Source organism: Pedobacter sp. CAN_A7, from assembly GCF_015752175.1.
Taxonomy (GTDB): domain Bacteria; phylum Bacteroidota; class Bacteroidia; order Sphingobacteriales; family Sphingobacteriaceae; genus Pedobacter.
In genome coordinates this window covers 230687-346029 of the sequence record NZ_JADOUW010000003.1, presented here as the reverse complement: position 1 = coordinate 346029, position 115343 = coordinate 230687, and the positions used below count along the sequence as shown (strand labels likewise).

100 protein-coding genes and 7 tRNA genes (2 of these 107 running past the window's edge) are annotated in these 115343 nt (G+C 40.8%); 59 read left to right on the top strand and 48 right to left on the bottom strand.

The features are described from left to right. The 3 genes from IWX76_RS12975 to IWX76_RS12965 all read left to right on the top strand — a co-directional run. On the top strand, positions 1-99 hold the 3' end of the coding sequence (locus tag IWX76_RS12975; protein ID WP_196860352.1) for a LiaF transmembrane domain-containing protein. 261 nt of this gene lie to the left of the window's left edge; only the last 99 of its 360 coding nucleotides appear in the window; its start codon lies beyond the left edge, outside the window; its stop codon occupies positions 97-99. A gap of 133 nt (positions 100-232) precedes the next feature. After that, positions 233-2437, top strand: a complete 2205-nt coding sequence (locus tag IWX76_RS12970; protein WP_196860351.1) for an outer membrane beta-barrel protein — start codon at positions 233-235, stop codon at positions 2435-2437. Between the two features lie 93 nt (positions 2438-2530). Then, positions 2531-3058: a GNAT family N-acetyltransferase gene (locus IWX76_RS12965; RefSeq protein WP_196860350.1), complete on the top strand. Its 528-nt coding sequence runs from the start codon at positions 2531-2533 to the stop codon at positions 3056-3058. On the opposite strand, the gene IWX76_RS12960 is transcribed toward IWX76_RS12965, so the two are convergent. Continuing rightward, positions 3032-3577: a GNAT family N-acetyltransferase gene (locus IWX76_RS12960; RefSeq protein WP_196860349.1), complete on the bottom strand. Its 546-nt coding sequence runs from the start codon at positions 3575-3577 to the stop codon at positions 3032-3034. The two genes, IWX76_RS12965 and IWX76_RS12960, sit on opposite strands and share 27 nt — an antisense overlap. A gap of 329 nt (positions 3578-3906) precedes the next feature. Here IWX76_RS12960 and IWX76_RS12955 point away from each other — a divergent pair, with 329 nt between their 5' ends. Further along, on the top strand, positions 3907-7110 hold the full coding sequence (locus tag IWX76_RS12955) for a TonB-dependent receptor (RefSeq protein ID WP_196860348.1): 3204 nt from the start codon (positions 3907-3909) through the stop codon (positions 7108-7110). 78 nt (positions 7111-7188) lie between these two features. On the opposite strand, the gene IWX76_RS12950 is transcribed toward IWX76_RS12955, so the two are convergent. From IWX76_RS12950 to IWX76_RS12940, 3 genes are read right to left on the bottom strand one after another with little or no spacing between them, the layout of a single operon-like run. Next, positions 7189-8487 (bottom strand): TolC family protein, encoded by a 1299-nt coding sequence (locus IWX76_RS12950; protein WP_334641906.1) that lies wholly within the window; start codon positions 8485-8487, stop codon positions 7189-7191. A 14-nt stretch (positions 8488-8501) separates the two neighbouring features. Next, positions 8502-10082 carry a DHA2 family efflux MFS transporter permease subunit gene (locus tag IWX76_RS12945; protein WP_196860347.1) on the bottom strand — a complete coding sequence of 527 codons (1581 nt, stop codon included), beginning with the start codon at positions 10080-10082 and terminating at the stop codon, positions 8502-8504. A gap of 29 nt (positions 10083-10111) precedes the next feature. After that, complete coding sequence (locus IWX76_RS12940; RefSeq protein ID WP_196860346.1) at positions 10112-11161, bottom strand: HlyD family secretion protein; 1050 nt, start codon at positions 11159-11161, stop codon at positions 10112-10114. Between the two features lie 173 nt (positions 11162-11334). Here IWX76_RS12940 and IWX76_RS12935 point away from each other — a divergent pair, with 173 nt between their 5' ends. The 4 genes from IWX76_RS12935 to IWX76_RS12920 all read left to right on the top strand — a co-directional run bounded on the left by IWX76_RS12935 (position 11335) and on the right by IWX76_RS12920 (position 16804). Further along, positions 11335-11739 (top strand): MarR family winged helix-turn-helix transcriptional regulator, encoded by a 405-nt coding sequence (locus IWX76_RS12935; protein ID WP_196860345.1) that lies wholly within the window; start codon positions 11335-11337, stop codon positions 11737-11739. Positions 11740-11834: 95 nt separating this feature from the next. Further along, positions 11835-12197, top strand: coding sequence for a BlaI/MecI/CopY family transcriptional regulator (locus IWX76_RS12930; protein ID WP_196860344.1), 363 nt, complete (start codon positions 11835-11837; stop codon positions 12195-12197). Beyond that, complete coding sequence (locus IWX76_RS12925; RefSeq protein WP_196860343.1) at positions 12194-14284, top strand: M56 family metallopeptidase; 2091 nt, start codon at positions 12194-12196, stop codon at positions 14282-14284. The genes IWX76_RS12930 and IWX76_RS12925 overlap by 4 nt, the downstream gene beginning before the upstream one ends. Positions 14285-14386: 102 nt before the next feature. Next, a complete protein-coding gene (locus IWX76_RS12920; RefSeq protein ID WP_196860342.1) occupies positions 14387-16804 on the top strand; it encodes a DUF5916 domain-containing protein in 2418 nt (805 codons plus the stop codon). Between the two features lie 12 nt (positions 16805-16816). On the opposite strand, the gene IWX76_RS12915 is transcribed toward IWX76_RS12920, so the two are convergent. Then, entirely contained in the window at positions 16817-18049 is a 1233-nt protein-coding gene (locus IWX76_RS12915; RefSeq protein ID WP_196860341.1) for a cation:proton antiporter, read from the bottom strand. Positions 18050-18572: 523 nt separating this feature from the next. Between IWX76_RS12915 and IWX76_RS12910 the strand changes: the two genes are divergently transcribed. Next, the gene (locus tag IWX76_RS12910) at positions 18573-20714 is read left to right on the top strand and encodes a prolyl oligopeptidase family serine peptidase (RefSeq protein ID WP_196860340.1); all 2142 of its coding nucleotides are present in this window, start codon (positions 18573-18575) and stop codon (positions 20712-20714) included. On the opposite strand, the gene IWX76_RS12905 is transcribed toward IWX76_RS12910, so the two are convergent. Continuing rightward, the gene (locus IWX76_RS12905; protein WP_196860339.1) at positions 20711-21355 is read right to left on the bottom strand and encodes a DUF6266 family protein; all 645 of its coding nucleotides are present in this window, start codon (positions 21353-21355) and stop codon (positions 20711-20713) included. The genes IWX76_RS12910 and IWX76_RS12905 overlap by 4 nt on opposite strands. Positions 21356-21669: 314 nt before the next feature. On the opposite strand from IWX76_RS12905, the gene IWX76_RS12900 reads away from it, so the two are divergent. The 5 genes from IWX76_RS12900 to IWX76_RS12880 all read left to right on the top strand — a co-directional run bounded on the left by IWX76_RS12900 (position 21670) and on the right by IWX76_RS12880 (position 26637). Continuing rightward, the gene (locus tag IWX76_RS12900; RefSeq protein WP_196860338.1) at positions 21670-22155 is read left to right on the top strand and encodes a hypothetical protein; all 486 of its coding nucleotides are present in this window, start codon (positions 21670-21672) and stop codon (positions 22153-22155) included. Between the two features lie 1215 nt (positions 22156-23370). Beyond that, positions 23371-24240, top strand: a complete 870-nt coding sequence (locus IWX76_RS12895) for an oxidoreductase (protein WP_196860337.1) — start codon at positions 23371-23373, stop codon at positions 24238-24240. Between the two features lie 319 nt (positions 24241-24559). Next, positions 24560-25483 carry a helix-turn-helix domain-containing protein gene (locus IWX76_RS12890; protein ID WP_334641904.1) on the top strand — a complete coding sequence of 308 codons (924 nt, stop codon included), beginning with the start codon at positions 24560-24562 and terminating at the stop codon, positions 25481-25483. A gap of 50 nt (positions 25484-25533) precedes the next feature. Continuing rightward, entirely contained in the window at positions 25534-26064 is a 531-nt protein-coding gene (locus IWX76_RS12885; RefSeq protein WP_196860336.1) for a YfiT family bacillithiol transferase, read from the top strand. Between the two features lie 81 nt (positions 26065-26145). Further along, the gene (locus tag IWX76_RS12880) at positions 26146-26637 is read left to right on the top strand and encodes a DinB family protein (RefSeq protein WP_196860335.1); all 492 of its coding nucleotides are present in this window, start codon (positions 26146-26148) and stop codon (positions 26635-26637) included. 5 nt (positions 26638-26642) lie between these two features. Here IWX76_RS12880 and IWX76_RS12875 read toward each other — a convergent pair whose 3' ends face one another. Next, entirely contained in the window at positions 26643-27257 is a 615-nt protein-coding gene (locus IWX76_RS12875) for a hypothetical protein (RefSeq protein WP_196860334.1), read from the bottom strand. 171 nt (positions 27258-27428) lie between these two features. Next, positions 27429-27959 carry an NAD(P)H-dependent oxidoreductase gene (locus IWX76_RS12870; protein WP_196860333.1) on the bottom strand — a complete coding sequence of 177 codons (531 nt, stop codon included), beginning with the start codon at positions 27957-27959 and terminating at the stop codon, positions 27429-27431. Between the two features lie 98 nt (positions 27960-28057). On the opposite strand from IWX76_RS12870, the gene IWX76_RS12865 reads away from it, so the two are divergent. Next, positions 28058-28420 carry a winged helix-turn-helix transcriptional regulator gene (locus IWX76_RS12865; protein ID WP_196860332.1) on the top strand — a complete coding sequence of 121 codons (363 nt, stop codon included), beginning with the start codon at positions 28058-28060 and terminating at the stop codon, positions 28418-28420. A 60-nt stretch (positions 28421-28480) separates the two neighbouring features. Further along, entirely contained in the window at positions 28481-28897 is a 417-nt protein-coding gene (locus tag IWX76_RS12860) for an SRPBCC family protein (RefSeq protein ID WP_196860331.1), read from the top strand. Positions 28898-29110: 213 nt separating this feature from the next. Here the strand turns inward: IWX76_RS12860 and IWX76_RS12855 are convergent, their stop codons facing one another. Next, the gene (locus IWX76_RS12855; RefSeq protein WP_196860330.1) at positions 29111-29521 is read right to left on the bottom strand and encodes a winged helix-turn-helix transcriptional regulator; all 411 of its coding nucleotides are present in this window, start codon (positions 29519-29521) and stop codon (positions 29111-29113) included. A 104-nt stretch (positions 29522-29625) separates the two neighbouring features. Between IWX76_RS12855 and IWX76_RS12850 the strand changes: the two genes are divergently transcribed. From IWX76_RS12850 to IWX76_RS12820, 7 genes are all read left to right on the top strand, one after another. Further along, on the top strand, positions 29626-30330 hold the full coding sequence (locus tag IWX76_RS12850; RefSeq protein WP_196860329.1) for a nitroreductase: 705 nt from the start codon (positions 29626-29628) through the stop codon (positions 30328-30330). A gap of 26 nt (positions 30331-30356) precedes the next feature. Then, positions 30357-31100 (top strand): NADPH-dependent F420 reductase, encoded by a 744-nt coding sequence (locus IWX76_RS12845; protein ID WP_196860328.1) that lies wholly within the window; start codon positions 30357-30359, stop codon positions 31098-31100. Positions 31101-31126: 26 nt separating this feature from the next. Further along, entirely contained in the window at positions 31127-31549 is a 423-nt protein-coding gene (locus IWX76_RS12840) for an organic hydroperoxide resistance protein (protein ID WP_196860327.1), read from the top strand. Positions 31550-31609: 60 nt separating this feature from the next. Further along, positions 31610-32518 (top strand): NmrA family NAD(P)-binding protein, encoded by a 909-nt coding sequence (locus IWX76_RS12835; protein WP_196860326.1) that lies wholly within the window; start codon positions 31610-31612, stop codon positions 32516-32518. Between the two features lie 99 nt (positions 32519-32617). Continuing rightward, positions 32618-33658, top strand: coding sequence for an LLM class flavin-dependent oxidoreductase (locus IWX76_RS12830; RefSeq protein ID WP_196860325.1), 1041 nt, complete (start codon positions 32618-32620; stop codon positions 33656-33658). Then, complete coding sequence (locus tag IWX76_RS12825; protein WP_196860324.1) at positions 33655-34782, top strand: NtaA/DmoA family FMN-dependent monooxygenase; 1128 nt, start codon at positions 33655-33657, stop codon at positions 34780-34782. Before IWX76_RS12830 ends, IWX76_RS12825 begins: the two co-directional genes overlap by 4 nt. Before the next feature lie 170 nt (positions 34783-34952). Next, complete coding sequence (locus IWX76_RS12820; RefSeq protein ID WP_196860323.1) at positions 34953-35243, top strand: DUF3861 domain-containing protein; 291 nt, start codon at positions 34953-34955, stop codon at positions 35241-35243. 1088 nt (positions 35244-36331) lie between these two features. Here the strand turns inward: IWX76_RS12820 and IWX76_RS12815 are convergent. Continuing rightward, complete coding sequence (locus IWX76_RS12815; RefSeq protein WP_196860322.1) at positions 36332-37375, bottom strand: serine hydrolase domain-containing protein; 1044 nt, start codon at positions 37373-37375, stop codon at positions 36332-36334. A 236-nt stretch (positions 37376-37611) separates the two neighbouring features. Here IWX76_RS12815 and IWX76_RS12810 point away from each other — a divergent pair, with 236 nt between their 5' ends. Together IWX76_RS12810 and IWX76_RS12805 are read left to right on the top strand one after the other, a co-directional pair. Next, complete coding sequence (locus IWX76_RS12810; RefSeq protein ID WP_196860321.1) at positions 37612-38508, top strand: sugar phosphate isomerase/epimerase family protein; 897 nt, start codon at positions 37612-37614, stop codon at positions 38506-38508. An 11-nt stretch (positions 38509-38519) separates the two neighbouring features. After that, complete coding sequence (locus IWX76_RS12805; RefSeq protein ID WP_196860320.1) at positions 38520-39872, top strand: PhoH family protein; 1353 nt, start codon at positions 38520-38522, stop codon at positions 39870-39872. On the opposite strand, the gene IWX76_RS12800 is transcribed toward IWX76_RS12805, so the two are convergent. Continuing rightward, positions 39856-42645 (bottom strand): hypothetical protein, encoded by a 2790-nt coding sequence (locus IWX76_RS12800; protein ID WP_196860319.1) that lies wholly within the window; start codon positions 42643-42645, stop codon positions 39856-39858. The two genes, IWX76_RS12805 and IWX76_RS12800, sit on opposite strands and share 17 nt — an antisense overlap. Positions 42646-42801: 156 nt before the next feature. On the opposite strand from IWX76_RS12800, the gene IWX76_RS12795 reads away from it, so the two are divergent. The 4 genes from IWX76_RS12795 to ligD all read left to right on the top strand — a co-directional run bounded on the left by IWX76_RS12795 (position 42802) and on the right by ligD (position 49658). Beyond that, a complete protein-coding gene (locus IWX76_RS12795) occupies positions 42802-43170 on the top strand; it encodes a hypothetical protein (protein ID WP_196860318.1) in 369 nt (122 codons plus the stop codon). A gap of 106 nt (positions 43171-43276) precedes the next feature. Further along, a complete protein-coding gene (locus IWX76_RS12790) occupies positions 43277-45580 on the top strand; it encodes a TonB-dependent receptor domain-containing protein (RefSeq protein WP_196860317.1) in 2304 nt (767 codons plus the stop codon). Position 45581: 1 nt separating this feature from the next. Then, positions 45582-46865 (top strand): exo-alpha-sialidase, encoded by a 1284-nt coding sequence (locus IWX76_RS12785; RefSeq protein WP_196860316.1) that lies wholly within the window; start codon positions 45582-45584, stop codon positions 46863-46865. Between the two features lie 48 nt (positions 46866-46913). Next, positions 46914-49658: a DNA ligase D gene (ligD, locus tag IWX76_RS12780; protein WP_196860315.1), complete on the top strand. Its 2745-nt coding sequence runs from the start codon at positions 46914-46916 to the stop codon at positions 49656-49658. Positions 49659-49717: 59 nt separating this feature from the next. On the opposite strand, the gene IWX76_RS12775 is transcribed toward ligD, so the two are convergent. Further along, positions 49718-50515 carry an NIPSNAP family protein gene (locus tag IWX76_RS12775; RefSeq protein WP_196860314.1) on the bottom strand — a complete coding sequence of 266 codons (798 nt, stop codon included), beginning with the start codon at positions 50513-50515 and terminating at the stop codon, positions 49718-49720. Positions 50516-50642: 127 nt separating this feature from the next. Here IWX76_RS12775 and IWX76_RS12770 point away from each other — a divergent pair, with 127 nt between their 5' ends. The 6 genes from IWX76_RS12770 to IWX76_RS12745 all read left to right on the top strand — a co-directional run bounded on the left by IWX76_RS12770 (position 50643) and on the right by IWX76_RS12745 (position 55799). Then, positions 50643-51089 carry a hypothetical protein gene (locus tag IWX76_RS12770; RefSeq protein ID WP_196860313.1) on the top strand — a complete coding sequence of 149 codons (447 nt, stop codon included), beginning with the start codon at positions 50643-50645 and terminating at the stop codon, positions 51087-51089. A gap of 163 nt (positions 51090-51252) precedes the next feature. Beyond that, positions 51253-51334 (top strand) — tRNA-Leu (locus IWX76_RS12765). Positions 51335-51401: 67 nt separating this feature from the next. Beyond that, positions 51402-52748, top strand: coding sequence for a trigger factor (gene tig, locus IWX76_RS12760; protein WP_196860312.1), 1347 nt, complete (start codon positions 51402-51404; stop codon positions 52746-52748). 162 nt (positions 52749-52910) lie between these two features. Further along, positions 52911-53600, top strand: coding sequence for an ATP-dependent Clp endopeptidase proteolytic subunit ClpP (gene clpP / locus IWX76_RS12755; protein WP_196860311.1), 690 nt, complete (start codon positions 52911-52913; stop codon positions 53598-53600). A 4-nt stretch (positions 53601-53604) separates the two neighbouring features. Continuing rightward, positions 53605-54846 (top strand): ATP-dependent Clp protease ATP-binding subunit ClpX, encoded by a 1242-nt coding sequence (clpX, locus tag IWX76_RS12750; RefSeq protein ID WP_196860310.1) that lies wholly within the window; start codon positions 53605-53607, stop codon positions 54844-54846. A gap of 83 nt (positions 54847-54929) precedes the next feature. After that, complete coding sequence (locus IWX76_RS12745; RefSeq protein ID WP_196860309.1) at positions 54930-55799, top strand: AMP nucleosidase; 870 nt, start codon at positions 54930-54932, stop codon at positions 55797-55799. A gap of 40 nt (positions 55800-55839) precedes the next feature. Here the strand turns inward: IWX76_RS12745 and IWX76_RS12740 are convergent, their stop codons facing one another. From IWX76_RS12740 to sppA, 5 genes are read right to left on the bottom strand one after another with little or no spacing between them, the layout of a single operon-like run. Then, positions 55840-56349, bottom strand: coding sequence for a SixA phosphatase family protein (locus IWX76_RS12740; RefSeq protein ID WP_196860308.1), 510 nt, complete (start codon positions 56347-56349; stop codon positions 55840-55842). Further along, positions 56315-57376: a glycosyltransferase family 9 protein gene (locus IWX76_RS12735; protein ID WP_196860307.1), complete on the bottom strand. Its 1062-nt coding sequence runs from the start codon at positions 57374-57376 to the stop codon at positions 56315-56317. Before IWX76_RS12735 ends, IWX76_RS12740 begins: the two co-directional genes overlap by 35 nt. Further along, a complete protein-coding gene (locus IWX76_RS12730) occupies positions 57376-57978 on the bottom strand; it encodes a DUF4254 domain-containing protein (protein WP_196860306.1) in 603 nt (200 codons plus the stop codon). Before IWX76_RS12730 ends, IWX76_RS12735 begins: the two co-directional genes overlap by 1 nt. Positions 57979-57998: 20 nt before the next feature. Then, the gene (locus IWX76_RS12725) at positions 57999-59675 is read right to left on the bottom strand and encodes a helix-hairpin-helix domain-containing protein (protein ID WP_196860305.1); all 1677 of its coding nucleotides are present in this window, start codon (positions 59673-59675) and stop codon (positions 57999-58001) included. Beyond that, the gene (gene sppA / locus IWX76_RS12720; RefSeq protein ID WP_196860304.1) at positions 59675-61441 is read right to left on the bottom strand and encodes a signal peptide peptidase SppA; all 1767 of its coding nucleotides are present in this window, start codon (positions 61439-61441) and stop codon (positions 59675-59677) included. Before sppA ends, IWX76_RS12725 begins: the two co-directional genes overlap by 1 nt. 116 nt (positions 61442-61557) lie before the next feature. Between sppA and folK the strand changes: the two genes are divergently transcribed. Both folK and IWX76_RS12710 read left to right on the top strand, forming a co-directional pair. Further along, entirely contained in the window at positions 61558-62052 is a 495-nt protein-coding gene (gene folK, locus IWX76_RS12715; protein WP_196860303.1) for a 2-amino-4-hydroxy-6-hydroxymethyldihydropteridine diphosphokinase, read from the top strand. Between the two features lie 18 nt (positions 62053-62070). Further along, the gene (locus IWX76_RS12710; protein ID WP_196860302.1) at positions 62071-62448 is read left to right on the top strand and encodes an Hpt domain-containing protein; all 378 of its coding nucleotides are present in this window, start codon (positions 62071-62073) and stop codon (positions 62446-62448) included. Between the two features lie 28 nt (positions 62449-62476). Here IWX76_RS12710 and pssA read toward each other — a convergent pair whose 3' ends face one another. After that, positions 62477-63160, bottom strand: coding sequence for a CDP-diacylglycerol--serine O-phosphatidyltransferase (gene pssA, locus IWX76_RS12705; RefSeq protein ID WP_196860301.1), 684 nt, complete (start codon positions 63158-63160; stop codon positions 62477-62479). A gap of 3 nt (positions 63161-63163) precedes the next feature. After that, positions 63164-64843, bottom strand: a complete 1680-nt coding sequence (gene rho / locus IWX76_RS12700; protein ID WP_196860300.1) for a transcription termination factor Rho — start codon at positions 64841-64843, stop codon at positions 63164-63166. A gap of 264 nt (positions 64844-65107) precedes the next feature. Here rho and pyrF point away from each other — a divergent pair, with 264 nt between their 5' ends. Together pyrF and IWX76_RS12690 are read left to right on the top strand one after the other, a co-directional pair. After that, positions 65108-65938 carry an orotidine-5'-phosphate decarboxylase gene (gene pyrF / locus IWX76_RS12695; protein WP_196860299.1) on the top strand — a complete coding sequence of 277 codons (831 nt, stop codon included), beginning with the start codon at positions 65108-65110 and terminating at the stop codon, positions 65936-65938. Positions 65939-66096: 158 nt separating this feature from the next. Further along, positions 66097-66789: a DUF2490 domain-containing protein gene (locus IWX76_RS12690; RefSeq protein ID WP_196860298.1), complete on the top strand. Its 693-nt coding sequence runs from the start codon at positions 66097-66099 to the stop codon at positions 66787-66789. 39 nt (positions 66790-66828) lie between these two features. Here IWX76_RS12690 and IWX76_RS12685 read toward each other — a convergent pair whose 3' ends face one another. The 7 genes from IWX76_RS12685 to IWX76_RS12655 form a co-directional block, all read right to left on the bottom strand. After that, complete coding sequence (locus tag IWX76_RS12685) at positions 66829-67875, bottom strand: BtrH N-terminal domain-containing protein (RefSeq protein WP_334641894.1); 1047 nt, start codon at positions 67873-67875, stop codon at positions 66829-66831. Between the two features lie 45 nt (positions 67876-67920). Then, a tRNA-Leu gene (locus IWX76_RS12680) sits at positions 67921-68004 on the bottom strand. Positions 68005-68060: 56 nt separating this feature from the next. Then, positions 68061-68822 carry an MBL fold metallo-hydrolase gene (locus IWX76_RS12675; RefSeq protein WP_196860297.1) on the bottom strand — a complete coding sequence of 254 codons (762 nt, stop codon included), beginning with the start codon at positions 68820-68822 and terminating at the stop codon, positions 68061-68063. A gap of 43 nt (positions 68823-68865) precedes the next feature. Continuing rightward, positions 68866-69519, bottom strand: coding sequence for a LolA family protein (locus IWX76_RS12670; protein WP_196860296.1), 654 nt, complete (start codon positions 69517-69519; stop codon positions 68866-68868). Between the two features lie 10 nt (positions 69520-69529). Further along, positions 69530-72118, bottom strand: coding sequence for an FtsK/SpoIIIE family DNA translocase (locus IWX76_RS12665; RefSeq protein ID WP_196860295.1), 2589 nt, complete (start codon positions 72116-72118; stop codon positions 69530-69532). Between the two features lie 77 nt (positions 72119-72195). Beyond that, on the bottom strand, positions 72196-72417 hold the full coding sequence (locus tag IWX76_RS12660) for a PspC domain-containing protein (RefSeq protein ID WP_196860294.1): 222 nt from the start codon (positions 72415-72417) through the stop codon (positions 72196-72198). Between the two features lie 2 nt (positions 72418-72419). After that, on the bottom strand, positions 72420-73700 hold the full coding sequence (locus tag IWX76_RS12655; RefSeq protein ID WP_196860293.1) for a DUF2851 family protein: 1281 nt from the start codon (positions 73698-73700) through the stop codon (positions 72420-72422). Positions 73701-74264: 564 nt separating this feature from the next. On the opposite strand from IWX76_RS12655, the gene IWX76_RS12650 reads away from it, so the two are divergent. Together IWX76_RS12650 and IWX76_RS12645 are read left to right on the top strand one after the other, a co-directional pair. After that, the gene (locus IWX76_RS12650) at positions 74265-76220 is read left to right on the top strand and encodes a family 43 glycosylhydrolase (RefSeq protein WP_196860292.1); all 1956 of its coding nucleotides are present in this window, start codon (positions 74265-74267) and stop codon (positions 76218-76220) included. A 32-nt stretch (positions 76221-76252) separates the two neighbouring features. Then, the gene (locus tag IWX76_RS12645; RefSeq protein WP_196860291.1) at positions 76253-77137 is read left to right on the top strand and encodes an alpha/beta hydrolase; all 885 of its coding nucleotides are present in this window, start codon (positions 76253-76255) and stop codon (positions 77135-77137) included. 32 nt (positions 77138-77169) lie between these two features. On the opposite strand, the gene IWX76_RS12640 is transcribed toward IWX76_RS12645, so the two are convergent. Both IWX76_RS12640 and IWX76_RS12635 read right to left on the bottom strand, forming a co-directional pair. Beyond that, positions 77170-77928, bottom strand: coding sequence for a LytR/AlgR family response regulator transcription factor (locus IWX76_RS12640; RefSeq protein ID WP_196860290.1), 759 nt, complete (start codon positions 77926-77928; stop codon positions 77170-77172). 8 nt (positions 77929-77936) lie between these two features. Continuing rightward, positions 77937-79028: a sensor histidine kinase gene (locus IWX76_RS12635; RefSeq protein WP_196860289.1), complete on the bottom strand. Its 1092-nt coding sequence runs from the start codon at positions 79026-79028 to the stop codon at positions 77937-77939. 358 nt (positions 79029-79386) lie between these two features. Here IWX76_RS12635 and IWX76_RS12630 point away from each other — a divergent pair, with 358 nt between their 5' ends. The 5 genes from IWX76_RS12630 (at position 79387) to IWX76_RS12610 (ending at position 86739) form a co-directional block, all read left to right on the top strand. Continuing rightward, entirely contained in the window at positions 79387-80736 is a 1350-nt protein-coding gene (locus IWX76_RS12630) for a TolC family protein (protein ID WP_196860288.1), read from the top strand. Between the two features lie 9 nt (positions 80737-80745). Beyond that, complete coding sequence (locus tag IWX76_RS12625; RefSeq protein ID WP_196860287.1) at positions 80746-81894, top strand: efflux RND transporter periplasmic adaptor subunit; 1149 nt, start codon at positions 80746-80748, stop codon at positions 81892-81894. A gap of 22 nt (positions 81895-81916) precedes the next feature. Then, positions 81917-85090, top strand: a complete 3174-nt coding sequence (locus IWX76_RS12620) for an efflux RND transporter permease subunit (protein WP_196860286.1) — start codon at positions 81917-81919, stop codon at positions 85088-85090. A 206-nt stretch (positions 85091-85296) separates the two neighbouring features. Next, entirely contained in the window at positions 85297-85728 is a 432-nt protein-coding gene (locus tag IWX76_RS12615; RefSeq protein WP_196860285.1) for a DUF2147 domain-containing protein, read from the top strand. Next, the gene (locus IWX76_RS12610; protein WP_334641886.1) at positions 85729-86739 is read left to right on the top strand and encodes a WD40/YVTN/BNR-like repeat-containing protein; all 1011 of its coding nucleotides are present in this window, start codon (positions 85729-85731) and stop codon (positions 86737-86739) included. It abuts the gene before it with no gap. 41 nt (positions 86740-86780) lie between these two features. Here IWX76_RS12610 and IWX76_RS12605 read toward each other — a convergent pair whose 3' ends face one another. From IWX76_RS12605 to IWX76_RS12590, 4 genes are all read right to left on the bottom strand, one after another. Continuing rightward, positions 86781-88919 (bottom strand): glycoside hydrolase family 97 protein, encoded by a 2139-nt coding sequence (locus IWX76_RS12605; RefSeq protein WP_196860284.1) that lies wholly within the window; start codon positions 88917-88919, stop codon positions 86781-86783. A gap of 30 nt (positions 88920-88949) precedes the next feature. Next, complete coding sequence (gene pncB / locus IWX76_RS12600) at positions 88950-90134, bottom strand: nicotinate phosphoribosyltransferase (protein ID WP_196860796.1); 1185 nt, start codon at positions 90132-90134, stop codon at positions 88950-88952. Between the two features lie 138 nt (positions 90135-90272). Further along, positions 90273-90452, bottom strand: coding sequence for a hypothetical protein (locus IWX76_RS12595; RefSeq protein WP_196860283.1), 180 nt, complete (start codon positions 90450-90452; stop codon positions 90273-90275). A gap of 231 nt (positions 90453-90683) precedes the next feature. Then, a complete protein-coding gene (locus tag IWX76_RS12590) occupies positions 90684-93269 on the bottom strand; it encodes a cation-translocating P-type ATPase (RefSeq protein ID WP_196860282.1) in 2586 nt (861 codons plus the stop codon). A gap of 191 nt (positions 93270-93460) precedes the next feature. Here IWX76_RS12590 and IWX76_RS12585 point away from each other — a divergent pair, with 191 nt between their 5' ends. Then, positions 93461-93841 (top strand): SPW repeat protein, encoded by a 381-nt coding sequence (locus IWX76_RS12585; RefSeq protein ID WP_334641881.1) that lies wholly within the window; start codon positions 93461-93463, stop codon positions 93839-93841. Positions 93842-93963: 122 nt separating this feature from the next. Here the strand turns inward: IWX76_RS12585 and IWX76_RS12580 are convergent, their stop codons facing one another. The 4 genes from IWX76_RS12580 to metN all read right to left on the bottom strand — a co-directional run bounded on the left by IWX76_RS12580 (position 93964) and on the right by metN (position 96935). Further along, positions 93964-94332, bottom strand: a complete 369-nt coding sequence (locus tag IWX76_RS12580; protein WP_196860281.1) for a VOC family protein — start codon at positions 94330-94332, stop codon at positions 93964-93966. A 77-nt stretch (positions 94333-94409) separates the two neighbouring features. Then, positions 94410-95225, bottom strand: coding sequence for a methionine ABC transporter substrate-binding lipoprotein MetQ (gene metQ, locus IWX76_RS12575; RefSeq protein WP_196860280.1), 816 nt, complete (start codon positions 95223-95225; stop codon positions 94410-94412). A 29-nt stretch (positions 95226-95254) separates the two neighbouring features. Then, positions 95255-95911, bottom strand: a complete 657-nt coding sequence (gene metI / locus IWX76_RS12570; RefSeq protein ID WP_196860279.1) for a methionine ABC transporter permease MetI — start codon at positions 95909-95911, stop codon at positions 95255-95257. Next, positions 95904-96935, bottom strand: a complete 1032-nt coding sequence (gene metN, locus IWX76_RS12565; RefSeq protein ID WP_196860278.1) for a methionine ABC transporter ATP-binding protein MetN — start codon at positions 96933-96935, stop codon at positions 95904-95906. Before metN ends, metI begins: the two co-directional genes overlap by 8 nt. A gap of 200 nt (positions 96936-97135) precedes the next feature. Here metN and IWX76_RS12560 point away from each other — a divergent pair, with 200 nt between their 5' ends. Further along, a complete protein-coding gene (locus IWX76_RS12560) occupies positions 97136-97537 on the top strand; it encodes a GlcG/HbpS family heme-binding protein (RefSeq protein ID WP_196860277.1) in 402 nt (133 codons plus the stop codon). 105 nt (positions 97538-97642) lie between these two features. On the opposite strand, the gene IWX76_RS12555 is transcribed toward IWX76_RS12560, so the two are convergent. The 9 genes from IWX76_RS12555 to IWX76_RS12515 all read right to left on the bottom strand — a co-directional run bounded on the left by IWX76_RS12555 (position 97643) and on the right by IWX76_RS12515 (position 100835). Further along, on the bottom strand, positions 97643-98131 hold the full coding sequence (locus IWX76_RS12555) for an SRPBCC family protein (protein ID WP_196860276.1): 489 nt from the start codon (positions 98129-98131) through the stop codon (positions 97643-97645). A gap of 3 nt (positions 98132-98134) precedes the next feature. Next, positions 98135-98446, bottom strand: coding sequence for an ArsR/SmtB family transcription factor (locus IWX76_RS12550; RefSeq protein ID WP_196860275.1), 312 nt, complete (start codon positions 98444-98446; stop codon positions 98135-98137). A gap of 222 nt (positions 98447-98668) precedes the next feature. After that, positions 98669-98753: transfer RNA gene (locus tag IWX76_RS12545), tRNA-Leu, on the bottom strand. Between the two features lie 49 nt (positions 98754-98802). After that, a tRNA-Gly gene (locus tag IWX76_RS12540) sits at positions 98803-98875 on the bottom strand. A 176-nt stretch (positions 98876-99051) separates the two neighbouring features. Next, positions 99052-99795, bottom strand: a complete 744-nt coding sequence (gene bla, locus IWX76_RS12535; protein WP_196860274.1) for a subclass B1 metallo-beta-lactamase — start codon at positions 99793-99795, stop codon at positions 99052-99054. 87 nt (positions 99796-99882) lie between these two features. Further along, positions 99883-99955, bottom strand: a tRNA-Thr gene (locus IWX76_RS12530). A 51-nt stretch (positions 99956-100006) separates the two neighbouring features. Continuing rightward, positions 100007-100091 (bottom strand) — tRNA-Leu (locus tag IWX76_RS12525). Between the two features lie 49 nt (positions 100092-100140). Further along, positions 100141-100213 (bottom strand) — tRNA-Gly (locus IWX76_RS12520). A 133-nt stretch (positions 100214-100346) separates the two neighbouring features. Next, positions 100347-100835, bottom strand: coding sequence for a regulatory protein RecX (locus IWX76_RS12515; protein ID WP_196860273.1), 489 nt, complete (start codon positions 100833-100835; stop codon positions 100347-100349). Between the two features lie 90 nt (positions 100836-100925). Here IWX76_RS12515 and proB point away from each other — a divergent pair, with 90 nt between their 5' ends. From proB to IWX76_RS12495, 4 genes are read left to right on the top strand one after another with little or no spacing between them, the layout of a single operon-like run. Next, positions 100926-102008: a glutamate 5-kinase gene (proB, locus tag IWX76_RS12510; protein WP_196860272.1), complete on the top strand. Its 1083-nt coding sequence runs from the start codon at positions 100926-100928 to the stop codon at positions 102006-102008. A gap of 19 nt (positions 102009-102027) precedes the next feature. After that, positions 102028-103272, top strand: a complete 1245-nt coding sequence (locus tag IWX76_RS12505; RefSeq protein WP_196860271.1) for a glutamate-5-semialdehyde dehydrogenase — start codon at positions 102028-102030, stop codon at positions 103270-103272. Between the two features lies 1 nt (position 103273). Next, positions 103274-105730, top strand: a complete 2457-nt coding sequence (locus IWX76_RS12500) for a bifunctional UDP-N-acetylmuramoyl-tripeptide:D-alanyl-D-alanine ligase/alanine racemase (protein WP_196860270.1) — start codon at positions 103274-103276, stop codon at positions 105728-105730. Positions 105731-105739: 9 nt separating this feature from the next. After that, positions 105740-106357, top strand: coding sequence for a DUF502 domain-containing protein (locus tag IWX76_RS12495; RefSeq protein ID WP_196860269.1), 618 nt, complete (start codon positions 105740-105742; stop codon positions 106355-106357). Between the two features lie 17 nt (positions 106358-106374). Here the strand turns inward: IWX76_RS12495 and IWX76_RS12490 are convergent, their stop codons facing one another. Both IWX76_RS12490 and IWX76_RS12485 read right to left on the bottom strand, forming a co-directional pair. Next, complete coding sequence (locus tag IWX76_RS12490) at positions 106375-107082, bottom strand: TIGR00730 family Rossman fold protein (RefSeq protein ID WP_196860268.1); 708 nt, start codon at positions 107080-107082, stop codon at positions 106375-106377. 18 nt (positions 107083-107100) lie between these two features. Next, complete coding sequence (locus IWX76_RS12485) at positions 107101-108579, bottom strand: sodium:solute symporter (protein WP_196860267.1); 1479 nt, start codon at positions 108577-108579, stop codon at positions 107101-107103. Between the two features lie 84 nt (positions 108580-108663). On the opposite strand from IWX76_RS12485, the gene recR reads away from it, so the two are divergent. The 6 genes from recR to trpA all read left to right on the top strand — a co-directional run bounded on the left by recR (position 108664) and on the right by trpA (position 113994). Next, positions 108664-109278 carry a recombination mediator RecR gene (recR, locus tag IWX76_RS12480; protein ID WP_196860266.1) on the top strand — a complete coding sequence of 205 codons (615 nt, stop codon included), beginning with the start codon at positions 108664-108666 and terminating at the stop codon, positions 109276-109278. 7 nt (positions 109279-109285) lie between these two features. Further along, complete coding sequence (locus IWX76_RS12475; RefSeq protein WP_196860265.1) at positions 109286-110101, top strand: SDR family oxidoreductase; 816 nt, start codon at positions 109286-109288, stop codon at positions 110099-110101. A gap of 272 nt (positions 110102-110373) precedes the next feature. Next, on the top strand, positions 110374-111360 hold the full coding sequence (gene trpD, locus IWX76_RS12470) for an anthranilate phosphoribosyltransferase (RefSeq protein ID WP_196860264.1): 987 nt from the start codon (positions 110374-110376) through the stop codon (positions 111358-111360). 4 nt (positions 111361-111364) lie between these two features. Beyond that, on the top strand, positions 111365-112018 hold the full coding sequence (locus IWX76_RS12465; RefSeq protein WP_196860263.1) for a phosphoribosylanthranilate isomerase: 654 nt from the start codon (positions 111365-111367) through the stop codon (positions 112016-112018). Positions 112019-112029: 11 nt separating this feature from the next. Continuing rightward, complete coding sequence (gene trpB / locus IWX76_RS12460) at positions 112030-113211, top strand: tryptophan synthase subunit beta (RefSeq protein ID WP_196860262.1); 1182 nt, start codon at positions 112030-112032, stop codon at positions 113209-113211. A 9-nt stretch (positions 113212-113220) separates the two neighbouring features. Then, entirely contained in the window at positions 113221-113994 is a 774-nt protein-coding gene (gene trpA / locus IWX76_RS12455) for a tryptophan synthase subunit alpha (RefSeq protein ID WP_196860261.1), read from the top strand. Between the two features lie 26 nt (positions 113995-114020). Here trpA and IWX76_RS12450 read toward each other — a convergent pair whose 3' ends face one another. Beyond that, a complete protein-coding gene (locus IWX76_RS12450) occupies positions 114021-114641 on the bottom strand; it encodes an L-threonylcarbamoyladenylate synthase (protein ID WP_196860260.1) in 621 nt (206 codons plus the stop codon). A gap of 77 nt (positions 114642-114718) precedes the next feature. Between IWX76_RS12450 and IWX76_RS12445 the strand changes: the two genes are divergently transcribed. Further along, positions 114719-115343, top strand: partial view of an FMN-binding glutamate synthase family protein gene (locus IWX76_RS12445; RefSeq protein WP_196860259.1) — the start only. It continues 1043 nt past the right edge of the window; 625 of the gene's 1668 nt are visible here — the first part of the coding sequence; it begins with the start codon at positions 114719-114721; its stop codon lies off the right edge, out of view.

Here is a 115343-nt window from a genome sequence, read left to right as displayed (position 1 = left end):
ATGCTTGCCTTATTTTGTATAGGCCTAGGAATCTACCTGCTGGTTAAACCAGGGAAGAAGGATTGTGGCTACGACAAAAAACAAGATCATGGTGTCTAATAAAAAAAGGCCTGCAAGGTGCATAATGGCTTAGGCTTAGCGCTTGTGTTAAAGAACGTTAAAATAGGGGGTGACAATTAAAAAGGCGCCTGTAATCAATTACATTAGCCTTTGCAAACCAACCATTTAACCGATGTGCAAAGCCAGACCTAAATCCGCTAAAAATGCTTCCTTAAACAGGCCTTTACCTTATTTGTTTGCTACTTTGATGTGGTTAAGCGTGTGTTCTGCTGCCGTGTTTGGACAGGATAAACCAACTAAACAGGGCAGTCTTAAACCAGATAGTACGAAAGTGACTGTGAATGAAGGCACACCGCTAAAGGAAGGCGCTCAGTTGAAGGAAGTTCAAATATCTGGAACTAAGCAAACTTTCTACAATAACAAAGGGAATATCAAGGTCAATATCGAGAATACCATTTTTGCCCAAACTCCTAGTGTGATAGAGCTGCTTTCAAAAATGCCAACGGTGCAGCTGAGTAACGACAGGGAAAATATTAATATTATTGGACGTGGTGAACCGCTGATTTATCTAGATAACCAAAGAATTACCGTAAATGACCTCAATAACCTGTCAACAGACGAAATTAAGGCGATAGAAATCATCCACAACCCATCGTCTAAATACGAGGCTGAAGGCAGGTCAGTGATTGTGATCACCAGGAAAAAACAGAAAGAAGATGGTTCAAAGGTGGGGTTAACATCCACAAATTCCTTTAAGAGGTATTTTCATACCAGAAATGGCTTTCAGGTAAACACCAAAAAGAACAAGCTAACGTTAAAAGGCGGTCTGCAATACAATCACCAAAACCTATGGGAAAGTAATGGCAATGATTTCAGCATACCTGCGCAGGATATTGCCACCAATTACAGGGTTTATTCTATTGGTACGCGGATACAAGCTATTTTAAATGGTGGCCTATATTATCACCTTAATGAAACAGATTACTTGTCGGCCGACATTAATAAACGAATCCAGGATGGAGATTTTTTGAATACGACCAATACCACAACCGCACTTCCGGGTGTAACAGATCATATTTACACCCTGAACAACAACCAGGGTGAACGCCCACTTTTTAATGCCAGTATCAATTTTAATAAAAAAGTGAAACAGTTAGACGGACAATTGTTTCTTGGTGCACAATATGCGCAGTTTGCACACGATGTCAGCAATACGGTCTATAACAACATCAATCACACAGCTGCTGTGCTTAACCAAACCAGGCTGCAAAATTATGGAGCAGAGGTAATTACGGGAAGGGCAGACTTTGACAAAATGATAGCCCCTGAAATGAAGCTAGAGGTCGGAACCAGCCTATCAGCAGCAACTTCCAGATCGGGTTTACGCCAAACGGAGTATGATCCTATCATAGAAACTTCTTCTCAGTTCGAATATGGCGAAAGGTTATATGCGGCTTACACGCAACTATCAGGTGAATTAGATAAACTTACCTATACAGCTGGGTTACGGATGGAACATGCTAATAATGAGGGGGAGGGCAGTTCGTCGTCGCTATTGTTGAAAAAGAAAACGACCGACTTCTTTCCAAAGGCATCACTCAGTTTGCCTCTTAGCGATGCCAATAACCTAAGCCTTAACTACGCGAAAACCATTAGCCGGCCAAATTATGCGGCATTAAGCCAGATTACTATCTATATAAACCCATATTTTGAATGGGCGAACAACATCAATATAAACCCCGCCATAAAGCAAGAGTTATCTGCCACAGTCCAACTTAAAAACAGCTCCTTAAGTTTAAGTTATTACAAAGTAAACGATCCGGTGTACTATGCTATTGAATATGATGATGCTAACCGCAAGTTACGCATGATTCATACTAACTATGAGTCGGAAACCGGACTAAACTTAATGGTGACTGTGCCTTTTAAATATAAAAACTGGACAAGTACCAATACCTTTAATGGTGCTGCCAGCAAAGTTAAGGACCCGGCGGCGCGCTCCAATAAAATGAAACCTTACCTATACGTGTATTCCAATAACCAACTGTCACTGCCTGCTGGTTATACTTTGATGATATCGGGATGGGCTATTTCAAAAAGAAATGATGGTGTTTTTGACCAAAGTGCCATGTATGCCATTGACACAGCCTTATCTAAAACCTTTGCTAAGAAACTTACAGCTACAGTAAGTTACAACAGTATACTCAGCAGTACCGAAAGTAAAGAGAACTTTGCGACTAACAATGTGGTAGCCAGGGGTATTTATTATCCAGATGTTCGTGAAGTTGCCCTGAGCATAAAATACGCATTTGGAAACATCAAAGAGTCAAAATTCAAGTATAAAGAAGTTAATGATGGGAAAAGCAGAATCAATTAATTGTTAAATATCTTTTTTATATTGTATTATCAATTCATAAGAATATAAGCACATTACACCAGGTTGCTTGTATATAACTGAATACCGATAAGTATGATTTTTGAAAGCAACAGACTTTATTTCCGGGAGATTTTACCTGATGATGCTGACGCCATGTTTGAAATGGATGCAGATCCAGATGTGCATCGCTTTTTAGGTCAGCACCCTATTGATACCATCGATCAGGCCAAAGCAGACATCAGTTTTATCCGGCAGCAATACGTTGATTATGGGGTTGGCCGTTTGGCGATCATTGAAAAGGAAAGCGATCAGTTTGTGGGTTGGGGTGCTTTTAAAATGATTACCGAAAATATTTACGGGCACCAAAACTTTCATGATTTAGGTTATCGCTTTATTAAACGGTACTGGGGTAAAGGTTATGCCACGGAAGCTGCAAAAGCATCCATAGATTATGGCTTTAACGTTTTAAAACTCCCGGTTATTTATGCCATTGCCGATGTAGAACACCGTGCATCCAGGAATGTACTGGAGAAATGTGCATTTATTAATGAAGGGACCTTTGAATACGATGGCAGTCCACATGTGTGGTATACATTAAATCGTCCTACTGTTGCTCTTTAAACATTTTAACTCATATTCAATTTCATCTTCGTCTAAATCTGCGATTTTCGTAAAATTAAGCCGTTCAAGCAGTTTAATTGCAGCACTGTTTTGCCTGGTGGTAACGGCCCAAATGCGTTTTAAACCAATCGTGTTCAGCCCAAATTGAATTGCTAACAACATGGCGGCCGACATGTAACCTTGTCCCTGGTATTGAGGTAATAATATACAGCCAAGTTCACCCGCCCCTTTGTCAAACCCCCGGTAGTAGCCGCAAGTGCCAACAATTTTGTTTGTTTTGTTGTCTATAATACCCCAATGAATGGAATCTCCATTCTTATAATCCATATTGATTTGAGCCTGCATGGCTGTCGCTTCCTGTACTGTTTTCGCCTGGATGGCATCATAATATGAAATTTCAATAATATCCTGAATGTCCGCTAATACTAGCTGTCTTAACGAGATCCGGTCGCCGGAAATGTTAGGAAAGTTATTGTATTGGAGTAGTTTCATTGGTATTGGACATTTAATTCTATTCATTATACCTAAATTATTTAGCCTGCAAGGTCGTTTTAGTTGTAATCATATCAACGACAACACAAAATACAGTTAAACTATTCAGGTAACAAAATATTTCCGAAGTCTGAAGTACATCAATGTTGTGTAGCGTTGTCAATTCTTCCAAAATACAGAATTATGCTTGTTCTGTATTCGTGTTAATATGATTTTAATTTAATAGTGCCAAAAGACGTTATTTTGAGCAAGAATCTGCATCATAACTTATCATTTAAGACTTATTTGGTAATCTAAAAATGAATTTAGATTAACACGCAGCGTAGATCTTCGTTCCATAAAAACTTAAGAATATTATGATCAAAAACTTACTACTCGCAGTACTATTACTGTTCTTTTGTGTGAAGAACCCTGCGTTCGCACAAACTACCCAGGCATCTATTATAGGCTTCGTTACCGATCAGGAGAAAAAACCTATTCCAGGAGCTTTAGTTCAAGTTAAAAATAACTCCACTGGGTTTACCACCAGAACTTCAACTGATGCTAAGGGCGAATATACTTTTAAGGAACTTCCTTTGGGTGGTCCGTATACAGTAACAGTTACATTTATGGGCTTTGGGCAACAAAATATCAATGGATACCTCTTAAACTTTGGCGATGTGGTGAGAGCCAACGTAGAATTGCAGGAGGCATCGCAAAATTTAGAGACCGTGCAGGTGGAGGCCTCAGGACTAAAAAATAAGGTGCAGAATTTTGGTGCATCAACAGAGATATCAGCAAAAACAATGACACAGCTACCTGTAAATGGACGTAACTTTTCTAATTTAATGGATTTGTCGCCATTAAGTCGTGGTAGTGGTATCGCTGGTCAGTTAGGATCATCTACCAATTACACCATTGATGGCATGACGGCTAAAAATCCAACATCCGCAGGCAGTACAACCAGCCGTAGTGGGGCGCCTTTTTCCATTTCGATGGAAGCCGTTCGTGAATTTAAGGTAGTGACCAACCAATACGATGTTACCTTGGGAAGAGCTGGTGGTGGAACCGTTACTGCGGTAACCAAATCAGGAACAAATACCGTTTCAGGCAGTGCATTTGGGTATGGAAGGGCCGATTGGCTTTCAAGTCCATATGACATCAGGGGTATCAAACGTGATGTCGATTTCTCTACTTATCAATATGGTTTTACCTTAGGTGGACCGATTATTAAAAATAAGTTGCACTATTTTGTGGGCTTAGATCACCAGAAAGATTCCCGTCCACTTGTTATTGCAGACATCAATGGTGCTGCTGATGAAGCAAGATTCAGAATTACCAATGCTACGTTAGAACAGTTTTTAGACATCGCAAGAGCAAAATATGGTGTGGGTAGTGAGCCACAATATGGAACTTTCGGCAGAAAACGCGGGACTGATGCTGCATTTGCCCGTTTAGATTGGCAAATTAACGATCGAAACCTATTAACAATTCGTGATAACTATACGAACGACAGAAATCCTTTGGGATTAGGAGACAATACGGCGATAAATTTCTTTGAAAGTTATGGTAATGATAAAAATGTTGATAACAGCTTATTGGCAACTTTACGCTCTACCATCAGCAGCAAAATCACTAACGAATTAAAAATACAGCATTTGTATACTTTTCAGGCAAGTACACAAAATGATCAACTAGGCTTTCCTATTCCAAGAGCAATTGTGGGTAACATTGGTTCAACCCTGTCAGATGGTTCAGCGGCAAATACGGCCATACAAATTGGTGGTCACCGTTTTGCACAAGAAGGTTTTACAAACAATGTTTTCCAGTTAGTAGATAACTTTTATTACAATACTGATAAAATCAAATATACATTTGGCTTTGACCTCATGTATACAGATGCTACTTCACTTTATGGCAGTGAGGTTAACGGCCGCTTTGAATATACAAATTCAACTGCTGGAACTTCTTTGGAAAACTTTAATAACATGATACCTAATAGGTATTACCGTGAGGTACCATTAGTTGAAGATCCCACCGTTAAAGCAGGGATATGGAATACGGCAATCTATGGCCAGATGCAAACAAAACTTGCCAAAGGCCTTGAATTTGTCGGAGGTTTACGTCTTGATTACAGCGCTTACCCAACATCGCCACTTAACCAATTGTTGCTGGATGAAGTAGGCGTTAGAACTGATCATAAATTAAAACAGCTTCTATTGCAGCCAAGGATACAATTTAACTGGGATGTTAACGAAAATGGCACCGACTTCGTTCGTTTTGGCGCAGGTATATTTGGATCAGACGTAAACAACTATGTGACCATTAATAACTTAACTTTTGATGGTACACATTTAGCTACGGTAGATGTCTTTAATAATGATGTTCCAAGGCCTGATTTTATTGGATATAGAAACGGAACCGTTGATGCACCGTCATTAGCGGCACTTCAAGTTCCGACAATTAATACTTATGCTGAAGATGCCAAAATACCTGTTGTTTATAAAGCAAACTTATCATACAGCAAATTAATCACGGATAGATTTAAAGTGGGAATTTCAGGTTACGCAAGTTTTGGCCGCAACAATTACATGTATGTAGATAGAAACATGGTGGCAGCTCCATACTTTACATTGCCAAATGAAGCCAACCGCGGTGTATTTGTTCCTGTGATGCCTGATAATGGTTCACCAGATTGGAAAACCGGTCGTCTTAGCAATAAGTTTGGTAGAGTACTGGAATTAAATAGCCAGGGTAAAGTGAACCAGTTTGCCATCGTTGTTGATGCTACATGGAAATACTTTAAAGATGGTGAATTATCAGCAAGTTATACCTGGAATGATGCCAAAGATAATACCTCGTTCAACGGTAACGTGGCCAACTCTGCAACGTTATCTCTTCCAGTCACTGACGATCCGAGAGACTTAAGTAACATGACCTATTCAGATAACCATTTTAGAAATAAAATCGTTGTTTATGGTACGCTTCCTACTTTCAAAGGAATTACAGTTGGCGTTCGCTATTCTGGAATTGGTGGAACACGTTATAGCTTAATATCTGGGGCAAATAACAATGGAGACTTTGTAGCCACCAACGATTTGGCTTTTATATTCGATAGAAATAATACCGATGTACCACTAAATGTAAGAACAGGCCTGCAAGCAATATTAGATAATCCTGAAGCCAGTCAGAGCTTAAAAGATTATATTAATAAATACTCAGGTCAAATTGCGCAGCGTAACGGTGGAATCAATGGTTTCTTTGGTGTGGTTGACTTAAGATTGAGCAAGAAATTCAAATTTAATAAAAACCATAGTTTAGAAGTTTCAGGGGATATTTTCAACTTCGCTAACTTAATAAAGAGAAAATGGGGTGTGAACGAATCATTGGGTAGTCAGGCCTTATATGCCTTAAACGGAAAAGCCAGAGTTGCGGCTACGCCTACAACACCAGAAATTCCAGCAGTTCCAAACTACAATTCGGCAACAAGATCATTTAACTATAGAGTGAATAATGCCGGTATTGTTAACCCATCAGGCAATCCTTACCAATTTCAGTTGGGTTTGCGGTATGGGTTTTAAATCAAAAAGTTACTAAGTAATAGTGAAAATAAATAAAGCCGCCACTCCATCAATATGGGGGGCGGCTTTTTCATTAAATTACCAATATTTTTCTCCACTTAATTTGGCAAGTGTTAATCTGGCCATGCAAAGCTGATATTCGTATTGTAGATTTCTAAGCAATGCCCTTTGAACGTTTGTGCTGGCATTGGTCAACTCCAGATTTGTCCCAATTCCATTTCTAAACCTGCTTTGTGCAAGCTTTTGGGCTTCCTTTGCTTCCTTAATTTGTGCGTTGGCGTTTAACAGACTTGAAGCATTACTTTTCACATCTATTAAAGCTTGCTCAATATCTTTTCTGTACGTATTATTTAAGCTTTCGGCAGCTAGCTTGCTTTGTTGCACTTGGCTTTGCGACAATGTCACTTGTTTTTTTGCCCTTCCACCGTGGTATATCGGGATATTTAAGGTTACACCAGCATTATAGGTATACCTGGCTTTGTCGATATCCGGCGTATAACCATTGGCGTATCCGGTACCAGCCATGACGCTAAGCGACGGCCGTCCACCGGTTTTACTTTGTGCTAATTCTGCTTCCGCCATCCCAATTTTATCATTCAGCAATAGGAATTCAGGATTGTTGTCTTTCGCACTTGCCAACACATTTTCCAGATTCTCCTTATTGATCAGCGGAAAGTTAAAATCCGCAGGGCTTGTGCTCACTTTCATCCCACTGGTGTATTCCATTAAAGCATACTGTTTGTCCAAGCTGTTTTGCAGGTCAATTTTACGGTTATTTTCCTGATCAATGCCTGACTGGATGGAAAGTACATCGTATTTAATGGCGTCACCATTTTTTAACTTAATCTCCGTGTCTCTCTTGTTGGCCAGTAAAAACGTTATCACACTATCCTGAATGGCTATGGCTTTTTTCAGATACGCAATCTGATAATACAGGTTAGCTACCTGGAAAGCCATTTGGCTTTGGTTGTATGCGATGTTGGTTTTTGCATAACGCAGTCCTGCTTTGGCACGTGCCACATCTGCTTTCACAATCCCAAAATCCCACAGGGTATAACTGGCATTTAACATCGTGCTATAACTATTATTGGGCATGATCTGAAAGTGGAGCGCCTGATCGCCGTTTCCTAAATTGATTTCTGATACCGGATTGGTGTAGCGGTAATTGCCGTTGGCATCAATAGCCGGGAGACCGGCAGATTTCGCTATATCGATCTGGTTTTCAGAGATCTGAACGGCCTGATCAAGTTCCTTAAATTGGGGAAAATAAGAAAATGACTGGTTGATTAGTTTTTTAAGCTCCCCGGTGCTTTCCTGACTGTATGCAGCCTGTGAGATCCAAAGGAGTCCGATGATACTGAATATTCTTTTTATCATGATTTTAAATATAATTAGTGTGCTGCAGCAGCAACTTTTGCCCGTGTTTCTGCATCCATACTTTGGTTTTTAAGCAGTAGCATGAACGGGATAGTACAAACGAAAAAGATAGCGATGAGTAGAAAGCTGTCCAGATAAGCCTGCATTTGTGCCTGGTTAGATACCGTGTGATCTAAGATGCCATATGCACTTTGTTTGGCTGAAACAGCATTGCCACCCCTGGCGATAATTCCCTGGGTAATTCCATTTAAGCGTTCTGTAAGCAGGGGATTATTTCCCTGCAGGTTAGATACCAGGTCTGACCGGTGAGTAGCGAAACGGTTTGTGGCATACGTATTCATAATGGCAATACCGAATGCGCCCCCCAACTGGCGGAACATGTTATTCAGCGATATGCCATAAGGCATGTCTGCAGGTTTTAAACCTACAACAGCCTGGGTTAATAATGGAACGGTTAAACATCCGGTACCAAGACCACGACAAATCTGCGTGGTGATGAACCACCATTTATCAGCATCGGCGGTTGCCTGTGATGCCGTATAGCCATGTAAAATGAATAAGGCAAAACCGAGAGTCACAAAGTAGATGGGTTTTATGCCTTTCCCAAGTCCGGCGCCAATAAAAGGCATGGCAAAAATAGTTACTAAAGCGCCGGGAATCATAGATATCCCTGCTTCCGTAGGCGTATACCCCATTACCCGCTGCACCATCACGGGAAATAGATACACAGAGCCAAAAAGGCCAAAGCCACACACAAAGGTCAATATGTTACTGCCAATCAGGTTGCGGTTTTTCATCACCCTGAGGTTAATGGCGGGCGATTTCGTATGCAGCTCCCACCAGATAAACAGTCCTAAACCCAGAACTGCGGCAGCGGTAAGGTAGCGGATCATTTCATCCTGAAACCAATCTTCTGATTGCCCTTTCTCCAGTACATATTGCAGGGCACCAACACCTACCGCTAAGGAAAGGATGCCGATGTAATCGATGGAGATGGATTTCCGTTCGATATTGTACTCATCTGGATTCTTATCTACATATTTCCAGGTCAGGATGGCGGCTACAATTCCAATAGGGATATTGATGTCGAAAATTAATGCCCAAGCATAGTTGTCTACAATGTAGCCACCTAAAATAGGACCGATGGTTGGGCCAATGACAATGCCCATCCCAAATATGCCGCCTGCGATGCCTTTGTCTTCCGGTTTAAACTGGTCAAATAATATCCCCTGCGATACCGATAATAACGCGCCGCCACCAATACCTTGTACGAAACGCCAGAAAACCAGCATCCACAAGGAGGAGGACATGCCACACATATAAGAGGCAATGGTGAACAAGATGATAGAACCCAGGTAATAGTTTTTTCGGCCGAAAAAGCGACTTAAAAATCCGGTTAGTGGAATAACGATAACGTTGGCAATCGCATAGGCAGTAACTACCCAGGAGGCATCTTCTAAGGTGGCACCTAATGACCCGCTGATATTGTTCAGTGCAACGTTGACGATAGAAGTATCAATCAGTTCCATGACAGCTGCGGTGATGCAGGTGATGACAATGATGATTTTTATAAACTTATTTTTCGGGTTGTCCATTTTCTATTTAATTAGCATGCCATGGCAGCCTATTTTACTTTTACATCCACGTCAACGCTGAGGCCTGCTTTCAATATGCTCATCAGGGCATCTGCACCCTCTATTTCGATGGTTACAGGAACACGCTGAGTAACCTTCACAAAATTTCCTGTTGAATTATCTGGTGGGAGCAGGGAGAATTTGGCTCCGGTAGCATCACTGAATCCTGATACTTTACCGTGGATGTCCTGATCAGGATAACCGTCAATGACCATGTGGACGTCCTGTCCCACGCGCATATGTTCAATCTGGGTTTCCTTAAAATTAGCGACCACCCAGTAGTGGTCATTGCTCACCAGGCTAAATAATTGCTGTCCGCCTTGAACAAACTGGCCAGCTTTCAAATTAGTCTTTCCAATTTTTCCACTTGATGGCGCAATAATGCGGGTATAGCTTAAATTTAACTGTGCTTTTTCTAAGGCAATTTCCCTTGCGGCAACGTTTGCCTGTGCACGCATAATCTGCGCATTGGCGCTACCGGTTTGTGTACCTGCCTGTTTCAGTTTGCTTTTGCTGCTGGCCAGCATTTTGTTTGCTGTCTGGTAGGCTGATTGGCTTCTTTCCAGTTGTCTTTTGGTGATCGCACCTTCGTCAAAAAGTGCCTGATCTCTTGCTAAATCTCTTTTTGCCTGCTGCAGGGTCACCTCTTCGATGCTGATACCCGCTGAAGCTACATCTTGATTGGAATTAATTGTTGGGATCTGTGCCCTGGCACTGCTAAGTTCTGCTTGTGCAGCCAAGAGGTCGGCTTCTGCCTGTTTTACCGCCAGCAGGTATTCACTGTCGTCGATGATGGCCAGGGTATCGCCTTTTTTTACAGCTTCAAAATCTAGCATGGAAAAAGTCTTGATATAACCTGGTACACGACTTAATACAGGTAATGCATTTGACTCAATCTGCGCATTATCTGTATTTTCATGTGTTAAGCCATGACTGATTTTGTTAAAGGCATAATAACCAATAATGAGGGCCACGAGGCCGATGACAACGCGTAAAGCGTATTTTTTCTTTGGATTTTGGATGGGTTCTTCTGTTTCCATGGGTCTGATTTATCGCGCAAAGGTAAACTTAGTTGACTATATAGTCAACTAAGTTTACTATATTGCTGGTCATTTAAGCGCAATAAATTTGTTTGTACCATAAATGGTAGAATTACTATTAATTTTATAGCATGGAAAATTCAGATCCTTCCGGGAGACTTATATTCAGATTAATGTACAGATTAAGACGCCACCTGGATAAATGGGCGGTTTCACATCTTGCGGAAATGAATAGTATTAATTTTAACCTCACCTATATGCCATATTTTATGAACATAGGTAATGATGGTATTTCCAATCTTGATTTGGTGAACAAGATTAAAGTGACCAAACAGGGAGTGGGTAAGATTGTGAAGGAACTGGAGAAGCTGGGTTTAGTTAGTACCGAGAAAAGTGAAACTGACGCCAGGTCAAATATGATCTACCTGACGGAGGAAGGCAGGAAATTTTATGATGCGGTTCGTGAAATGACCAATGATTTAACCGAAACGTATATTGAATTGATTGGCAAGGAGGAGTATAACCAGTTCATTGATACCTTTATAAAAATTTCTGAGTGGCATGAAGATCAAGACTAGCTGAGTAAAATGTATCTAAAATGTTACTAATCTACTAATCTATTAGTATCACTATTAATCCATTAGTAGTATATTTGATTATAAATATTATTGTTATGGTCAAATTAGCAAAAAGAGAAGAGCAAATAATGCAGGTTTTCTGGGAAGTTGGGAAAGCATTTATACGTGATGTTATTCCGCTACTGCCCGAACCCAAACCGCATTACAACAGTGTCGCTACCATGGTTAAGATCCTTGAGGAGAAAGAATTTTTAAGTCATGAAAGCGTTGGAAATATGTTTCAATATTTCCCACTTATCCAAAAAGAAGATTACCAGAACTTTGCATTAAAGGACGTGGTTAGTCAGTATTTCGACAATTCGTACCCGCGAATGCTTGCCTATTTTGCAAAAGAGCAAAATCTTTCTGAAGAAGAATTAAATGAAATTTTATCACTGATTAAAACTAAAAAGTCATGATAGCCTATCTTCTACATGTGGCCCTTATTATTTGTACAATCCTTGTATTCTATAAGGCGCTACTTCGCAATCAAACATTTTATAAGCTCAACAGAGCGATGCTATTGGGCTGTCTGGTATCCGCATTTATCCTGCCATTGATACACTTACCGCAACAATGGTCTTTTAGGAATGCAGCACTATTGCCGGATCCAGTTCATACAACTACTGCCGTGCCTTCAAATCCGTCGGTAACGATGGCGCAGCCAGGTCAGGCAGACGTAATCGCAATACCGGAACAACATGCATATTTTTTCCAGTCCCTCACCTTCACTCAAGCTTTCATCTGGATCTATTGGATTGGAGTAGCCGTATTCGCCATAAACTTTGTTGTGCAGCTCCTCACACTTTTATACCGTGCTTATTCACGGCCGGTCATTCAGGATGGCAGGTTCCGTATTGTAGAACTTGCTGGTGATCAGGCGCCTTGTTCTTTTGCAAACAATATCTTTATAAATCCAGAGAAGTACGATTGGGATACTTATAGCCAGATCCTGCTTCATGAGAAGATACATGTACAGCAAGGCCACAGTTACGACATTTTGCTGGCAGAGGTGGCTTTGATATTCCAGTGGTTCAATCCTTTTGCCTGGATGTACCGCAAAGCTGTTGAGGATAATCTGGAATTTCTCACAGACGCCGATCTGTTAAAAGATGAAGGAATTGATCCTGGCAGTTACCAGCTAAGTCTGGTAAAGGTCTCTGCTCCACACTTTCCGATTAGCTTAACCACCAACTACAACCAATCCATTTTAAAAAGACGATTGATCATGATGAACGCAAAAAAATCTAACATAAATACCACCTGGAAATATTTATTTATCCTACCGATATTAATCTTATTTGTGTGCTTGCTAAACGAACCCATTGCGTATGCCAAGCCACCAAGTACAACAGCTGCTAAAGAGACAGCTGCAATGAAAGGGCTAAATGCTTTTAAATCCTTAGATCATGAGGGTAACTGGTTTGCAACCATTAAAAATAACACGGTCAATATCCGTTTTCAAAAAATTTCGGATAAAAACCTGGATAATGGTAGCAACAGTACCTTCCAACTTGTTGAGTTCAATAATTTACCGAGAGAACAAGAGGGCAATTTCGCGCTGGTCCGCGAGGCAGGAACAATGCATTTCCATGGCAAATTCACTGGCAATATGGGCATGGGGACGTATAAGTTCAGTCCGGACAAAAGTTTCACAGACAACCTGAATAAGGAAGGCATCAGGTTAGATAGTGAGGATGACGCCTTGGTTTACTTTATGGTTGATCTTAGGAAATCTTACATAGGCATGCTTAAAAAACAGGGGTTTTCTGAGATTACCAAAGATGAATTGATTCCCCTAGCTGCTTTGAAAGTAGATGAGTCTTTTATCCAGTCTTTAAAATCTAGTGGTTTGAGTAATGTTAGTTTACATGATTTGATACCGTTGAAAGCTTTGGGTGTAGACCAGGCTTACGTCAATGACATCAGAAAATCAGGATATAAAGATCTGTCGGTAGACCAATTGATCTCCTTGAAAGCACAGGGCATTAATGGAGATTTTCTTAAGAGCTCCATGCAGGCCGATAAACCACAAAAAGAGCGGCGGAAAAAAGTTGAGCCCAGAGAAAAAACAGAGAACAAAAATGTACGAGCACAAGATGATAAGACTTCGCTGGAAAATATCATCGCCATGAAAGTGTTGAATATAGATGCAGGCTACAGAAACAGCTTCAAACAAATCGGGTTCCATGTATCTGATGAAAATCTAATCGCAATGAAGGCCTTAAATATCACGGCCGACTATGTAAAAAACATCAAGGCTGCGGGCTTCACAACTATAGAATCGGATGAAGTGATATCTATGAAGGCCCTTGGTATTACCACCGATGAGATTAAAGCATACCGGGCACTTGGCTTTAAAGAAATTACCATTGACGAGATTATCTCTGCAAGGGCAACCGGGGTAACACCTTCGTATATCTCTTCTATGAAGAAACAAGGTTACAATTTTGGCAGCATCGAGAACTACGTAGAAACCAAAGCTGTTACCGGCGGCCTTAAATAGTCATCTTCTGAACCAGCATCCTTGATGCACCTTCTTTGTTTGCTGTAGGCAAATAAAGAAGGTGCAATGGGGAAACTTGTTTCATCATTTTCAACTGAACCCATGAAATTCTACGTTTTATTGCTAATCCTTATTAGCGCAGGCTACGCCTTTGCCCAAAATCCCGTAAAGGTCAAAAAATTGTTGTCAACGCGTGCGGTCGAACGGCCAAAGCTGGACGGTATCTTAAATGATAAGTGCTGGGTAGGTGTTCCTATAGCAACTGACTTTGTGGAGTCGAACCCGGTGCCCGGCCGAATCGAGAAACTGGAGAGGCGTACAGAAGTTAAGATCATTTATGATGATGAGGCTATCTACTTGTCGGCTCAGTTATATGACGAGCCAGATAGTGTTGCTCACGAATTAATGACGCGTGATAACATCGGAACGGCCGACTACATCGGAATTATCTTCGATACTTTTCTTGATAAACGTAATGGAAATGGCTTCTTTGTCACTGCCGCAGGCGTTCAGTTTGATGCCAAGTATTCGCCCGATGCTGGCGAGGATCCAAATTGGAATGCGGTATGGGAAAGCGCTGTCAGGCATAACGAAAATGGATGGAGCTGCGAGATGAAGATTCCATATTCAGCACTACGTTTTTCCGATAAGCCGGTTCAGGACTGGGGGGTTAACATGATCCGGAGGCGGGCGCTGGCTAATGTTCAGACGTTCTGGAACTTTGTAGATCCTAAAGTTAACGGTTTAATGAACCAGGAAGGTATATATACCGGATTGAAGGATATCAAGCCGCCCCTTAGACTTTCGTTTTCGCCGTACCTGGCCGCCTACGTCAACCATTTTCCTGCTAATCTGCCCGGAATAAAGAATACAATAACATCTTTCAATGGCGGGATGGACGTTAAATATGGCATTAACAACAGCTTTACGCTGGATATGACACTCGTACCCGATTTCGGTCAGGTTAAATCAGACAACCGGATCCTAAATCTTACGCCTTTTGAGGTAAAATTTAATGAAAACCGGCAATTCTTTACAGAAGGAACGGAACTCTTTAATAAAGGTGACCTCTTCTATTCTAAACGGATCGGTTCAATACCTTCTTATCACAACTATTTAAGTATTAAGGAAGATGAAGATATTATTAAAGATCAAACAGAAGCTAAAGTGTTGAATGCGACCAAGATCTCAGGGCGTACTGCAAAAGGGCTGGGTATCGGCGTATTTAATGCCATCACAAAACATGTAGAAATTGAAGTTCAGGACGCTACAGGCGGGATAAGGGCGGTTGAAACCCAACCATTGACGAACTACAATATTCTGGTCTTTGATCAATCTTTGAAGAACAACAGTTCAGTCACTTTTATCAACACCAACGTCCTAAGGCAAGGTGCCGCTTATGATGCTAATGTTTCGGCCTTTCTGTTTAATATCAATGACAAAAAAAACACCTATTTCATCAATGGCAATGCCAAGATGAGTTATATAAAAAGTGAAAATGCAGGAACAGGCTTTAATTATGAGCTGAAAGCCGGTAAACAAAGTGGAAACTTTAACTTTAATTATGGGCTTAAATACGCTGATGATAAGTTTGACCCCTCGGACATGGGATTTTTTACAAATAACAATTTTTTAAATCATTCGGCATATGTCGCATACAATATCTTTAAACCCAGCAAGTGGTACAATGAATGGCAGAATTGGTTCAATGCCACCTATTCCCGAAGGGTTGTGCCTGCAGACTATCAAAGTCTTGGTTTAATGTTGGGAACCTATGTGCGCTTTAAAAATTTCTGGTCTGTTGAGACTAATTTAAACTATAATTCGAGGAATAATGATTTTTATGAGTCTAGAAATGGCCAGGTGTATAAGACGCCGGAAAATTACAGCATTGCTGTTTACGTAAATCCAAACCGCTCTAAAGCCTATCATTTTGGAGGAAATGTCAGGTACAAGGCTCAACAGCTCTTCAAAGGAAAGGAGTACAGGTTTTATCTCTATCAGAATTTAAGATTAAATGATCAAGTTGGTCTAAATCTGCAACTTGATTTTACTCCGAATTATAATTACGTAAATTGGGTGGCTACCCAAAACAACCAGGCGCTATTTTCCAGGTATGATCGCCGCACAGTAGAAAATTCGTTGAATGGTAAATATAGCTTTACGAATAGGATGGGATTAACAGTTGGAATCCGGCACTACTGGAGTGACCGCAGAAATAAAGAGTTTTTCTTGCTGCAAAACGACGGGAACCTTGCGGCTTATGGGGGTGAGCCACTTAAAGGATTGGATCGGAATTATAATGTGTTTAATGTGGATCTTATTTATACCTGGCAGTTTGCACCAGGTAGTGAAATTAGTCTGTCTTATAAAGATGCTGCAGAAACCAATGCGAACTATTTTACGAAAAAATACACGGAAAACTTAAATGGCATACTATCTGCTCCGCAGAACAATAGTCTTTCTTTAAAAGTTTTATACTATATAGATTATCTCAATTTGAAAAGCAGAAAGAAATAACTGGTTTACGAATTAAACCAGTTTATTTACCACTTTATTTAGTGTTAGTCCCTGCACAATGATGGAGAAAACAACAATACAGAAACTTGCAGTCAGAATAAGTTCACGATACGGTGAAGGAGGCAGCGAGAGCGCGAGTGCGACTGATATACCACCCCGAAGTCCGCCCCAGGTTAATATCAAAATACTGCTATACTTAATTTGTAAAGAATGCCTTAACAATACAATTGGCAGCACAATACTAAGTAATCTGGCCAGTAGTAAAATGATGATGGCGATGCCGCCTGCAATAAAATACCCAGTACTAAACGACACCGAAACCATTTGCAGGCCAATCATCACAAAAAGGATGGTGTTTAACAATTCATCGAACAATTTCCAGATTTGATCCAGGTAATCGCTGAGTTTAGATTCCCGGCTTCTACTCAGGGGACTACTACCGATCAATAACCCCGCTGCTACTACGGCGAGCGGTATGGAAACATGCAACAGGCTTCCAATCAGCGAAATAATCATCACCAGGGTAAATGAGATCATCACAATGGTCTGAAAATCTTGAATGGACTGTATCATTTTCAAAGTAATCCAACCTAAAGCCAATCCTAAAAGCAACCCCCCCAAAACTTCTTGCGCAAATAACACCGCTGTATGTTGCCAGGAGAGGCTGGCTCCCGGGGTAGAGGCTAATCCAGCGAAGGTGATAAACAGTACGATGCCAATACCATCGTTAAACAATGATTCTCCGTTAATGATGGTTTCAAGCCTTTCGGGCATTTTGGTTTTTTTCAATAAAGCAGCAACGGCAACGGCGTCAGTAGGGGATATCAGGGCCCCAAACACCAAGCAATATATAAAAGGGGTGCCTATTCCAATCAAGCCTGAGATGTAGTAAAACATACCTGCGAAAATTAGGGTAGATAACAGCACACCTACCGTGCTGATGAGCACCACGCCCTTTAAGTTCGACCTGAGTTTTTTGATGTCGAAATGCAGGGCGCTGGCAAACAGCAGAAAGCCGAGTAAAATGTCTAAAAGTGTATTTGAAAAATTAATGGAAGCGGTCAGGTCAGTAATCAGCTTCGTAAATTGCGGGAACATTTTGCCCGCAAATACAGTAATCAATGCAGAAAAGATGGCCAAGAGCATCACGCCAATTACACCGGGTAACTTTATCCACCGGGCGTTGATATAGCTGAATATGGAGCTTATTGCAAATAAAGATGTGATAATGGCGAAGAAGTTCATGTGAATAAATGGTAAAATGTATTCGCCATTTCATTTACCTTAGTAGGATTTAACGATATCCAGTAGATTTCATATTGATTAATCATTACCAAGTCCATTCATCTGTTCTGCTGCTTCTGCCCAGCCTTGTCGTGGTTCAGGGTTTAATTATTATAGTCCCATTTTCAAGTTCAACAGCCGATCGGTTTGTTAATATCAATTGTTTCAATAGCGCCGAAGGCAAAATAATACCCTGGCTATTACCAATATTAATGATGCTTCGGTATGTTTCTATTTACTTATTATCGAAATCTTGATGTTATAACAAAATTTGTTCCTATACCAAAGATAAGTTTATTTGTTATAACCTTGGTTGACGTTGGTTAATATTTTCTTCACCAATTTCAAATTGATTGCCCGTTCTTAATCTCCTATAAATCGTTGCACAACCTTGTTGCATAAATGTCACAATCAAAATCACTAAGATCGATTATTAGGCTCAATCTCCACATTTTTTGTATTTTAATCCCTAAATAACTTAACCATGCAAAAACCGTTAAAAAACAGCCTGGTGTTACTTGCCGCTATGTTTCCTATTTTTGCGGAAGCACAATTGAGTAAGACTACACCACAAGCTGCCATGACTTATCCAGAAACAAAAAAAGAAGACGTAAAAGACACCTATTTCGGTACCACCGTTGCCGATCCTTACCGTTGGTTGGAAGACGATCGGTCGGAAGCCACTAAAGCCTGGGTTACCGCCCAAAACGAGGTAAGCCAGAAATACTTTGCGCAAATTCCTTTCCGCGGGGCGATCAAAGACCGTTTAACGAAACTGATGAACTACGAGAAGTATTCACAGCCTTTCAAAGAAGGAGGATACACTTATTTCTACAAAAATTCTGGCTTACAAAACCAGAGTGTTTTATACCGCCAGAATGAAGGCGGTGAAGCCGAAGTATTTTTGGATCCCAATACTTTTTCTAAGGATGCAACCACCTCCCTTGCGGGAACTAGTTTCTCCAAGGACGGCAGTTTATTGGCCTACCAACTATCTGAAGGTGGCTCCGACTGGACCAAAGCTGTGGTGATGAACACCAAAGACAAAAGTATTATTGGCGATACGCTAACCTATATCAAGTTTTCAGGCATCGCCTGGCAAGGTAATGAAGGATTCTATTACAGCAGTTACGACAAACCGACAGAGGGTAGTCAGCTGAGCGGAATTACTCAATACCACAAGTTATACTATCACAAGCTAGGTACCAGCCAGAAAGATGACCAATTGGTTTTCGGAGGGGAAAAAACGCCACGCCGTTATATTGGGGCAGGTTTAACTGAAGATGAACGCTACCTGATTATCACTGCAGCTAACTCGACTTCGGGTAATGAGTTGTATATCAAAGATCTCACTACACCAAACGCATCAATTGTACCTGTTGTGAGTAATTTCGATAAAGAACATTACATTTTAGATAATGAAGGATCTAAGCTTTTCATTTACACCACACTAAATGCACCAAATGGCCGCATCGTAACGGTTGATGCCGCTAAACCTTTGGCAGCAAACTGGAAAGTATTCATCAAGGAGACGGAAAATGTATTAAGTCCGTCGACAGGTGGTGGGAAAATATTCGCCAATTACATTAAGGATGCTGTTTCTATGGTGTTACAATACGACCGAAACGGTAAACTGGAACATACAGTGGAGCTTCCGGGTATCGGAACCGCAAATGGTTTTGGCAGCAAAAAGCAGGAGAAGGAGTTGTATTACATCTTTACATCCTATGTATACCCAACCACCATCTTTAAGTACAATGTAGAAAGTGGGAAATCAGAAGTATACAAAAAGACTAACGTAGATTTCGATCCAACAAAATACGAAAGTAAACAAGTGTTCTATACCTCAAAGGATGGAACCAAAGTACCGATGATCATTACCCATAAAAAGGGATTGGCCTTAACTGGTAAAAACCCGACTTTATTATATGGTTACGGTGGTTTCAACGTAAGTTTAACACCAGCCTTTAACACTTCAGTGGTGGTATTGTTAGAACAAGGCGCTGTGTATGCCGTTCCAAACTTGCGTGGCGGTGGTGAGTATGGGGAGAAATGGCACCTGGCTGGGACAAAAATGCAGAAACAAAATGTGTTTGACGATTTCATTGCTGCGGCAGAATACCTGGTGGCCAATAAATATACATCCAAAGATTACCTGGCCATCAGTGGCGGATCGAATGGTGGTTTATTGGTGGGAGCAACTATGGCACAACGCCCGGAGTTATTCAAAGTAGCTTTCCCTGCAGTAGGCGTATTGGATATGTTGCGTTACCACAAATTCACAGCAGGAGCAGGCTGGGGCTTTGATTATGGGACCTCAGAAGACTCGAAAGAGATGTTTGACTACCTGCACCGTTACTCGCCGGTACATGCCTTGAAACAAGGTGTGAAGTACCCGGCTACTTTGGTTACCACAGCTGATCATGATGATCGTGTAGTACCGGCACACTCTTTCAAGTTTGCGGCTAACCTGCAAGAAAAACAAGGTGGAAATGCCCCGGTACTTATTAGTATCCAGACCAATGCTGGTCATGGTGCTGGTAAACCTATGGATAAAGCCATTGAAGAAACTGCCGAAAAATGGGCATTTATGCTTTACAATATGGGTTTAGACTATAAGCCTTAATCAGGACTTAAAGAACCCAAATAGCTACTATTCGCAGCTTGAAGTCTGTCGTCTGCCACAAAACCGATGTAGACTTCAAGCTGCTCTTTAAGCATGCCAGGACCGAGTGGTAACACATCTTGCTCCGCTCTTCTTTTGGCACCGCTATCGATGCAAACGCTTTGGTCCAGTTTCGGCGAATAGGCCAGCATCATCACCTGATCGGTGTGAAATCTGAATTCGAGGCTCGGCGGACACTCCCAGGTAAACTTTAAGCCATTTTCCACGCGTTCTACGGCCGGGTTTGAGGCTTGTGCTATCTCTCCTTTGCTTAAGATTAACTTTTCATAATCAATATATTGGTCGGGATATTCACCCATCACCGCTGTTGATTTGTTAGCACTTACAGCGAGGTTATGGTAATTGTGTTTAGTGCCAAGCGCTAAATGTCCAAATCCTTTCTTCAAAAAAATGGTCGCTCTTTTTAAAAATACGGTCAGCACTTTCAGTTGCTGACGGTTGGCAAGCTGGGCAAGGCTAGGAGCTTTTGTAGATCCTTTTCCTTTTGCCCGTATTACATTTTGGCCGTTTAATAAGTAAGTAACTACCGGACCCACGGATCCATTTATCTCGCCCAGTATTCCTGTTGGTAATAGTCCCATGATAAGTGTTTTCTATGTTCGTAATTAAAAGCTGTTTAATATGTAATGTAAGTTAAAAGCTTTACATAAACTTATAATTGATAAAGTATTTTCTTGCCGTTGACTAGCCGTCTCTAGGGGGTTGTGTCGCCTGTAGGCGAGGCGGGGGCGAAGAGACGGCGACGAGAGGGCGAAGCAACCCCCTAGAGACCCCCTAGCAACTGCAGGGTCATGTTTAGGTGTTGTTAATTTTCTTTAAGCGAACAATCCCCCTGCTTAAAAACAGTAATTCGAAAAAAATGGTTAACTTAATCAGCATATAAAAACGATGACTTATGAAAAATCTGGTTCTTTTTACACTACTCTGTGCTTCAGCATTATTCGCCAGTTGCAGTCAAAACAATGATGGCAATAAGGCTAATGAGGCTGATGCAGCAAAATCAGATTCTCTGGCGACTACCGAGTGTTATGTGGCAATTGACTCCAATGATAAAGCTACCCTTAAACTCAACACCCTTGGTGATGGAAAGGTGACTGGAAGTCTGTTGATTGCATACCATGAAAAAGGTAAAAACGATGGAACGCTGGAAGGGAAATTTAGTGGCGACACCTTATTTGTGGATTATACTTTTAAAATTGGGACAGATAATCCAACGGAGTATAAAAACCCATTAGCTTTTTTAAAGAAGGATGGTCAGTTGATATTAGGCGTAGGGGTGATTGAGACTTACCTGGGTCGATCGTATTTTGCTAAAGACAAACCAATTCGTTTTGACCAGAGCAAATTTATATTTGATCCTGCTACATGTGAGGCGAAGTAGGTTTAGATGTGGATAACTCTGTGGATAACCACGGGATAACCCTGTTGGTAAACGGTGTATAACCTGTTTAAATCACGTGGAAAATGGGTGGAAAAACTGTTAATAATTATTTTAAAAAAAACTTGACATGTATAGCTAAATAGCTGTATATTAGTTCTATCAAATACGGAGTACCTTGATAAGCTGAAAGACTACATCCAAATATACCTCATGGCCTAAGGGCACAGGGTTGAAGATGGTTCGCAGGCAAAAGCAATGTTAAGATTCAATGGCAACGGAGAGTCTACGTTAAAGTAACCTAGTTGAGAAACAAGGTGAAATTATTGCAGCCTAATCAGCATGTAAAAACCTTTAACTGTTCTACGGAATCGGGAAAAAGGGACTACATAAAACGTGTATAAACTGGTTTGTAAAGATCAGGCATACCAATAATATCAAAGGAAAAAAGTTTTGATGCTTTTTCATAGCTACGGCTATAGAAAGATGAAGCCAGGGAACCAATTCGAAGGAATCGGAACCCTGGCTTTTTTGGTTAGTGGGTTATTGGTATTAACAAATGGAATCAGCTATCAATTATTTGAACTCAAAGATTTTCTAACATCCAGATATGTCCATGAAATATTGTTGCACTTTTATCGCAAGTCTCTTTTTTTTCTTAAACGTAGCAAAATCTCAAGATTTACCTGTAAAAAGGATAGCAACGATTGAATCGTTCATTACTGCTTTGTTCCGTGAAAATAAAAGTCAGAAGTTCATCATTAAAAACTATATGTATCTGCCTTCAAATGATACAACATCCTTAAAGAAAAAGGAGAGATTTATTAGTAATTCACTCGACTCCTTAAAAAAGAGACACAACAGTCTAGTTTTCTCACCTGGTTATAAAATTGTTTCTTATGTCAAATTTAAAGGTGAAAAGAAAATGTTTTCTGAGTCATTGCAAGATATTGCCATAATCACAGTTCATGATAAACCTGTTATTTATCTCTGTTTTTATGATGATAAAATATACTCGTTTACTCTTATAAAGAAAGGAAAATACAGTTATTTTATAATAGTATAAAATTTGTGTATAAGAACTCATCGGACGATTAGGTGCTGAATAGACCGCGTCTCCCTCATTGTTTGAATTTTGCAAGTATTCATTTGTTCACCGCAAACGACGCCATCCTGCCAGGATCTACCTTTGATTTACATTAATCAACAGCAACAATCATGGAAACAACAAATCAAAAAGTATGGTTTATTACCGGCGCTTCAAAAGGCTTAGGCTTAAGTTTGGCCAAGCAATTATTGGCACAGGGACACCAGGTGGCAGCCACCTCAAGGCGTGTCGAAGACCTTAGTCAAGCGGTGGGGGGAAACGATAAATTTCTTCCGCTGTCGGTAGACATCAGTAATGAAGACAGTGTGGGCGCCGCAATAGAGCAGGTGATTTCACATTTTGGAAGGCTGGATGTTATCGTAAACAACGCTGGGTATGGCTTAGCAGGTGCAGTAGAAGAATTAACCGATGCTGAAAGTCGGGCGAACTTTGACATCAATGTATTTGGTTCCCTTAACGTGATCCGTAAAGCCATGCCTTATCTCCGCCAGCAAGGGTCAGGGCACATTATTAACATTGCCTCCATTGGTGGTTTTACGGGTGCCTTTGCAGGTTTTGGTATCTATTGTGCAACAAAATTCGCCGTTCATGGTTTCTCTGAATCCTTAAGAGAAGAAGTGAAAGGTTTTGGAGTGAAGGTCACGGTGGTATCGCCTGGGTATTTCAGGACCAATTTTCTAAGTTCAACTTCCTTAAATGTACCAGTTAATCAGATTCAGGAATACCAGGAGGTACGTGCAGTGCAGGATGCACATGAGCATGATATTAATGGAAACCAACCTAACGATCCGGAAAAGGGTGCAGCGGCTATGATTAGTCTGGCGAACCTGGAAAACCCTCCGGCACATTTGTTTTTGGGTGAGGATGCCTATGCGCTTGCAGAAGCAAAAATAGCTGCGGTACAACAAGATATGAAACAATGGGCGGCGCTGGGAAAATCCACAGGTTTTGATGCAGTCGTTAGTACACCAGGTCATTAATTGAGAGAATATTTTTAATTTTGGAAGAGGCAAAAAAGGGAAGTTTTTCAAAGAGCATAGGTTTCAAAAGGAAGGTTCTACTAAAGAGAAGAGTTTTTAAGAGCATAGTTTTTTAAAAGGAAGGGACACCAAAAAGTAGAGATTTTGAAGAGTATAATTTTTTAAAAGGATGGTTCTACTAAAGAGAAGAGTTTTCAAGAGAATAGTTTTTCAAAAGGAAGCGACTACTCATGAAAAGGCTTTATCAAAGAGCATAGTTTCTAAAAGAAAGTGGCTACCAATAGAAGCGCGCAACTAAAAGAAAAAGGAGATCAGTTTGATGGAAGCGAAAAACAGGATGGCAGAAACGGAAACGCTGGAAGAATTTTACAAACATAAGTTTGTCGGACTATCTGGTGACGCGCAAAAAGCGATTGGCGATTTCAATGTATTTGTGATGGAAGACATCAGTACGCCGGAAGGGAACTCGACTGTGGAGTATACACGGCGTGACTTTTTCAAGATCAGCCTGGTTTCGGGCACTAACCTTTATCACTATGCCGATAAAACGATAAAAATTGATGGCACGGCACTCCTGTTTTTCAATCCGCGGGTGCCTTATAAAATGGAATGTTTAGAGGGTAACAATAAAGGCTTCTTTTGTATATTTAAAGAAGCCTTTTACACCGAAAAACTAAGGGGCAGCCTAAATGACCTCCCTATGTTTTCCATTGGTGGAAAACCTTGTTACCTGCTGGATGATCAAGAGCAGGAGGAGGTTTCGCTGATTTTTAGAAAGATGATTAAAGAAACAGCATCTGATTATAAATACAAACAGGATTTATTGCTAACCTATGTGACCGAAATGATCCACTATGCCTTGAAACTACAGCCTGCCAATGGCCTGGTGCAACATACAGATGCTAATGCACGAATTACCGCTGTTTTTTCTGAGTTATTGGAGCGGCAGTTCCCGATTGTATCGCCGGAGCAGCGGCTGCTTATGCGTTCTGCGAAAGATTATGCCGATCAGCTGTTTGTGCATGTGAACCACCTGAACCGCGCGATTAAGGAAACCACTGGTAAAACCACGAGTTATTATATCGCCAACCGGATGGCGAGAGAAGCGAAGGCCTTGCTCAAACATACAGACTGGAATATTTCAGAAATCAGCTATTGCCTGGGTTTCGAAGAGGCATCGCATATCAATAATTTTTTTCGGAAACATACCGAGGTATCACCATCTAAATATCGAATGGCATAAGGGAACTAAGAATTATTTAAATTAGCGAGAACTTATATGCTAACTCAACCATGGAACTAGACATCGATAGCTTAAAATACCCCATTTCTACTTTTCAACAACCTGAACATCTAGATAAACTTCAAATAGAAGCATGGATTAGAAGTATAGGAGAATTTCCGCAGAAGTTGAGTCATGAAGTGAAGGGACTCTCTGAAAAGGATTTGGAGAAACAATACAGGCCACATGGGTGGACGATCAAACAAGTAGTTAATCATTGTGCAGACAGCCATATGAACAGTTTTATTAGGTTTAAACTGGCATTAACCGAAGATGTACCCACTATAAAACCTTATTACGAAGATCGCTGGGCGGAATTGCCTGATTCGAAAAATTTCCCTGTTGAGAGTTCATTGCAGCTGTTGAAGGGGCTGCATGAAAGATGGGTGCACTTACTTAGTAATTTATCAGACGAAGAGCTGGAAAGGCAATTCAAACATCCGGAGACAAATGAATTAATTTCTTTAAAAACTAATATTGGAATTTATGCCTGGCATGGTGAGCATCATTTAGCTCATGTGAAAAACGCGAAACTTAGATAGTACATAAGTTCACACTCGTTTAACATGGTAGTCACATCGATTTAAATTTTCGATATAATCGTGCATTTAAACAGACTTACAATGACAAGAGGTGAATTGATTGCTAACCGATTACGTGAAGTATTGCTTAACGGACAATGGATTGCCAACACGAATTATAAAGAACAGCTTCTCCATATTAATTTTAAGCAGGCCATTCAGAAAGTGGGAAACTTAAATACCATTGGGACTTTAACCTATCACATTAATTATTATCTGGAAGGGTTATTAAATGTATTTAAGGGTGGGAGACTTGAAATTAGTGATCAATATAGCTTTGACCTTGGAAACTTGCCGACTGAAGCAGATTGGAATAATTTAGTTAATAACTTTCTGAGCAATGCAGAGACATTTTGTAACCAAGTTGAACAATTTTCAGACAGCAGGTTAGACCAGGTTTTTGTAGAAGAAAAGCACGGAACCTATTTACGTAATATCGAAGGCGTTATTGAACATAGCTATTATCATTTAGGACAAATTGTTTTAATTAAGAAATTGATTGTGCAACAACAAAGTAGCACAATCAACTCCTGATTCACCTATGGAGTAAATTGTATTTTTTGAACCAAATACGCTGATCCGAATTTTTGCGGGTCGTGATTAACGGTAGCTTTTACCGATTTCCATTTAGGAAACTGGTTTGACAAGTAATTATTGCGCATTTCTAAAGCATTTTGCCATATTTCTTCCAGTTGACTCCTCACCGCGTCATTAGCATAGGTGAGTTGTATTTTATCAGATCGGATAAAATAGTCATTTCCTTTTTTATTCATTTGTATGGTTGGGCCGCCGGGGATGTAGGCTTGGATGATCTCAATTTCGAAAGGGTCATTTCCCGTGTGCTTTTCTTTAGCGACTGTGGCTAAATATTCATACCAATACGAAGGACTATCTTCAAGTGGAGTTTCCGTAAATACAAATTTGGCTTTTACCCGGTAAGTATAACCTGGCTGGCGGTCCTCAAAGTAGTATAGGGCGGCGCCTGCATCTTCCTTATTAGGTAATTTTAATATTCTGTCTTCAGTTGAACCATATTGATGGTTTACAAAGAGCTCTACTACTTGACCATTCTTAAGTTTTAGGGGGCCATGTAAATCTTCCTTGGCACAGGAGAGAAGGGCTACAGCGAGGAATAGTAAAATGTAATGTTTCATAAAGGGTTTATTATGGTTAAACAATATTTCAATTTTAAACTGGTAATTCGCTAAAAACGCTACAATTAACGAAAAATAATGAGGCTTCAGAAATATTGTTTCTTTGGGAGTTAACTGATATTTGGGTTGTGAAATAATACTTTCTACACTATTGACCAAAATCTCTTTGTTTTACAAAGAATCCAAAAAATCCAGATACAAATGAACACTTCTTTCTACCCATTCTTCCGACGCATTATACTCCATTCCATAGTAAGCAAATGGCGGCTGGTAATCAGCTTTAATATATTCAAAAGAAAGTTCAAATGGCCGAATCAATTCCTCTAGTGTATATTTATACTTTTCTGATGGACGTAAATCTTGTTCATCTACACCTAATGAAATGGCCAATGCAATTTTTTTGCCCGCCATCTTAAAGCCGCTTTTACTACCATAAGCCCATCCGTGTGTTAACACTTCATCGAGCCATTTTTTGAAAAACGCAGGACTATTAAACCAATAATAGGGAAACTGGAATACGATCTTGTCATATTGTTCAATCAATTTCTGCTCTGCTTCTACATTAATTTTTTCATCAGGATATACCTCATGTAACTGGTGGACATCGTATTTATTGGGGAATTTATTTAATTCTTCAATCCAGCGCTTGTTAACAATAGAACTATTAATGTCGGGATGTGTTACAATAACTAAGGTTTTCATTTTTATATTTTTAACGATCATGAGACGCAAAAATAGATGCTTAAACATAATTTTGTACATTGGTAACCCAGTGTGAGGTACTATAAAAAATGTAAGTGATGTCGACAATAAAAGAAAGTTCAACCAATTTTGCTAACAAAAAAGCATTAGCTGAGGAGTGTTTAGAGGTGTATTCGGCCAATATTATTGGTGGGCAGTGGGCTTTAGTGATCTGTTCATGGTTAATGAATGGAAAACTCAGATTTGGAGAGTTAAAAAAAAATTTGCCAAACATCACCGAACGCATGCTATCGCTTCAGTTACGTAAATTAGAAGCTGATAAACTAGTTAAGCGAACGATCTATGCAGAGGTTCCGCCGCGAGTGGAATACGAACTGACTCCAATTGGTTACGAATTGAGACCAGTAATTAATGAACTCGAAAACTGGGGGCAAAAACATAAAGATCTAGGAGAGGAGTAAAATAAGGTTTTTTTAATCGAACTTAGTGTACCAAGCTTATCAATAACTAATTAAGAAATTATGGATACCACAAAAATCACTGTACAAACCACTGTTTCAGCAGATAAATCAAAGGTTTGGACCTATTACACCATGCCAGAACACATTACCCAATGGAATTTTGCTTCAGACGATTGGCAATGTCCTGCAGTGGAAAACGACATGCGTGTAGGAGGGAAGTATAACGCTAGAATGGAAGCGAAAGATGGCAGTGTTGGTTTTGATTTTGAAGCCGTTTATGATGACATCCAGGAAGGTGAAGAATTCACTTATACGATGTTGGACGGCAGACAAGCCCATGTGAGTTTTAAAAATTTGGGTGATGAAACTGAAGTCACCGTAACTTTTGATGCAGAAAAAGAGAATAATGAAGAGCTGCAAAGAAGTGGGTGGCAGGCCATACTTGATAATTTTAGAAATTATGTAGAAGCTAATTAATTGCGCTTTTTATGTATTAACCATGGTTTAAATAAGTGGTCATGGTTAATGTGTTTGAGGGATTGGCATATGTAACGGTTAAAAAGAATTCGTGAATTTGGCAGAAACGAAATCATGAAAGCCTGTTCTTAACATTCCAAGAAATGACCCTTTTTTAATAATAGAGGGGATAACGGGAATGAATGATTTAATACCGTATCAGGTACAGCTTCATTATTTTACATTTAATTTGTTTATAGAGAATTCTTTATTAGTTGATTTATCTGATTCTAGTTCATTATCACTAAAAACTTTTTTACGATGGCTAATTCCCCAGTCTTTCATTGCATAAATGATCGGTGTTAACGTATTGGCATAAGGCTCGTGGGTGTATAAAATCCTAACAGGATAATCCCCTACCACAGTTCTTTTAATAAGTTTGTGCAGTTCCAGATCTTTTAGCTCTTTAGCCAAAACTTTCGGAGTAATGCCTGGTATACTTTCCTGGATATCAACAAATCTATCATTGCCTACACCGATAGAGACGATTATCGGAATCTTCCACTTACCGCTCAGTACATCCAAAAAATCCCGTACCGGACTAATGGTACTGATACAATCGCTATAACCTCTTTTAACTGCCATAATAGTCTTTTGAAAATAATAATTCGCTTTCCTTTAGGAAAGGACTATACAAAGTAAAGCATATTTTTTCGAAGTTTGCATATCCGATTTATCAATCTGTAATTATGGAAATAGCAACATCAGAAAGAATACAGCCAAATACCCAGGCCTTTAAGGAAGTACTACGCATTAGACAGTCCTGTCGGGGCTTCTTAGAAACATCAGTGCCAGATGAAATGATTGCCTCTGTTTTAGAGGATGCAAAATTGTCGCCCTCAAATTGCAACACCCAACCCTGGGAGACACATATCGTTTCAGGAGACAAACTTAAAGAACTGTCAGAGGCGCTTTTAAAAGAAAACGAAGCAGAGCGGTTATCTCCTGATTTAAGCTTTGATATGAATGAGTACCATGGTTGTTATCAGGAACGCTATTTCAACCTGGGTAAGACAATGTATGAAGGATTTGATGTTAAACGTGAGGATAAAGAAGGCCGAAAAGAAGTTTCAGATCTTAATTATAAATTCTTTAATGCCCCACATATTGCCATACCATTTATGCCGTCTTTTGGCGACAATGTCCGTGTAGGTGGAGATATCGGAATGTATGGGCAAACGTTTCTGTTATCTCTGACAGCGCATGGCCTTGCTGGTATCCCGCAGACATCGCTGGGCTTTTTTGCCGGTACCATAAGGGAAATATTGAACGTGCCAAGTGAACTTAAAATGTTGTTTGGAATTTCCTTTGGTTATGCCGACCCAAATGCACTGGGTAATTCATTCAAATTAGGGCGAGATCCAATTACAAGCAATGTCACTTTTCACCAATAATACAATAACATAAAAATAAGAAAAATATGAAAATAGGAATCATTGGAACAGGTGCCATAGGCAGTATATTGGCAGAGAAATTTTCTCAGGAAGGATACCAGGTAAAAGTAACAAACACCAGGGCAATGCCTGAGCTGGAAAAAATAGCCGCCAGTCTTGGCGCAACTGCAGCAACCATACAGGATGTGGTTAAAGACGTAGATGCCATCATTTTCTCTATGCCTTTCAATGCTTACAAAGATCTGTCGAAAGACTTATTGAAAGAGGTGCCACAGGATGTAGTGGTTATGGACACATCAAACTATTATCCATTCAGGGATGGTGAGATTGCCGAATTAGCGCAAATAACGGAAAGTGAATATATTTCCGGAATACTAAATCGCCCGCTAGTAAAAGTATTTAATAATATGCTTGAGGGCACCTTGAAATACAAAGGGAAAGCAGCTGGCGCAGAAGCTAGAGTTGCAATTTCTATAGCTGGAGATAACCCCGAACACAAAAAAGTAGTTGCCCAGCTGGTTGATCTTACAGGTTTTGATACCGTTGATGCAGGAAGCCTAGCCGAGTCCTGGAGACAGCAGCCCGGTACACCGGCCTATTGTACGGAATTGAATGAAGCCGAATTAAATCAGGCACTTGCTAACGCTGAAAAAGGAAAAGCCCCTGCGATCCGGGATTTTATCATGGACAATCTGAGACAGCTGGACGCCTGGCCTTCGTATGAAGATATTTTAGCGGGTAACCGTTTACATGAAATAGGAAAAGTGTAATTGAATAATCTCAAAAGCAAATAACAATGAAAGTTTTGTATACAGCAGAAGCGACTGCTACAGGAGGTAGAAACGGCCAAATTAAAAGCGACAATGGCGTTTTAGATCTACAGGTGAGAGCACCCAAAGCAATGGGTGGTGCAAATGATGATTATACCAATCCAGAACAATTATTTGCAGCCGGTTACGCTGCTTGTTTTGATAGTGCGCTGAACCATTCTATTCGCTTAGAAAAGGTTAAAACGGGTGAAACCTCCGTTACTGCAAAAGTATCGATCGGTCCTCTCGAAGGTGGTGCTTTCGGATTGGCAGTAGAACTTACAGTGAACATTTCAGATGTAACTACTGAAGAAGCTCAGCGACTTACTGAACGCGCACATCAAGTATGTCCTTATTCCAATGCTACCAGAAATAATATAACAGTGAGTCTTGTTACCACAAATGATTAAATCCCGAGCCGCCCGGTTTGCGGTGAACTAATTACAAATAGAAAAATAAAAATAATCCAAATGGAGAATAAGCAAAATCCAACAGTACTTATTTTAGGTGCCAGCGGTACAATCGGTAGTCAGCTGGTCAAAGACCTCGAAGGTAAACCTGTTAACATCAGAATTACTTCCCGTAAGCAGAATGAAGTTGAGCAACTTTGTAGCGACGGGAAAGACTGCAGGTTTCTTGACCTTGATGATCCAACAACCTTTGCGCTTGCTCTTGCCGGTGTCGATCGCGTATTTCTGCTAACAGGGTACACAGTTGGGATGCTTACCCAAAGTAAAACATTGGTGGATGCTGCAAAAAAAGCAGGTGTTAGTCACATTGTACATGTAGGTGTATTTGCGGAGTGGGATACGACCGATGCTCACTTTGCATGGCACCAGATGATCGAAAAATACATAGAGGCTAGTGGTATTGCCTGGACGCACCTTCATCCCAATATGTTTATGGAAGCCCTTACAGGTGCTTACTTACCAAAGGACCTTTCCTTCACCACTTATTGGGAAGATCGCAGGGTAGGTTATATTGCTTCCAGTGACATTGCTGCTGTGGCGGCGCAGGTTTTGGTAGATGGGCCAGATCGACATGCCGGTAAACATTACTGGTTAAGTGTAGAAAGCCATAATGGAAAAGAGATCGCTCAGCTTATGAGTGAGGTAACCGGACTTGATATCAAATGCAAAGAAAAAGGACTCGATGAATTTAAACAATTGATTGAAGCATGGATAGCTAACGGTGCTGATAGTTGGTATGCAAGCGCAAACATTGAATTTGTTAAGCAAATGCTTGATGGAAGAATGTCATACATGTCGATGGTCCAAAACGATATCCCGTATATCCTGGGAAGACCTGCAAAAACAGTCCGGGAGTTCTTGGCTGAAAATAAAGAAGTGCTGGTAATCTCGGCTAGTCAAAAAGGGTAGTTTGTTTTTGCACGCAATTCTTTGATTATTGCTTTATTAAAATAGATTTCTGGTTGCCAAACTAAACATAGGAAAGCAGCTTGTCTTAATTTGCATTATATGAAAACACAAGGTATTGTATACTCTATTTTAGAATTGGCACTTGTCCCAGAGGGCAGTACTATCAAACAAACGCTGAACGATTCCCTGGCTTTGGCCAAAGAAGCAGAGGCGTTGAGTTATAAAAGGATCTGGTTTGCCGAACATCACAATTCGGAGCATGTCGCTAGTAATGCGCCATCACTCCTGATCGGCTATGTGGCTGAAAACACCAAAACCATCAGAGTAGGTTCAGGGGGCATCATGCTTCCTAACCATTCTCCCTTAGTGATTGCGGAGCAGTTTGGTACACTGGCTCATTTGTATCCCGGCCGCATCGACCTGGGTCTGGGCAGGGCACCCGGTACAGACACTGCAACTGCCCAGGCTATCCGGTCAGATTTCATGCAGGCTGCCCATGCCTTCCTTAAGGAAATTGAGAAAATTCAAAAATACTTTTCTCTTGAAAACAGCGGTTCAAAAGTAAGGGCAGCTATTGCCGAAGGTACTGATGTACCACTTTATATATTAGGATCAAGCACTGACAGTGCACACTTAGCAGCACAAAAAGGCATGCCCTATGCTTTTGCCAGTCACTTTGCTTCTACGCATTTACTTAATGCCCTAGATATCTACCGTGAACAGTTTCAGCCGTCTGCAGTTTTGCAAAGTCCTTATATCATAGCCGGGATCAATGTATTTGTTGCAGATACAGATGAACAAGCTGAGCGTTTATTTACCACGCTGATCAGAATGTTCGTTGGCGTACTGACCGGAACTACAACCGCTCTGCATCCTCCAACAGCCATGACGGACGAACTGAGGAGTATGCTGCAACACCCGGCAGTACATCAAATGCTGAAATACTCCTTTGTAGGCAGCATGCAAACCGTTAAAGAACAAGTTCAGGCATTTTTGAATCAGACTAAAGTAGATGAACTTATTGTAGTCACCCCTACACATAGTCTGGAAGACAGAATAAAGTCGGTCAGGCTTTTTTCGGAAGTTATGAATAATATCAATGCAGAAGCTGCTCCTGCTAATCAAACAATTTATAAATGAGTAATAGAAAAAAATTAAAGCTTGCTGCTAATATCGATGGCATCGGCTGGAACTTTGTGGGCTGGCAGCATCCCGACATGCCCTCGGATGCCAGTGAGAATTTAGACTTCTATATCCAGCAGGCGCAGCTTGCCGAGGCTGCAAAATTCGATACGCTTTTCCTAGTCGATGTCAGTCATGTTGGTCCGGGCAATATCCCGCATTACTTAAGCATGTTCGAAGGCATGACTATCATGTCTGCCCTTAGCATGAAAACTGAAAAAATTGGTTTATCTGCCACCATTGCAACTTCCTATACCGATCCATACAACGTGGCCAGGCAGGTTTTGTCGCTCGATAAGATCAGCAAAGGCCGGGCTTCGGTGAACGCAGTAACCTCTAATCCCGGCGGCATGGTCAATTTCAGCCGTTGTCATTTAACAAAGGCTGACCAATACCCGATGAACAGGGAATTCATGGAAATCCTGATCGGGCTTTGGGATACTTATGAAGATGATGCTTTCATCCGTGATAAAGAACAGGGGATATACCTAAACCCACACAAAATGCATACGCTGAATTACCGTGGAAAGTATTTTTCAGTAGATGGGCCATTAAACTTAAGCCGCTCGGTGCAGGGCAGGCCGGTACTCTATACAGCTGGTAGTTCCGCTACCTTTATGGATCACGCGTCAAGCTATACTGACGGGGCCTTTATACACGGGCAAACGATGGAAGATACTATGCAGGTAGCAAATGGCATCAGGGCAAGATTGATTGAAAAAGGGCGTCGCCCGGAAGACTTTGTAGTGATCACTAACCAAAACCCTATTGTAGGCCGTACGGATGAGGAAGCGGTGGATAAATATAAGGAACTGCTGGCATTTAATCCAAGGAACAGCATACCGGCACCGCTCTTCTTTGGTTCGGCAGAGCGGGTCGCCGCTCAGGTGCAGTTATGGTATGAATCCGGCGCTATGGATATGCTGATGATCAGGCAGGACCACCCGCACGGATTAAGGGATTTTATAGAACTGGTGGTCCCGATCTTGCAGGACCGGGGTATTTACAAGACCGAGTATGAAGGGGACACCTTAAGAGAACATCTGGAGATTCCTAAGCCAGGATTTAGGAAAGTTGGATAAGAGTTCATTTGAGTCACCGCGTTAGCTTTAATTATGAATCAACTAATAGAAGCAATATTCGATGGCAATAATTGATTAGTACACTAAAACTAATTTCTGCGAATGCTCACTGACTATTTCCTAAATAAAACAATCGTCTAATTAAAAAAATAAAGAAATCAATGAATAACATGGAGAAGAAAGCACATCAATACAAATTAACTCTGGTCCATTTGAAAAACATAAAGGAAGAGGAAATGAACACACCTCCTTTGGAAATAGTGTTTGAGAATCACGATGATATATTCTCGATCATTGAAAGGACACAAGAAAAGAACTTCTTTGGCGATATAGACCAATCGACAGAGTTCGCCATCGGATTAAAGCTTTTTAGCGAAGTAATGCTAAAAAACCGTAATAACCCCTTATTTGAAGAGCTTGGGCCAGCCTTGGCTTTGTTTATGAAAAGGATTAAAAAGTAAAATGGAGATTACTATCGATCACTATTCCCTCGTTTTCTGAAAATATCAAACTAAAACATCAAAGTATCGTTGAAGAAATTATGCGATTTAACAATAAATTTTACACCGTGGTGTAGTCTATTTTCGTAATAAATATTTTTATCAAAAACTCATTATCAAAAATAGAAAAAACGGCTTTGATTAATGGAATGAGTTTATGATCTATTTATCAGGAAACGAGGGAATAAGGAGAAGGCTGCCACGAAAATAAATTGGAGCTCATCATGAAAATGAAGTAGTAATAGGGCATGGTGTATAATCGCAAAGCTCATATCTCAAGGGCACAGTAACATATATCTGGTCAACATGTTTTTTCTCGAAATTCTAATCTCTAGCTTCTGATGCTACTTTGTTTGATTTTTTGCATTACCATTAAATAAGGGATCAACAAAAATATTTCCAGGTTAATTGATCGCACCGGGGGCATGGTATTTTGACCATTCAAATATATATTGTGAAATAAAAACACGACCCATAGTATGAGACTTAACATTGCATCGACATATGCAATTTGAATTATTCTTTTATCCCGAGTCAAAAACGTAATTGCAACGGCAATTTTGAACAAATAGAGGAAAACAATCAATGTGCCTTTGGGGGACCAAGCCTCTCCTGATAATCCATATATACTCACTTCAACATCGTAAAATGGCATAGAACATATTACGCTTATTCCACGAACTAAGGAAAGGATAATCAAAAATTTAACAAATAGGGGAAGTTTCTGGTGTACTGTACTATTGATCATTCAATAAAAAATAATGCATTTTCGTCGATAGGAATGTGCTATCTTCTGAAGATGCTATAATCGGGTTAACTCTATTTGTTTTTAGTAATGCTTTGTATATACATAAATGTAAATATAAAAGTTGTTTACATGGATATAATACTTGCATATTCCTTAGAATAGTGTCTAATTTTCCTTATTTACATTTATATCACTATTCGGTCTATTTCTTAGACGATACCAAATAACCAGGATTTAATGATAATCATCAAGGGCAAAGTAAAGCTTTGATGGATGTGTTTAATGACACTTTGTGCTCGAACTAAAAAGAGGTTCTAACAATTTTTCTAATCTGATCATGAAAGTAGAACACCCGATTCATATCGGAAGGCGAAGGTGATATATTTTCAAGTATAACTATACTGACTTTGGTTTTCGGATAATAAATCATTGTTGAAATAAAGCCAGGGACATACCCGCTCATACTAAGTTCCGCTATACCATTCAGGTGATCTACTTGAATACCATCTGCATATTTTAGTTCTCCCCACCTATGAGGACGTATAACAGCATTAGTAATCATCATTTGGTAGGTACTGTCTGCTAAAAGCTTTCCGTTATGTAAACAATACATCCATTTAGCAAGATCGCCAGCATTGGAAATCATACCAGATGCAGGTACACCCATCACTGGCAAATCTAAAAGGTCTAATATATTTTCCTCCTGATACGTTGTATTTTCGGTTTCAGAATGACCCTTTACCAGTTTTTTATTGTTACTCGTTCTGCCAGGCCCAGGTGGGACTGTAGATGATTTCATATTGCAGCCTTTAAATAGGTCTGCTGTTAGTGCTGCATAAGTCTGGCCTGACGTTTTTTCTATGATCTTACCTAAGATAGCGTAATTAATATTCGAATATGAAAACTTGATCCCAGGTTCATAAGTCAAATTTTTATCCCAATCGGTAATACCTGATGTATGATTTAGTAGTTGCTGTACAGTTACTGAATCTGCCCAACTTTGTTTAAAATCTGGTAAATAATAACGGATAGTACGTTGAGCTTGTATACGCCCCGCCTGAATTTCCTTTAATAGTAAAGTTGCAGTAAACTGCTTACTAAGAGAACCAATAAGGAACTGATCATCAATATTTAGGGTAGTTTTTTTTATTAAATCGCTGTATCCATGACTTTTCTCGTAAACAGAGCTGCCATTTTTTGAAATCAGGATAACTCCATTAAAAAACCTTGGACTTGTAACCCGGATAAGTGAGTCAACAGATTTACCTAAGTTAAATTGAGAAAAACTATATTCTGAAAATAGAGATAATAAGAAGAATGTCGAAAAAAATGTAAAACGATTCATGGGCTAAGTAACAGATTGAGTGCGTAAGTTACTTTTTCGCTTTAACTTAATTCCTTACTTGTTGTGAAATTGGTTCTATTTATCATTTAACCGTCGTTTTCTTAGACGATGTAATGGAAAGACTTTCAAGATTTCGTTTCTGCCAAATTCACGAATTCGTTTTACCGTTACACGTATTTGCTTAACCAAATGCCATATACTTTTATTAACTTAAACCTGACTTTTAAATCATCTACATGGCATCACGGCGTGACTTCATTAAACAAAGTGCAGTTTTAGGAATGGGGGCAGTTATAAGCCCTGACTTTTTTACTGAAAGCCGCTTGCAGATGGGTTTGCAGTTATTTACTGTTAACAAAGAAATGAAGACCGATCTAGTTAATACGGTGAAGAAAGTAGCTGCCATGGGTTACACGGAAGTGGAAACTTATGCCTTTAATACGACTCCTGTTAATAGTTATTGGAATGTTGAGGTTAAAGCACTCCAACAAATTTTTGATAACAATGGGATTCGCAGTATAAGTGGTCATTATGATTTAAGCACTTATATCATGCCCGGGAAAACGGATGACGATTTGAAGCGTTATGTAGACCATTGCATCCAAGGGGCATTGGTGTTAAAGCAGGAATACATTGTATGGCCATGGTTGAATCCGGAGCTGAGAAATTTGGATACGTATAAACAGTTAGCCAATAAACTAAATCGGATAGGTGAGCAAATCAAACAAGCAGATTTACAATTAGCTTACCATAATCATGGCTTTGAATTTGACTTACATGATGGTCAAAAGGGTTATGACATCATTTTAAATGAAACAGACCAGGATCTTGTGAAGATTGAATTAGATATTTATTGGTTTTCACATTCATCAAAAATACCAGTTCACGAATATTTTAAGAAATTCCCAGGCAGGTTCCCCTTGATTCATTTTAAAGATATGGACCGAAAAAACCGCGATTTGCATACCGTTCTGGGTGCAGGAAGTATAGATTTTAAACCTTACATAGCCGATTACAACCTTGCAGGGGTAAAACACGTGATGGTGGAACAAGGAAACAACTATGTGCCTGATGTTTTTGATTGTATTTCGAGAAGTGCCAAATACATGAAAGAAAATCTTTTATTTCCCTAAATTTAGGGACCATGAGTAAAGTCCGAAAAAATACTGCGCCCGATCCGGAAAAGATATTTGTCCTTGATACCTCGGTGATCCTGTACGACCACAATGCTTTCAACAACTTTCAGGAACACGATGTGGCCTTGCCGATACAAGTATTGGAAGAGCTGGATAACATGAAAAATGGCAACGAAACCCGTAATGCCGAAGCCAGAAGTTTCATCAGGTTAATGGACAAGGCTTCAGGTGATCAGCTGTTGACAGAATGGAACCCGATTAAAGGAAGTAAAGGAGGAAGGTTTAAGGTGGTGATGGACACCGTTTCGGCATCACAAAACGCAGAAACCATTTTTGGTGCCGGGAAGTTTGACCATAGGATATTGAATGCTGCCTTAGGGTTAAAAGAGGAGTTTGCAGATAAAAAGGTAGTGTTGGTATCAAAGGATATCTGCCTGCGCCTGAAGGCAAAGTCGCTGGATCTCTTTGCAGAGGATTATGAAACGGGTAAGGTGAAAAATGTGGACGAACTGTATACCGGGAAGACCACACTACTAAAAGTGCCCATAGCACCTTTTAATGAGCTTAAAGAAACCGGAAAACTCCAGGCAGAAGCGATTGATTTGCCCTATACCCAGGGTAACCATTTTTACCTGCTTAAAAGCGGACGTAAAGCGGGGCTGGCTTTTTATGGTGTAAAATCCAATATGTTGTCGCTCATCAAAACTTCGAGCGCTTTTAAAATATCGCCAAAAAACGAAGAACAGGCCCTTGCCATGCATGCTTTACTCAACCCGGATATTAAGCTGGTGACGATCCAGGGGAAAGCAGGGACGGGAAAAACTTTGCTGGCTATTGCCAGCGCGCTTGAACAACGTAAAGATTATAGGCAGATTTATGTTACCCGACCGATTATTCCATTAAGCAATAAAGATATTGGGTTTTTACCGGGCGATGCCAAATCTAAAATAGACCCTTATATGGCGCCAATATGGGATAGTTTGCGCTATATCAAAGAGCAGTATAACCACGATCCAAAAGTACAAGCGCGGATTGATGAGTTTGTGAGTACCGAGAAAATTGTAATCACACCACTTGCATTTATCAGGGGAAGAACGCTGACTAAAATCTTCTTCATTATTGATGAAGCCCAGAATTTAACCCCTCATGAAATTAAGACCATCATATCACGAGCAGGAGAAGATACTAAAATCATATTTACAGGTGATATCTACCAGATTGATGCACCTTACCTTGATGCAGAAAGTAATGGATTGTCGTATTTAATAGAAAGCGCTAAAGGTCATCCGCTTTATGCGCACATTACTTTAGATAAAGGGGAACGTAGTGCATTGGCAAACCTGGCTAACGATTTGCTTTAAGGGAAATCTGTCTGAGGATGGAATCCATAACTGGCTGGTGGGAATAGAGGCTAAGTTGCATTTGTTGTAAAGCATAATCTGATATTTGCCAGCCAACCGGTAACACCGGCCAAACATTATCTCTAATTTTGACTACCCTGGGGCTAATGGAAAAGTAGTTCCAGTTGTTTTCCTGTGCCAGGTAGCGATTAATAGTGTCTGCTTTTACGGTATTACCGTTTGTACTGTTTAACAAACCCAGGGCAGGGGCAAGTGGTTCGTAAAGGTTTTTAACTCGTTCTACAGAATCTAATATAGGGATGCTGTTAGGTAGGGAGAGGAAGTTAATTTTAAGCTTTAAGTTTTGATAGGTGGGGTCGTTAAGCTGCAAAGAATCCCATACGCTTTTAAACACCTGGAACACTTGCAGCGAAGTCTCTGCACCTGAATTTTCCAGGGTGCCACCATCCATAAAATGATGCCGTTCATCGAATTTTGCCGTCGGACTTACATAGGGGAACCGGGCACTGATGAATGCTGCGGTACTGAGGTATAAATCTTCATTACTTTCAATAAAATCCTGTAGTAAAACGGTACCCGGAAAGTCGGTAGGATCTAGTTGTACCGGAGCGATGAGGCCTTTAAAACCAGTATTAATGTCGTAAGTGTTTGAGAAAAACAGGGGTACTTCGGTCATATTGGGCAGCCAACCCGTACGCATGGGTACCTGGTAATCAATTCCATGCCGGCGCATGTAAATTTCCCAATTTTGTTCCTGTATTCGGGCCCGATCAGGAAATAATTTAAAGCCGATCAGCGATTGAAAAGCATCGCGGCCAAAAAGTCCGGCAAGGGTGGCGGTGAGGTAATCATGCTGGTATAGTTTTAATACATTTTCAGGATAGAATGTCTCCCTGGCTTTCGTGCCCTGCTGCGTGAGCCTTGCCGCACATAATAAGGATATGCCAATGGTGCCGCCCGAAGCACCGGAATAGGAAAATACATGGTGTTGGAAATCATTGAAACTAGTTTCTGTAGCTGATTGTTGTTGCAGCAATTGATCTAGGCGGCCCACCACCATGGTGGTCCAGGCTGCAGCACGGATGCCCCCTCCATAAGCGTTGACAAAAAACACGGGAAAACCAAGGCTGTCCTGTTGGTTATGTTGGGCGATCTCGCTTTTACGGTGTGCCAACCAGGACTGTGTATACAATCGCAAGGACTGTGGTTTAAGTTGCCCCCCTGGGCGATCAACCAGGTGGATGTTGTGAATGTCGGTGATGCTAACGGCCGACTTGTAAATGATGACCAATAAAAACAGGGTAATAAATTGTATACCTATCCGTTTGCCGGCAACTAAAAGAAAGGAAAAAAATAAGGTATAGGCTACTAAAGCAGCGATGATCACCGGCAAGGTGTAAAAGCGGTCGTTACGGGTGAGGAAAAAGACCACTGCTTCAAAGTTGAACGCCATAAAGAGCAGACTGACCAGCAGACCTGCCGCCAGAATAAGTGGTGATATGTTGATGTGTTGAAAAGGGCGGATACAATCGCGGTAGCTGACGGTAAGTAAAAAAGCAAAGGACAGTAATAAAAATCCGAGCGCCAGGTAGGCGAGGTAATAGGGTTCACGCGTTTCTTCTGAACGCCCCCAATAAATGATGGTTAAAAAGATGACAGCCATGGTAACGGTATAACGTGTTCCTTTAAATACCCCATTTGGTTTATAGATACAATCGAGCCAGTTGTAACGCAATACGTTAACATAGAACACACCAATAACAACGAAGATTAGCAGGGGAGGAATGCTATCGACCAAGTAATGGATATGGTAGCTCTGCATGGTTATCATTATGGAAATAGCCGGAATGACGAATGTGAGGGTGCCCAGGAAACGGGCAAAATCCAGCTTCTCTCTTCTATGTTCATCGGTAAAGGCTAAATGTGCAGTGGTTATTGTTTTTAGGTTAACCTGTGGCAGGTTATCGTAAATTTTAGGCAAGAGCCAGTTGTGCAGTGCCAGAATAGTAGTGACACTGTAAAACCAGAATATGCCCCAGTCTGAAGTATTGATGGTGACTAGTAAATCCTGTCCCTGGTCGGTTATGCTCAACAATAAGAATAAAGTTAACAGACCTAAAAGCACCAGGCGAAACTTCCAGCTGTAGATGACAAAGGACCTTAATAGGGAGGAGAGTCTTTTTAGCCATATGCGGATGTGATGGAGGACTTTTATTTTAACGCTGAAATAATAGAGGGTGACGAATAGCAGCGCATATTTTAAAAGTGCGGGACTATATATTTTCCATGCTGATGGAATGCGGTGCCGGGTATGGGGTTCGCTTTCCAAAGCGCGTAACAGGTAGCTGTTTTCAATAAGATCAGCTATGCCGGCCACTAGCACCAGTAGGAATAGCAGCAGCCAACGCCTGGGATAAGTGCTGCGGATGGCAGTTGACAGCTCTGCCCTGAATTTGTAAAAAAGTAACAGAAAAAAAAGGATGTATAATACAATGAAATAATCGCCTGCCTGGGTTTGGTGTTTTGCAGTTTCCAGGCCGGTAATCTTTCCCGTGATGACGGTGTCGCGACTATAAACCTGCTCATTCAAATAGGTGCTGGACCATTCTTTAAGGATCTGTTGTTGCTGTGCTTCATTAAAAGCAAACTGCATGGAAAGCATGCCACGTGGTGCATGATCTGTGCGCAGCAGAAAGCTGTTTTTTGATTTCAGGGTGGCTGTGATCAGTAAACCGATAACAATTAGGTAAAAAATAGTTTTAAAGCTATTCATAAGCTATGCAAAATGAAGACGGATGATAGTTTTTATCAACTATTTGTATAAGTAAAATATTGACGGTAAGGTTTTTAATTCATTAAGATAATTACATGACATAATGATGAAAGTTTAATTTGAAGCATGATCTGATAAGCATTATATTTACGCCAAATGGTAAGAAGTTCTATTGCCTTCCTTTTAATCTTCACGACCCTAACGGCTAACCTTAGTCAGTATTTCGTGTATGTAGGCTTTGAATTTAACAAGAATTACATTGCCACCGTGCTCTGTGTAAACCGTGATAAACCGGTGTTACAATGTAACGGAAAATGTTATTTATCAAAGCGGCTGAAACAAGCAGCAGAAAAAGAGAAAAACCAGGAACGGGCTGCCAAAAAAAGTGTAATGCAGGAAGCTTGCCTGAGTCAGGAAATAGTGATGGAAATTCCTTCACAATTGCTGAAACCAAGTTTAGTTCTGGAGCTCCCTTTTGCACTACCTAAGCATTCCGCCTTAATCTTCCATCCTCCACAAGTATAGTTTCATTTCTTGAGCATTTTTAAACGTTCTATGGATCGTATTGGAAATGTTATGTCTAAGATTTTAATTGGCATGGCCTTTTGGCTATCGCTAACAATGAACTATAATGAAAATTAAAAAATTACTATTTTTTATCGGCTTTGCCCTATGCGCTATTTCCGCACAAGCACAAGAGCTAGCCTTTAAAGGGCATATCTATGATTCGCAAACCAGGCAGGCCCTTGCTGGAGTTAATATTAAAACACCGTTGAACGAACAAATTGGAAAGACGGATGAACAGGGATATTTTGAAATCAAGGTTAATTCTTCAGCATCAGCTGTTAAAGCGATGTTGGTGGGTTATAAAACTCAAGTATTTACCCTGAACAGTGGACAACAGACTTTAAACGTGCAGCTGGAAGCAGATGTGAACCGGTTAAATGAAGTGCGGGTACAAGGTTATGATGGCCACAAAACGAATAAGGAAACGGCAGGTTCGGTAGCTTTGATTACAGCAGCTACGCTGGCAAGAGGCTCTGGCGTTTCTCTGCAAGCTGCCTTGAATGGGATTCCTGGGGTTAGGATGGAGCAAAGCACCCTATCTGAAGCAAGAATTTCTATTCGAGGTAATGGTGTGCGTGCTTCTTATGGCATACGTAACATTAAGGTATACCTGAATGAAATTCCGCTGACGGAAGCTGACGGTACTACACGCATTGAAGCGTTGGATATCAACAGTGTTGGTCGCGCTGAAGTGATTAAAGGGCCTGCATCTAGTATTTATGGTGCCGGAACAGGGGGAGTAATTAATTTCCAGCTGCAGCGTGCCCCATACCAGGAGCAAAGTGTAGAAGTGGCCGCTTTGGCAGGTTCTTATGGCTTGCGTAGGTTAGCCAGTACCTATCGCAATGGTGGAGATAAGATGAATAGCTACGTGTCTTATGGTTGGCAGGAATATACAGGTTACCGCCAGCATAGCAAAGATATGCGCAGGTTTATGACGGGTAACTTCCAGTTATTCCCAAGTGAAAAACGCATTATTACCTTATTGCTAAACCGTACCCAGCAGGACTCGCAGATTCCAGGTGCGCTTACGCAGGCACAGGCTGATGCCAATCCTTTACAGGCAAATGCTACTAATGTAGATAAAGCTGCCGCACGTTACCAGACATGGACACGCATGGGCATGGGCCAACAATACCGCTTCAATGAACATTTAACTAACAGTAGCAGTGTGTTTACCTATTTTTACGACCTGAATCATCCGCTGGCTTATGCATACTTGCGCAGTACTTATCAGAGTTACGGAGGACGCACACGTTTTAACTATGATCCTGAATTTGAAGTGTTACCAACGCGGTTCACCGTAGGTGCAGAATATAACCAGGGTTTAACAAAAGGAACACAATATGTGAATAACCAGGGTAGGGAAGGTGCGTTGAACAGTAATGTAGATTATGAAAACACCCAATATTCGTTGTTTTATCAATCGGAAACACAGTTGGCTACACATACGTCGTTAACCTTAGGCTTAAGTTACAATAGTTTAAGTTATGATGTGAAAAACTACTTACAGCAACAACAAAGTGGAGTGAAAAAGTTCAAACCACAAGCTAATCCACGGGTGGCCATTAGTCAGCATTTTAGCGATGCGCTGAGTTTACATGCCAGCGTGAGTACAGGTTTCTCCCCTCCATCCAGTTCGGAAGTGAAAAATGTGGATGGATCGATCAATCCTTCCTTACAAGCGGAAAAGGGTGTCAATTATGAGATAAATGCAAAGGGTAACTTATTGCAATCTCGTTTAGCCTATGACCTGGCTTTGTTTAAGATGGATATGGAAGGTGAGCTGATTGCACAATCGGTACAGCAAGGCATCACGATTTACAATAATGCAGGGAAAACCAATCACAATGGCGTGGAGCTGGCTTTGTCGTATCAATGGCTACAACCAGAAGATGAGCGGCAGATTAAGGTTTTTCGCCCTTATGCTTCGGTAACCTATTCAGATTTTACCTTTAAAGAGTATGCGGTGCTGAACGCTGTAAATGAGGTTACAGCGCGATATGATGGAAATCCACTGACTGGCATTGCACCATGGGTGTTTAATGCAGGTTTAGACCTGGAAACAAAGTTGGGTATCTACTTTTACGGAAGTTATCTTTTTAGCGACAAGTTGCCGGTAAATGATGCTAATACTGCTTTTAATGCAGCCTATCATTTGCTGAATGCCAAGCTAGGTTATCAGACTAAATTGGCCAAACAAGTGGAGGTAAATGTATATATGGGCATAGATAACCTATTGAATAAAAATTACAGCTCCATTGTTGCTTTAAATGCTGTAGGTTATAATGGTGCACAGCCCGCTTATTACCTGCCTGCGCCAACAAGAAATGGTTATGGAGGTTTAAACCTAAAATGGATATTTTAACATGAGCAATTATAAATTATTAATGGTGTTCCTGGTCGCAATTGGCTTAGGAGCCTGCAAACAGCCATCAGCACCCCCTATGGAGGCATTGGCGGTGAATAAAATGGGCAGTCATGCTGTTGGGGCCTATTTTACCAAAGACCATAAAGGCAATCCGGTACTTTGCTGGTCGGAAAAGGAGGATGCAGAAGCCCTCTTTCAACTGAAATACGCTGTTTATGATTCCACAGCGCAATCCTTTTCGGCACCGGTAACGGTTGCCGGATCGTTAGGATGCAGTGCCGGGGCAGAGAGTATGGCGAAAATTGCTTTCAAGGCGGATGGAACTGTTTTCGCCCTTTATGGGAAACGTTTTGAACAGGAAAAAAGTCCTTTTGCCGGTGCGATTTATTATACGGTATCTAATGATGCAGGCAAGACCTGGGCTAAAGAAACATTTCTGCATACAGATACGGCCCATCATTATGGGCGGGGTTTCTTTGACGTGGCCACATTGGCTGATGGAGAGCTGGCTGCGATTTGGCTGGATGGCCGCTTTGGCAAAACAATTAAAGGGTCTACTTTATTTTATGCCCGTACAGAAACGGGAAAGGGTTTTGTGCAGGAACGTATTCTGGATAAAGGAACCTGTGAATGCTGCCGTACGAGTATCATAAAAGATGATGGCGGTAACCTTCATGTGGCTTACCGGAGCATCATATCATCGTCGTTAATAACAAAGAAGCGGGTGAGAGACATGGCCTACCTTTATTCTGCTGATCAAGGCAAGACTTTCGCCCCAGTAAAAACCATAAGTAATGACAACTGGGAAATTGATGGTTGTCCGCATTCAGGTCCATCCTTAGCCAGTACCCCCGAAAAGGTACATGCCTTTTGGTATACGGCAGGCGGCACCCCAGGATTATATTATACACAAGCAGGTCCAGGGGGTGTTTTTCCAAAGCGACGTTTAATTAGTGCGACAGGCAAACATCCTCAAATGGTTTCCCTGAGCGGTAATCGACTGGCCCTCATTTATGAAGATGCGGTGCAAGAGGAGCCAAATGCGGAGCATGCATCGATGAGCAAATCTTCCTCGCCTATGCACCACCAGGCAGCAGGCATGGCTAAAATAATGCTTCAAGTAAGGGGAACAGGTGCTAGTGCTGCAGCCATAGCCGTTACCGATGGCCAATTTGCTGATCACCATGCTGTGCTTACCCCTTATGGTGATCAATTATTGATGGCCTGGATTAGGGAAGATGGGCATGGAGGGTCTAAAGTGTATTACACAAGGCAGTTATAAAAACCATTCTGGCCGCCGGGTTGTTGAGGAATAACCAACAAGAAAACTATGGGTCTGGAAAAATATGAAGAGAAGCGGGACTTTACAAAAACCGCAGAACCAAAATCAGGTAAGTCTAAAGACAAAAATTCACTGGTATTTGTGATTCAGAAACATGATGCATCCCGGCTGCATTATGATTTCCGTTTAGAAATGGATGGCGTGTTAAAAAGCTGGGCAGTGCCCAAAGGCCCTTCTACAGACCCCAAAGTAAAACGACTAGCCATGATGGTGGAGGACCATCCTTATGACTACCGGACTTTCGAAGGCATTATACCTAAGAGTGAATATGGAGGCGGAACCGTTATCGTATGGGACCAAGGGACCTATGAGCCGTTGGACCCTATTAAAGGAAAAAAAGCGCAGGAAAAACATTTGCTAGAACAGCTTGCAGAAGGATCAGTGAAAGTGAAATTGTATGGTGAAAAGCTACAGGGTGAATTTGCATTGGTTAAAACCCACGGTATGGGCGATAATGCCTGGTTGTTAATCAAACATAAAGATGAACATGCTTCTGCAAAGGACATCACCAAACAGGATAAGTCGGTAGTTTCTGGTTTAACGATTGAAAAGGTGGAGAAAAGCGGAGCGGAAACTCTATTAGCGGAGGAGAAAGGCAGTACAAAGAAAAAGCCTGCTGCTAAAGCAAAGGCCACGAAGAAAAGTGCCAGCACAAAGGCTGCTAAAACTCCCCAGGGGCCGGAACCCATGCTGGATGACGAACCTGAGCAAGAGATTGATACAACGAAATTATTAAAATCGGCACCGAAAAGTAAAATGCCGAGAACCATCAAACCCATGCTGGCTACATTGGTGGATCAGCCATTTGATGATGCTGGTTGGCAATATGAAGTGAAATGGGATGGTTACCGTGCGCTTGCTTTCCTAGAAAAAGGGGAGGTTCAGCTGGTGAGCAGAAACAATAAAACTTTCGAAGATAAATTCTATCCTATTTTTAACCTGCTGAAGGAGCTGAAATTCAATGCCGTACTGGATGGTGAAATTCTTGTGCTGGATGAGAAGGGCAGGTCTAATTTTAGCGATTTGCAGAACTGGCGCAGTGAAGCGGATGGTGAACTTGTGTTTTATGTGTTTGACTTGTTATGGTATGAAGGTAAAAATTTAATGGAATTGCCTTTAATTGAACGTCAGGCCATATTAAAGGAGATATTGCCCACGGATGATGACCGGCTACGCATGAGTAAGGTATTCCATTCGAGTGGCATTGATTTTTTTCATGCTGCCGAGAAGATGGGCCTGGAGGGGATTATTGCGAAAAAGAGCGATAGTACCTATGCCTCGGGCAATCGGTCAAAAGAATGGTTGAAGGTGAAGGTAAGTAAACGGCAGGAGGTAGTAATTGCCGGTTTTACGAAGAATCAGGACACGGTGAAACAGTTCAGCTCGCTGCTTTTAGGGGTTTTTGATGAAGGTGCCCTGACGTATGTTGGTAAAGTGGGAACAGGTTTTTCTGATCAACTGCAAAAAGAAATGATGGCGCAGTTTACGCCATTGATTACAGATGAAAGTCCGTTTAATACGGAGCCCGATGTAAATAAACCATCGCGTTTCAGACCTAATCCGCCGAAAGCGAAAGCCACCTGGCTGAAGCCAGAGCTTGTTTGTGAAGTCGCCTTTAGTGAAGTGACTACCGATGGGGTATTTCGTCATCCATCTTTTCAAGGCATGCGCATTGATAAAAACGCGAAGGATGTGGTTCGTGAGATTCCTGTTGAAACTGCTGAGGTGGTGGAAAGTGAAGAAATAGCCGAAGAGGCCACGGAAAAATCGCTGGTGAAAGCACCCAAAGCCAAAGAACGTAAAACCTTGCTAAACCCAACTGATGAAACACAAATGCGCAAGATTTGTGGTCACGATTTGAAATTTACGCACCTGAGTAAGTTATACTGGCCAGAGGACAAGGTGTCAAAAAGGGATATGTTTAATTATTATTACCAGGTGGCTGAGTACATTTTACCTTATTTAAAGGATCGGCCTATGTCGTTGAACCGCTTTCCTGGTGGCATCCACAGCAAAAGTTTTTATCAGAAAGATGTAAGGGGAAAGGCGCCTGACTGGGCAAAAACTTTTCCTTATACAACCAGTGATGGAGAAGAGAAGGAGTACCTGGTAGGCACAGATGAGGCGGCTTTATTATGGATGGCTTCCTTGGGTTGTATTGAAATGAACCCCTGGTTTAGCCGCGTACAATCACCCGACAACCCGGATTATTGTGTGATAGACCTGGATCCAGATAAAAATACCTTTGATCAGGTAATAGAAGCGGCGTTGGAAGTGAAAAAAGTATTGGATGCTATAGGCATTCCTGGTTTTGCAAAAACCTCTGGTTCTACAGGTATACATATCTATATCCCGCTGGAAGCTAAATATACTTATGATCAGTCGCAGTTGTTTGCCAGGATTCTGGTCAATATTGTGCACAAGCAAATTCCGAAGTTTACGAGTCTGGAACGTATGATTGCCAATCGTAAGGGCAAGATGTACCTGGATTTTCTGCAAAACCGTCCGGGGGCAACGATTGCGGGGCCATATTCGTTACGGCCAAAACCAGGAGCAACGGTATCTATGCCTTTACATTGGGAGGAGTTGAAACCTGGTTTGAAAATGCAGGATTTTAACATTTTTAATGCGATGGAACGTTTAAAACGAGAAGGCGATTTATTTAAAGGCGCTTTAGGAAAGGGGATTGACCTGGAAGTGGCGATGAAGAAGGCGAAATCGATATATGGATAATATATAAACAAAGAAGCAGTTCATTTGAACTGCTTCTTTGTTTAATGGCGTAAGGTGAATTAAAAGTCTGAATAGGCGGTTGGCGACAGGAACATGGCATCTAATTTTTTCATGTTGTTTTTGTAGATATCCAGGTTAACAATTGCTTTCCATTTAGGATCATTACCAAATTTCTTCCACTGTTCATCACGTGAAGCCTTGCTGCTATAGGAGGTCATGTACATGAGGTTTGGCATGCGGCCACCGGCGATAACCTCACCATAGAACACCGGCTGACTACCGATGCGTTCAAAAATCTCCATTTCCGCGTCGTTGAACATGGCGACTTTATTTTTATAAAGCTTTTCGGTAGCACTTTCATAACTACGTAATTCATAGATGCGTTCACTTTTTAGTCCTGGAAAATCAGGTGCTTTAAGTTGTGGCATGCCTTCAAAGGCTTGCATCAGGATAGTTTCTTTACGAACATAAGGAGGGTCATCGTGTGCCGCATTGATGTAGTCGCTTCCTTTCTCTGCTAGTACCTTGTCTTTTGCTAAAGTGCTTTCCAGGTTACCGAATCCAGCCAGAGTGTGAAAAGGGATCAGCACATAAAGACGTTTATTAGTGGCTGTATCCATATTGGCGGTTTTAAAGACGCCAACAGTTTTAATGCCCTGTCGGTGTAATGCCGGTAAATAGGCTTCGGAAAGATATTTGTCCAGTCTTTGTTCCTGCCCTTTATTTGCCACATGGTAGACGATCAACTGGTAATATTGTCTTTTGGGAGGTTTGATGGATGCTGAAGCAGGGACATAAAAGGTATGTGTTAGCAGTATGATAGCTACTGCTGCAGAGAAAAGAGTTTTTATTTTCATGGTGATGTGTGTTTTTTTGATGAATAAAAATAGTGTAATATTTAAGAATTAACCACCTAAAACTTGGTATTTGCAAACTATTTGATAAATTAATAAAAAAATCAAATGTGGATTAGAACGGGCAAATATGTTTGATGAACTAGAAAAATATAACCTTAACGGCAGCTTTTTTTTTCAGGCAACAGATCTTTTGGAAGAAGTTTGTAATGCACCACGAGAACAATTCGGTATTTTCTTAGTCTATGCGTTGCGAAAAGGGCGGGTAGAACTCATTTATGTGGGTAAATCGGGATATCATATTACCGGTGAGAAAGCCAAACAGGACACCTTCCTGCATGATGGCTTGCGTGAAAATTTGGTTGACGGTATCCATTTTGATGAGACCAAGCGCAAGAACTGCTGGCCTGTGCAAATGCTGATTGAGGATATCGAAGCGCTGCACATTCATTGGTATGTGACCTATGATGGTAAATATAAGGACCGGCCGAAGACGGTCAAAATGAAAATATTGAAAATTTATGAAAATATTTATGGCAACTTTCCGAGGTGGAATTTAGCAGCTGATTTGTGTTAAGTTTAAGCTATGCCTCTAGTTATCAGAAAACTGTGAAAATTGTGGTTACTATTCGGTTTAAACATAAGAGAACAGGGTTTAAATATTTATTTAAAATAATTTAAAAAGCATTTTGACTTATCAAAACTATCTCTATCTTTGCAGTCCTAAACAACTCCTAACTGCGGATGTGGCGTAATTGGTAGCCGCACCAGACTTAGGATCTGGCGCTTCACGGCGTGGGGGTTCGAGTCCCTTCATCCGCACTATAAATTCCTCCGAAAATTTCGGGGGAATTTTTGTATAAAGAATTTAATTATTTGATTCAGAAATATGAATATTACACAGGAAAAGATTAACGACTTAAACGCAGTTGTAAAAATTAAAATAGCACCTGAAGATTATACTGAAAAGGTAGAAAAAGCCATAAAAGACCAAGCGAAAAAAGCAACAATTCCTGGTTTCCGTAAAGGAATGGTTCCTGCATCGCATATCAAAAGGACGCATGGTAAAAGTATTCTGGTTGAAGAGATCAACAACCTGTTAAGCGAAACATTAAACAAATACTTAACTGAAAATAAAGTAGAAATTCTTGGTCAGCCATTACCTGTAATGGATAACAGCAAAGAATTTAAATGGGATAATACAGATGAGTTTGAATTCGATTACGAGATTGGTTTAGCCCCAGCGGTTGATATTACCATCACGGAGAAAGATAAGTTTACCCAATACATTGTTAAAGCAGATGAAGAAACTTTAGCATCACGTATCAAAAACATCAGACGTAGTTATGGTAAGATGACAAATCCGGAAGTTTCGGAGGCGGATGACGTACTTTATGCCGATTTAGCACAACTTGATGCAGATGGTTCAATTATTGAAGGTGGTATAGCAGCAACAGGTTCTATCCGTTTAGATGCGGTAAAAGACAAAAAAATCTTAAAAACCTTAATTGGTTTAAAAAAGGATGATGTTGTAGAATTAGACGTTCAGAAAGCATTTGACAAAAACGAAGGCCTTATAGCTAAGATTTTGAATATCAGTGAAGAAGACGCTAAAAATGTTGATTCGAAATTCCAGATAACGGTTAAAAATGTAAACCGTTTAGAGGAATCGGATTTAAACCAAGAGTTCTTTGATAAAATATTTGGTGAAGGCGTTGTAACAGACGAGGCAGGATTTACTGCCAAAATTACCGAAGAAGTGGAAAGTATGTTCAAACAAGATGCTGACCGTAAATTGCAAAATGATATGTATACGCAATTGGTAGATGGCATTAACATTGAATTGCCTGACGAATTTTTGCGTAAATGGTTAAAAGCCACTAACGAGAAACTAACCGATGAAGAGTTGGCCGAAGGTTATGATGATTTTGCTAAAAACCTGAAATGGACGTTAATCGAGAATAAGCTGATTAAGGACAATAACATCGAAATTAAATATGATGATGTTTTCCAGACTGCTAAACAACGTTTAGATGCACAATTCAGAATGTACAGCCCTAGTCCGATGCCTGATGATCAGTTAGCGCAATACACGACTACTTTCTTAAAGGAAAAAGACAATGCTAACCGCATTTTTGAAGAAGTGAAAGCAATCAAAGTTTTTGAATATATTCAATCTGTTGCCACTTTAGACAAAAAAGATATACCTTATAACAAATTTGTAGAACTAGTATAGTAACTACTTAAAACATATTGATTTAATTGAATAAGGCGGCTTTATTAGGCCGCCTTATTTATATAACCCTTTTCAATTTTACAATACAATAATAATTAATCAATTTAGTTTTATTATTATTGAAATATAGATTACTGAATAGAAAATTTAAACATAGATCTCATGAAGATTGATAAAGACGAATTTAGAAAATACGCAGTTAAACACCACCGCATAAACGGCTTAAACGTTGATCGTTTTATTGGGCAGACCAACATGTCGCCTAAAAGCATGACTCCATATATTATTGAAGAGCGTCAGTTGAACGTTGCACAAATGGATGTTTTCTCTCGTTTAATGATGGACAGAATTATCTTTTTAGGAGATGCTATTCATGAGGGAAATGCTAATATTATCCAGGCTCAGTTGTTATTCCTGCAGTCTACAGATAACAATAGAGATATCCAGATCTATATTAACTCACCGGGTGGTTCTGTATATGCAGGTTTAGGTATTTATGATACGATGCAATACATTACACCAGATGTAGCGACAATTTGTACAGGTATGGCGGCCTCTATGGGTGCTGTATTATTAGTTGCCGGTGCTAAGGGTAAACGTGCGGCTTTAAAGCACTCCCGTGTAATGATTCACCAACCATCAGGTGGAGCGCAAGGTGTTGCATCGGATATGGAGATCAATTTAAGAGAGATGCTTAAATTAAAAAAAGAATTATATGATATCATTGCTGGTCATTCTGGCCAGACTTACGACTGGGTTGAAAAAGCTTCAGATCGTGATTACTGGATGACTTCAGGCGAGGCTAAAGACTTCGGGATGATTGACGAAGTGTTAGGTTCTACCAATATTTAATAAAATGGCTAAACAAAATAAAGAATCCCGTTGCTCATTTTGCGGATCCGGTAAGCAGGATACTCTCATGCTTATTGAAGGATTAGATGCATTTATCTGTGATAAATGTGTAGTGCAAGCCAATCAGTTATTGGTGCAGGAACTGGGAAATAAGAAAACGAAAGGCTTAGATGCTTCGTTAACCTTATTAAAGCCTTTAGAAATTAAGCAACATATTGACCAATACGTTATTGGACAGGATGCTGCAAAAAAGGTGCTTTCGGTAGCGGTGTATAACCATTATAAAAGGTTAAGCCAGAAAGTGAACCAGGAGGATGAGGTAGAGATTGAAAAATCGAATATTATGCTGGTTGGTGAAACAGGTACAGGTAAGACTTTACTAGCTAAAACCATTGCGAAAATACTTCATGTTCCATTTTGCATTTGCGATGCAACGGTTTTAACCGAAGCAGGTTATGTAGGTGAGGATGTGGAAAGTATTTTAACCCGTTTACTGCAGGCTGCTGATTATGATGTGGCTTCTGCTGAGCGTGGCATTGTATATATTGATGAGGTGGATAAGGTTGCACGTAAAAGTGATAATCCTTCTATTACCAGAGATGTGTCTGGCGAAGGTGTACAACAGGCATTGTTGAAAATACTTGAAGGTACCGTAGTAAATGTTCCTCCTCAGGGTGGACGTAAGCACCCGGACCAGAAGATGATTCCGGTAAACACTAACAACATTTTATTTATTTGTGGTGGTGCATTCGATGGTATTGAACGTAAAATTGCTAATCGTTTACGTACTCAAGCAGTTGGTTACAAAGTGAAAAAGGATGATGTTGATTTAGACCTAAAAAATCTATATAAATACATTACGCCACAGGATTTAAAATCATTTGGTTTGATTCCTGAACTTATTGGTCGTGTACCGGTATTAACCCACTTGAATCCTTTGGATAAAGAAGCTTTACGTAATATTTTGACAGAACCAAAAAACTCATTGTTCCGTCAATATGTGAAGTTATTTGAATATGAAGGGGTGTCGTTGAACTTTGATGATGATGTGCTTGATTTTATCGTTGATAAAGCGATGGAATATAAATTGGGTGCCAGGGGACTTCGCTCTATTTGTGAAGCGATTATGTTGGACGCCATGTTTGATATCCCTTCCGATCCGGAAGTCAAGGAACTAAATATCACACTCGACTATGCGGTAGAGAAATTTGAGAAAGCCGACTTTAAAAAGTTAAAAGCTGCTTAACAATTTAATCCCCGTTTTAACGGGGATTTTTTTTTAACTTGTTATTTGAGCTATTGGCGATGATAAACTAAAAAAGGAGAATTATGAATGAAGAAAAAGATGTTAAAAAAGAAGAATTAGCTGTAAAAGCCAAAAAAGTTAAAAAGGTAAAAGAAGTAAACACTCCTGTAAAAGCCGGTTTAAAAACTAAAGAAGATATTGTTAAAAACTGGTTGCCGAGGTACACCGGCAGACCGCTGGAAGAGTTTAGTAAGTTTATTTTGTTAACCAATTTCAGTAAATATGTGCAAATGTTCAGTGAATGGAATGATGATGCCCCAATTATGGGTATCGACAAACCAATGCAAAGCGTTACGGCAAATGGCATTACCATTATCAACTTTGGTATGGGTAGTCCGCTTGCAGCAACCATGATGGACTTATTGTCGGCAATATCGCCCCAAGCAGTATTATTTTTAGGCAAATGTGGTGGTTTGAAGAAGAAAAACCAATTAGGTGATTTAATTCTTCCCATTGCAGCGATCAGGGGCGAAGGTACATCAAATGATTACTTGCCTGCCGAAGTGCCAGCATTACCTGCTTTTGCTTTGCAGAAAGCAATTTCAACTACCATACGTGACCACTCCAGAGATTATTGGACTGGAACCTGCTATACCACCAACAGAAGGGTTTGGGAGCATGACAAGAAGTTTAAGAAGTATTTAAAGTCGTTACGTGCTATGGCTGTTGATATGGAAACAGCAACGGTATTTACAGCAGGTTTTGCTAATAAGATACCAACCGGTGCATTATTGTTAGTTTCAGATCAGCCGATGATTCCAGAAGGTGTAAAAACGGCAGAAAGTGATAGCAAAGTGACTACAAATTACGTAGAAACACACTTAAGGATTGGTATAGATTCCTTAAAACAATTAAGTAACAATGGATTAACGGTTAAACACCTCAAGTTCTAATCACCGTTGATATATCGTACAGGCTTTATTTTATTTGAAGCTAAACTTGCGGTTCTTCCGTTTTTTTAGGAAAATCAAATAACAATACAGTTCCTGTATGATAACTTATTTCGCCCCAATCGGTGGTATCGAAATGCAACAACACGATGCCTGATGTAGGAATGTTATAGATTTTTGCATCAGAAAGGTAATTCGCAAAATCAGTGAAGCCTGGGTTATGCCCGAAAAGGGCCGCTGAATGATAATCATTAGACAAGCCATTCACTACTTGTAATAGATCCCTGGTATCGGCCTCATAAATGGATGAATATGTAATAATACTGTCTTCTGGCCTGTTCCACACCTGTGCAAAATGTTTGGCTGTGGTGAGCGCCCTAAGTGCAGGGCTGCTGACGAGAATACTGGTGGTAATGGCTTTACTCAGGCATCTTTCGGCCATGCAATGCGCATTTTTATTCCCTGTATGATTGAGGGGCCTATCAAAATCCTTGAGATTTATATTGCCATGATCTGATTTACCGTGCCTGATCAGCAGAAGTTGTTTCGCCATATATTTTCTGGATTACTTTATTAAGAACAATCAATTCTGACAAATTGTTCATACAGGCAAAATCACCTCTAAAACATGGTTTATTGCCATATATGGAGCAGGGTCTGCACTCGAGTTCAATTTGAACGGCGTCATGATCAAGTTGTCCATAACCCATAAATCCCGCGTTAGGGTGAGTAGATCCCCAGATGGAAACCACTGGAATACCTTTTAAGGAAGCGAGGTGCATACCAGATGAGTCCATGCTGATCATGACATCCAGGTGTGAGATAAGATCTAATTCTGTGGTAAGGTTGATCTTTTGGATGACGGAATGAACGTTAACATATTTCTGTTCCCATGTTTCTGCTATAACACGTTCTTGAGCACCGCCCCCGAAGACGAAAATCTTATGTCCTAATTCAGAGAGTTTCTGAAGCACATATTCCATTTTCTCCAATGGATATACTTTTTGTGCATGCTGAGCAAAGGGGCTAACGCCTATATATTTTTGTGTTTTATGCGCGTCCAGAAAGGGCAGCAATGCAGGGGTAATATCGGCAAAGGATCGTGCAGGTAACTGGTGTGAAAGTTCGAAAGGGAAACCTAGTTTTCGAAACACGTCGGCATAACGTTCTGATGTCCGTTTAAGTGGCTTTAGCACTTTGTTGACTTGACGGGTTAACTTCTTTTTGTCGCCACGGCCTTTATCCAGTCGCCTTACTTTGGTGCCGCTTAATAAGAATAGCAGGCACAGGATGGCGCTACGGAGATTGGTATGCAAATCTGCAATTGCGGTGAAGTTGTGTGTCCTTAATTCCAGGAATAATTTAACCAAGCCAAAGAAACCTTTATATTGTTTGGGGTCAAAGGTATGGAAGGATGTATTTCTAATCCCTGAAAAAAACGGGGCGAAGAGTCCCCGACTAAGTACAACCACACTGGTATCCGGATAACTAGCCGTAAATTCCTTAATAACAGGGGCTGTCATGGCCACATCGCCCATGGCAGAAAACCTGATCACCAGAATTTTAACAGCACCAGGCATTATTTTGTATTATATAAGATAGGGTTTAGCGATGGGTCGTTATACATCTTCATTTGTTTGTACACTTTCATGTATTTGTCCCCATTTTTGATATCTTCAAGCAATTCATCCAGACTTCCTGAAAGATCCTGACGCTGTTGAAGTAAGATATTTAATTTAAGCTGACAAGCTGCAGTGTGTTCTGTTGAAACACCGGTTCTTTCCGTTTCTTCCTTCATGTGGAATACTTTTAAAGCCAGGATAGAGAGGCGATCAATTACCCAGGCTGGGCTTTCAGAGTTGATTTTTGCGGTAGCTTTTGGTAATACCGATGCAAACTCCTGCAGGAAGTAACTGTCAATAAATTCTACCACATCAGTACGTTCCTGGTTAGACTTATCGATGGTTCTTTTCCATTGCAAACCTTCTACAGGATGAATGTCAGGATTACGCACCACATCTTCCATGTGCCATTGGGCCGTATCGATCCAGCACTTTAAATAAAGTAGGTGCTCCAGGGTATTAACCGGGTATGGATTATTGATGGGATGATCAATATGGTTGAATTGGTGATAGTCGTTGATCACAGCTTCAAAAATCTTATTGCAAAGGGTACTAATCATGCGACAAAGGTAGGTATAAACTATTTTTTATTGTGGAAGAATTCTGTAATGTCTGTCAGATTAAAGGCGTTTAAGCATTGATTGGCTGATAATCCACCTTTTCTGGCTACTAATGTGCCGTAATGCATATCGTGAAATCCTTCCATGCGGTGGGCATCCGGATTTATGGAGAGTAACACTCCTTTTTCAAGTGCGTAGCGGTGCCAGCGCCAGTCGAGGTCCAGACGTAAAGGGTTGGCGTTTATTTCGATCACCACGTGGTTGGCAGCACAGGCATCGATCACTTTTGCATAATCTATTGGGTAGCCTTTCCGGCTGAGCAACAGGCGGCCGGTAGGGTGACCTAAAATGGTGGTGTATGGATTTTCAATGGCTTTAATTAACCGGGCAGTAGCTTTCTCTTCGTCCATCTTTATATTGCTGTGTACCGAAGCAACAACAAAGTCAAATGTTTTCAGAACTTCCTCACTGTAATCCAGAGATCCATCGCTTAAGATATCACTTTCAATCCCTTTAAATATTTTAAAAGGAGCCAGCTTTTTGTTTAAGGCATCTATTTCCTGTTGCTGAGCATAAACACGCTGTTCATTCAATCCATTCGCGTAAACAGCAGAACGGGAGTGGTCACAGATGCCCAGGTATTCTAACTTTAATTCTTCCTTACAGAAAACAGCCATTTGCTCCAGCGTATGCACGCCATCGCTCCAGGTGGAGTGGTTATGTAATGTACCTTTTAGGTCCGCATCACTGATGAGTATTGGCAACTGTTTTGCTTTAGCCAGTTCAATTTCGTTGGCACCTTCCCTTAGCTCAGGCTCAATATAATCCAGTCCGGCTTTTGCATAAATTTCTGCTTCAGAAGCATAGTTGCCCGTACCCGCCAGTGCAAGTACCGACATTACGTGTTCCGTATTTCCAGTCAGGCTAAACCACTGTGGGTAAAAGTCAACCTTATTGGATAGGAATAATCTGATTTTTAAACCAATTGGTGTAATTGCATGATATTGGAAGTCGCCTTCCTTAACGAACTCAAAGGGTTCAAAGAGACGAAGTTTTTCAGCAGTTTCGTCGGGTAAATCTGTTCCTGCCAGGATATCAAGTTCAGTAATGATTTCACAGCGTCTGCGAAAATCACCAGTTATTTCAATCAGTGGCGCGTTTTCAAAGTTGTTTAGCCACAAAGAAAGATCTGCATGTAAGGTCTGCGCTAAATGTTCGGCATGCGCATAAAGGAATTTGCCTTCAGCAGCCATTTTAAACTCAATAACTTTCCTTATTTCTTCCTGTGTTTTTAAGCCAAAACCTTTTGCTTCGATCAGTCGGTTTTCATTGCATGCATATAAAAGTTCACCTACGGTTTCAATACCAAGGTCTTTCCAGATGACTACAATTTTTTTAGGCCCAATACCTTTTATGCCTAACATTTCGACAATGCCTTCGGGTGTTTTGTCGATTAGGTTCTGCAGGTCAGTGAGGGTGCCCAGAGATAATAACTCCCAGACTTTTGCTGACATGCTTTTACCCAGTCCGTCAATTTGTTCTATTTCTTCGATGCTTTTCCCTTTAATGGCGTAAGGGAGTTTATCTATTTTAAGTGCCGCATTGGCAACAGTTCTTATTTTAAAAGTATTTTCTTTATGCAGTTCCATTACCTGCGAAAGCAAGCGCAGGGTACGGGCTATGGTTTTATTTTCCATTAATTGATATTAATGTTAAATGGCATGCGTGCCTGAACACCGCTGTTTAAAACGGCTTTTTTCATTTGTTCATACATCAGGAAGTGCTCACCAAACTCTTTTTGCGCATAGTAAGTTTTAATTTTATCGGTAGAACTATCCATCAATGATTTAAACGGATCAATCTTTTCTGGAAATTCTACTACCCGGTAAGTTTTTAAGTTTGCTTTTTTACCAGCAGCAACAATAGCATCATTAAAACTGCCTAAACGGTCGGCAAGGCCAATTCTAACAGCATCTGTACCCACCCAAACACGTCCACCACCCACAGAATCTACTTGTTTTTTGGTCATTTTACGTCCATCAGCTACGCGTGTTATAAACGTGTCGTAAATGTGATTTACATCATTTTGAATAATAAACCTTTCTCCAGCGGTAAGCGGGCGGTTTACACTCATGATATCTGCGTATTTGCCTGTTTTTACGCCATCGAAGGTAATACCAAGCTTGTTGTTTAACAGGTTTTGGAAATTAGGAATAATACCAAATACACCGATAGAGCCAGTGATGGTGTTGGGTTGTACGAAGATGGAGTCTGCTGCACAAGCAATATAATAACCACCAGAAGCAGCAACATCGCCAAAGGAAGCCATTACAGGTTTAACCTTTTTACTCAATTCCATTTCTCTCCAAATGACATCAGAGGCTAAAGCACTACCTCCACCAGAATTTACCCTTAATACAATAGCCTTCACATTAGAGTCTAATCTGGCTTTACGAATGGCACGGGAAATACGTTCCGAACCAATGCTTTCATCATTACCTTCACCACTGATGATATCGCCATTAGCATAAATGACCGCAATTTTGGTCTTGCCAGTTGCTTTTTCACTTGTTACGTTTTCTGCATACTCGTTAATGGAAATGGCTTCAATCTTGTCATTTTTACCAATACCACTTAATTTTTTCAATTCATCAATTACCTGGTCTTTATAACGCAGGGCATCGACCATCTTATAGTTTAAGGCATCGTTAGCTTGTTGAATTTTAAAGTCATTAGCAATCACAAAAAGACTGTCGCGCGGGATCTTCCTGGTTTCAGAAATTCCTTGCAGGAAAGTATTGTATAAACCATTGACATAAGCTGAAACTTGCTGCCTATTATATTCACTCATTTTCTCGTTAATAAAGGGCTCTACTGCGCTTTTATAATTTCCAACGCGGATAATTTGTGCTTCAACACCAATCTTTTCGAGCGCGCCTTTAAAGAACATCAGCTCAGAATTGAAACCTTTAAATTCTAACGCACCTTGTGGGTTTAGGTATACTTTATTGGCTGCAGAAGCTACGTAATATGCATCTTGTGTGTACACCTCACTATACGCGATTACTTGTTTTTTACTCTTTTTAAAATCTATAATGGCGTCTCTGATCTCTTTCAATGAGGCTTTACCTGCGCCCGGAGAACTTACACTCATGTATATCACTTTAATATTAGGATCGCTTTTGGCTTTTTTAACCGCTCTTATCAGGTCTCTTAAACCAATACTTTTCTCAGCCGAGCCGATAATAGGCAGGTTCTCAAAACGGGTATTGGGTGTACGCTCTTTAATATTTTGATCCAGGTTTAGAAAAAGCACACTATTTGCTTTAACATCTACCGTTTTATCATCACTAATGGAGGATACAACTGCGGCAATGATAAACATGAAAAAAATGAAGACCAGGAATATAGAAAGCAGAAATCCCACGACTGTGGCAGAAACATATTTGAAGAATTCTCTCATGAGCTGTTTAAGTATTAGATTTTGTAAATATAGGAAACTGTTTGAGCTTAGGTGGCAAAAAGTGATAAGCTCACAAATGTTTCCTAACTTTAAAGCCGCCGTTAAAGGCACTTTATATGGGTTTAGACACTAAAATAGTTTATTTGTTACTTGGAAGCAACCTCGGAGACCGAAATGCTTTAATTGAGGAAGCAATTGTAGCTATAAAACATCAGATTGGCCGGCTGATCTCCCGGTCGTCGTTATACGAAACCGCCGCCTGGGGAAAGGAAGACCAGCCGGGATTTTTAAATATTGCCTTGTCCGTAGAGACCAGTTTAGACGCACAAGAGGTTTTGGTACAGGCTTTAGCTATTGAGAAAGAGTTAGGTAGGATAAGGTTCGAAAAGTGGGGCGCGAGATTAATAGACATCGATATCATATTTTATGGAGACGAGGTGATCTCTATTGCCGGGGAGTTGGAAGTTCCACATCCCGAAATGCACAACAGAAAGTTTGTGCTGGTACCTATGGCAGAAATTGCTGAAGATTATATACATCCGGTGTTTAAAATGAAAATATCGGAAATATTACGGGAACTGCCTGATGATTTGACGGTATGGAAAGCATAAATTTATTAGTTTTGTTATATGCTAGACCTTGAAAAGAATAAACTTCCGCTGGATCTGTCCTACTTAAGTGAAATGTCGGGCGACAGTCCGGAATTTATGATTGAGATGATTGACATGTTTAAACAGCAAACACCGATCTATCTTGATGATCTGAAAAATGCAATTGATGCACAGGATTGGAGCAGGACTGCCAGTTGTGCACATAAAATGAAGCCAACTTTTTCTTATGTTGGTCGCGATGATGCGAAAGAACACATGCAGTGGATAGAACACCATGCCCGTGATCAACAGGATGTGGAAGAAATTCCGGGAAAGTATTCTGAAGTCAAGGAATTTGTAAATGTGCTTTATCAACAGTTGGATGATGCGAAAGCGGAATTAAGTAAACGACTTTAAACCAGAAAGTTTAAAGTCGTTATTTATATTATGATTCGATCTCGTTTCTAAAATGCAGGAACGAAGATGCGATATATAAGACCAGTACAATCGGTATTGCTGCAAATTTCAATAAGGCAATTAATACCGCTGATATCAGCAGGAAGATAAATTTAACTTTATTGTCTTTCCAGTTCAATGTACCAAATTTCAAAGAATAGATCTTTATTTCCGAAACCAGCAACCAGCTCATCAAGATGGTAATCCCAATAAGGAAAATGGTGGAGTTAATGATTTCCGGATAATCCCGCTGAATGAAAGGTAGGGAAACAATAAATAAAGTATTCATCGGTGTATTTAAACCAATAAAATCTTCTGTCTGCCGGGTATCCAGGTTAAACTTAGCCAAACGTAAGGCCGAGAATATAGTAATTAAAAAAGCAGTGTAGGGCAGGTATGGGGAAGTCAAATCACTTTGTGATAGTAACTGAAACATCACTACACCAGGTAAAAAACCAAAACTCACCACATCGGCTAGGGAATCCAATTCCTTACCAATCTCCGATTTCACATGTAACAGCCTGGCAGAAAATCCATCAAAAAAATCGAAGATTCCTGATATCAATACTGCGTAGGCGGTTATTGTTAAATCTCCCTTAAAGGCAAATACAATGCCGATGCAACCCGAAAGAAGATTAGCGCATGTTAATGCATTAGGGATATGTTTCTTCATGAATTAGCTGTTCATCGATATTAAGAATTCTTCATTTGATTTCGTGTTTTTAATTTGTGCCTGCACAAATTCCATCGCTTCCTGTGCATTCATATCTGCAAGGTGATTACGTAAGATCCAAACACGTTGAAGGGTATCTCTATCATGCAACAAGTCGTCACGACGGGTACTTGAAGCAGTAATGTCAATAGCAGGGAAAATACGTTTGTTAGATAACTTACGATCCAACTGCAGCTCCATGTTACCTGTACCTTTAAATTCTTCAAAGATTACCTCATCCATTTTAGAACCAGTATCCGTTAGGGCTGTAGCCAGGATGGTTAATGATCCGCCTCTTTCAATATTACGGGCAGCACCAAAGAAACGTTTAGGTTTATGTAATGCATTTGCATCCACACCACCAGAAAGGATTTTTCCAGAAGCAGGAGCAGTAGTGTTATAAGCTCTGGCCAAACGGGTAATGGAGTCTAATAAGATCACGACATCATGACCACATTCCACTAAACGTTTTGCTTTTTCCAATACAATATTTGCAATCTTCACATGACGTTCTGCCGGCTCATCAAAAGTTGAGGCAATTACTTCAGCGCGTACACTTCTGGCCATATCGGTAACCTCTTCAGGTCTTTCATCAATCAGCAAGATGATCAGGTATACTTCAGGGTGGTTGTTAGCAATGGCATTAGCCACTTCTTTCAACAAGTTTGTTTTACCTGTTTTCGGCTGTGCAACAATTAAACCACGCTGACCTTTACCAATAGGGGTAAACAAGTCGATAATGCGGGTGGAATAGTTGTTGGAATCGTTAGAAAGGTTAAAACGTTCTGTTGGAAAAAGAGGGGTAAGGTAGTCGAAAGGAACCCTGTCGCGAACATCAGCAGGTAAACGTCCATTGATGGTTTCTACTCTTACTAATGGGAAATACTTTTCGCCTTCTTTAGGTGGGCGAATACTGCCTTTAACAGTGTCACCGGTTTTTAAACCGAATAATTTAATCTGCGATTGAGAAACATAAATATCATCGGGAGAAGATAAATAATTGTAATCAGCAGACCTTAAAAAACCATAACCATCTGGCATAATTTCTAAAACACCTTCATTGGTAATGGTGTTGTCGAAATCAAGACTAGAATAACTGGTTTCGTTGGATTTATTATTATTTTGAGGGGTGTTTTTAGGTCTGTTGTCTTCGCGTTGTGGCTTTGCTTTTCGTTGTTCTACTGGCGCAACCACGCCGTTTGCACTAGGGTTTTCTACCACTGGTGTTGGGTTTTCCACCTTTGCTGGTTTTTCTTCAGCAGCAGGAGTAGCCACAACGGCAGTTTTATCTTCGGCTAGAACTTCAGGAAGATTTTCGAAAGGCTTTTTTGTTAAAGGCTCTTCAAATAAGGTAGGTCTGTTTGTTGGACCAGCGTCTACTTCATCTTTACTGGTAATACGGGCACGCTTTCTTAATGGTTTTTCGCCATTAGTACTGGTTTTAGCCATTTTAGGTTTAGCCGCCTTTTCTTGCACAGGATCTTTTTCGGTTAACGCTGGCGTAAGTTCTTCCTCTTTAATTTGAGAAATCACCTCAATTAGTTCAGCCTTACGTAACTCATCAGCATTTACAATGCCATGAGCTTTAGCCAACTCACGCAGTTCTGCTGTGAGTTTTTCATTTAATTCTGTTTTATTAAACATTATATGTGGTAGAAAATTTTTGGTAATAATTATTTATGGGATGAACAAAGCAAAAAATACACGCTTGATTGTCTTTTTGAAGCAAAATGTTGAGATTTTCTGGAATGATCAGATAATTTAAGAGAATTATCCTGCAATTGTATGTATTTGTAAATTAATCTCCAAGAAAAATATAAAATTGTTAAAAATTAATTTTTCGGTGATTGTTCAAATATACGCTTTATTTACTTCATAATTCGTCATATTTGCAGCAAAAATTGCCATATGAATAAAGCTCAATTATTTGAACAAATACAGAAAAAGCGTTCTTTTTTATGCGTAGGATTGGATACGGTGTTAGAAAAGGTACCGCAACACCTCTTAAAATATAAAGACCCTATTCTGGAATTTAACAAACAAATAATTGATGCCACCAAAGATCTTTGTGTGGCTTATAAACCTAATACAGCGTTCTATGAAGCCCGTGGGGTACAAGGTTGGCAGAGTTTAATTGATACTTGGGCATATATTCCAAATTCAATATTTACCATTGCTGATGCCAAAAGAGGTGATATCGGAAACACCTCTGCGATGTATGCTGACGCTTTTTTTAATGCAGAAAAATCTGGAATGAGCTTTGATTCCATCACCGTAGCACCGTATATGGGCGAAGATTCAGTAAGCCCATTTTTAAATCACCCTGATAAATGGGTGATACTACTGGCCTTAACCTCAAATTCCGGCCATCGCGATTTCCAGACACAAGCTATTACTAACGGTAAATTATATGAGGAAGTCATTAGGGTATCTTCTACCTGGGCAAACAGTGAGCAATTGATGTATGTAGTTGGCGCAACCAGAGGTAATGAGTTTGAAAACATCCGTCGATTAGCACCGGATAACTTTTTATTGGTGCCTGGGGTAGGAGCACAAGGAGGTAATTTAGCCGATGTTTGCGAATATGGCTTAAATGACCAATGCGGTTTACTGATAAATTCATCACGTGGTATTATTTACGCAAGTAGTGGCGAAGATTTCGCTGAAAAAGCAAGAGAGGAAGCGTTGAAGTTACAACAGGAAATGGAGCAGATCCTTCTGGAAAACGGTTTATTGTAGTTATATGTTCCTGAATTCTGAGGTTAAGTAATTTTGCTTAGGCCTGATTATACATTTTAATTTGGTAAGCTTCTATGGTTAGCTATTTGCTTATAATCTTTAAATTTTACTGCTTTTTTTAGGTCAAAAAAGATAAATTGCGGGAAATTGTAACCGATATGCGTAAATATTTGCTGATCATCGTGGCTCTTCTAGCCATGAATTTCAAGACCACCGCCCAGACCACTCACCAAAATTCGGGCTGGCTTTTTCTGATGAACTCCACAAAGTTTAATGATAAATGGGGCATGCACTTTGACTTTCAGGTCCGTACTCAAGACGAATGGGATGGTGTTAGACATGTGCTCATCAGACCCGGCATTACCTATTTTATCAATAAAAGCAGCGACGTCACCCTCGGCTACCTGTATACACCCACTTTCCTCAGGGTAGCTGGAGCAGCAGATAACACCTTTACTGAACATAGGATTTGGGAGCAGTATATTTACAAACACAAGATCAGTTCAATCAATGTAAGTCACAGGGTCCGGCTGGAGCAAAGGTTTGTCGAAGAACAATTTTCACAACGCGCCCGTTATTTCCTAAGGTTTATGGTGCCACTTAAAAAAGTTGATGAATCTTTCGATGAAGGCTTCTTCGCGGCGGTTCAAAACGAGGTGTTTTTGAATGTACAAAACAAAGATCAGGTTAATGGAAGTCTGTTCGATCAGAATCGTGCATATGGTGCCGCAGGATATCGCTTTAGCCCAAAGGTTGATGTGGAAGTGGGCTATATGAACCAGTCTGTTAATGGAAGGAATAATAACACGAATAATAACATTGTTCAGCTGGCTTTGTATACCAGGTTTTAGTACGTAGTCTATAGTTGAAGGATACAAACCAAGGTTCTGCTATAGCGTTGCCAATAATTCCATTGTCTTTTTTTCTTTTCCCGCTATAGTTTTTAATAAGACAGCGGCTTGTTCAACGTATTTAATGTCTTTCGTTTGGCTAACCTTTTCAAATAACTCAGACACCGAAGTCCAAAGTTCTGCAATTTCTAAAAACGCTTTGTAGGCAGTATTTAGTTCATCAAGTTTAAGCAGGGCGTAACTTTCTTTTAGAAAATCCCGGTATAGGTTTCTGAACAATGCCCCACCGGTTCCTGCTTTTTCCATAAGCATTGCAGTAGTCTTAAATTCGTTTGAGATGTCTTTACTTGTTTTAAACCATTTGATTATTTCTATACTCGTTTTTAGAATTCCTTTGTATCCAATATTTGTAATTGGTGGATTTATGTATTCTTTAGCATTTTGCCTGATTGCTGTTATTATGGCAGTATTCAGGTCAAATTTATTTTCACGCTTGCGCAAGATGAAATACAAGTTTTTAGATGCCATGGGACCCTTTGCTGCTCTTGCCAACGCCAAACTTTTTAAACTTGTATTTACTAGTCCGCCTTGTTGTTTTGTGTCCACTAAAAAAGCATTAACATTGTCGTAACCATATATTGCAGTATAATGTCCAGCAAAATGAAATGGGTTTGAAAAATATTGCAAATGAAAGCTATCTAATTTTAAGCCGACTGCTTGTCCTTTATTAATAAGCTCTTTTACGTTATCCCAGGCCTTTTGTGTAGATGCTGTTTCCTTAACTATTAATTCAAGATTTAGATTTCTTGCAATATTTTTTGTTAAAACATCTGGTTTTACTCGTCCACCTATGAATGGAAAACTCATTGTTTTCATATTCCAAAAGATGAACCCTAGTCCCTCGCCTAGACCAAAAAGCATAGGTTCGGAAAGTTCAATATTCAGTTGTCGCAACAAAGTTCCTGTCGCTGTCGTTTCACAATGTTGGCCTTCAAATGGTTTTATATGCTCAATTACCATTGCAGTAAGTATTGAGATTTGAGAATGAATTCCATAGACATTAAAATTCGTGAAAAGCTTAAGCAAAAAAAATCCTTTTATAAATCTCAGACTTATAAAAGGATAATACCGTACCCGGAAGCAGATTCGAACTGCCACACTCTTTCAAGCGCCACCCCCTCAAGGTGGTGCGTCTACCAATTCCGCCACCCGGGTATCTTGCTGCAAATATATATTTATTCCGCAATTTTTATCAACTATTTGTGCAATAGTTAGACCTCTATAACTAAACCATCATAGGCCAGTTTAATGTTCGGAGGTAGTTCTAGCTCAACCTCAGCGTGTAAGCCCAAATTATGGCTGATGTGTGTAAAATAAGTGGTTTCTGCATTGATTTCCTGTGCAAAAGCAATGGCCTGCTCCAGGTTAAAATGCGAAATATGTGTAGAGCGTTGCAGCGCATTGACCACCAATACTTTGCTCCCTTTAATTTTTTCTTTAGAAGCAGCCGAGACCGTTTTGGCATCCGTAATATAAGTGAAATCGTTAATGCGATACCCAAATATTGGCAGTTTGTAATGCATGATCTCGATCGGGATCAACAAGGTCTCCCCAATAGTGAAAGGCTCCACATCTATATCATGGATATCAATCTGCGGCAGACCAGGGTAGTGGACGTCAGTGAAAATATATGAAAATTCCCTTTTTAAAGCTTTCTGAACACGGGAGTCTGCATATATGTGGATATCTTTCTTCAATAGGTAATTGAAAGGCCTGATGTCATCCAGTCCGGCAATGTGATCCTTATGCTCATGTGTAAAAACAATGGCATCCAGGTCCTTCACACCCGCACGTAACATCTGGTACCTGAAGTCAGGTCCGCTATCGATAACGATGGTTTTATCGCCTGTTTCCAATAACACAGAAGTTCGTAGTCTATTGTCTCTAAAATCATTGGAGCTGCAAATTTCACAGCCACAACTAATTACTGGTATTCCTTGCGATGTTCCGGTTCCTAAAAACGTTATCTTCAAAATTTAGCGGTTAAAATCAGATGCTTAATTTAACAAAAAATTCTTACCTCAGGTCAACAACCTCTACACCTGGATATTTCTTGGCATCAAATGTAAAGGTAGACTCTGGTAATTTTACATTAGGAACAAAGGATTTCACGCTGTAGGTATAAGTGGTGCCATTCTTCTCATAAATCACCGCTTTAGTAATCTGTAACGCTTTCTTATCAATGGTTAAACGAACCTTATTATAGCTTTTTTTAGCATCCGTTGGTGTTAAATCGATCAATTGGTAAACTTTACTGCCTACCTTACTTTCACCTGCATATTTAGATTTAAAACCTTTTTCATAAATGGTAAAAATTTGTGCAGGGTTCAACGCATCTCCGTCCGTATCAACAGCAGTTAACTGAACTTCCTGATCCTGTTTCAAGTGGGTCCATTGATTCTTTCCATCGCTAATCAAATCGCGATCCTGCATCACCATTTTGTATTTATTGGCATTGGCTTTTACATACAAAACGCCTTTATCCGTTTGGTTGATGTTAGCTTTTGTGTTGTTAGCTGATATGGTAAAATCGGCTTTAACAATAGCATATGTTTTATATTTCTTGCTCATCGCCTGTAAAATGGCGGTGGCTTTGGCATCACTTTGTGCAAAACTGGTGTAACTCATGCCGGTGAAAACCAGCAGTAACACCATTATATTTTTTATCATGTTGTTTTATTTATTTACTCTTCAGGTTATCCAAGAACTGTTCCAAAGCGTAATCATCAGGTATCAGTACCTCCCGGGCCTTACTGCCTTCAAAAGGTCCAACAACCCCCGCTGCTTCCAGCTGGTCAATAATTCTACCGGCACGATTGTAACCCAATTTCATCTTGCGTTGTATAAGCGATGTAGAGCCTTGCTGGTGCATAACAATCAGTCTGGCTGCATCTTCGAACATCGTATCACGGTCAGAAGCATCAAAATCCATCTTCGCATTTTCGGCTGCTTCATCCACATATTCAGGAAGTTGGTAGGCCTCCGGATAACCACGTTGGTTGCCAATAAACTCCGAAATACGGTCTACTTCTGGTGTATCCACAAAGGCACATTGTAGACGAATCAGGTCATTTCCGGTCGATAACAACATGTCACCACGGCCGATCAGCTGATCTGCTCCACCGCTATCTAATATGGTCCGCGAATCTATTTTCGATAATACCCTAAAGGCTAACCTGGCCGGGAAATTCGCTTTAATGGTACCCGTAATAATGTTTACCGATGGTCTTTGTGTAGCTAAGACCAGGTGTATACCTACAGCCCTGGCCAGTTGTGCTAAACGAGCAATTGGTGTTTCCACTTCCTTACCGGCAGTCATCATTAAGTCGGCAAATTCATCTACAATCAGCACGATATAAGGAAGGAAACGGTGCGAATTATTAGGGTTCAGCTTCCTTTTAATAAACTTCTCGTTGTATTCTTTAATATTTCTCACCTGTGCATCCTTTAACAGATCATAACGTTGATCCATCTCAATACACAGGGAATTCAGGGTCGTAATAACCTTCTTCGTGTCCGTAATAATAGCATCCGCCTCCCCAGGCAGTTTTGCCAAAAAGTGACGCTCAATTTTGTTAAACAAGGTTAATTCCACCTTCTTAGGATCCACCAATACAAATTTTAATTGTGAAGGGTGTTTCTTGTATAACAGGGAAACCAGAATAGAGTTAATCCCCACAGATTTACCCTGACCAGTTGCCCCAGCCACCAATAAGTGAGGCATTTTAGCTAAATCACCAATATAAACTTCATTAGAAATCGTTTTCCCCATGGCAATAGGTAATTCCATGGTTGTTTGCTGGAATTTCTCTGTCTCCATAATACTTCGCATGGATACCATTTCAGGGTGCAGGTTAGGTACTTCAATACCAATAGTGCCTTTTCCTGGCATCGGTGCAATAATCCTGATCCCTAATGCTGCTAAACTAAGGGCAATATCATCTTCCAGGTTTTTAATCTTTGAAATCCTTACCCCAGGTGCCGGAATAATCTCATATAAAGTAACGGTTGGTCCTATGGTCGCTTTAATTTTATCGATCTCAATATTATAGTGGTTCAGGGTCTCTACAATTTTATTTTTGTTGACCTCTAATTCTTCTGCATCCACAGATATCTTGTTAGAACCATAGTTTTCCAGTAAGCCTAAGTGAGGGTATTTATAACTCGCCAGGTCAAGGGTAGGGTCGTAGGTGCCAAACTGTTCCACCAGGTCTTCGGCCTTTTTCTCTTCTTCGGTTTTTTCTATGGTTAACTCAGGTTCTATTTTCTCAGGTACCTCCGCCTTAGGCTCGGGAGTTAAAGTAACAGGTTCTACCACCAACGGAACATGCATTACATTGGCTACAGGAGGTCTTGGTGGTACAGGTACTACTTTTTCAAACTGTGGCTGTTCACGTTCAAAGCGAGGTTCTTCGCGAGGTTCCGGTGTTAACACTACCTCTTGCGTTTTCCTTTGCTGGTTGGCAAATCGGTCATTCAGGGTAAACTCTACAGGTTCTGATCTTTGCTCATTTGCAAGTACCACTTCATCTTGTTCTGCAACATCAGGAACAAAATCAGGCGTAAAGGTTTTCTTTCTTTCCGGTAATTTAAAGTCTATGTTATATGCTATAATGAGCACAGTTAGGGCTAAAAAGGTGAGTAATCCACCAACTCCTGCAACGCCAATTTGTGCTTCCAGCAAGCGGTTGGTCCAGTAACCAAATTCACCTTCCAGGTAATGTGGGGCCTCAGAGAAAAAAGAATGGGCAAAGCCAAAACCAATAGATATAAATAATAGGAAAAACAGGCTGTAGCCTAATGTTTTTTCTAATGGGAAAATCTTTACTTTAAACAACAGGCGGTAGCCGATGATAAAAAACACGAATATAAACAGAAAAGAGGCCAGCCCGAACCATTCATAAATAAACTGATGCGATAACAGGGCGCCGAATTTGCCTAACCAGTTTTGCACAACCGGGGATATCGATGCGGCTTTTAATTCTTCAATGGTCTTAAATAAATTTGCCCAACCCCCGTTAGCGTCAATTACATAGCTGTAATCGTCCTGCCAGGTAAATAAGTAAGAAGTAAAAGCGATGACGAAGTACAACGAAAGGATCAGGAAAAAGAGCCCTAGTATTTTGATAAAACGGCCGTCCTGAAAGTCGAAACTCGGTAAATTCTCAAAACGTCTGCTAGTGGGTTTAACGGATGCCCTGGCACCTGGTCTTTCACCAGATTCGTTTTTGAATGAGTTCGATTTAAATTGGTTTCCCTTAAGTGCCATTTTTTTTGTTCGTATTTATAATTAACAAATATAAAATATATAGTTGTTAATTACACAGTAGTTAGGCCTGTGGATGGTTAAACATCCCAAATTCCTAATCTTATTTTTTTAATGTAGTGGCGCACGTCTAAAACAAATGCTGCCAATACATAAAATACGATGGGAAAGCCTACTGCCAGGAAGGAAGAGTAAATAAAGAATAACCTGATTCTGCCGATTGACATGTTTAGTTTCTCGGCGAGATAGGTGCAAACCCCAAAACTCTGTTTTTCAAAATAAGTAACCACTCGTTGAAACATTGTTATTTGTTTAATATTTTGATTCCAATAGTACAATTTAAACATTTTTTCTGACAGCAATAATATTTATTTAACTGTAAAAGGGCCTGGCTTGTCGCCGCACTCTCCATGGCGATGCCCGCCAGTTGGTAAGGTGCTACGACAGCATTTTTTTCTGCCGGCAAAAAGTTTAACAGGCCAAAAGCTTTTTCCCTGTATTTTCCCTGGTCTGTATATTTCCCATAAACGTATAAAAAAACACAAATGGTATTGATCAAAATATTTTGTACCGAAGGTTTTCCAATTTGTGGACTGGTCTTCACACTTATTTTTTTAAAATGGTAATGGGTTTCCCAATACGGATGTATCGGAAGCGAAGCAAAGAGTGAGGGATAGTCAAGAAAACTATCAATAGATAAAAAAGTAGCAAATAAATTAAGATGCCGTTGCAGCAGTGCAGCTAGTTGGGCCATTCTATAGGTGGGGAAATTACCTGGCCGCATCCTTAACATTTTCCATAAAGCAACCGGAATGGGGCAGAGGTTGTATTTCCGCTGTAAGAATGCATATTCTTTTTGCAGTTCAAGAGGATAGCTTTCTGTGAAGCGCCCTTCCAAAAAACCGGCCTGCCCGAACAACAGGGCCTCCAGCTGCCTGGGGTATTGCTGGTATTTCTTAAGTGTTTGCAAATCAATGCTATCGGCTAAAAGTTCAAAAGGTAAGGTGTTCACTTTAAAACCAAAACTACGGCATAGAAAATAGAAAAATGTCTTTTCCCAATCGCCTTTGTGTTTCTCTAATACCTGGTAAATGGCTTGTGTTTTTTCTTCGAATCTTTCCACCAGTTGCCTGTCCAGCACCAGGCGGATGCTTAACGCATCAACGCTACCCAGCTGTTGCTCACAAGGGAAACGGTTGCTTGCACTAACCAGGGCGTGGTAATGGTTATACAAGTCTTCCTTAAATTTTCCTTTTAACGACAATACTGGAATTTCTGACCCGTTTTGCCGGTAAATAGGCTGGTCATGCTCATAAACCACATGTAGAATCACGTTGTCATAGGCTGGATCGTGTTGGTGTTTGTGCAACAACCAATCTGATGAGCGGTAGTGAATTTCCACCTGGCCGGCCCATAGGGTATCATCAAGCTGTAGTTTGGCTTCCAGAAAATCAGGGCCAGCATTTTTATTGTTCGTTCCGGGGTGGATAACGCGAAGTTTACCACCCGGACTAGCATGCAGCGCTTCCCTGTGGTAAAGCCTGAATTTCCAGATAAAGTGCAAAAATTCTTCTTTGAACAGCATCTCTTAAAGCTAGGCAAAGGGCTTTTGTTAAACCTCTTTATTTTTTATTTGGCGAATTAAAAATTTTGAAAATTGGAGACTATCAAACAATATAAACAGGTGTTTCTTTTTAGTAAATTTTAGTGAGCTTCAGCAATGGTTGTTCCTAAATACATAATGAATATGGCTTGAAAATGTAGTGAATACGACTTTTAATGCAAAAACACGGATTCATGTCGGATTCATTACGTATTCATTATGGATTCAGGTACAGCTTGACTAGACCTTTTGTTCAATCAAAATGAATATTTTGTGGTCTGTAATGGCTTTTTTATCTGAATAATTAGCGCTTTAGGTTTTTCTTTAAAGCTACTAAAGTTTCAAATTAAATTTGATTGTTTTATCCCTTTTGGCTTGTAAATAATTGCATACGTTGTGAATAATTGTTCCCACAAACAACAGTTTGATGGTGTCCTGAAGGCAAGTAATCAGGCTGTGATTTTTATATGTTAAATTGACGTTTAAAAACTTTTAATCTATCTTAGCTGTGCTACCCTTTTTCCGCTAACCAAATATCTTTGATCGATGTTAAAAATTACCTGCACATCCCTGCGCTTGTTACTATTCTTATTGCTATGCTGCTTCCAAAATTTTGCTTTTGCACAAGTTGTTAGTAAGGACTATACCGGATACCTCTTTGCTTATTTTGAAGGCTCAGGAACCAAAGAAACTCAGGAACAGCTCCGCCTGGCAGTTAGCCAGGATGCCGTAACGTGGGTTGCCCTGAATAATAACGAACCCATTATCCCATCAAGCGATATTTCACAAACAGGTGGGATCCGTGATCCTCACTTATTGCGAGCAGAGCACGGTGAGGGGTTTTACCTGGTGGCTACAGATATGTTTACCGTAAAAAATGGTTGGGATAGTAATCCGGGTATCACGATGATGAAATCTAAGAATTTAACGGAATGGAAGTCTAGTGTGATCGATCTGGCAAAGGCTTATCCGAAAAAGTTCGGTAAGGTAAAATGGGTATGGGCACCTCAAACCATTTACGATACAAAAGCTAAAAAATACCTGGTTTATTTCACCGTCAGGCAACATGCGAATGATAAACTGGATTTCTATGCTGCCTATGCTAATAAAGATTTTACTGGTTTCGAAAGTGAACCTAAATTAATGTTTAGTCCGAAGTATGGCGGTATTGACGGTGATATTGTGTTTAAAGATGGACTTTATCATTTGTTTTTTAAAGGTAACACCAAAGATGAGGCGGGTAAAGAAATAAAAAACGGTATTCAGCAAGCCACCAGCCGATCCTTGCAAGGGCCCTGGAAAGAGGATTTTAAATACCTGGACGCCTATGCCGACACCGCTGTTGTGGTGGAAGGCTCTAGTATATTTAAACGCAACGATACTGATGAGTATATATTAATGTACGATCTCTACACCAATGGCCGTTATGAATTTCAAAGCAGCACAGATCTGTTCAATTTCACCAAAAAGCCACAAGGTTTTACTAAGAATTTCCATCCCAGACATGGCAGTGTGATCAGTATTACTCAAAAGGAAGCCAGGCAATTGCAGCAAAAGTGGACTGGTGTACCCGGCTTGTTATTACAGCCCGTGAGTCCAAATGATCGTTATCAATTTAAGTCTACAGGTAATCCCATTATCAAACATCACTATACTGCAGACCCGGCTGCCCTGGTAAAAGGTGATACCCTATGGTTATACCCAGGTCACGATTTTGCCGGTGGACAAAAAAATTATAAAATGAAAGATTGGCTGGTGTATTCTACTACAGACATGAAAAACTGGACTGAATACCCTGTTCCCTTAAAAATTACAGATTTCTCCTGGGCTAAAAGTGGCGATGCTTTTGCTGGAGATGTAGTAGAACGTAATGGTAAATATTACTGGTACGTAAGCACCAACTGGTCGGGAATTGGGGTAGCTGTTGCCGACCGCCCGGAAGGACCGTTTAAAGATGCGCTGGGCAAGCCGCTATTAACCAATAAAGATTGTTTCGCATCCAGCCATTCCTGGGCCTGCATAGATCCTGCAGTGTTTATTGATGATGATGGCACCGCCTGGATTTTCTGGGGAAACAGGGAGGGTTATTACGCTAAACTTAAAGATAATATGATCGAAATTGACGGAGAGATCAAACAGCTTAAATTTGACGGACTTAGCTTTACGGAAGCGCCCTGGGTACATAAATACAACGGTAAATATTACCTGAGTTATGCCACAGAATTCCCGGAAAAAATTGCCTACGCAATGGCCGATAAAATTGATGGTCCTTATGTTTATAAAGGGATTATAAATGAAATTGCAGGTAACAGTAACACTAATCACCAGGCAATTATTAAATTTAAAGATGAATGGTACTTTATTTATCACAATGGCGGTATCAATACAGATGGGGGTAGCTACAGCAGGTCAATTGCCATAGAAAAATTATATTATCATGCAGATGGAACGATTAAGCCCATCATCATGACCACTAACGGTGTGTCTGCTGAGCAGAAATAATGCAATTATTCACTATTAAATGAATAAAACACATGAAAAATATACTCATCTTAGCCCTTTTACTATTCGCCAATTTGGCTTATTCGCAACAACAAGTGATCAAATTATACCCTGGAAAAGCACCTGGTTCAGAAAACTGGAACTGGAAGGAAGCTGTCGAAAACTACAATCCTAAAAGTCCCCATATATATAACGTGGTAGAACCCTCGCTAACTGTTTTTAAGCCAAGCGGAACACAGAAATCTGAAACTGCTGTTATTGTGGCTCCGGGCGGTGGTTTTCAAATGCTAGCTTTTGAAAAAGAAGGTACTGCTGTTGCAAAATGGCTTGCTGAGAAAGGAGTAACCGTGTTTGTCTTGAAATACCGTGTGAATCGCACCAAAGGTACACAGCCGGGTGAAGAACTGAGTAAACTGTTGTCGGCGACACCTCCGGGCTCTCCGGTTGCTTTTGGTGAAGTAGTGGAATTTGCGATGAACGACGGACTGGAAGCCGTGAAATATGTTCGTGAACATGCTGCAGATTATGGTATTGACCCTGGTAAAATAGGTTTTATGGGTTTCTCCGCTGGAGGAACGGTTACTATGTCTGTCGCCATGACCAGCAAAGGTGTTAACCAGCCTAACTTCATCGCTCCAATTTATACGTATTTAACTGCGGCCATTGGTAATCAAGTGCCCAAAGAGAAAATGCCTGCTTTTTTAGCAGCTGCATCAAATGATGGATTAGGTTTAGCACCACATACCATCGAAATTTACAGTAAGTGGTTAGCAGCTGGTCAGGAAGTAGAGTTGCACATGTACGAAAAAGGTGACCATGGTTTTGGCATGAGTAAACAAGGTCTGCCTGCTGATACCTGGATTGATCGTTTTGGCGATTGGCTGCATGCGAGAGGTTTATTAACACCTGCTAAATAAATAGCTGTGTGACATTACATTGCCTCCAAAAGTTACCGATCCAGCCATTGTTTGAACAAGGTTGCTTTTTCCCTGCTGATATAAATCTCCACATCTTCCAGGCCATTTAGGATGACCTTCAATTTGCCATTAAAATAATTGTGAATGGATTTAATGCTGTTGATGCTGATCAGGTGCTGGCGGTTAGCCCTAAAAAACAGATCAGGATTCAATTGCTCTTCCAGTTCATCCATGGTAAATAAAATAGCTTGTATTTCGCCACTAGCCAAGACCAGGTGTGAAACTTTAAATTCTGAATATATATAGCTAATGTCTTGAACAATAATGGTTTTGTAACCATCGTGTATGGGGATCAAAAACCTGGAGCGGTAAACGGCACCTGGCTTTTTGATAATATCTACCAAACTGCTAATCATAGCACCGGTTTGGTTTTGCGAAGAAAACTGTTTGTATTTATCTAATGCACTAGCCAGTTCTACTTTATCAATTGGTTTAAGTAAGTAGTCTATACTGTTTACTTTAAAAGCGCGAATCGCATATTCATCATAAGCTGTAGTAAAAATAACCGGGGCCGTAAGTGTACAAACTGAGAATATTTCGAAACACAGTCCATCGGCCAGGCGTACATCCATTAATATAAGGTCAGGCTCATCATTTGCAGCAAACCACTCCACACTGTCGCTCACACTTTCTAAAATATCTACCACTACAATATCTGGGTTTATTTCAAGCAGCAGACTTTGTAAGCGGTTGGCATTACGTTGTTCGTCTTCGATGATCAGGATTTTCATTGGCAATGTTATAAATTCAATAAGGGTAGTTTAACAATAAACTGGTCTGATGTTTCCTGGATGTCAACATCATGATCAGATAATAAAAGGTAGCGACTATGGATGTTTTTGATGCCCAGACAGGTAGAAGGAATGTTATAGTTAAGGCGCTGCAGGGTATTGGTAATCTTTAAACGGTCCTCGCCATCCATGCTGATGGTGATTTGCAGCGGTTTAGAACGAGATGCCGTATTATGTTTAATCGCATTTTCAATAAGCAGCTGTAAGGTTATGGGTGGGATACCCTTTTTAAGGGTCGCCTCGCTCACATCAATTTCCATCCTTACATTATCGCCAAGTCTGATTTTAATTAAGTAGAAGTAGGCCTGGGCGAAGTTGATTTCTTCTTCGACAGAGATAATGTTTTTATTCAGGTTGATAATCATGTAGCGGTAAACACGCGACAGGTTTTCTAGGAAATGCTGTGCCAGTGCTGGGTCTTCGGCTATAAGTGCTGATAACGTACTGAAATTGTTAAACATAAAATGAGGATCCAGCTGTGCTTTAAGCGATTCTAACTGGGCTTCTAAGGCAATCTGCTTCAATTCCACTGTTTTCACATTCAATTCTGCCGTTTCCAATACCGCATCCTTCCATTTTTGCAGGAAAAAGTTTCCCGTATAGATCAGGCTAATCAAGGTAGATAACAGCAGGCTCACCACAAACATTTGTCGTAAAATCAGGTGGTCTACATTAGATAATCCTGAATCCCCTTCAAAGATGTAAATAGAGGTGCGGAGAAAAATATACAGGAATAAAGTAGTCGAAATGATCTGTATGATAAACTGCGTGAAAAACCGTTGAAGCGGGTACATCACCCAAGGTAGGGTTTTATCTAGTTTCCTGGCTAGTATGAGGTTAATCTCGGTTAAGATCAGGCAGAATAAGAGCACAAAAGCCCACTCTATGGTAATTTGTGTTGCACTTCGGTTAAAATAATCTGCCCAGTTGCGAAAAGGATCGACGAGGAAAGCCAGTAAATAAAATCCCAGAAACACGATAGGGACAAAAATGAACCGAAAGTATTTATAAAAGTCTTTATTTGGTTGTGTAACATTCATGTGGAACAAAAATACAGGTTAAAACTACCAAATGTAGGAGGTAATTTACTGAAAGCCTCATAATTGGCGCTAAAACGGTTAATCACCTTACTCAAATGTGGCGATATCCTGATGGGGTGGTTTATAAATAACTTTTTGAGGCCTGGCAAATACATTTGAGTGCGCTCATGCTTCGCTTCAGTCTAAATTTTACTTTGTTCAGTTAATTCTCCATCAGAAATCAATAAACACTTTATTACTTTTGCAGCGTTAAAAAATTAGAGCAATCAAATTAATTAACAAGACATAATAGGGGATTGTGTGACTTCTTTAGTTATATAAATTTCTTATGTTCTCACCCTCAAAAAGAAATATATTAATGAAAATCCACAAATTATTCTTTGTACTGCTCGGGTTTATCCCTATATGGAGTTCCGGGTCACTGTTTGCACAAACTGCACAGGAAAACGAAGTTCTTTTAAATGCAACGTTGCCGCAATTAATTGATTATGCGTTAAAAAATAAGCCTCAAGTTAAACAGGCTTTAATTGACGAAGAAATAGGGGAGCGTGATATCAAATCGGCTTTATCGGGATGGCTGCCGCAGATCAATGCGAACGCAAATTTTAACCATAATTTAAAGCAGCAAGTAAACGCTTTAACTACTAATGGCGAAACCAATTACATTACTTTTGGTACCAAAAATACTTCAGGTATTGTTTTACAAGCTGATCAACAATTTTTAAATGCCGGTTTAATCCAGGCATCGAAATCTGCCAAATATTATCGCGAGCAATACAAACAAACTACAGAAAGTACCAAGATTACTACTATTGTAGAAGTAAGTAAAGCTTTTTTTGATATTCTGACTAGCCAGGAGCAGTTAAACATCATTAATGAAAACATTGCACGTGTTGAAAAACAATTAAAAGATGCAAAAGCCCAATATGAAGGTGGTTTGGTTGATAAAACCGATTATCAGCGTGCGCAAATCAGTTTAAGTAACTCGCAGGCCGATAAAAAAAGAACTGTAGAATTGTTGAAATACAAATACGCTTATATTAAAGGCTTAATTGGCTATCACCCGGATCAAGAGTTCAGTTTAACTTTCAATACCCAAACGATGGAGCAGCAAGTGTTGTTAGATACCGCACAAATGTTAGAACCTAAAAACCGTATTGAATACCAATTGCTGGAAACCCAAAGAAACCTGCAGAAAATTAATACCAGTTATAACAAAGCGGCTTATTTACCAACCTTATCTGGATTTATTAATTACAGCTGGAATTATTTAAACGATGATTTCAGTAACCTGTATAACCAAAGTTACCCAGGATCGGTAGTAGGCTTAACGTTAAACGTACCGATTTTTCAGGGTGGCCTGCGTACACATGCAATTAAAAAATCCCAATTGCAGGAAAGACGGATCGACCTTGATCTTGAAGATGCCAGAAACGAAATCAACACTCAATATGAGCGTGCATTAGCTACTTATAAAGCTAATTTAAACGATTGGAAAACAGCTAATGCAAACGTAGAGATCTCTAAACAGGTTTACAACACGATTAAATTACAGTACGACGAGGGGATCAAAACTTATTTGGATTTGATGACCTCAGAGAGTGATTTAAACACCGCTCAACTCAATTACCTTAATTCACTATACAGCTTGTTAGCTGCAAAACTAGACGTTCAACAAGCATTAGGCACCATAACTATAAATCCTTAATTAACAGCAATGAACTTTAATCGTATACAATCAGGTCTATTTATACTTGGCACAGTTATATTAGCATCCTGCGGAAATTCAGATCAAACTGCCCAACAAGCAGCACCGCCACCAACGCCGGTAACCACTTACACGGTTTCGGAAGAAAATGTAACCATTGTTGATACTTACCCAGGCCAGGTGGTTCCCTTGAATGAAGTGGAATTGCGTGCACAAGTTGGCGGATACATTACAGCTATTTATGTTAAGGACGGGCAAAAAGTAACCAAGGGGCAGAAGTTATATGAAATTGACCGCACTAAATATGTGGCGGCTCAACGATCGGCGCAAGCTGATGTGCAAATGGCGAAGTCTAATTTAGCTAAAGCTAAAAAAGATGCAGAACGTTACACCAAATTAAGTGAGCAGGAAGCTATAGCTAAACAACGTGTGGATTATGCATTAACTGATCTTGCAAATGCAGAATCGCAGGTTGCTGCTGCACAAGCTAATTTAGCAAATGTAAATGCAGATCTTCAACGTTCTGTAATCGTTTCGCCATTAAATGGAACTATCGGTATCTCACAGGTTAAATTAGGTGCATTCGTAAGTCCAGGTACAACATTAATTAATACGGTTTCGACGACTAACCCGATTGCGGTTGATATTTCGGTAAACCAAAGAGATATCGCACGTTTCGCTAAACTGCAACAAAATCCTTCAGCCATGAAAGATTCAGTTTTTACCCTGGAAATGCAGGATAAAAGTGTTTATCCAATGGCTGGCAGAATTGTGACCATCGACCGTGCTGTTGATCCAAATGCAGGTACTATCAAAGTGAGAATCAGCTACCCGAATGCAAACAATAGCTTATTGGCTGGTATGAACTGCAATGTAAAAGTATTAAACAGATCTGAAGGCAAGCAATTAACCATTCCTTACAAAGCGGTTACTGAACAGTTAGGTTCATATAGTGTATATGTAGTTGGCGACAGTAGTAAAGCAGAACCACGTATTGTGAAATTAGGAAGTGTAATGGGCGATAAAGTAGTGATCAAAGACGGTCTTAAAAAAGACGAAGTTATTGTATCCGAAGGTCAGCAAAATGTTAGACCGGGTGCAGTTGTAGCTGCAGGCCCTGCTAAAGCAGATCCAGCTAACTCAGGTCCAGCTAAATAATATTTAATTCAATAAAGATCATATGATTTCAGAAGTATTTATACGACGTCCGGTCACGGCCATCGTCATATCCATATTGATTGTCTTGATCGGAACCATTGTGTTAACCACATTGCCGATCAGTCAATATCCAAACGTTGCACCACCCACTGTTTCGGTTGCTGCAACTTATACAGGTGCCGATGCAGAAACAGTAGAACAAACGGTGACTACACCTATAGAAAGCCAGATTAACGGTACACCGGGCATGAAATACATGACCTCTTCGAGTACAGCTGATGGTCGTTCTACCATCACGGTTACTTTTGAAGTAGGTACAGACATTGATATCGCGGCCCTGGATGTTCAAAACAGGGTAGGTATTGCAGAACCTGCATTACCTGAGGCCGTTAGGCGTTTAGGGGTAACGACCAAAAAAGCAAATACCGATATGTTAATGGTATTGGGTCTATATTCTCCAAATGGAACTTTCGACCAGAAATTCCTGTCCAACTATGTCAACCTTTATGTAAAGGATGCCTTATTAAGGGTTCCTGGAGTAGGTGATGTGACGGCATTCGGACAACCATTTAGTATGCGTATCTGGTTAGATGCAAGTAAAATGGCTAGTTTAGGCTTAACTGCAGCGGAAGTTAACGCGGCAATAGCCGAACAGAATTCAAGAATGCCGGGTGGTAAAGTTGGGGGTGCACCTCAAATGGACAACCAGACTTTTGAATTCAACGTCATTTTGGATGGGGATTTAAGCACTGAAGAAGAGTTTAGAAACATCATCGTAAAAACATCGACTGATGGATCTGCGGTTTACCTTAAAGATATTGCAAGGGTAGAATTAGGTGAGTTCTCTTACGCCACAGTAGCTAAATTAGATGGTAAGGTAGCTTCCATGATGGGCGTTTATCAAACACCAGGTGGTAATGCCGTGCAAACTGCCGAAGGGATTACTAAAGCTTTAGAGAATTTAAAGAAATCTTTCCCTGATGATTTAGACTATACCATTGGCTACGAGACGGTATCCATTGTAAATGTATCAATTAACAGTGTAGTTCACACTTTGATTGAAGCGCTGATTTTGGTAACCATTGTTGTATTTATCTTCCTTCAAAGCTGGAGAGCAACGCTAATTCCGGTGATCGCGATCCCTGTTTCCATTGTAGGTACATTTATTTTCTTTACCCTATTTGGTTTCTCCGTAAACATTCTGACCATGCTGGCCTTTGTACTAGCCATTGGTATTGTAGTGGATGATGCCATTGTTGTGGTGGAAGCGGTACAGCATTATATGGATCATGAGGGGCTTGATGCACCAGAGGCGACTAGAAAAGCGATGAAAGACATTACAGCACCGGTTATTGCGATTGCATTAATCCTTGCTGCGGTATTTATTCCGGTTGGTTTTATTCCCGGCATGGTGGGGCAGTTGTACCAACAGTTTGCCATTACTATTGCGGTTTCCGTATTGATTTCGGCTTTTATCGCTTTATCACTAACTCCAGCATTGTGTTCGATCATGTTGACACCAATGAACCTGAATAAAGAATCTAAAGGTTTAAATAAATGGTTTTACAAATTCAACGTATGGTTTGCTAAAGTTACCTCAAAATATTCTGAAGGGGTACGTTATTCTTTGAAAAAAGCACCTATGGTGATGATCATACTGGTATGTTTATATGTAGGTACGCTGGCGATGTTTAATTCAAAGCCAACTGGTTTTATTCCGAGTGAAGATGCAGGGGTGTTCCTGATGGGGGTAAGTTTACCTGAAGGTGCATCATCTGGGCGTACGAACGCTTTTGTGGAAAGAATTACAGAAACGATCCGTAAAGAAAACCCAGATGTGAAAAGTATTACTTCCATTTCTGGTATTAACATTCTGAATTCATCCTTTAAATCGAATGCAGCAACATTTTTCGTGCAGATGAATCACTGGGATGACCGTAAGGTGGTGGTGTCAGAAGTGATTGCGAAGGTGCAAAAAGCATTTGCAGGTGATAAAGAAGGAAGTGTATTGGTGGTACAACCACCACCGATTCCAGGTTTAGGGATCAGCGGTGGATTTAGCATGCAGATTCAGGAGCAACAAGCCGGCGACATTAAAAAGTTTGAAGGTGTAATTGGAAAATTCCTGGGCGCAGCGAATCAACGTCCGGAAATTGCCATGGCCTATACTTTGTTTAGTGCAAATACGCCAAACTATAAGCTAACGGTTGACCGTGAGCAGGCTAAAAAAATGGGTGTTTCCATTGGCGCTATATATAGCACCATTGCTACTAATTTCGGTTCAAGCTATGTGAATGATTTCACTAAATACGGCCGTAATTTCAGGGTGGTATCACAAGCGGATACCATGTTCAGAAAGAATATTGATAACCTGAACAACATTTACGTTAAAAATATGAGTGGTAGTACCGTGCCATTAAGCAGCATGGTTACCTATAAAAAAATAGAAAATGCATCGATTATTAATCACTATAACCTGTTCAGGTCTATCGAGATAAGTGGTGCTGCAAAACCTGGTTACAGTAGTGGTGAGGCCCTGGCCGCATTGCAAGAAGTAGCTGCCCAAACTTTGCCTAGTGGTTACAGTTTTGACTTCTCTGGTTTAAGTGCGCAGGAACAAGAGGCAGGTAACAGTACAACGTTGATTTACACGTTAATTGTCATCTTCGTATTCTTACTGCTTGCTGCCTTATACGAAAGTTGGTCTGTGCCTTTCTCTATTTTATTAAGTGTACCCCTTGGTTTATTCGGTGCCATCCTGGCCCTGATCTTCCTGCCTCATTTAGACTTAAATATCTATGCGCAAATTGGTCTGATCACCTTAATTGGTTTGTCAGCGAAGAATGCGATTTTAATTGTTGAGTTTGCTAAAGAGCGTGTGGATTGGGGAATGCCATTAATCCCGGCTACCATTGAAGCCGTTAAGTTGAGGTTAAGACCTATTATCATGACTTCCCTGGCCTTTATCTTAGGTATTATTCCTTTGATTCTATCCTCAGGCGCAGGGTCAGCTTCACGTCAAACCATTGGTTGGACCGTAGCTGCAGGTATGCTTTCTGCTACCATCCTGGCTTTATTTATTGTACCGGTATTGTTTGTACTAATTACAAAACTGGCCTATGGTAAAAAGAAACTTGCCGAATTAGAAGCCGGTTACAACCCTGATGATCATAAAGACACGTTACACGCAGATTAAGTTCTTCGTATGGTAACTTATCAATCCCTATCTATTCATTTTAGATAGGGATTTTTTTATGGCTAATTACTGCCCTGAATGCTCCTATTGTTGGTCTGATAAGAATTATAATATGCTGGTGAGGAAGTACCAGGGCGATTAATTCGAAATAATTCGTTAATACAGTCAATATTTTTAAATTAGCTTAAATAAAATAAAAAAACTGTATGAAATATTTCTCAATTCTTCTGTTGCTCACTGCAATCACCTTTTCAGGTTTTTCACAAAGTAAAGATGCTATTCTCGGGCGGTGGGTAAATCCATCGGGCGAAGCACACGTGGAAATCTCTAAAAGGAATGGTAAATATTATGGTAAAATGGTCTGGTTGAAAAATCCAAGAGATGAACAGGGTGTAGCCAAAACGGATGTTAAAAACCCGGAACCGGGATTAAAATCCAGACCACTACTGGGCTTAGAAATGTTGAAAGACTTTGTCTATGAAGAGGGAAAATGGACGGATGGAAAAATCTATGATCCTAAATCAGGAAAAACCTATAGCTGTAATATCACTCAAAAAGATAACAACCAAATCAGCATTCGCGGGTACATGGGTATATCTTTAATTGGCCGTTCAGAAACCTGGAAACGTGTTAAATAAATGAAATTTCTGTTAATATTCTTCGCCCTGTTACCGGCGATAAGCTTTTCACAAAAATATCAATTAGTGCCTCTTCCTGCAGGACCTAAAACCAGTATCCGCGGTTTATCCATCGTTTCTGATCGGGTGGCCTGGGTAAGTGGCAGCAATGGTTATGTAGGTAAAACCATAGATAGTGGCACTACCTGGCAATGGACGCAGCCTGCAGGCAAGGAAAACCTCGACTTTAGGGATATCCAGGCTTTTAATAGTCAGAAAGCCATTATTGTGAATGCAGGTTCACCAGCTTACATCCTGATGACGGTAGATGGTGGCAAAAGCTGGAAAACTACTTATCATAACGCCGATCCGGCAATTTTTTTGGATGGGATGGACTTCTGGAACGGAAAGCAAGGCATGATCTTCGGCGATCCCATTGCGCATCGTATGCAATTGCTGCAAACGACGGATGGTGGACTGAGTTGGAGTAATATATCGGCGAATTTGAAGCTGGATATGGCTGAAGGTGAAGCTGGGTTTGCAGCCAGTGGCACCACGATAAAAGTTGTGGGTAAGGGCCAGGTTTGGGTAAGTAGTGGTGGTATGGCAGCAAATATTTATCACTCTGCTGATTATGGACAAAACTGGAACCGCTATGCTTTGCCCATCTGGTCGGGTGGTAACAGTACAGGTCCATTTTCTATGGATTTTTATAACGAACTGCAGGGGATGGTAGTTGGTGGCGATTACTTACAGGACGAGCTAAATACCAATAATATCCTGCTCACCATTAATGGGGGTAAAGATTGGTTTAAACCTAAAGTTCCTGTTACCGGCTATCGGTCAGGGGTGAAGTACATCAACAAGCTATTGTGTATCGCTGTAGGTACCTCTGGCGTGGACCTGTCTACAGATGGCGGACAAACATGGTCACTCTTATCAGATTTGAGTTTCAACGCCGTAGGAGCCTCTAAAAACGGTAAACTTGTTTTACTGGCTGGCGGAAATGGATTGCTCTATAAACTTAAATAATTAACCAGGCCGTTTAATTTAAACGGCCTGGTTAATCTGTATTATATTTTCTTTAATTTTTTAGTTTCCGCAGACACTTCTTCTTTAATGCTGATGGCAGCGCCACCGCCCGAAGCAAGGGCTTGTTTCAACACACTTTTTGAGTTAACCAATACTTTGCTAATGGCATAACTTTGTGGATTTTTATCGTAGCTGGCGGCTTTTCCGTCGGCATAAATGGTAGCCACATAGGTTTTACCTTTAGGCAGGTAATCAAACTTGATGGTTGCAGTACGTGCATGTTCATCGGTAATGGCACCAATGTACCATTCATTTTTACCTTTTGCTTTACGGGCAATCGTGATGTAATCACCGGGCTCTGCTTCCAGCATGTACGAATCATCCCAGTCAACCGCCACATCTTTAATAAATTGGAAAGCATCAAGGTGTTTGTTGTAGGTTTCTGGTAAATCAGCGGCCATTTGCAGCGGACTGTACATGGTTACATATAAAGCCAGTTGTTTTACCAGTGTGGTATGCACAAAAGAATCATTATCCGGGTTATAGGCACTGATTTTAGTCTGGAAAATTCCAGGCGTATAATCCATAGGCCCACCAACTAAACGGGTAAATGGCAATATGGTGGTATGATCTGCATTGTTACCGCCAAAAGATTCATATTCTGTCCCCCTGGCCGATTCATTGGCCAATAAGTTAGGGTAAGTTCTATTTAATCCTGTTGGCCTAACGGCCTCATGTGCATTCACCATGATTTTGTAGTCTGCAGCTTTGGTAATGGCATACAAATAATGGTTATTTAACCATTGTCCGTAGTGGTATTCGCCACGTGGAATGATGTTACCTACATAACCATTCTTTACAGAATTGTATCCATGCTCAACCATAAACTTGTAGGCCGTATCTAAATGACGTTCGTAATTACGCACGGAGCTGGAGGTTTCATGGTGCATCATCATTTTAATGCCCTTTGACGCTGCATAACGATGTAATTCTTTGACATCAAAATCAGGATAAGGGGTTACAAAATCAAATACATAGTCTTTTGTTTTACCAAACCAGTCTTCCCAACCTACATTCCATCCTTCTACCAGAACGGCGTCAAGTTTATGCTCAGCGGCAAAGTCAATGTATTCTTTCACATGGGCCGTATTGGCGGCATGTTTTCCATTTGGTTTAAGTTTGGTATAATCGGTAACACCCAGTTGTATACTTTCTACATCGGTATAAGCCCAGGTACTTTTTCCAGTAATCATTTCCCACCATACCCCTACATATTTAATGGGTTTTATCCAGGATACATCTTTAAATTTAGTGGGTTCATTTAAGTTTAACACCAGCTTAGACGCTAATATATCCGTTGCTTTATCGCTAACAATAATAGTTCTCCATGGCGAATGGTGTGGGGTCTGCATGTAACCTTTATCACCAACGGCATCAGGTGTTAAAAACGACTCCAGGATCATGTTTTTATCATCAAGGTTAAGGTGCATAGTCGAGTAATCAACCAGCGCTGCTTCGTGGATATTGATGTACAATCCGTCCTTGCTTTTCATCATCAACGGTGTTTGTAAACCCGTTGGAGAGAATGGCTTTTGAGAAGCATTTGGGGTAACGGCTTCTTTCATTTTTCCACGCACTTCAGAAAGGTTAGTGGTCATCGTGCTGTATTCCTGGGTATCGTAATCACCTGGAAGCCAAAAGGCCTTGTGATCGCCATGTAAAGCGAACTGTGTTTTTTCTTCCTTAATGATAAAGTAATTCAGGTTTTGCTGCGCCGGAAATTCATAACGGAAGCCCAATCCATCATTAAATAAGCGGAAACGTACCTTAATGTAGCGGTCCTTCTGTTCCTTTTGGGTAAGGGTAACCAGCAATTCGTTATAATGATTTCTAATATTTTTTTGTTCTCCTAATACCGGGCTCCAGCTTTCATCAAAAGTGCTGGTTTGTGTATCAGTGATGGTAAAACCATCCAGCATGGAGGCCACATCTTTGGTCTCTATACCCATGGTGCTAGGTTTAATGACCGGTATGTTTTTATAGGTTAACTGATAGGTGGGTACTCCCTGCCCGGATAATTTAAATTGCAGTTTAAAGTGTTTATCGGGCGACTGCAGCATTTGTGCGTGCGCAAGTAGGCAACAGGCAACTAATGATAAGGTTAAAAATAGTTTACGCATGTGTGTGTATTTATATGGGTATTAAAGTATTTAATGAATATTTAGGATGGTTTTGGCCAGGTTAATTGCCTGTTCGGTGCCCGTATGTTTTCCAGGTTCATCAGAAAGTTTGACTACTTCTGTCCATTCACCATCCTGAGGATGGGCCGCAGTCATTTTGATTACGATGTTCATGGGTTCCGGACCCACATCATTGGTCAGGTTGGTGCCAATGCCAAAGGAGATTCCAATTTTATCCTGGCAATAGGCCGCAATACGGGCTACTTTGTCATAATTAAGGCCGTCAGAAAAAATAATTGTTTTTGTTTTTGGGTCAATTCCCAAGCTATGGTAATGATTGATGACTTTATCCGCAAACTGTAGCGCATCACCACTGTCGTGACGCACACCATCAAACAATTTGGAGTACATCTTATCAAACTGCTTAAAGAAGACTTCGGTGGTATAGGTGTCAGAAAGTGCAATTCCAAGGTCGCCACGAAACACTTCAACCCAATGTTGAAGCCCCATGGCATTGGCCATTTTGAAGCCATAACGTGCTGCATGGAACATAAACCATTCATGGGCATGTGTTCCAATGGGTTTAGTTTGGTATAACATGGCCATGTGCACGTTGCTACTGCCTATAAAAGCGCCTTGTCCATGGTCTTTTAAAGCCTTTAATGCCAGGCGGTGTACATCGTAGGCATAACGGCGACGGGTACCAAATTCAGCCACTGTGACGCCTAAACGCACATATCCTTCAATTTTTTTGCGTGTAAGGGCAATTACTTCCGCATCACTTAGCCTTACCGCATGATGCAACTTATAGAATAATTCACTGATGAGCGCCATAAGTGGCACTTCCCACAAGATGGTGCGGTACCAGAGGCCCTCCACATGCACTTCTAGCTGATCGCCATGCTGTTCAATATGTACTTCTTCCGGATTAAACCGGTATCCTTCCAGAAAATCGAGGTATACCGGATCCAGATAAGGGCAGTTATCCTGCAGGAACAGCTTTTCTTCTCTGCTTAATTTCAGGGAAGCCATTTCATTTACCGACTCGCGTAAAGCCTTTGAAAAGCCAGGAGGGAAGACATGTTTGCCGCGGTTGATGAAAGCATATCGTGCTTTTGCGCCAGGAAATAGCTTGACCACACCCTGTTGCATGGTGAATTTATAGAAGTCGTTATCGAGTAGGGAAGTGAGTGAAAAAGTAGGGTGTAACTGCATATCCTGTGCGTAAGGCCCAAATATAGGGTTTTTGGGCGGCATGTTAGGAATGCGATGGGAAAGCAAAGAGGGGCTAAAAAAAGAAAGTCCGGTGCTGAGCAACCGGACTTCTTTTTTCGTAGAACAACGTAGGTTTGATTACCAGGTTTTTTTTGTGGTATCAGTAGTGGTCGTGTCTGTTTGGCTTTTGTTTTTTTTGTCTTTTTTCTTCATAGACTTATCTTTCGCTTTTCCTGTAGAATCTTGACGAGTAGTGTCTTGAGCGTAAGTAGCGAAGGTGAATGCCGATAATAAGGCCATGATCATTAGCTTTTTCATAGTTTTTAGTTTTATGGGTTAAATGTTCAACCATTTCTGCGTCACGTCTTAATTTTGTAAGCAACTTAAAACGGTCGATTAGTTTCTTGCTTGTACTAATGAAAAAGTCGTGCCATACCAAAATTCTTATGTTTTGTGCTTTGTTTCTAAAAACACCCTTTTTTGTGGCGCTATTTGAATTTATATCGCCCCATGCCAGATCTGGTTCCTTAAAAACAGGTATTTACTACCTTATGAAACCGTATTAACTACCTTCTTGTTGCGGTTGTATAGCTTGTTAATCAGTTGTTTAACGACTTCTATACCCGTCACACCTACAGCAGTAGCTATAAGCACTATTTCCATAGCTACCCAGCTTAGACTGGTGGTTTTGAAAATCCCTTGCAGGAAGGGTACATAGACGATCAGCAATTGAAGGATCACGGTACCGAGCAACACCCATAATAAACCAGGGTTAGCAAACAGCCTGGCTTTTAAGATGGAATGATAGGCAACACGAACTGATAAGGCATTACCGAGTTGGATAAAACATAATAAGGTAAACACCATGGTTTGCTGACTGCGGAGATCGAAACCTTTTTGCGCAGCCCAATATTGTGTAACCAGGACCACGATGGCCATCATTCCGCCAGTAGCAAGTATTTTAATCAGCATGCCCCCGGCAAACAGACTTTCTTTTGGTGGTCTTGGGGGCAATTTCATAATGTCTTTTTCCGCAGGTTCGGCAGTTAGTGCAAGTCCGGGTAAACCATCGGTAACCAGGTTGATCCACAAAATATGAATGGGTAGCAGGGGCATGCCCAAGCCTACAAAAGGAGCGATAACGATGGTCAGGATCTCCGCCAGGTTGCAGGAAAGTACATATAAAATAAACTTTTTAATGTTCTCATAAATCCTTCGGCCTTCCTTTACTGCTTTCACAATGGTGGCGAAGTTATCGTCCAGCAAGATCATGTCGGCCGCTTCTTTAGAAACATCTGTACCCGTAATGCCCATGGCAATGCCGATATCCGCCTGCTTTAAAGAAGGGGCATCGTTTACCCCATCGCCGGTCATGGCTACAAATGCGCCGGTTTGTTGTAAGGTTTTTACGATCATTAATTTTTGCTCTGGCGATACCCTGGCGTACACGGCAATGTTTTCAACTTCATTTTTAAATTCAGCTGCCGATAACTTGCTGAGTTCGGCACCGGTCATGATGCGTGTTGCCTGGTCATGTACCATCTCCAGCCGCTCGGCAATGGCCTGTGCAGTTAGCGGCTGGTCGCCGGTAATCATCACGGTTTTTATGCCGGCATCTTTACATTCCCGAATGGCGGCAATGACTTCTTCACGGGGTGGGTCGATCATGGCCGTCATCCCTAGAAAGTCAAGGTCTATTTCTAGCTCATTGTCCGTCACTGTAGGTTTTTGATCAAAAACTTTATAGGCGAAAAACAATACGCGAAGCCCTTCAGCAGCCCATTTCCGATTTGTAGCTAACCACGCTTCAGTCTGGTCCTTATACGTAGGGGCTAACACTTCGATAATTTTCACGGGGGCACCTTTACACAGTAAAATCCATTGATCTCCGTGTTGGTGCAAGGTGCTCATGCGCATTCGGGTAGAATCAAAAGGTAGTTTCTGCACTAAGGGATAAGCTTGGTCTGCAGTAGTTTTAGAAAGACCTTGTTCCTGCGCAAAGTAAACCAAGGCAGTTTCTGTTGAATCGCCAAGAATGGTTCCGTCATCTGAAAATCGCACTTCATTATCGAGCATCATGGCGATGTTCAATAGTTCCTCCTGACCATTAATGGCCTGCAGGTTTTCCAGCTTCATTTTATTTTGAGTAAGTGTACCTGTTTTATCGCTACAGATATAGGTCACCGAGCCCAGGGTTTCTACAGCCGGAAGTTTTCGCATCAGGGCTTTTTGTTTAACCATACGGCTGGCGCCATTGGCGAGGGCAATGGTGACTACCGCCGGGAGTGCTTCAGGTAGTGCAGCCACTGCAAGTGATAATGCAGTAAGGAACATTTCCAGCGCAGGCTGACCACTGTACAGACCCATCCCAAAGACCGCTAAACAGATAAGGATAACCACCACAGCCATTTGTTTGCTAAATGCAGCCAGTCGTTTTTGCAGTGGTGTCTGCTGTTTGCCAACCTCCATCATACCGGCAATTTTGCCAATTTCGGTGTTCATGCCGGTACAGGTTACAATGGCTTTGGCACTGCCGTTGCTTACAATGGTGCCCTTAAAAACCATGTTAAGCTGATCGCCCGGACTGGCGTTTGTCAGGTCAATAGCTTCGGTAATTTTATCAATGGAGTGGCTTTCGCCAGTCAATGCTGCTTCCTCCGTTTTTAGGGCACTTACTTCAACCAGTCGTGCATCAGCAGGCACAATGTCACCGGCATCCAGTAAAATAAGGTCGCCAGGAACCAACTCGCCCAGGTCTATTTTTTCTGGATTATTATCGCGGACCACGGTGGCATATTGTGCCGCCATTTTCTGCAACATCCTCACGGATTCATCGGCACTGTATTCCTGGCTATAGCCAATCCATGCATTTCCAATAATGATAGCCAGGATAACATAGGCATCGGTGTGCTCGCCTACAACAAATGAAATTAAGGCGGCAAAGATCAGGATGATGATCATGACATCTTTAAATTGCGCCAGAAAAATAGCAAATTTAGTACGTCGTTTACCTTCTGCTAATCTATTTTTACCATGTTGCTGCTGAAGGCCTGGAATGTCTTTTTTTTGAAGGCCGGAAAGGGAGGTTTTTAAATGATCAAAAACTTCATTTGTATGCGCTTTGTAGAATTCCATATGACCGGGGAGGGTTTAGCACTATTCAATAGTTCAGGTCATAAACTTAAGAAAATATAAAGGAGGAGGAAATATACGGGAGTAAAAATCACGCATAAACAGGTGTATTTTTAAATTTTATCGGCATTGGATTTGTGCAAATTTATTCAACAATAAATGGTGTAAATTAAAATTAAATGATGATGAGGTTTATGAGTAGAAAGGCCCATGCGGTAATGGATTACATTGTGGGCATCTTGTTAATTGCAGCGCCTTGGATATTCCGGTTTTCGGATATTGAAGCGGCTAAATGGTGTGCAATTGTCGTTGGTGTACTTACGCTGGTGATGTCGCTGATGACAGACTATGAAGGAAATCACAAAAAACCGGTTTCCATGGCCGTACACTTGAATATGGATGTAATTATGGGGATCTTTCTCGCTATTTCTCCCTGGTTATTCGGGTTCAACGATCTCGTTTACTTGCCACACCTGGTGTTTGGACTTTTGGCCATCGGAGCCGGTTTATGTACAGTGAGGACATCCTCAAATTTACATACACCAGGTGGTATGGGAATGGGACATGCGCACTAAAAGAATTCTTCCCCGCCAGGCTTAATTGTAAAGGCTTTTTGTCAGGCTGTCTTCAGTATATCTCCTCTATATCTCGTAAAGGTTTTACCGAACAAGATATAGAGGGGAAGTATAGAGGATGATTAGTTGTCGCAATGGATTTGCAGGTGATTGCCATTGGGATCCTGAAAGGAAGCAAAGTAGCCATGCCCACCATCACCAATTTGTGTTTTTTCTTGTGTTACCGCTCCACCTGCATTTACAATTTTGTGGAGGTATTGGTCAATATCCTCCACGTTGATCACCAACTGGGTGCCGACACCTTGTGCTGCAGGTTTTAATGACGCATCTAATCCGCCGCCTGTTTGGGTATCTCCAATCATAAAAAAGGAGTAGCTGTTTTCTATGACAACTTCGATCTTCCAATCAAATACAGCTGCGTAAAATGCAGATGCAAGGGTTAGGTCTGGGGCAGGAATTTCTACATGGGTAATGGTACAGGCTGATTTCATAAAGGATTAGGTTTAAGTAATCCAATTTACATAATACTTTCTTTAAAAAGCAATTAGATGTTCTTCATTGCAGCGTGTTACCAGCCTTTGATGGCACTTCCCTGGAATTCATTTTTAGCAGCTTTCACCACCTCATCTGATTGGTAAGCTTTTACAAAGTTCTTCACCTTTTCTTCCGTTTTATTGTCCTCTCTGGAAACAATAATATTAACATAAGGTGATTCGCGTGCCTCGTAAAACAAGCCGTCGCGTTCAGCCAATAATCCGATTGGCGTAGCAAAAGTATTATTGATGATGGCAATAGCCACATTTTGGTCATCCAATGCTCTGGGTAATTGTGGGGCTTCCAGTTCCAGGATCTTCAAGTCTTTGGGATTGTCTTTAATGTCATTTACGGTAGGCAACAAACCCACGCCACTGTTTAAGGTAAGCAAACCAGCTTTTTGTAATAAAATCAACGCACGACCGCCATTGGTAGCATCATTTGGAATGATGATCGTACTGCCGTTTTTTAACTGGTCCAGGCTTTTAATTTTTTTTGAATAACCTGCCAAAGGGTATACAAAGGTGTTTCCAACTACAGCGAATTTGTAACCGCGTTGTTTAGTTTGTACATCCAGAAAAGGAACGGTTTGAAAAGCATTTACATCAATGTCGCCTTGTAGAAGTGCTTCATTTGGCATTACATAATCGTTAAATTGCACCAATTCTACCTGCAGCCCGTATTTTTCAAGGGCCACTTTTTGTGCAGCTTGTGCTACACGGTATTCCGGCCCAGCAATTACGCCTACTTTAATAAGGTTGGGATCTGTGTTTTTGGCACCGCCACAACTGTATAAGGTGATGGTGGCCAGTAAAGCGACAATGAATATGGAGAAAGAATTTCTGTTCATAGGAATGATAATAAGCTGTTTGATGAGGGTTATTTTCTGTGGTCTACCTTTTTAGACAGGTAGTCGCCAATAAATTGAATGATAAAAACCAGGGCAACCAGGGATAGGAGTACGGTATTCATGACCAATACATCGTAACCTACGTAACCATATTGGTAACCGATTTGGCCTAAGCCACCAGCACCAACGGCACCACCCATGGCCGAATAACCAATCAGGGTGATTAAAGTAATGGATGCGGTATTAATCAGGGAAGGAAGTGATTCGGGTAACAATACTTTTCTCACAATTTGGAAAGGCCCGGCGCCCATAGCTCTAGCTGCTTCTACTAAACCGTTTGGCACTTCTAATAAACTATTTTCGACCATGCGCGCAATAAAAGGTGCAATACCAATGCTTAATGGCACTAAAGCGGCATACACGCCGATAGAGGTTCCTACCACCATCCTGGTAAAAGGGATCATCCAGACAATAAGGATAATAAAAGGGATGGAACGGAAGATATTTACCATAATGGCTAACGCCCGGTTAAGCGACTTGTTTTCCAGAATCTGTCGTTCACGACTCAAGAACAACATTACACCTGTTGGCAGGCCTATAGCGAAACCAAAAAAACCAGATACCAGTGTCATAAAGATGGTTTCCCAGGCGCCTTTAAATAGCAATAAAATCATCGACTCAGACATAACCTAACTCCTCCACTTTAATCTGTTTTTGTTTATAATAGGCCAGTGCCATCTGGTGATTTTCTGGCGTGCCATATACTTCTAAAATCATGGCGCCAAACTGGATATCGCCGGCATATTCTATTTGTGCCGAAATGATGTTGTTATTTAAAGAAAATAGCCTGCTCACTTCTGATACCACAGGTTCATCAACTGAATTTCCCGTAAACTCTAGTTTAATCAGGGGTATTTTACCAGGTGCCGGACTTGCGCTAATCTTTGCCCGGTAAGCATCGGGCAGGTTTATTTTGATGGAAGACGCAATCAATTCGCGGGTAACGTCGGTTTTTGGATTGGTAAAAATTTCACTTACCGAGCCTTGTTCTATAAGGCGGCCAAAACTAATCACGGCTATTTCATCGCAAATGCTTTTGATTACCTCCATTTCATGAGTAATCAGGAGGATGGTAATGCCTAGTCTTTTGTTAATGTCTTTTAAAAGGGCAAGTATGGAACTCGTTGTCGCCGGATCCAGTGCACTGGTGGCTTCATCGCATAACAATACCTTAGGGTTACTGGCCAATGCACGTGCAATAGCAACGCGTTGTTTCTGTCCACCAGATAAATTAGCAGGATAAGCACCTGCTTTTTCTTCCAGTCCGACTAATTTTAGTAGCTCCTGTACACGTTTGGCCACCTGTTCTTTCGGGGTATGATCAAGCTCCAATGGGAAGCCAATGTTCTCGGCAACTGTTCGGGCAGATAGCAGGTTGAAGTTTTGGAAAATCATGCCGATCTGCCTTCTTTCCTGGGCAAGCTGTGAAGCCGAAAGTGCCATCAGGTCTACGCCATCTACCAGCACCTGGCCTTGTGTAGGTCTTTCTAGCAAGTTCACACAACGGATCAGTGTGCTTTTTCCCGCACCTGATGAACCAATCACGCCAAATATTTTACCTTTTGGAACGTGTAAGGAAACTTCAGCTAAGGCGATGATCTCTTTCTTTTTCTGATGAAAAATTTTACTGATATTTTTTAATTCAATCATTCGTTTGCGTTAACCTGTGTTGATCATGGTTAACCATGATTGAGGTGATATTGTTGTTAAACGGTGCAAAGATAATGAAGTCTATTAATATAGTAGGCATTGTTACAAGAATTGTGGTTTAACGCTGACCATTAGCATTTTATTGGATGTATAACAAACATTATTACAGCCTGGTATGTTAGTTTTTTAAAATGTAACGTATGAGCATCACATTAGAACAAGCAGAAAGTGTAGCTACGGCTGCTATAGAAAAGGCAAATGCCATAGGGGTACCCATGAACATTGCCATTGTTGACGAAGGTGCAAACCTGGTTTCTTTTCACCGGATGGACAATGCATGGCTGGGTTCTGTTGATATTTCGATTAAAAAAGCAAAAACTGCCAGGTTTTTTGATATGAACACAGGGGAGATAGGTAAATTATCGCAACCTGGCGGTCCGTTATATAACATTGAGCATTCTAATGGTGGTTTGATATCTTTTCCAGGGGGTGTTTTACTTAAAGATAACAGCGGAAAGATTATTGGGGCCCTTGGGGTATCGGGTGGTGCTGTAGAACAGGATCATGAGGTGGCATCGGCTGGGGCTGCTGCAGTGTCATAGTGCTGATTGACGAGCAAATTCAATTTATTAAACATAAAAAAAGCCCCATATAATGGGGCTTTTTTTGTTTGGTACCCATAGACGTACTGAAGACGAACCAGTTCATTAGCTTGATAGTAAAGTATCTAATTCATTTAATGTCGCAGTAAAGCCTTCTTTGAAGCCCATTTCAATCATTTTTTCCATGCGTTCAAGAGAATCATTATATATCGTAATGCTTACTTTGGTTATTTCATTTTGTTCACTAAAATTCAAATCCCAATTGGAACCTGGCAAAAAAGGATTTTCGTCTTTGTCGGCAAAAACACTTAAAAATTTAAGGTTAGTTTTCGGGCTTATTGAAGTATAGTCCTGTATTTGCCAACCTATTTCCACTCCCGCTGAGCTAACCATTGCATAGAATCTTCGCCCACCTTCTCTAAAATCCATTCTTATAGTTTTGGACAAGTAGGGTTTAGGAGCCCACCATTGGTCAAGAATTTCTTGTTTGGTAAATGCGTCCCATACAAGTGAAAGTTCTGCATTAAATTCTCTATCTATGTAGACAGTTTTGGTTGTCTTGTCAACCCTAAAGTCAAATTGTAAATTATTCATTTTTTATTTTTTAATTGTTGATAATAGGTTGTCTAATTGATTAAATCGGGTTTCCCAAATCTTTCTGAATTGTTCTATCCACTTGTCAATTTCTTTCATTTTGTCAATTTCTAGTGAGTAATAAATTTCTCTACCCTTTTGTTCTTGTTTTACAAGTTCGCATTCTGTTAAAATGCGTAAATGTTTTGACACAGCCTGTCGTGTCGTGTTAAAGTTCTCGGCAATGGCATTTGGTGTCATTGCTTGCAATGCAATTAAGACGATTATGGCTCGTCTTGTTGGGTCTGCAACTGCTTGAAAAATGTCTCTACGCATTTGTCTCTCCTTGTTTTAATGAAACTAATCAGTTGCAAATATATGTGCAACCTTCTAGTTGCGCAAATTTATTTGCAATTATTTTTTCGTGGTAAAATGCTGGGAAGTTTAGTTGTTGTCGGATGGGGCGTTGCAGACTGAACCGATAAAATCTATGTTTATAGAGTCCTTGAAAAGTTTTTTAAACGAAAAACCCCTCTTTACTTGCGTAAAAAGGGGCTGTACTCAGAGCGGGAATCGAACCCGCACGACTTTTAAGGTCACAGGATTTTAAGTCCTGCGTGTCTACCAGTTCCACCATCTGAGCAGGTGTAAAACCTTTTAAAATTAAAAGCCTTCCAGGAGAAGGCTTTTAGAGCGAAAGACGAGATTCGAACTCGCGACCCCGACCTTGGCAAGGTCGTGCTCTACCAACTGAGCTACTTTCGCATTTTATTAACCACATCCGTGGTCTTTTTCCTTTTTAAAACCGTATTTGGTTTCTTTTGGGATTGCAAATATAGCGAGAATTATATACTGTGCAAGTTTTTTTGAAAAATGTTTAGCAATTGTGGTCTTTACTAACCGCCAAGGAAGTGGTAAGCACACCTAATGGTTACCTTAAATCATTTATTTTCAAATAATTGAATAGTATAATCTAATAGGCTAATATTTCCGGGTTTCCCATGTCCCGGAATTACAATTTTCGCTGCAGGGTAGTTCGTTTTTAACTTTTTAACCGTTTTTGGCCATTCTGTCGTGTTCGCATCTTCCAGGTTGCCTTTGCCTGCACCCAATTCTTTGATCAGGCAGCCCCCAAACATTACTTTTTCTGAAGGAAAGTACCCTATCACATTGTCTCTGGTATGACCTTCGCCAAAATATGCTATTAACACTTTTTCTTTGCCTACCACCAGTTCGGTAGATAGGTTAAATCCATGTAGGGGAGGGGTTGCATTGTGCTGTTTAGCCAGTTTAATTGTCATGTGGTTAGCATACGATGGAATTCCTCGTTGATGAAATTCAGGTAAACCCGCCAGGCAATCGTCGTGAAAATGGGTGGCAATTACAGCTTTAACTTTGCATTGTAAATTAGTTTCTACCCAATTGATCAATATGGCAGAGGTTTCATTATCAGTTGGGGTATCAAATATGATAGCCTCTTTGCCATCGGTTACAACCATTCCGTTGCAGGCAACTTTACCAAAATCGTTGGTTTTCAAATAGGAGATATGACGGTAGGTGTGATCACTTAATTTTTCAATGATGAGCTGTTCCGTATGGAGGCTCTGGGTTGTGGACATAGGTTGCGTCAGACTGCAACCAGAGAGGAATAACAAAAGAACAAGGAGTTTAGCAATGTTTATCATGATTTCAGCATCGTTTTAAGCTTCGTAAGTATTTTATTCAAGGAATAAAATTACTAAATCTTGGCATAAGATGTTGAAAATTTAAAGAGCCTCCTATCGGGATCGAACCAATGACCTACTGATTACAAGTCAGTTGCTCTACCAGCTGAGCTAAGGAGGCCTGAAAAAAAAACCTGCAAAGTTTTGAAACTTACAGGTTTTTTTGTTTGTGTACTCAGAGCGGGAATCGAACCCGCACGACTTTTAAGGTCACAGGATTTTAAGTCCTGCGTGTCTACCAGTTCCACCATCTGAGCAGGTGTAAAACCTTTTAAAATTAAAAGCCCTCATGAAGAAGGCTTTTAGAGCGAAAGACGAGATTCGAACTCGCGACCCCGACCTTGGCAAGGTCGTGCTCTACCAACTGAGCTACTTTCGCATTGATGACCACATCCGTGATCTTTTAAACTTCAGAAAGCTACTAAATGTTAAAGCAGTTTCTTTCGTTTTGGTGATGCAAATATAGGCACAAATCTATTTCCTGCAAGTTATTTTTTTAAAATTAATGAGGTTTATAGTAAGTTGTTGTTTTTCAGTACCTCTAAAATTAAATTATTTTCAAATCCCCTGCTAAGCAGGTGCGAAACCAGCTTATGCTTCTTCTTGTAGGGGTCTTTTTCTGTAATTGTCCTTAGTTTTTTCTCTGCAGCAACCTGAATGGCCAGGAGGTAATCATCGTAATCCAACCCATTTAAAGCCCGGATAATCATCTTTTCGGGAATCTTTTTTAGCTTCAGTCCTTGCTTGATTTTGATCTTGCCCCATTTATTGATGTTAAACTTACCGGAAACATAGGCTTTGGCAAATCTTTCTTCATTTAAAAAATTGGTGACAATTAATTCTGAGATGAGCTCTTCAACTTCTGCTGAGTGCAGGCCCCAGTCGTATAATTTATTTCTCACCTCCTGCTGTGCGCGTTCCTGGTACGCACAATAGTGTTCCGCTTTAGCTAAAGCAGTTTTTTTATCTAATACAACCGGTTTTTTATAGTTCGTTTCCAATTCTACAAGTTTACGAATATCTTAACAAAGCTGCTGATCAAAAAACAGCCTTGTTTCAGAAAATCAACCGGTAAATAACTACATTAGGGCATGAAAAACAGCTATCATAAAGTTGTCGTTAAAATAGGCTCTAATGTGCTCAGCCGTGAAGACGGTTTACCTGATGTGCAGCGTATGGAACACCTTGTTGCACAGTTGTCTGCACTCAAAAAACAAGGCATGGAGGTGGTAGTCGTTTCTTCGGGCGCGGTTGCTGCTGGCAGAAGTCTAATCAAGATACAAGAAAAACAGAATACCGTTGCGGCCAGACAACTTCTGGCGTCTATTGGCCAGATTCAACTGATTAATACTTATTTACAGCTCTTCGGGAAACATGATTTGTTGTGTTCACAGGTGCTGGTTACTAAAGAAGACTTTCGCGACCGCATGCACTACCTGAACATCAAAAACTGTCTGGACATTTTATTGAAACACCAGGTTATTCCGGTGGTCAATGAGAATGATGTGGTATCGGTAACAGAACTGATGTTTACAGACAATGATGAGCTGGCTGGTTTAATTGCCTCTATGCTAAATGCCGACGCACTCATTATCTTGTCCAATGTGGATGGGATATATAATGGTGATCCTAAGCTGGAAGGCAGTAAAGTGGTGGAAGTGATCGAACCGGGTGCCAACCAACTGGCATCGTTTATCACAAAGGCTAAATCGGGATTTGGGCGTGGTGGTATGGTTACCAAATTATCTATGGCGCAGAAAATAGCCAAGTTGGGCATACCCGTACACATTGCCAATGGCACCCGTGAAAACGTATTAACCGATTTGTTAGCTGGAAAAGTAATCAACACTCATTTTATTGCAGAAAAAAATACATCTGGTAAAAAGAAGTGGATAGCCCATTCTGAAAACTCGGCTACAGGTGTGGTTAAGTTAAATGCAGGGGCTAAAGAAGCGCTGTTATCTGGTAAAGCCAGTAGTTTATTGCCTGTTGGCCTGCTGGCGGTAACGTCTGAATTTGCCAAAGGCGACATCATAAAACTAGTTGGAGCCGATGATGAGTTAATTGGCCTGGGCATTGCCGAATATGGTGCAGATAAAGCCAGGGAACGGCTTGGCGAAAAGGGACAGAAACCATTAGTACATTATAATTATTTTTACGCCGTAAAGAATTAATTACGGATAGCCTATCATCATGGAAAACCAACGTTACTTCCAGCATGCTTTAAGAGCATCAAGGGATATTTCGCTCCTGACTACTACTGAAATCAATAGCCTTTTATTGGATCTTGCCGATGCGGTAACGCAAAACAGCTCGGTTATTTTACAGGAAAACAAGAAGGATTTAGCCTTAATGGCAACGGATGATCCTAAATATGACCGCTTAAAATTGTCGGAACAAGTGATTGCTGATATCGCAAACGACATTCGTCAGGTGGCCGCGTTAACCAGTCCATTAGGGCAGGTGCTTTTGGAAAAAGTGATGCCCAATGACTTGAAAATTTCCAAAGTTAGTGTGCCTCTGGGTGTGGTAGGTGTAATATATGAAGCCCGTCCTAATGTTACCCTGGATGTATTTTCACTTTGTTTCAAAACGGGTAATGTGTGTATTTTAAAGGGGGGTAGTGATGCCGCATATTCTAACCTGGCTATTACCTCCATCATTCAGGTGGTGTTAATCGCTCATCAGCTTGATCCGGCATTTGTTACCTTATTGCCGGCAGATCGGCAGGCTACCCATGATTTGCTGCAGGCGGTGGGTTTTGTGGACGTGATTATCCCACGTGGTAGTCAGCAACTGATCAATTATGTTCGTGAAAACAGCCGGATCCCTGTGATTGAAACCGGCGCGGGTATAGTTCATGTGTATTTTGATGTAGCAGGTGATGTTGAAAAAGGGAAAGCCATCATCATGAATGCGAAAACCAGAAGGGTAAGTGTGTGTAATGCACTCGATTGCCTGTTGATACAACAAGATCGTCTTGCTGATTTAGCACAGCTACTGGAACCACTGGTGGAAAAACAGGTGGTTGTTTTTGCTGATGAACAAGCATATGAGCAATTGCAAGCAAATTACCCTGCACATTTACTGCAGCAGGCAACTGAAGAACATTTTGGTACAGAATTTCTGGATTATAAAATGGCTGTAAAAACGGTGGCTGATCTGGATGCGGCTTTAGCGCACATTAGCATCTATAGCTCAAAACATAGTGAGGCCATCATTTCTGAGCTTCCTGAGCATCTGGAACGCTTTCTAAACCAGGTAGATGCAGCTGCGGTATATGCCAATGCTTCCACAGCATTTACAGATGGCGGACAATTTGGTTTGGGGGCTGAAATTGGAATTTCTACACAAAAACTTCACGCCAGGGGGCCAATGGGCCTGGAAGCATTAACCAGTTATAAATGGATAGTGAGGGGAGCCGGGCAAATACGATAATATGGAAAATAACCATAACATTCAATACCTCAGCACCTTATTGCATGCGGAGGCCCATTTAGGGGAATCCAGTTCCATTATTGATAACCTGGTGATTGACAGCCGTAGTGTGATTGATCCGGAATGTACCTTGTTTTTTGCCATCGTTGCACAGCGCGATGGGCATGAGTTTATACCAGATGCTTATAAACGTGGAGTGCGGAATTTTGTGATCAGCAACCGCTATTACCTTGCTCAGTATGAAGGTGCCAATTTTTTAGTGGTGAACGATGTGCTGCAAGCGCTGCAGCAACTCGCCCGCGATAATCGGGAAAGCTATACGTTACCTGTAATTGCTATTACGGGGAGTAACGGTAAAACCATCGTCAAAGAATGGTTATACCAATTGTTGGCGCCAGATTATAACGTGGTGCGAAGTCCACGGAGTTTTAACTCGCAAATCGGCGTGCCTTTGTCCTTATGGCAGATTAGTGAGGAGCATACCTTGGGCATTTTTGAAGCCGGAGTATCAAAAAATGAAGAAATGCAGGTGCTGGCCGATATCATTCAGCCCACGATAGGCATATTAACCAATATAGGGGAGGCCCATGCAGAAGGTTTTTCGTCGCGTAAGGAGAAACTGCTGGAGAAACTGAAGTTATTTCAACAGGTAGAAACCTTTATCTATAGTCCGGAGCATACACCCGAACTGCGTGAAAAAGAGTTACCCGGGCAAGTGAAATTCTCCTGGAGCATGAAGCAGGAAGCCGACCTGAGGGTGTTGTTTGTAGAACCGATCGACAACCGCAGTTACATCCGTGCTTTATATCAAGGAAAAGAAATTCAATGTCTGATTCCTTTTACTGATAAGGCTTCCGTAGAAAACGGCATTATTTGCTGGGCTACTTTATTGGTATTGGGCTATAGCGCTGAAGAAGCGGATTTGAGACTGGAGAAACTGAATCGCATCAGTATGCGACTGGAGTTAAAAAACGGCATTAATCATTGTTCTGTGATCGACGACTCTTACAGTGCAGACATCTCTTCCCTGGCTATTGCACTTGATTTCCTCAACTCTCAAAACCAACATGCACGTAAAACAGTCATCTTATCTGATTTTTATGAAACGGGGAAAAATGACCTGGCGCTGTATGAGGAGATCGCTTCTTTATTGCGTCAGAAACAGGTAAACAAGCTGATTGGCATCGGTCCCCATATCACAGAATTTGCATCATCTTTTGACATGGAAACTGATTTTTATGATCATACACAGGCCTTTATAGATGATTTCCCGGCTCAACATTTTAACAACGAGACCATATTAGTGAAGGGCGCCAGGAGGTTTGAATTTGAGCGCATCAGTAAATTGCTGACGCAAAAAATCCATGATACGGTGATGGAGATAAATTTAAACGCCCTGCTGAGTAACCTGCGCTTTTATAAATCGAAGTTAAAACCTGGGGTGAAAGTGATGGCCATGGTTAAAGCTTTCTCCTATGGCAGCGGGAGTTTTGAAATTGCCAATGTGTTGCAGTATCATAAAGTGGATTACCTCACGGTGGCTTATGCCGATGAGGGGATTGCACTACGAAAAGCCGGAATTACCTTGCCGATTATGGTGATGAGTCCTGAACCCTCCGCTTTTGATGCCATTATGAAATACAAACTGGAACCGGAGTTGTATAACCTGGATATCTTAAAAGGCTTTTTAAACTTTCTGCCTGATGGGGAAAGAAGTTACCCTGTACACCTGAAAATTGATACGGGCATGCACCGTTTGGGGTTTGATGAAACAGAAATTGACGAGTTGTTAACCTATATTACTGATGACACCAAGGTCAAAGTGATGTCGGTTTTTTCGCACCTGGTGGCTAGCGACGATCCGGAGCAGGACGAATATTCACAGTACCAGTTAAGTCGCTATTTGGCGATTGTTGATAAATTTACAGCTGCGTTAGATTACCCTTTTATCCGGCACATAGCCAATACGGCGGCAGTAACCAGGTTTCCGGAGGCTCAGCTTGATATGGTACGCATTGGTATCGGGTTATATGGTTTCGATGCGGCATTAAAAAACAACAGGGGATTACATACTGTGACCACCTTAAAAACCACCATCACTCAAATCAAACAGGTTAAATCTACCGAAACCATTGGTTATGGTCGTCGTGGATCACTGCCAGAAGGAGGTACGATTGCTACGGTAAAAATAGGCTATGCAGATGGCTACCGACGGGACTTTGGTCATGGCGTAGGGAAAATGCTTATTCATGGAGAATTAGTGCCCACTGTGGGTTCCATCTGTATGGATATGTGTATGTTAGATGTAACTGGATTAAATGTTAGTGTAGGAGATGAGGTAATTGTGTTTAACGAACAATTGACCATTGCAGAGCTTGCTAAGCAAATAAAAACTATTCCTTATGAGATCTTAACAAATATATCGCAAAGGGTGAAACGAATCTATTATTATGAGTAATTTTACAGCATGAACAAAATAGGAAGAGCGTTGTTAAATTACTTGATTAAAGGATTATTAATTGTCCTCCCTATTTCTTTAAGTGTTCTTATTGTAATATGGGGAGTAACCACCATTGATAGCTGGTTAAATGTTAACAATATCCTGGGTGTAGACCCTAAAACGGGCGCCAGCAGAAATATCCCTGGTTTGGGTCTGGCCACCATGGTCGGCATTATATTAATTGCCGGCATTATCGTCACTAACTTCGTTACCGAACCTATGTACAACTGGTTTCAGAAGGTGATGAACCGTTTGCCGCTGGTGAAATACATTTATTCGTCGATTAAAGACCTTACAGAGGCTTTTGTTGGTGATGAGAAGAAGTTTAACCATCCGGTATTGGTACAGGTGGAAGGGGACTTGAAAAGGATCGGCTTTTTAACGCAGAATGATTTGAAGGCTATAGGTTTGCCCGGCGAGGCGGTAGTTTATTTTCCATTCTCGTATTCCTTTGCCGGACAGGTTTATGTAGTGAATAAAGATAAAATAGTTCCACTGAATATGAGTGCACCTGAGGCAATGAAACTTGTTGTTTCTGGGGGAGTGAGTAGTTTTAAATCAAATACTATGATAAAAACATCATAGTATTTGATTTAAATGGCTTAGAAATTCGGTTTTAAAACGTATTTATCATAGAACCTGAAGATGTGTTCCACGGCTTCTTCGGCAGTATCTACCAACCTGAATAAGTTCAGGTCTTCGGCATGAATATTATGTTCTTTCTTTAACATGGTGTTGGTAATCCAGTCTACCAGACCGCTCCAATAATCTACTCCTACTAAAACAATTGGGAAACGGGCAACTTTGCCGGTTTGAATCAGGGTAATGGCCTCAAATAATTCGTCCATGGTACCCATGCCACCAGGAAGTACAATAAATCCCTGCGAATACTTCATAAACATTACCTTCCTGATGAAAAAGTAATCGAAGTCCAATAGCTTATTTGGATCAATATATTTATTATGAAACTGCTCAAAAGGAAGGTCAATATTTAATCCAACAGATTTACCTCCATTTTGATGAGCACCTTTATTTCCTGCTTCCATAATACCAGGTCCGCCACCAGTGATTACGCCATAACCGCGTTCGGTAAGGCGACGGCCACATTCTACGGCCATATCATAATAGGGATTGGTTTCTGGTGTTCTTGCCGATCCAAAAATGGATACACAAGGGCCTATTTTCGCAAGCTTTTCAAAGCCCTCTACAAATTCAGCCATGATCTTAAAGATCTGCCAGGAGTCTGTAACTTTAATTTCCTGCCAGTTTTTATTTTCAAAAGCACTTCTTATTTTCTCTTCACTTGTCATTCCAGGTAGAATTAAGTTTTAAAATTTTGTTTGAGTGGTAGACGTTTTTCCTGTAAACCAAAGCATTAAAAAGGTAATCAAGCCGTTTAAGATGATTAATTCAAAGCCTAAAGCATAGTTAAACCAGCTCATGCTATTGGCGTCGATCAATAAACACAAAATAGGTGATAATATACATATATATGGCACTAATTTATCTTTAACGGCTTTTTTTGTGAGTAGTCCGAAACTGAATAATCCTAATAGCGGTCCATACGTATAACCTGCTGCTTTGAAGATGGCGTTAACCACAGAATCATCGTTAATTAACCTGAAGATCATGATGACCATGACCATTAAAACAGAGAAACCCACATGTACCCAATGTCTTTTAGTAACCAGGCCTGGATCGTTTTGATCAGCTTTTTTATCAAAGTGTAAAAAGTCAATACAAAAAGAGGTCGTTAAGGCAGTTAAAGCTGAATCTGTGGTGGCAAAGGTGGCGGCTGTTAAGCCCAGCATAAACACAATTCCAGGTATAATGGCCAGGTGGTTTAAAGCAATTTCAGGATACAGGTAATCTGGCGTTCTCAAGGCAGTAGTATCAATACCATTACGTTCAGCATATAAATAAAGCAATGCACCGACACTTAAAAAGAAAATATTTAAGGCTACAAAAACCGCTGTAAAAGTATACATGTTCTTTTGAGCCTCGCCGATGGTTTTCATGCTCAGGTTTTTTTGCATTAAATCCTGGTCTAAACCAGTCATGGCAATAGTCACAAAAATACCACCCAGAAAGTGTTTAAGAAAGTGTGTTTTACTTCCCATAAAATCTTCCCAGAAGAAGATCTTAGAATAACTGCTGTTTTTTACCGCTTCAAATGTTCCAACCACATCGAGGTCTAAAGACTTGGCCATGAAAATAATAGAAAGCAGCACAGACAAAAGCAAGAATACAGTTTGAAGAGTATCAGTGATAATAATGGTTTTTAAACCACCTTTATGGGTATAAGCCCAAATTAAAACCAGACAGATGACAATGGTTACCCAGAAAGGCACGTTCCAGGCATCAAAGATAAAACGTTGTAAAACAATAGCTACTAAATATAAGCGAAAGGCTGAGCCAATAGTTCTGGAAACCAGGAAGATCACTGCGCCTGTTTTGTAACTCCAAAAGCCAAAACGTCTTTCGAGGTAGGTGTAGATGGAGATGATATTTAAGCGGTAATAGAGGGGCAGGAGCACCGTGGCGATGATGATAAATCCAACTGCATTACCCATGATAAATTGAAAATAACCGAAGTCGCTGTTACCTACTGCACCTGGAACAGAAATGAAGGTTACACCAGATAAAGCGGTACCGATCATGCCAAAGGCTACCAGGTACCATTTTGAATTTCTGTTAGCTATAAAGAATGAAGCGTTGTCTGAATTTTTTCGTGAAGTGTAATAGGCGACGCAGAAAAGAAGGACAAAGTAACCTAATAAAAAAGAGAGAAGTATACCTGGGGTCATAATATAGATAGTGAATAAGGGGCTAAATGTAATAAAATGATATTTTAAAAATCAAATAACCGAAGATAAATATAAATTTGTAGAATGAACTTTTCTTCAAAATTACTGGAGAATGCTGTGAATGAATTTGCTAAGTTACCAGGCGTAGGACAAAAAACAGCATTACGTTTAGTATTGCATTTATTGAAACAGGAGAAGGACGAGGTAAGCCATTTTGGCAATTCCATTATTAAACTTCGTCAGGAGATTAAGCATTGCAGCGTCTGCCATAACATCTCCGACCAGGAACTTTGTGAAATCTGTCTTTCCAAAAAGCGGGAAAATGAAGTGATCTGTGTAGTGGAAGACACTCGCGATGTAATGGCTGTAGAAAACACAGGGCAGTATTTTGGTGTATACCATGTGCTTGGTGGTTTGATTTCCCCGATGGATGGCATTGGTCCTTCTGATTTGTATATTGATTCGCTGGTTCAACGTGTAGCCACTACGCCAGTAAAAGAGGTTATTTTGGCCTTAAGTGCCACTATGGAAGGGGATACGACGCTGTTTTATTTGTATAAAAGGTTGAAAGATTTCCAGATTCCAATTACCACAATTGCCCGCGGTATCGCCTTTGGCGGCGAACTCGAATATGCCGACGAAATTACGTTGGGTCGCTCCATTGTTACCAGAGTACCTTATCACAGTTCTATTATATAAAGCCTCCATGGATTTTAAAAATAAAGTAGTCATCATTACCGGCGCATCGTCGGGTATTGGCAAAGCACTGGCCATCGCTTTTGCCAGCCGTGGCGCAAATCTGGTGCTGGCCGCGCGTCAGTATGTAACCTTATGTGAAATCACCGCCTCGCTTGAACAGCAATATGGTGTAAAGGCGCTAGCGGTACAGGCTGATGTGAGTAAGGAGGAAGATTGTAAAGCTATGGTCGTGCAGGCTGTTCAAACCTTTGGACGAATAGATATTTTGGTGAATAATGCAGGTATCTCCATGCGGGCATTATTTAAGGACCTAGACTTATCGGTGCTTAAAAACCTGATGAACGTAAATTTCTGGGGCACAGTTTATTGCAGTAAATATGCCCTTGATGAAATCCTAAAAACTAAAGGCAGTATTATTGGAATCTCTTCTATTGCCGGTTATCGCGGTCTGCCTGGCCGTACAGGGTATTCGGCGTCAAAATTCGCCATGAATGGTTTTATGGAATCCTTGAGAACAGAGTTGTTGCCCACCGGAGTGCATGTCATGGTGGCCTGTCCGGGTTTTACCGCTTCCAATATTCGTGTAGCCGCTTTAGCTAAAGATGGTACTTCGCATGGGGAAACCAGTATGGAAGAAGGGGAAATGATGACTGCCGAGGAGGTTGCAGCGCATATTATTGCTGGAATAGCTGGCAGGAAAAGGACCCTGGTGATGACCGCACAAGGAAAGATGACGGTATGGTTAAACAAGTTATTGCCATCGCTGGCCGATAAGCTGGTATTTAAGCATTTTACCAAAGAGAAAAACGCACTTATCAAATAGCTAAGGCTAATGACCTGGTTTGCTGCATAGTTTTTTATGTTAAGTCGGTAGAGGTTATGGATGGTAGTAAAAGGGAGCGCTATTAATTTATTTCAAAATAGATTTGCTGCTTTCCTAAAACAATACCATATTTGGGAGATGATATTAACAAACGGACTTAACAAGTGGTGGTGGCACAGCGCAACAGCGTAGTGTAACCCTATTGAGTACGTTTTATTTTATATAAAAAAAATGTGGGTTGCTGTAAAGGCAACCTTTTTTGTTTTAAGATCATGAAGAAAATCCTACACCACTTATTCGAGAACAAGAGTTTCAGTCGCGCTGAAGCCCAAAAAATCCTGACATCCATTGCCCGTGGCGAATACAATACGTCGCAGATTGCCGCATTTATCACGGCTTATGGCATGCGGAATATTACTGTACAGGAGTTACAGGGGTTTCGCGATGCCATGCTGGACCTGTGTACCAAAATAGACCTGTCGGATTACTCCTTAATTGACCTTTGTGGCACCGGTGGTGATGGAAAAGATACTTTCAACATTTCTACTCTGGCATCTTTTGTGGTGGCAGGTGCCGGTCAAAAAGTTGCTAAACATGGTAATTACGGAGTTTCTTCGGGTTGTGGATCCTCTAATGTGATGGAACACCTGGGGTATACGTTTACTAGTGATAAGGATCAGCTTAAACGTAGTCTGGATGCTGCGGGAATATGCTTTATCCACGCCCCACTCTTTAATCCAGCCATGAAAATTGTAGCGCCCATTCGTAAAGAATTAGGGGTAAAGACCTTTTTTAACATGCTTGGTCCGCTAAGCAACCCATCGCAACCGCAAAACCAGCTGGTTGGGGTGTTTAGCCTGGAACTAGCACGTTTATATGCTTACCTCTATCAGGATACAGCCATCAATTACACCATTTTACATGCATTAGGTGGTTTTGATGAGGTTTCCTTAACCAGCGATGTGAAGATTTTTAGTAAAAAAGGCGAATCCATGTTAAAGGTATCGGACTTTGGTTTTGAAACTATTCCCGAAGAATCGATCAAGGGTGGAGACACTGTAGCATCTTCGGCAGAAATATTTATGTCTGTGCTGAATGGTGACGGTACTGATGCGCAAAATAATGTGGTGCTTACTAATGCTGCACTGGCGCTACAGACTGCCGACAGTACAAAATCTTTTGCTGATTGTTTCTATGAGGCTGAAGAATCTCTGGTAGCTAAAAAGGCGCTAAACAGTTTCCGAACTTTATTAAACTAATGTCATGAACTTGAAGTTAAAGATTTGTGGCATGCGCGACCCGGCAAATATACTGGCTGTAGTAGCCCTACAGCCCGATTATCTGGGTTTTATCTTTTATCCGGGTTCTAAAAGGTATGTCGCCGATCTTGAAGAAACTGTCATGCAGGCTATTCCTGGAAACATTCATAAAACAGGAGTGTTTGTTAATGCGACACTTGACGAAATTACCGCTGCAGTACGGGATTATAAATTAGATGCAGTACAATTACATGGGAGTGAAGATGCGGCTTTTGCCAGTGTGGTAAAAAAAGCACACCCCAAGATGGAGGTGATTAAAGCTTTCGGTATTCATGAGAATTTTGATTTTACACAGCTGATCCCTTTTGAAACAGTGGTGGATTACTTTCTGTTCGATACCCAAACCTCAGCACACGGTGGTTCTGGCAAGCAGTTTAACTGGTCGTTATTAGGAGGTTATGCCTTAAGTCTTCCTTATTTTTTAAGTGGGGGCATCGGACTTGAAAGCTTGCAGGCCATACGAGAAGTGAGCGATACGCGTTTATACGCTATCGATATCAATAGTAAATTTGAACTGGCACCAGCCTTAAAGGATGTGGCTGCATTAACTGAATTTAAACATCAACTCTTTCCCAGCGCCCAGGCAAAGGGGAACTAATATAAAGGACTATGAATTATTTTGTAAACGAAAAAGGATACTATGGAGATTTCGGCGGAGCCTATATTCCGGAAATGCTATATCCTAACGTAGAAGAACTTAGGCAGCATTACCTGCAAATTATTAATGATGTGTCATTTCAACAGGAATTTCACCAGTTATTAAAAGATTATGTGGGGAGGCCTTCGCCGTTGTACCTGGCTAAACGCCTATCAGCGAAGTACAACGCCAATATTTTTCTAAAACGTGAAGACCTGAACCATACCGGTGCACATAAAATAAATAATACTATTGGCCAGATTTTACTGGCGGAACGCCTGGGGAAAAAACGGATTATTGCGGAGACTGGTGCCGGACAACATGGTGTAGCTACAGCAACAGTATGTGCTTTACGGGGACTGGAATGTGTGGTTTACATGGGGGAGATAGATATTGAACGCCAGGCACCAAATGTGGCACGTATGAAAATGCTTGGGGCAACGGTTGTTCCTGCTACTTCAGGTTCTAAAACTTTAAAGGATGCGACCAATGAGGCCATGCGCGACTGGGTGAATAATCCAGTTGATACCCACTATATTATAGGTTCTGTAGTAGGGCCACATCCTTATCCTGATATGGTGGCCTTGTTTCAATCTATTATTTCTGAAGAGACTAAAAAACAATTGCTGGAACAAACCGGTAACGACCAGCCTGACTATGTGATGGCTTGTGTTGGCGGGGGTAGTAATGCCATGGGCATGTTTTACCATTTCCTGGGTGATGAAAATGTAAAACTAATTGCTGTTGAAGCGGCAGGTAAAGGGGTAAACAGTGGTTTTTCTGCAGCCACCACTGCCCTGGGTAAAGAAGGGGTGTTGCATGGCAGCCGCAGTATATTGATGCAAACTGGTGATGGACAGGTGGTAGAGCCTTTTTCAGTGTCTGCAGGTTTGGATTACCCAGGCATTGGGCCTCAGCATGCCCATTTATTTAAAACAGGGCGGGGGCAGTACGCATCGGTAACAGATGATGAATCTTTACAAGCGGGTTTGTTATGCACACAATTGGAGGGTATTATTCCTGCCATTGAAAGTGCACATGCATTGGCTTATTTAGAAAAAATGACGTTTAAAGGTGGTGAAAATGTAGTGGTATGCCTGTCGGGCAGGGGCGATAAGGACATGGATACCTACATGAAATACTTTGGATTATAAAAATAGGAAATGAACAGAATTAATAAATTATTCGCCGAGAAAAAGAATAATATCTTATCTATATATTATACCGCAGGGTTCCCCGGGTTGGGAGATACGCTGGAAATTGCAGCAGCGCTGGAAAGTGCTGGAGCTGATATGCTGGAAATTGGTTTCCCTTACTCAGACCCTGTAGCCGACGGCCCGGTGATTCAGGCCAGCAGCAAACAAGCTTTGGATCATGGCATGAACCTCAACCTTTTGTTTAGCCAGTTAAAAGACCTGCGTTCAAGAATTAACATTCCAATATTGCTCATGGGTTATGTAAACCCTATGTTGCAATATGGTGTAGATAACTTTTGCAAAACGTGTGCAGAGGTTGGAGTAGATGGTTGCATTGTTCCAGATCTGCCTATGGTGGAGTATGAAGAGTTTTATAAAGAGAGCTTTGAAAAGTATAACCTGAGTAATATCTTTTTGGTTACACCACAAACTTCTGTTGAGCGCATACATAAAATTGATGCGCTGACCACAGGTTTTATTTACCTGGTTTCCTCATCGGCCACCACCGGTAAAAACTTGCAGCTGTCGCAAAATACCGATGACTATTTTGCCAGGGTTGCGGCCTTGAACTTAAAAAACCCAACCATGATTGGCTTTGGCATCAACAACAAAGCAACGTTCGATAAAGCCTGCCATTATGCAAATGGGGCCATTATTGGTACAGCATTCGTTAAAGTTATTGCAGAAGATAAATCACCAGCACGCATTGGTGCTTTTATGGAAGAGTTTACTACGCTTTAAGTTGTATGGGAAGTTTGGCTGGCCCTTTAAAACAGGTCTTCCAGACTTCCTTTACCTTCTCTGATCACCTCAAATTCTCCGGTAGTGCAGTCGATCACAGTGGAGGCTTCATTGCCGCCATACCCGCCATCGATAATTAAGTCTACCCGATCTTCATATTTCTCATGGATCAACTCAGGATCTGTAGAATATTCTAGTAGTTCATCTTCATCTTTTATGGAAGCTGATAGGATGGGATTACCCAATTGCCGCACAATTTCCTGAGCTATACTGTTATCAGGTACACGGATGCCCACGGTTTTCTTTTTAGAACTTAATAGTTTCGGCACTTGTCCGTTGGCATTCAATATAAAGGTATAAGGGCCAGGTAATGCTTTCTTGAGTACCCTGAAAGTGATGGTGTCTATTGGTTTAATATAGTCGGAAATATTGCTCAGGTCTGAACAAATGAAAGAGAAATTTGCTTTGTCTGGTTTAACACCCCTGATTACACAAATCTTTTCGATGGCCCGCTGGTTGGTAATGTCGCAGCCCAATCCATACACAGTGTCAGTAGGATAGATGATAAGTCCTCCTTTTTTTAACACGTCAACGGCTTGTTGTATGGCTTTTGGGTTAGGGTTCTCCGGGTAGATTTTGATCAGCATATGTAAAAATATGAAAAACTTTCGTCTGTATCTAGATAAATCCCGTACTATTGCCGGTTATTTAGTAGATTAATCAGATGAGAAAAGCTTTTGTTGCAATAGCTGCATTTTTAGTGACAGCTACGGTTATGATCGGTTTAGCCTGGCCACCATTTTTTTGGGCCTTTATATTTGTTGGACCTATCGTCATCCTCGGGGTTTACGATTTATACCAACCTAAACATAGTATTGTTAGAAACTACCCAGTTATAGGACGTTTAAGGTATTTTGCGGAAGACTTACGTCCTAAAGTTTATCAATATTTCGTAGAGAGTGATACCAATGGTAAACCCTTCAGCAGGTTAAGCCGTTCATTAATATACCAGCGTGCCAAAAAGGAAAATGATACCATTCCTTTTGGAACCCAGCTTGATGTTTACGAAAACGGTTACGAATGGTTAAGCCATAGTATTGCCGCCATTAGTCACCACGAACTTAATGAAGACCCAAGGGTGCTTATAGGTGGTCCGGAATGCGCACAACCCTATTCTGCCAGCATTTATAACATTTCGGCCATGAGTTTCGGTTCATTAAGTCAGAATGCGATCCTTGCTTTAAATGGGGGGGCAAAAATGGGTAACTTCATGCATAATACAGGTGAGGGTGGCATAAGTGATTACCATACCCGTCCAGGTGGTGATTTGGTGTGGCAAATTGGTACAG

Coding starts and splice junctions, on each gene's coding strand:
- IWX76_RS12740 (WP_196860308.1), bottom strand. CDS start 56,349: ATGGCGAAACAACTTCTGCTGATCAGGCACGGTAAATCAGATCATGGC.
- IWX76_RS12805 (WP_196860320.1), top strand. CDS start 38,520: ATGAGTAAAGTCCGAAAAAATACTGCGCCCGATCCGGAAAAGATATTT.
- IWX76_RS12560 (WP_196860277.1), top strand. CDS start 97,136: ATGAGCATCACATTAGAACAAGCAGAAAGTGTAGCTACGGCTGCTATA.
- IWX76_RS12660 (WP_196860294.1), bottom strand. CDS start 72,417: ATGTTTCAACGAGTGGTTACTTATTTTGAAAAACAGAGTTTTGGGGTT.
- IWX76_RS12940 (WP_196860346.1), bottom strand. CDS start 11,161: ATGGAAACAGAAGAACCCATCCAAAATCCAAAGAAAAAATACGCTTTA.
- IWX76_RS12880 (WP_196860335.1), top strand. CDS start 26,146: ATGACAAGAGGTGAATTGATTGCTAACCGATTACGTGAAGTATTGCTT.
- IWX76_RS12920 (WP_196860342.1), top strand. CDS start 14,387: ATGAAATTCTACGTTTTATTGCTAATCCTTATTAGCGCAGGCTACGCC.
- IWX76_RS12620 (WP_196860286.1), top strand. CDS start 81,917: ATGATTTCAGAAGTATTTATACGACGTCCGGTCACGGCCATCGTCATA.
- IWX76_RS12635 (WP_196860289.1), bottom strand. CDS start 79,028: ATGAATGTTACACAACCAAATAAAGACTTTTATAAATACTTTCGGTTC.
- IWX76_RS12795 (WP_196860318.1), top strand. CDS start 42,802: ATGGTAAGAAGTTCTATTGCCTTCCTTTTAATCTTCACGACCCTAACG.
- IWX76_RS12825 (WP_196860324.1), top strand. CDS start 33,655: ATGAGTAATAGAAAAAAATTAAAGCTTGCTGCTAATATCGATGGCATC.
- IWX76_RS12775 (WP_196860314.1), bottom strand. CDS start 50,515: ATGAAAATAAAAACTCTTTTCTCTGCAGCAGTAGCTATCATACTGCTA.
- IWX76_RS12815 (WP_196860322.1), bottom strand. CDS start 37,375: ATGAATCGTTTTACATTTTTTTCGACATTCTTCTTATTATCTCTATTT.
- IWX76_RS12745 (WP_196860309.1), top strand. CDS start 54,930: ATGAATGAAGAAAAAGATGTTAAAAAAGAAGAATTAGCTGTAAAAGCC.
- IWX76_RS12550 (WP_196860275.1), bottom strand. CDS start 98,446: ATGCGTAGAGACATTTTTCAAGCAGTTGCAGACCCAACAAGACGAGCC.
- metN (WP_196860278.1), bottom strand. CDS start 96,935: ATGATTGAATTAAAAAATATCAGTAAAATTTTTCATCAGAAAAAGAAA.
- IWX76_RS12610 (WP_334641886.1), top strand. CDS start 85,729: ATGAAATTTCTGTTAATATTCTTCGCCCTGTTACCGGCGATAAGCTTT.
- trpB (WP_196860262.1), top strand. CDS start 112,030: ATGAATTATTTTGTAAACGAAAAAGGATACTATGGAGATTTCGGCGGA.
- IWX76_RS12900 (WP_196860338.1), top strand. CDS start 21,670: ATGAAAAATCTGGTTCTTTTTACACTACTCTGTGCTTCAGCATTATTC.
- proB (WP_196860272.1), top strand. CDS start 100,926: ATGAAAAACAGCTATCATAAAGTTGTCGTTAAAATAGGCTCTAATGTG.
- tig (WP_196860312.1), top strand. CDS start 51,402: ATGAATATTACACAGGAAAAGATTAACGACTTAAACGCAGTTGTAAAA.
- IWX76_RS12655 (WP_196860293.1), bottom strand. CDS start 73,700: ATGCTGTTCAAAGAAGAATTTTTGCACTTTATCTGGAAATTCAGGCTT.
- IWX76_RS12885 (WP_196860336.1), top strand. CDS start 25,534: ATGGAACTAGACATCGATAGCTTAAAATACCCCATTTCTACTTTTCAA.
- IWX76_RS12605 (WP_196860284.1), bottom strand. CDS start 88,919: ATGCGTAAACTATTTTTAACCTTATCATTAGTTGCCTGTTGCCTACTT.
- trpA (WP_196860261.1), top strand. CDS start 113,221: ATGAACAGAATTAATAAATTATTCGCCGAGAAAAAGAATAATATCTTA.
- IWX76_RS12830 (WP_196860325.1), top strand. CDS start 32,618: ATGAAAACACAAGGTATTGTATACTCTATTTTAGAATTGGCACTTGTC.
- metI (WP_196860279.1), bottom strand. CDS start 95,911: ATGTCTGAGTCGATGATTTTATTGCTATTTAAAGGCGCCTGGGAAACC.
- IWX76_RS12645 (WP_196860291.1), top strand. CDS start 76,253: ATGAAAAATATACTCATCTTAGCCCTTTTACTATTCGCCAATTTGGCT.
- IWX76_RS12725 (WP_196860305.1), bottom strand. CDS start 59,675: ATGGAAAATAAAACCATAGCCCGTACCCTGCGCTTGCTTTCGCAGGTA.
- IWX76_RS12590 (WP_196860282.1), bottom strand. CDS start 93,269: ATGGAATTCTACAAAGCGCATACAAATGAAGTTTTTGATCATTTAAAA.
- IWX76_RS12495 (WP_196860269.1), top strand. CDS start 105,740: ATGAACAAAATAGGAAGAGCGTTGTTAAATTACTTGATTAAAGGATTA.
- IWX76_RS12475 (WP_196860265.1), top strand. CDS start 109,286: ATGGATTTTAAAAATAAAGTAGTCATCATTACCGGCGCATCGTCGGGT.
- IWX76_RS12860 (WP_196860331.1), top strand. CDS start 28,481: ATGGATACCACAAAAATCACTGTACAAACCACTGTTTCAGCAGATAAA.
- IWX76_RS12930 (WP_196860344.1), top strand. CDS start 11,835: ATGGTCAAATTAGCAAAAAGAGAAGAGCAAATAATGCAGGTTTTCTGG.
- IWX76_RS12950 (WP_334641906.1), bottom strand. CDS start 8,487: ATGATAAAAAGAATATTCAGTATCATCGGACTCCTTTGGATCTCACAG.
- IWX76_RS12890 (WP_334641904.1), top strand. CDS start 24,560: ATGGAAGCGAAAAACAGGATGGCAGAAACGGAAACGCTGGAAGAATTT.
- IWX76_RS12935 (WP_196860345.1), top strand. CDS start 11,335: ATGTACAGATTAAGACGCCACCTGGATAAATGGGCGGTTTCACATCTT.
- IWX76_RS12845 (WP_196860328.1), top strand. CDS start 30,357: ATGAAAATAGGAATCATTGGAACAGGTGCCATAGGCAGTATATTGGCA.
- IWX76_RS12910 (WP_196860340.1), top strand. CDS start 18,573: ATGCAAAAACCGTTAAAAAACAGCCTGGTGTTACTTGCCGCTATGTTT.
- IWX76_RS12595 (WP_196860283.1), bottom strand. CDS start 90,452: ATGAAAAAGCTAATGATCATGGCCTTATTATCGGCATTCACCTTCGCT.
- bla (WP_196860274.1), bottom strand. CDS start 99,795: ATGATAAACATTGCTAAACTCCTTGTTCTTTTGTTATTCCTCTCTGGT.
- IWX76_RS12640 (WP_196860290.1), bottom strand. CDS start 77,928: ATGAAAATCCTGATCATCGAAGACGAACAACGTAATGCCAACCGCTTA.
- sppA (WP_196860304.1), bottom strand. CDS start 61,441: ATGAGAGAATTCTTCAAATATGTTTCTGCCACAGTCGTGGGATTTCTG.
- clpX (WP_196860310.1), top strand. CDS start 53,605: ATGGCTAAACAAAATAAAGAATCCCGTTGCTCATTTTGCGGATCCGGT.
- IWX76_RS12555 (WP_196860276.1), bottom strand. CDS start 98,131: ATGAATAATTTACAATTTGACTTTAGGGTTGACAAGACAACCAAAACT.
- IWX76_RS12970 (WP_196860351.1), top strand. CDS start 233: ATGTGCAAAGCCAGACCTAAATCCGCTAAAAATGCTTCCTTAAACAGG.
- IWX76_RS12915 (WP_196860341.1), bottom strand. CDS start 18,049: ATGAACTTCTTCGCCATTATCACATCTTTATTTGCAATAAGCTCCATA.
- IWX76_RS12505 (WP_196860271.1), top strand. CDS start 102,028: ATGGAAAACCAACGTTACTTCCAGCATGCTTTAAGAGCATCAAGGGAT.
- IWX76_RS12580 (WP_196860281.1), bottom strand. CDS start 94,332: ATGAAATCAGCCTGTACCATTACCCATGTAGAAATTCCTGCCCCAGAC.
- IWX76_RS12665 (WP_196860295.1), bottom strand. CDS start 72,118: ATGGCACTTAAGGGAAACCAATTTAAATCGAACTCATTCAAAAACGAA.
- IWX76_RS12965 (WP_196860350.1), top strand. CDS start 2,531: ATGATTTTTGAAAGCAACAGACTTTATTTCCGGGAGATTTTACCTGAT.
- IWX76_RS12820 (WP_196860323.1), top strand. CDS start 34,953: ATGGAGAAGAAAGCACATCAATACAAATTAACTCTGGTCCATTTGAAA.
- pssA (WP_196860301.1), bottom strand. CDS start 63,160: ATGAAGAAACATATCCCTAATGCATTAACATGCGCTAATCTTCTTTCG.
- clpP (WP_196860311.1), top strand. CDS start 52,911: ATGAAGATTGATAAAGACGAATTTAGAAAATACGCAGTTAAACACCAC.
- IWX76_RS12735 (WP_196860307.1), bottom strand. CDS start 57,376: ATGCCTGGTGCTGTTAAAATTCTGGTGATCAGGTTTTCTGCCATGGGC.
- IWX76_RS12730 (WP_196860306.1), bottom strand. CDS start 57,978: ATGATTAGTACCCTTTGCAATAAGATTTTTGAAGCTGTGATCAACGAC.
- IWX76_RS12955 (WP_196860348.1), top strand. CDS start 3,907: ATGATCAAAAACTTACTACTCGCAGTACTATTACTGTTCTTTTGTGTG.
- IWX76_RS12855 (WP_196860330.1), bottom strand. CDS start 29,521: ATGGCAGTTAAAAGAGGTTATAGCGATTGTATCAGTACCATTAGTCCG.
- IWX76_RS12850 (WP_196860329.1), top strand. CDS start 29,626: ATGGAAATAGCAACATCAGAAAGAATACAGCCAAATACCCAGGCCTTT.
- IWX76_RS12870 (WP_196860333.1), bottom strand. CDS start 27,959: ATGAAAACCTTAGTTATTGTAACACATCCCGACATTAATAGTTCTATT.
- IWX76_RS12835 (WP_196860326.1), top strand. CDS start 31,610: ATGGAGAATAAGCAAAATCCAACAGTACTTATTTTAGGTGCCAGCGGT.
- IWX76_RS12790 (WP_196860317.1), top strand. CDS start 43,277: ATGAAAATTAAAAAATTACTATTTTTTATCGGCTTTGCCCTATGCGCT.
- IWX76_RS12450 (WP_196860260.1), bottom strand. CDS start 114,641: ATGCTGATCAAAATCTACCCGGAGAACCCTAACCCAAAAGCCATACAA.
- IWX76_RS12615 (WP_196860285.1), top strand. CDS start 85,297: ATGAAATATTTCTCAATTCTTCTGTTGCTCACTGCAATCACCTTTTCA.
- metQ (WP_196860280.1), bottom strand. CDS start 95,225: ATGAACAGAAATTCTTTCTCCATATTCATTGTCGCTTTACTGGCCACC.
- IWX76_RS12905 (WP_196860339.1), bottom strand. CDS start 21,355: ATGGGACTATTACCAACAGGAATACTGGGCGAGATAAATGGATCCGTG.
- IWX76_RS12690 (WP_196860298.1), top strand. CDS start 66,097: ATGCGTAAATATTTGCTGATCATCGTGGCTCTTCTAGCCATGAATTTC.
- IWX76_RS12875 (WP_196860334.1), bottom strand. CDS start 27,257: ATGAAACATTACATTTTACTATTCCTCGCTGTAGCCCTTCTCTCCTGT.
- IWX76_RS12670 (WP_196860296.1), bottom strand. CDS start 69,519: ATGATAAAAAATATAATGGTGTTACTGCTGGTTTTCACCGGCATGAGT.
- ligD (WP_196860315.1), top strand. CDS start 46,914: ATGGGTCTGGAAAAATATGAAGAGAAGCGGGACTTTACAAAAACCGCA.
- IWX76_RS12810 (WP_196860321.1), top strand. CDS start 37,612: ATGGCATCACGGCGTGACTTCATTAAACAAAGTGCAGTTTTAGGAATG.
- IWX76_RS12500 (WP_196860270.1), top strand. CDS start 103,274: ATGGAAAATAACCATAACATTCAATACCTCAGCACCTTATTGCATGCG.
- IWX76_RS12465 (WP_196860263.1), top strand. CDS start 111,365: ATGAACTTGAAGTTAAAGATTTGTGGCATGCGCGACCCGGCAAATATA.
- IWX76_RS12925 (WP_196860343.1), top strand. CDS start 12,194: ATGATAGCCTATCTTCTACATGTGGCCCTTATTATTTGTACAATCCTT.
- pyrF (WP_196860299.1), top strand. CDS start 65,108: ATGAATAAAGCTCAATTATTTGAACAAATACAGAAAAAGCGTTCTTTT.
- IWX76_RS12770 (WP_196860313.1), top strand. CDS start 50,643: ATGTTTGATGAACTAGAAAAATATAACCTTAACGGCAGCTTTTTTTTT.
- IWX76_RS12865 (WP_196860332.1), top strand. CDS start 28,058: ATGTCGACAATAAAAGAAAGTTCAACCAATTTTGCTAACAAAAAAGCA.
- IWX76_RS12800 (WP_196860319.1), bottom strand. CDS start 42,645: ATGAATAGCTTTAAAACTATTTTTTACCTAATTGTTATCGGTTTACTG.
- trpD (WP_196860264.1), top strand. CDS start 110,374: ATGAAGAAAATCCTACACCACTTATTCGAGAACAAGAGTTTCAGTCGC.
- recR (WP_196860266.1), top strand. CDS start 108,664: ATGAACTTTTCTTCAAAATTACTGGAGAATGCTGTGAATGAATTTGCT.
- IWX76_RS12710 (WP_196860302.1), top strand. CDS start 62,071: ATGCTAGACCTTGAAAAGAATAAACTTCCGCTGGATCTGTCCTACTTA.
- IWX76_RS12840 (WP_196860327.1), top strand. CDS start 31,127: ATGAAAGTTTTGTATACAGCAGAAGCGACTGCTACAGGAGGTAGAAAC.
- IWX76_RS12650 (WP_196860292.1), top strand. CDS start 74,265: ATGTTAAAAATTACCTGCACATCCCTGCGCTTGTTACTATTCTTATTG.
- IWX76_RS12625 (WP_196860287.1), top strand. CDS start 80,746: ATGAACTTTAATCGTATACAATCAGGTCTATTTATACTTGGCACAGTT.
- IWX76_RS12785 (WP_196860316.1), top strand. CDS start 45,582: ATGAGCAATTATAAATTATTAATGGTGTTCCTGGTCGCAATTGGCTTA.
- IWX76_RS12485 (WP_196860267.1), bottom strand. CDS start 108,579: ATGACCCCAGGTATACTTCTCTCTTTTTTATTAGGTTACTTTGTCCTT.
- rho (WP_196860300.1), bottom strand. CDS start 64,843: ATGTTTAATAAAACAGAATTAAATGAAAAACTCACAGCAGAACTGCGT.
- IWX76_RS12895 (WP_196860337.1), top strand. CDS start 23,371: ATGGAAACAACAAATCAAAAAGTATGGTTTATTACCGGCGCTTCAAAA.
- IWX76_RS12585 (WP_334641881.1), top strand. CDS start 93,461: ATGAGTAGAAAGGCCCATGCGGTAATGGATTACATTGTGGGCATCTTG.
- IWX76_RS12630 (WP_196860288.1), top strand. CDS start 79,387: ATGAAAATCCACAAATTATTCTTTGTACTGCTCGGGTTTATCCCTATA.
- IWX76_RS12490 (WP_196860268.1), bottom strand. CDS start 107,082: ATGACAAGTGAAGAGAAAATAAGAAGTGCTTTTGAAAATAAAAACTGG.
- IWX76_RS12945 (WP_196860347.1), bottom strand. CDS start 10,082: ATGGACAACCCGAAAAATAAGTTTATAAAAATCATCATTGTCATCACC.
- folK (WP_196860303.1), top strand. CDS start 61,558: ATGGGTTTAGACACTAAAATAGTTTATTTGTTACTTGGAAGCAACCTC.
- IWX76_RS12960 (WP_196860349.1), bottom strand. CDS start 3,577: ATGAATAGAATTAAATGTCCAATACCAATGAAACTACTCCAATACAAT.
- pncB (WP_196860796.1), bottom strand. CDS start 90,134: ATGCAGTTACACCCTACTTTTTCACTCACTTCCCTACTCGATAACGAC.